This is a genomic window from Pseudescherichia sp. (assembly GCF_031987975.1).
Classification (GTDB): Bacteria; Pseudomonadota; Gammaproteobacteria; order Enterobacterales; family Enterobacteriaceae; genus Pseudescherichia.
In genome coordinates this window covers 201746-315348 of record NZ_DALZYX010000004.1, presented here as the reverse complement: position 1 = coordinate 315348, position 113603 = coordinate 201746, and the positions used below count along the sequence as shown (strand labels likewise).

The following is a 113603-nucleotide window of genomic DNA, read 5'->3' as shown; positions in this document are numbered from 1 at the left end:
AGGGTGAGCGGGTTCGCTACTGGATCGTCAGCAACGATGCGCGTTTTAGCCTGGGCGGCGCACCACCGGTGGGCGTGAGCTGGCCCTCGCTGAAAGAGGGCGTCAATCAGGTACCGGGAGCCACCGGAGACGCCTGCTCGCTGTTCGTGCTGGTGAAAACGATCCCCGCCAGAGGCGAGCGGCCCGATCTGCGCTATGTGGTGGCTATCGACTCGACCCCCTATATGGGCACGCTGGAGGCCTTCACCCGTACGCTGATTATTATCATCGTCCTGGGGGTACCGATCGTGGCGCTGCTGGGCTTCGCTGTGGCAAGGGTGGGGCTGCGTCCGGTGGGCGCGCTCAGCGATCAGGCTCAGCACCTGGCACCGGGCGATCACGGCCAGCGGCTGGATGCAGAGGCGCTGCCGGAGGAGCTACGGCAGCTGGCGTCATCCTTCAACGGCGTGCTGGAGCGCCAGGAAGTAGCCTGGCGGCAGCTTGAGAGCTTTAACGCCGACGTAGCCCATGAGCTGCGCACGCCGCTCACCAATCTGATCGGCCAGACCCAGTTGGGACTATCCCGCAGGCGTTCGCTGGAGGAGCTTGAAGAGCTGCTCGGCTCAAATCTGGAGGAGCTGGAGCGGATGACCTCCATCGTTAACGATATGCTGTTCCTTTCTCATGCCCATGCAGGCGAGCACGCCTCCCAGCTGACTCAGGTCTCCCTGCGTGAGGAGACGCTAAAAACGGCCGAGTACGTCGAACCCTCTTTCGCTGAAAAGCAGCTCTCACTGCAGGTTGAAGGCGATGTGGTTGCGCATATTGACCGGCGGCTGTTCCATCGTTCGCTGGCAAATCTTCTGGAGAACGGCGCAAGACACTCTCCGCCCCAGAGCACGGTGATCGTCAGGTTAAGCGAAAGAGAAAATCAGGCCTGCGTGGCGGTATCTAACCCTGGCGACCCTATTGCGCCGGAGCATTTAGAGCGTCTGTTCGAACGCTTCTACCGGGTGGACTCTTCCCGCGCCAAAAGCGATACCCACCACGGGCTGGGCCTGGCGATCGTCCGCGCGGTGGCCATCATGCACCGGGGAGAAGCTTTTGCGCGCAGTGAAGGGGGAGTTAACACCTTTGGACTGACGTTTGCAGTCGCTGCCGATGATCCTTATCAGGAAAAGGACCCGTCCACAGAGGCCACGCCGGAGAGAGCGATAGAGGCATTAACTGACAAGATTGTCAGGCGCTCGTCAGCCTGACGACATCGACCCTTTGCCAGAATCAGAGTGACTTTTAACCCAAAAGGATGCACTGCATGATGAAAAAATTCAGCTGTCTCGGACTGTTACTGCCTCTTATCGCCTTCTCGTCTGTTGCCCAGCAGCAGGACACTCTGGTTCATATCGCACCCGCTGGCAGCCAAAAAGCGGTTCCTGGCCCAGCGGAGAACTTCACCGGTCAGGTTCGCGTTGAACCGCTGTTTGCAGCGGATAAGGATATCGGCGTATCGGGGGCGTATGTCACCTTCGAACCTGGCGCCCGCTCAGCCTGGCATACCCATCCGGCGGGGCAGCGGCTGGTTGTCACTTCCGGTACGGGGCTGACGCAGCAGGAGGGGCAGCCGGTGCGGGTGATAAAAACCGGTGATGTCGTACTGTGTCCGCCGGGGATTAAACACTGGCACGGTGCTGCGCCGGATAGCGCTATGACGCATCTTGCGTTAACCGGGATGGTAGAGGGTAAAGCGGCTGACTGGATGGAGAAGGTGACGGATGAACAATACCACGCACGTTAAAACCCTAGCGGTAGCGGCCTTGCTGATGTTCAGCGCGAATCAGGCTTTGGCTGCCGCCCCCGTAACTTCAGGAGCATCAGAAATGCAGGAACAACACACTACCGCCGAAACGCTCACCGCACGCCAGCAGGCTATTCCGTTGATTGCGGCGTCTATGGCGGTCGGCAATATGGAGAAGCTCAACGCCGCCCTTAACCAGGGGCTGGATGCGGGCCTGACGGTAAACGAGACCAAAGAGATCCTCGTTCAGCTCTATGCCTACACCGGCTTTCCCCGCAGCCTCAATGCGCTGGGTGAGCTGATGAAGGTGGTCGAGGCACGTAAAGCGCGCGGCATCAACGACGCGCAGGGTAAAGAGCCTTCCGCTCCCGTTCCCGTTGGCGATGAGCTTCGGCGCGTAGGCACGGCCAACCAGACCACTATATCCGGCGCACCGGTGCAGGGACCGCTGTTTGATTTCGCTCCGGTCATCAACCAGTTCCTGCAAACCCACCTCTTCGGCGATATCTTTGCCCGCGACAACCTGGACTGGCAGAGCCGCGAGCTGGCTACCGTCGGCGCGTTAGCCGCGATGCCGGGCGTGGAGTCTCAGCTGCTGGCTCACGTCAAAGCCAGCCTGCGGGTGGGGCTGAGCGCCGGCCAGCTACGCCAGCTTGCCCTGGGGCTGCGTAGCAACGGCGATGCCGATGCCGCCAATAGGGCGGAAAAAGCGCTGGAGCAGGCACAGAATTAATGAGCTGAACTAATTAGCTCAAGCAGATCTCGACTCTAATTATCGAGAGATACTCTCTGTCAAATTGTCATAGTTAAATAAAGTTAAGTAAAGCCTCGCTATTCTGACAGGGATGTCAGATAACCGTCAGTTTTCCGACAGGCGCACCGCCTATATTCATACCTGAGGGCAGCATCTCATTATCGATGAACATTTATTTTTAACGAGGTTATCGCTATGAAAAAATTAATGCTCGCAGCATTGCTGATGGGGTTTGGTTCATATAACGCAGCTATTGCCGCTGAACCGGTTGTCGATTCAACGGGTAAAGAGAAAATAGGCGTCGTCTCCGCCAGCAACGCTTACTCTCTGGACGATCTGTCAGAGGCGTTATCTCACGAGGCCAGTGAGAAAGGCGCGACCTCCTATAAAATCATATCAACCTCCGGTGACAACCGGATGCATGGCGTTGCGGAAATATACCGCTAGACCATGTGCGCAATTAATACCCTTATCCGCTGGCAATTTAACCGGAGCGTTAATTTATGGTAAAAACAGAAAATATCATTGAGGATATTGCCAGCTGGATAGAGCATAACCTGCATAAGCCGTTGAGAATTGAAGAGGTCGCCGCCCGGGCGGGCTACTCCAAATGGCATCTTCAGCGGATTTTTTCCCAGGTAATGCATATTAGCCTGGCGCAATATATTCGCGAGAAAAAGCTCAGCCAGGCGGCAAAGGATTTAATCGAGACCGAAGAGAGCATCATTACCATCTCCTGCAAATACGGTTTTGACTCTCAGCAGTCGTTTACCCGGGTCTTTTCAAAGCGTTATCAAATCCCGCCGTCGCGCTACCGTAACGTAAGACGTGGCGAGTTGTGGCAGGCTATTCGCTAATCCAGGTTAGCAGCTATTTTTTAGCAGGGCGTTTCATCCAGGCTGCGCGCATGACGGGCATAAACGTCGGCGGGATGATACCCATTTTTGGTAACGGGATCGTGACCGTGACGCCGGATGATGAATGAAACCATACATCGTTAAAAGGCAGTTTTTGCAACCTGTTCAGGTCAAACTTAGTCGGAACGCCAAGCCCGGCCGTATCCAGTTGATCATCAATGACAAACTCACCATCATAAATTTTACCGATCTGAGACGTCCCATAGGTGATAAGCACCGCATGAAGGTCGGTAAACACGTTCAGAACAAGCCCAGGGCGTGGGTACGGCCCCGGATTGCCTAAGTCCTCATCATGCGGGAATTTACACCAGAGGATGTCGCCAGCTGCCGGTAGAGGATTAAAGTTATGAGCCATATGCTTCCTGCTTATTTAAATAATGGCGAATCCAGGTCTTCGTCTGTGATTTCCATACCAGACAGTCGGTTAATGGCGGCATGCTGTTTGTCAGTCAGCGGGCCGTTATCCAATTCATAAGCCGGTAAAACGTCGTGCGCCAGGTAGCGCAACGCCTTATGGACTAACTCAGTCTGGTTAAGCTCCAGCGCTTCCATAAGCCGAGTGAAGGTTTCTTCGCTTACGCCGTACTCATTGTCACGCGCGCGCAGCTGGAAAAGAAACTTCTTCGGCGCAGCGGGTGCGCGGGTTTCCGCTTTGCTTTTAACGTTACGTGAACGGCGTTTAGCGGTCGCAATGGCGTTAGTTGCAGAACCAGGAGCCATGATTTACCTCTCTCTCTTATGACTATATGGAAAGTATATAGCACTAGCGTGATATTTTCTATATAGGTTGAATATAGCTAAAAGGATGCCGTGGTTTCATCTATTAAGCCCCGCCGTCGCGCTACCGTAACGTGAGACGAAGTATGCTAATGTCATGACATAACAGGTGGCGGAAAGGAATTCTGATGTGAAGCGCACTATCGGCGGGGTACTGTTTCTTCTTTGCGTGCTGTGCCAGCAGGCTCAGGCGATCAATACCGAAGGGCTACAGGCCTTTTTGAAGCAGGAGGAGGCGCGCCTGCCGGGTAAAATTGGCATGTCCATCGTCAGCGCCGAGGGCCAGCCGATTTTTGGCTACCGTCAGAGTGAACGTTTCCCCTTAACCAGCACTTTTAAAGTCCTCGCCTGTGCCGCGCTGCTCGATCGTCTGCATAAGACCTCTGGCTCGCTGAATGAGACAGTCACTATTAAGTCTGACGAACTGCTGAGCTACTCTCCGATCGCCAAAAACTATGTTGCCCCGGCGACCATTACCCTGCAAACCCTGTGCGCGGCGGCGGTGAGCTATAGCGATAATACGGCAGGCAACAGCATTTTGACTTACCTCGGCGGTCCTGAAGCGGTGACGCGCTTTATGCGTGAGAGCGGCGATACCGTCACCCGGCTGGATCGCACCGAGCCGACGCTCAATGAGGCCACGCCAGGAGATGAGCGCGACACCTCAACGCCAGAACGTATGGCAGCAGGAGTGCATAAGCTGCTGGCAACGCCGCTGCTAACCCCCTCGCATCGAACGGTGCTGGAAGGTTGGATGCGGGAGGATAAGGTGGCCGACAACCTGCTGCGCGCCGCTCTGCCCAAAGGCTGGACCATCGTGGATAAGACTGGCGCAGGCGGCTACGGCTCAAGGGCTATTATTGCCGCTGTGTATCCCATGGGGGAATCGCCTGTTTATATGGCGATCTACATCACCCAGACGAATGCCGAGATGAATGTGAGCGATGGGGTGGTTCGGAAGATTGGGGAAAGGGTGTTTCGGTGATGGGAATTAACCGCTGTGCTTTCAATAGCACAGCGGCATAATATATTTTAAAGATTTGATTATCGTTTAAGGCTAACTTTTGGGTTCTTTTTCCCACTGAATCAACGCAGCGATATCCTTCTCACCTTCAGCTTCTTTTAAGCGCCGTTGTTGCTCGGCAAAGTGACTATATTCTGTCTGCGCTTTTTCATCGGCTATTCTCTTGCTGATTTTACCTGCGCCTTGTAAGACATCGCGGTCGTTAAATTGTAGGAACTGATTCAGTTTGTCTTGCCATTCATGAAGAAAGATCTGCTTACGGCGACGGGCCTGATCTTCGGCAAAATCCAACCACATGTTAACTACGCGATTAAGTTCGCTGACCTCATCCTGGTAAGATAGTTTTTGGCTACCGTTACATCGCATTTACGTACCTCGTCGCCTTTGCAATTGGTTAAGCCCATATGCGGTTTATTGGCGTCAGCACGTTTGTGGATAAGTTCTGTGGCAGTGTGGCCGGTGCAAGCGAAATGCAGCTTGTTCTGGATGGTTTGGAAAAACTGTGTGGTTTCTTTCAGGGACGGCTGATAGTCGGCGGCTAACGCAAAGATCTCTCGCACCCGCAGATAAACCCGCCGTTCGCTGGCGCGGATATCACGGATGCGTTCGAGCATCTCATCAAAGTAGTCAGGCACAACGGATGAGCCAACAGGCGGATTTTTCAACCGCTCGTCGTCCATAACGAACCCTTTAATCAAATATTCTTGCAGCGTTTGGGTTGCCCACTGGCGGAATTGGACGCCGCGAGGAGAGCGGACGCGGTAACCTACAGCAAGAATAAGTGATAGGTTAAAATATTGAACCTGATAGTTTTTTCCATCAGCAGCAGTTGTTCGGTAAAACCGAACAACTGAATTTCCATCAAGTTCACCATCTTCGAAGATGTTCTTTATGTGACCGCTTATGGTTGCCTTAGCTTTGCCATAAAGTTCGCAAATCATTGCCTGAGAGAGCCACAGCGTATCGCTTTCGAAACGACACTCGATGCGTACTTTGCCATCACCACTGGTAAACATCAAAAATTCGCCTGCTGGTGATTGCGTTAAGTTTTCACCCGCCATAGCCCCTCCACGTTAGCTTCTCTAAGCACGTATCAATCTGCGTAGTATGCCAGAGATTTAGGATGAACCCTGCTGCGTTAGCACTTATCGCTCATTGCATCAAATAACGTTTCGTTCCTGGCTATCAGTTCGGGAGTACGGCTAACCTAATCCGATAAGAAGATCGATTGTGGAGGAATATAATTGGTAGTAAGTGCAGATATTGCAGGAGATTTTATCTGGAAGAGTGTATTTCAAAAGAAGCAAACTGGCGGAAGATCACAGGAGTCGAACCTGCCCGGGGCCGCTGGCGGTCCCAACTGGATTTGAAGTCCAGCCGCCTCACCGGAGACGACGATCTTCCGCGCCTGCATTGCTACATGGAGGCGGGCGCATTATAGCTACTTTCCTGCCTTTACACACATCTATTAGCGCTTTTTTCACTATCCCGTTTCGTTGCCATCCGTCGTTTTGGTTAAAACCCTATAGTTTCCGTAAGTTACAATCCAGTCCGCCTTTTTAGCCTACCGCGATCACAGAAAACAAGAATCGTAATTTGATAACCAGAAAACGGAATACCCGCGCCAGGAGGGATGGTTTACAACGACTGCAACCGGTCTCAGAACGTTTCCTTACCTGAAGGATAAGAAAAATGAAGAGTCAGATTATTTCTGTAAAGGAGAAGATTGGCTACGGCATGGGCGATGCCGCCAGCCATATCATCTTCGATAACGTCATGTTGTACATGATGTTTTTCTACACCGACATCTTTGGTATCCCTGCTGGCTTTGTCGGCACTATGTTCTTGCTGGCGCGCGCGCTGGACGCCATCTCAGATCCCTGCATGGGCCTGATTGCCGACCGAACCCGCAGCCGCTGGGGCAAGTTCCGCCCGTGGATATTGTTCGGCGCAATTCCCTTCGGCATCGTCTGCGTGCTGGCCTACACCACGCCGGACCTCAGCCACAGCGGCAAGCTGGTCTACGCCGCCGTCACCTATACGCTGCTGACGCTCCTCTACACCGTGGTTAATATTCCCTACTGTGCGCTCGGCGGGGTGATCACTAACGACCCAACTCAGCGTATCTCGCTCCAGTCCTGGCGCTTTGTGCTGGCGACGGCGGGCGGCATGCTCTCCACGGTGCTGATGATGCCGCTGGTGCATCTGATCGGCGGCGAGAATAAGGCGCTGGGCTTTCAGGGCGGCATCGCGGTGCTCTCGGTAGTGGCGTTCCTGATGCTCGCCTTCTGCTTCTTTACTACCCGCGAGCGTATCCAGGTGCCGCCGAGCACCACGCCGATGCGGGAAGATCTGCGCGATATCTGGAACAACGACCAGTGGCGCATCGTTGGCTTCCTGACGCTGTTAAATATCCTCGCGGTCTGCGTGCGTGGCGGGGCGATGATGTACTACGTTACCTGGATCCTCGGCCAGCCGGAGGTGTTTGTTGCCTTCCTCACAACCTACTGCGTCGGCAACCTAATCGGCAGCGCGCTGGCGAAACCGCTCACCGACTGGAAGTGCAAGGTTAGCGTTTTTTGGTGGACCAACGCGGCGTTGGCGGTCCTGAGTGTGGCGATGTTCTTCGTGCCGATGAGCGCCAGCCTCACCATGTTTGGTTTTATCTTCGTGATTGGCGTCCTGCACCAGCTGGTGACGCCGATCCAGTGGGTCATGATGTCCGACACCGTCGATTATGGCGAGTGGTGCAACGGCAAGCGTCTGACCGGGATCAGCTTCGCCGGCACATTGTTTGTGCTGAAGCTGGGCCTCGCTCTCGGCGGGGCGGTGATCGGCTGGGCGCTGGCGGGCGGCGGTTATGATGCAGCAGCGAAAGCGCAGAACGGCACCACCATTACCATCATTATTGCCCTCTTTACCCTCGTCCCGGCGGTCTGCTACCTGCTGAGCGCCATCGTTGCCAAACGCTTCTACACCCTGAAAACCCCATTCCTGACCGCCATGATGCAGCAGCTCGCCGTGGGCGCACGCCGCAACCAGCAGGCGTTTGACCAGGAATCGATCGGCAAAGAATTAACGCATTAAAAGGAACAGAACATGAAAATCAGTGATGGAAACTGGCTTATTCAACCCGGCCTTAACGTGATCTCTCCGGTGCAGGTTTTTGACGTAGAGCAGCAAGGCAGCGAGCTGTTAATCCACGCCGCGCCGCGTGACGTGCGCGAGCGGACGTGGCAGCTGGATACCCCGCTTTTTACTCTGCGTCTCTTCTCGCCGCAGGAGGGCGTGATCGGCGTGCGGATGGAGCACTTCCAGGGCGCGCTGGATAATGGCCCACACTACCCGCTGAACGTGCAAAAAGACGTTGAGGTTGAAGTACAAAACGACGAGACGTTCGCATCCCTGACCTCCGGCAACCTCACCGCACGGGTGACTAAAGGCGAGACGTGGTCGCTGGATTTTCTGCGCAACGGCGTGAGGATCACCGGCAGCCAGCTGAAGAACAGCGGCTACGTGCAGGATGCGCATCATGGGAAAAACTACCTGTTCGAGCGGCTGGATTTGAGTGTCGGAGAGGCTGTTTATGGCCTGGGCGAGCGTTTTACCGCTCTGGTACGCAACGGCCAGACGGTGGAGACCTGGAACCGCGACGGTGGCACCAGCACCGAGCAGGCGTACAAAAATATCCCTTTCTACCTCACCAATCGCGGCTACGGTGTGCTGGTGAACCATCCCGAGTGCGTCTCCTTTGAGGTGGGATCGGAAAAGGTGTCGAAGGTGCAGTTCAGCGTTGAGGGCGAGCACCTTGAGTACTTCGTGATCGACGGCCCGACACCGAAGGATGTCCTGAACCGCTATACGCAGCTCACCGGCCGTCCGGCGCTGCCGCCCGCGTGGTCGTTTGGTCTCTGGCTCACCACCTCGTTTACTACTAACTACGACGAGGCCACGGTAAACAGCTTTATCGACGGCATGGCCGAGCGCAATCTGCCCCTGCACGTTTTCCACTTCGACTGCTTCTGGATGAAGGCCTTCCAGTGGTGCGATTTTGAGTGGGACCCGGTCACCTTCCCGGATCCAGAGGGCATGATCCGCCGCCTGAAGGCGAAGGGGTTGAAAATCTGCGTCTGGATCAACCCCTACATTGGGCAGAAGTCGCCGCGCTTTAAGGAGCTGAAGGAGAAAGGCTACCTGCTCAAGCGCCCGGACGGCTCGCTCTGGCAGTGGGACAAGTGGCAGCCGGGGCTGGCAATCTATGATTTTACCAACCCAGAGACCTGCCGCTGGTACGCCGACGAACTGAAGAAGCTGGTGGCGATCGGCGTCGACTGCTTTAAAACCGACTTTGGCGAGCGCATCCCTACCGACGTTCAATGGTTCGACGGCGCCGATCCGCAGAAGATGCACAACCACTATGCCTATATCTACAACGAGCTGGTGTGGAACGTGCTGAAAGAGACGGTGGGCGAGCGCGAGGCGGTGCTGTTTGCCCGCTCGGCCTCGGTAGGGGCGCAGCAGTTCCCGGTGCACTGGGGCGGCGACTGTTACGCCAACTATGAATCGATGGCGGAGAGCCTGCGCGGCGGGCTGTCGATTGGTCTCTCCGGGTTTGGTTTCTGGAGCCACGACATCGGCGGCTTTGAGAATACCGCTCCGGCGCATGTCTATAAACGCTGGTGCGCGTTCGGGCTGCTCTCCAGCCACAGCCGCCTGCACGGCAGCAAATCCTATCGCGTGCCCTGGGCCTATGACGAAGAGTCCTGCGACGTGGTGCGCCACTTTACCCAGCTTAAATGCCGCATGATGCCCTACCTCTACCGCCAGGCGGCGCTGGCTCGTGAGCAGGGTACGCCAATGCTGCGGGCGATGATGCTGGAGTTTCCGAACGATCCCGCCTGCGACTACCTCGACCGCCAGTATATGCTCGGCGACGCCGTGCTGGTTGCGCCGGTCTTCTCTGAGGCGGGTGACGTGCAGTTCTATCTGCCGGAGGGACGCTGGACGCATCTGTGGCGCAACGATGAGCTACAGGGCAGCCGCTGGCACAGACAGCAGCACGATTTTATGAGCCTGCCGGTCTATGTGCGCAACAACACGCTGCTGGCGCTGGGGAGCAACGACCAGCGGCCGGACTACGCGTGGCACGAGGGAACCGCCTTCCAGCTCTTTGCCCTTGAGGATGGTTACGAGGCTACCTGCGAGGTGCCCGGGGACGACGGCGCGGTGATGTTTACCCTGAAGGTTAAGCGTGAGGGTAATACGCTGCGCGTAGTGGGTTCCGGCGAGGCGCAGGGCTGGACGCTCTGCCTGCGCAACGTAACGCAGGTTGGCGGCGTGCAAGGCGGCACATCCGCTGGCAGCGAGTGGGGCGTGGTGGTGAGCGCTGAAAGTAATACGCTCACCATCGAGCTGTAGTTATTGCTTACTGCACGATTTCGCCGTTGCGCATCGTCTGGGTAAGCTGCTGCTTCATGACGTCGATCGCTTTCAGCTCGCCGTTTACCGTTGGCTTCAGCGGTGCCTCGGCGTTGACCCTGCCGGTGGCGGTGAGCTGGATATTGCCGCCACCGGAAAGCGGCAGGGCAGGCCAGCCCCACTGCTGCAAGATGCTGAGCGGAATGCCGCGCCCGTTGAGGTTAACGTTCACCTGCCGCTCCGGTCCCTGCGAAACGGTCGCGGTTCCCTCCAGCAGCCCCTGGCCGGTAAAGGCACTTAGCTCGCTGATGTTGACCGTGCTGCGGTCAGCAGCCAGCGCCAGCGAAGGTCGGCGGACATCAACGCGGTTAAAGGTTGCCGCAGCGGCGTTGAGCTTGGCGCTGCCGCCCCACACGCCCCACTGGCGATCCCTTGCCAGCTGTAAGTTTGCACCGTAACCATCCAGAGCGGTGATCTGCCACGGAAACGCAGGATCGATATCAATCACCAGGTTACGGCTGGCACTGAACCTTTTTAGCGTCACGCTGTTCAGCCAGCCGGGGAGCCGATCCATCCACAGCTGTTTCCAGTTAGCTGGCAGAGTATATTCCAGGCCGGCTATCGCCGCGTCGTCCAGCACCAGCGCTTTACCATCTCGCAGCCAGTTGCCTGAGGTACGCACCATGCCGCCTTCCCAGCGGGAGGTAAACTGGCGCAGCGCGATGCCCTGCGGCGAAAACTCGGCGTTAAAAATCGGATCGAAGAGGTGCAGCGAGCCAAAGATAAACTCGCTGGCGTTCATCGAGAGTCGGCCATCTTCACTCTGCCAGTCGCCCTTCGTCAGGGTCAGGCCACGGGCGCTGAGATCGAGATCGGTTACCGCCCAGTCCGGTCCCTGCAGGCGGGCATCGGTCACTTCAAGACGGCCAATCTGTAGCGAGGGCAGGGTGGTCAGCGGGGCAAAGAAATCGGTCAGGGATTTATCACTCTGTAGGCGGATGTCGTTCAGGCGCAGGCTATCGACAATCCAGCCTCCGTCGGCGGTGCGGCGAGCCGTGCCGGTGAGCGAACCGCGCGCCATATCCGCGCCAATCGTGCTCAGGGTTACGTCGCTGTTATCGATGCTGCCCTGAATCAGCACGTTGCTGACGGGAACGCCGTTTAGCGTCATCGAGCCGGCGCTGAACTGAATTTGTGCTTTACTGCCCATCACGTTGCCCGCCACCGGCTCCCAGGGCGTGATGCCGCCGGTTACCCGCTGGGCGCTGAGATCCCAGCCGGTGGCCGGGCTGTTAAAGGCCATATCGCTCAGCAACAGGCGGTCGGCCTTCAGCGGCAGCGGCGCGGTGGCAGGCGAGAGGTTGAGCGTTCCCTCCTGAAGCAAGATAGTGTCCGCGTGCAGGGGATCGGTGAGCTGGCGGCTGCTGAAGCCGATGTCCACGCTCTTTGCCTCCAGCGTCGCGGGCTGGCCTTTGCGGCCAAAGTTGACGTTTTTGAGCAGCAGATGGGAAGGTGAAGAGAAGCGGTGATCGGCGGCGTCAAAGGCGAGGTGATAGTCGGTATTGCTGCTGACCCACTTGCCGACCTGCGTTGCACCCCAGCGCGTCTGAACCAGAAAATAGCAGGCCAGGATCACCAGCAGCAGGGCGATCGCGATGTAGAGCAGCATTTTTCCAATCAGTTTCATGGTCTTCCTTCCCGGTGAGCATACAAGGAATTTATGCACGATTTATGCGCAATGCTCAAGGAGGGAATAGTGAGACAGTGTTACGGCGGCAGCGGATGAATACCGCTGCCGCGAGGGGGACTAGTTCTTCTCTGGCGGGAAGACGAGGTTCAGCACGATAGCGGTAATACCGCCCGCGGCGATGCCGGAGGAGAGCAGGTTTTTCAGCCAGTCCGGCGCAAACTGCAGGATCAGCGGCTGCTGGGAGACGCCGAGGCCGACGGCCAGCGAGAGGGCGATGATCATGATTGCGCGGCGGTTCAGCGGCTCGCGGGAGACGATACGCACCCCGGAGGCGGCGATGGTGCCGAACATGACCAAAGTCGCACCGCCGAGCACCGGCTCAGGAATGTGCTGGACGAAGCCGCTCACTGCCGGGAAGAGACCGAGCACGATCAGCATCAGCGCCACGATAAAGCCCACGTAGCGGCTGGCAACGCCGGTCAGCTGGATCACGCCATTGTTCTGGCCGAAGCAGGAGTTCGGGAAGGTATTGAACACCGCCGAAACAAAAGAGTTCAGGCCGTTAGCCAGCACGCCGCCCTTCAGACGCTTCATATAGAGCGGACCGGAGACCGGCTGCTCAGAGACGTCGGAGGTGGCGGTGATGTCACCGATGGTTTCAAGGGAGGTGATCATGAATACCAGCATCAGCGGCAGAAGCAGGCTCCAGTCGATGCCCAGGCCGTAGTAGAGCGGAGTCGGGATCATGATCAGGTCGCTGCTGGCCGGGGCGCTGTTCTGCGGCAGCATGCCCATCCACCAGGCCAGCAGGTAGCCTACCGCCATGGCGATCACCAGTGAAGCCACGCGCAGGTAAGGGTTACGCTGGCGGTTCAGCAGGATGATCACAGCCAGCACCACGCCCGCTAGCAGCAGGTTTTTCGGTGCGCCGAAGGTGTGATCCGCCATTGCGCCGTAGCCGCCGCCGATGGAGGTCAGGCCGACCTGAATCAGCGACAGGCCGATAATCATCACCACCACGCCGGAGACTAGCGGAGTGATCACCCGGCGGGCCAGGTGCAGTACGCGGGAGATGACCATCTCGGTGCAGCTCGCCAGCATCAGGGTGCCGAACAGCGCCGCCATCATCGTTGGGACGTCCGCACCGCCGGTTTTCAGCGCCGTGCCGCCCATGATCAGCGGGGCAACAAAGTTAAAGCTGGTGCCCTGAATCGACAGCAGGCCTGAACCCACCGGACCCCAGGCTTTAATCTGGATAATCGAGGCGACGCCGGAGGCGAACAGCGACATGCTGATAATGTGCTGCGTATCCTGCGCGGGCAGGCCCAGCGCCTGGCAGATCAGCAGTGCCGGAGTGATGACCGCAACAAACATCGCCAGCAGGTGCTGGCAGGCGGCAAAAAGGGTTTGCGCCAGCGGCGGACGGTCTTCCAGACGGTAGATCAGTTCGCTGTTGTGTGGCTGCGCAACCGGTTGCGCATTTTCTGACTCGACGGTGTTAACGGACATCTCAGGCAATTCCACGGTGGAAAAGCGGGCATTTTAGCTGAGCAACTCATAAAAGCAAACGATTGCATTTATAAATTTTACAAGGTGTTTCTGAGAGGTGTTATCAGGCGTTGGAATAACGTTCGGTTTCCGGCATCCAGCGCTCGATAAGCGCAGCGGCCTGCTCCGGGTAGCGTTCATGAATATGACGGGCGAGGCGCTGTACTTCAGGGATCATCGCCCGGTCGCGTAGCAGGTCGGCGACCTTAAACTCGGCGTTGCCGGTCTGGCGGGTACCCAGCAGCTCGCCGGGGCCGCGGATCTCCAGATCCTTTTGCGCAATTACAAAGCCGTCGTTGCTGTCGCGCAGCACCTGCAAACGCTTTTGCGCAGTTTTAGAGAGCGGGGATTTGTAGAGCAGCACGCAGTGAGAGGCAACCGCGCCCCGGCCAACGCGGCCTCGCAGCTGATGGAGTTGCGCAAGGCCAAGACGCTCCGGGTTCTCAATGATCATCAGGCTGGCGTTAGGGACGTCTACGCCTACTTCAATTACCGTGGTCGCCACCAGCAGATGCAGCTCGCCCTGCTTGAACGCCTGCATTACCGCCTGCTTCTCGGCGGGCTTCATACGGCCATGGACCAGGCCAACGTTCAGCTCCGGCAGGGCTAGCTTCAGCTCCTCCCACGTGGCTTCGGCGGCCTGGGCCTCCAGCAGGTCGGACTCTTCAATCAGGGTGCAGACCCAGTAGGCCTGACGGCCTTCGGTAGTGCAGGCATGACGCACGCGATCGATAATTTCGCTGCGGCGCGTATCGGCAATCGCCACGGTGGTGACCGGGGTACGTCCCGGCGGCAGCTCGTCGATCACCGAGGTGTCGAGATCGGCGTAGGCGGTCATCGCCAGGGTACGGGGAATAGGAGTGGCGGTCATGATCAGCTGATGCGGATGGAAACCCTGCTGCTGGCCCTTCTCCCGCAGTGCCAGCCGCTGGTGGACGCCAAAGCGGTGCTGCTCATCGATAATCACCAGCGCCAGGCCGTTAAACTGCACCTGCTCCTGGAATATAGCGTGCGTACCGACCACCATCTGCACCTGACCGCTGGCAATGGCTTCCTGTTGCGCAAGGCGGGCCTTACCCTTCTGCTTGCCCGCCAGCCAGCCCACTTCAATTCCCAGCGGTTCAAACCAGCTACGGAAGTTGTTGGCATGCTGCTCGGCCAGCAGCTCGGTGGGTGCCATCAGCCCCACCTGCTTACCGTTGGCGATAGCGCGCAGCGCGGCGAGAGCGGCCACCAACGTTTTACCCGAGCCAACGTCGCCCTGCACCAGGCGCATCATGGGGATATCCAGCGCCATATCGTGTTCGATCTCTGCCGTGACCCGCGCCTGAGCGGCGGTTGGCTTAAACGGCAGGGCCGCCAGCAGCTGGTTTTTTAACGTATCGTTGGCCTTCAGCGACTGGGCGTGAAAACGCTGCGCCCCGGCGCGTAATGCCAGCATACTGAGGTTGTGTGCCAGCAGCTCTTCCAGGATCAGGCGGCGCTGGGCGGGGTGCTGGCCATGCTCTAAATCGGTCAGCTGTAGCGTCGGCGGCGGGCGATGCAGCGTGCGTAGTGCTTCCGGCAGGCTCATCATCCCCTGTGCCAGCTCAGGCGGCAGCAGCTCTGAAATAGCGCAGGTGTCGAGCAGATCCAGCGCCTGATCGGTCAGCTTGCGCAGCGTTCCCTGCTTAATGCCTTCGGTAGTGGGATAGACCGGCGTCAGGGTCTCCTGCAGCTCCGGGGTGCTGAGATCGCCTTGAATCCGGTACTCGGGGTGGATCATCTCCGCGCCGTACTTGCCGCGTTTCGCTTCGCCGTAGGCCAGCACGCGGCGGCCTGGCGAGAGGCTATTTTTCATCGCCGCGTTAAAGTTGAAAAAGCGCATCGTCAGGATGCCGCTGCCGTCGCTGATCTGGCAGGTCATCATCCTGCGGCCACCGAAGGTGACATTGCTGTTCAGCACTTCGCCTTCAACCGTGGCATAGACGCCCGGCAGCAGATCGGCGATAGGGTAGAGATGGGTCCGGTCTTCGTAGCGCAGCGGCAGATGCAGGAGTAGATCCTGGACGTTAACCAGGCCGATTTTAGCCAGCTTGCTGCTTTGCGCCGCGCCAACGCCGGTTAAAGAACTGAGCGGGACAGCATCTAATAACCGACCTTGCATACGCTTACCTTGCTGCCTGCATGGTGGCCCACCACGCGGCGTCGGCTTCTATTTCGCCATGCGCGTTGAGGTCGGGATAGGGCAGCCCTTTCTGCTTCGCCACGCGGGCCAGCACCGGGTAACTGCCTTCAAACAGAAGTCGATGCTGGTCGTCATAATCTATGGTGCTCGTGTCGCGAGCGTACATTCCGGCGTTCTGCCGTTGACGCTGCGCCTCATAGAGGATCAGCGCAGAGGCGACCGAGACGTTAAGCGACTGCACCATGCCGATCATCGGAATAATAATGTCCTGGTCCGCCAGATCCAGCGCCTCCTGGGTGATACCGGTCTTCTCCTGGCCCATCAGAATGCAGGTCGGGCGGGTGTAGTCGATATCGCGGAAATCTACAGCTTTCTCAGAGAGATGGGTAGCCAGCACCTGCATCCCCTGGCCTTTCAGATGCCCGACGGCATCGGCAATGGTGCGGTGCGTTTTAACCTGTACCCAGCTGTTACTCCCTGCAGCAGAGGAGGCCATGATGCGCATCCGGTTTTCCGGCCAGACGGCGTGAACTTCATGCACGCCGACGGCATCGGCGGTGCGAATGATTGCCGAAACGTTATGCGGCTTGTGAACCTGCTCCATGCAGACGGTCAGATCAGGCTGCCGCCTGGCGAGCATCTCACGTATACGCGTATAACGTTTCAGAGTCATAAGGCTAGTTTCGGTTACGGGTGACCTTGATCACGTCCGGCAGTACGCGGATTTTGCGCATGATATTCGCCAGGTGCACGCGATCGCGGCAGGTCAGACGAATAAAGGCGCTATAGACGCGACCATCTTTCTCTTCCGTATTCAGGCTTTGAATATTGGAAGAGGCCGTGTTGATTGCCGCCGTCAGGTTCGCCAGCGCACCCTGGTGGTTGAACATATCAACCTTGATCTCGGTGATAAACTCCTGCGCCGTCTCTTTATCCCATTCCACCGCCATAAACTTCTCTGGCTCTTTCTGATAGCCACGGATGTTACGACAGGACTCATGGTGAATAACCAGCCCTTTGCCGGGGCTGACGTGCGCAATAATCGGGTCGCCGGGGATCGGACGGCAGCATTTTGCGAAAGTGATCAACACTCCGTCCGCGCCCTTAATCGGCAGGTGGCCGTGGCTAGGCGCGGTAGACACAGCGGAGGCTTCACCCTGCTGTAGGTTTTTCGCCACTACCACGCTCATGGCGTTGCCGAGACCGATCTCTGCAAGCAGATCGTCGAGGGAGACCAGCTTCATGCGTACCAGCTCGTGCTGGATATTCTCCGCCGGGATCTCTGCCAGCTTGCGGCTACCGCCGAGGGCGTGATTCAGCAGACGACGACCCAGGCTTACCGAGTCGTCGCGCTTGAGGTTTTTCAGCATCTGGCGGATTTTGGCGCGCGCTTTCGAGCTTACGACAAAGTTAAGCCAGGCGGCGTTCGGGCGTGCACCCGGCGCGGTAATAATCTCTACCGTCTGGCCGCTGGTCAGCGGCTGCGACAGCGGGTAAGGCTGTCGGTCAACGCGTGCGCCAACGCAGGCGTGGCCGATATCGGTATGCACCGCATAGGCGAAATCGACCGGCGTAGCACCGGCAGGCAGCTCAACGATGCGCCCTTCCGGTGTGAAAACGTAAATCTCATCCGGGAAGAGATCGGATTTAACGCTCTCGATAAATTCAAAGGAGCTGCCCGCACTCTGTTGGAGTTCAAGCAGGCTCTGCATCCAGCGCTGGGCGCGGATCTGTGCTGTAGTGCTGCTCTCACCGTGCTCTTTATAGGCCCAGTGCGCCGCAACCCCCATCTCCGCCATCTGATCCATATCTTCAGTACGGATCTGCACCTCAACCGGCACGCCGTGCGGGCCAATCATAGAGGTATGCAAAGATTGATAGCCGTTCGCTTTCGGAATAGCGATATAGTCCTTCATGCGTCCTGGACGCGGCTTATAGAGGCTGTGCATCTGACCCAGCACGCGGTAGCAGGTGTCGAGATCGTGGACAATCACCCGGAAGGCATAGATGTCCATGATCGAGTGAAAACGCTGCTCTTTCAGCACCATTTTGCAGTAGATGGAGTAGAGATGCTTCTCGCGACCGCTAACGCGGCAGGGGATACCCGCCTCCTGCAAACGCCCTTCGATCTCCGAGAGAATTTTTTGGATCATCTCTTTACGGTTGCCGCGTGCGGCCTTCACGACCTCTTTAATGACGCGGTAGCGGTTCGGGTGCAGCGCTTCAAAGCCCAGCTCTTCCAGCTCGGTTTTGATATGGTGGATACCTAAGCGGTGCGCCAGCGGACTGTAGATTTCGAGGGTTTCACGGGCGATGCGGCGACGTTTGTCCGGGCGTAGCGAGCCCAGCGTGCGCATGTTATGGGTGCGGTCAGCAAGTTTGATGAGAATGACGCGGATATCCTGCACCATCGCCATGATCATCTTGCGAAAGTTTTCGGCCTGCGCCTCTTTCTTATCGCGGAAATTCAGCTTATCAAGCTTTGAGACCCCTTCCACCAGTTCGGCCACGGTTTTGCCAAACAGCTGCTCCATGTCCTGGTAGGTGGCGGGGGTATCTTCAATTACGTCATGCAGCAGGGCGGCCATCAGCGTTTCGTGGTCGAGTTTCATCTCGGCCAGAATACAGGCCACCGCTACCGGGTGCGTAATGTAGGGTTCACCGCTTGAACGTGTCTGGCCCTCGTGAGCGTCACGTGCAACGAGATACGCCTGCTGGAGACGTTTGATCTGGTCTTCCGGCAGGTAGGTGCGAATCAGTTGATTCAGGCTTTCAAACAGATACAAGGGTGACCTGCAGCGTTATTAACGACGACCTTCAGCAATAGCGGTGACGGCCTGTAACTCAGCGGCTTCCTGCTCTTGCTGCTCCTGGCGCTCACGTACGTCGAGGATCTGGTTGTTGATCAGACCTTCTTCGATTTCGCGCAGCGCGATAACGGTAGTTTTATCGTTCTCTTCCGCTACCAGCGGATCTTTACCGCCAACCTGCATCTGACGAGCGCGACGCGCGGCCACCAGTACCAGGTCAAAACGGTTACCAATTTTCTCTACAGCGTCCTGAACAGTTACGCGTGCCATACTTAAAGTGCTCCACAGATGAAGAAATGACTGGGCATGATACTGAAACCCGGTTCAATCTGCCAATAGTTTGCTGATTAAAGCGTCATGTCGCTGCATTTGGCGGCCCATGCGCAGACGTTCAGCACGGATGATGGTCTTCATATCGCCGATCGCGGTATCAAAATCATCGTTCACAACCAGATAATCATATTCGGCGTAATGGCTCATTTCTGCAACTGCCTGGGCCATACGCCTGGCGATAACCTCTTCGCTATCCTGACCACGGCCGCGCAGGCGGCGATCCAGCTCCAGCTTCGACGGCGGCAATACAAAGATGCTGCGTGCCTGAGGCATTTTTGCGCGGATCTGCTGCGCGCCCTGCCAGTCGATATCGAGGAAGACGTCTACGCCCGTGGACAGCACCTGCTCGATGGCGGCCCGGGACGTACCGTAGTAGTTACCAAACACTTCTGCATGCTCAAGGAACGCATCGTTGCCAATCATGGTTTTAAACTCGTCATGATTCACAAAGAAGTAGTGTTCACCGTGCACTTCACCGGGACGCGGCGCGCGCGTGGTGTGTGAAACAGAAACCTGGGTATCGTACAACGGTTGGGTCTTTAACAAAGCCTGAATGAGGCTTGATTTACCCGCGCCACTGGGGGCGGAAACGATATAGAGCGTGCCTTGAGCCATGAGTATCTTTATATGTAATGAACGAACGGAAATGTCTACATACGTGCCTATTATACACGTCGGCACCCTTTAACGTAGTTTTTGTCACATTTTCGCACGAGATTATTGCATTTTGCGTACTCTCTTCCCGATCCAACTCTCGTTTGCAGCAACGCTTTAAAAAACGCTGAAGCCGCCTCGCAGCCTGCTGTTTTGCCAGTCGTCAGCCGGTTCGCCGTGCGGTATACCGTGCTGGTCGAGGCAAGGGAGGCAGAAAATGTGGAAGCGTAGAGGATTAGCGCTCGGCTTAACTATCTGGAGCTGTTACAGCACGGCGGCCTGTCCGTCCTGGTCACCCTTTCGGGCACAGCTGGAGATCGCCCGGCTCCAGCGGCAGGTCAGCCAGTGGAACGTGGCGTACTGGCGAGAGGGGAGCAGCGGAGTAAGCGATGCGGTGTACGATCGCCTCAGCGATCGGCTGGCGCAGTGGCAGCGTTGCTTTATATCCCAACCGCTGCCCGACGTCTCAGCGCCGCCCGTGAGCGGCACGGTGTCGCATCCGGTGATGCATACCGGGGTGCGCAAGCTGGCGGACAAGTATGCCCTTAAGCGCTGGATGAGCGGTCGCCACGATCTCTGGGTGCAGCCTAAGGTCGATGGGGTAGCGGTGACCCTGGTCTACCATAACGGGCAGCTAACGCAGGCAATCAGCCGTGGCGATGGCCGCAAGGGTGAGTCGTGGACGGAGAAGGTACGCCTTATTCCTTCCCTGCCTAAACGACTTGCCGGGCCGCTGGCAAACAGCGTGCTGCAGGGGGAGATCTATCTGGCGCGGGATGGGCATATCCAGCAGCGGATGGGCGGCACCAACGCCCGCGCAAAGGTAGCAGGCGCGCTGATGCAGCGGGAGAACTCCCCTCTGCTGAATGAGCTGGCGCTCTTTGTCTGGGCGTGGCCGGACGGACCTGCCGCCATGGCGCAGCGCCTGAAGCTGCTGAGCGAAGCCGGGTTTAGCACTAGCGCGCGTTTCAGCCTGCCGGTGAAAAATGCGGATGAGGTTGAGACGATCCGCACCCGCTGGTTCACCTCGCCGCTGCCCTTTGTCACTGACGGGGTGGCGATCCGTGGCGCGAAAGAGCCTGAGGGCAAGCGCTGGCGGCCCGGCGAGGGCGAATGGGTGGTGGCCTGGAAATATCCACCCGTTGAGCAGGTCGCCGAGGTGATGAACATCCGCTTTGCTACCGGGCGCAGCGGTAAAATCGCCGTGGTAGCGGAACTTGAGCCGGTGCAGCTGGATGACAAGACGGTGCGTCGGGTGAACCTTGGCTCCGTCCGCCGCTGGCATGAGCTGGATATTGCCCCGGGCGATCAGGTTCAGGTGAGCCTGGCGGGGCAGGGGATCCCGCGCATCGACCGGGTGATATGGCGCACTCTGGCGCGGGATAAGCCCGAGCCGCCGCCCGCACATTTTAATGCTCTGACCTGCTTTTATGCCTCGCCTGAATGCCTGCCGCAGTTTTTTGCCCGGCTGGTATGGCTCAGCTCGAAGCGGGTGCTGGATATTCCAGGGCTGGGCGACGCGGGCTGGCTGCTCCTGCATCAGACGCACCGCTTTGAGCACATATTCTCCTGGCTGGCCCTCACCCGACAGCAGCTAGAGAGCACGCCGGGGCTGAGCGCAGCCAGAGGGCGGCAGATCTGGCACCAGTTTAACCTGGCCCGCGAGCGGCCGTTTATCCGCTGGGTGATGGCGCTGGGCCTGCCGCTCACCCAGACCGCGCTGCGGCTCTCAAGCGACAGCAGCTGGTCAAAGTTTACCGAGCGCAATGAGCTTAGCTGGCAGCAGCTGCCGGGCGTGGGTGCAGAGAAGGCGCGGCAGCTGGTTGCCTTTGTGCACCATCCGCTTGTACACAGCCTCACCGCATGGCTGGCAGCGCAGGGGATAAAGGGGTTTTAAATTGGGAAGCTAGCCGATGCAGGTGATGACCGCGTCGTTGAGAAACGTATAGCTGCCGCTAAAGGCGGTGCCACATTTTAGCTCTGGAGTTAAGGTCTCGGTGAGCGTCAGGGTAAAGCGCTGCTCTGCTTCATCGATGTGGGTGACCTTTGCAGCCTGGAAATCAAAGTAGCGCCTCACTTCAGGCCACTGCGATTTGTACAGGCTCTCCTTAGCTGAAAAGAGCGTTAGCAGCGCCTGCGGGTAGGGCATGGCTAAAGCGGAGAGCAGCTGTTGCTCGTCGGGCGAGGCGAACATATCCGCCGTCTCCAGCATGATCTCGGGCTGCCACTGCTCAATATCAATACCGGGCATTAATCCCGCCGATTCAGGCGCAATCGCCACCAGCGCGTACCTGTCGCTGTGGGAGATACTGCCTCGCCAGCCAGCTGGCCACTGGGGAACGCGATCGTGAGTGCCAATCACCGTTGAGGCTGCCTGCGCCTGCTCAAGCAGTATCTGCCCGCAGTAGCGGCTGGCCAGATACTCGGCCCTGCGCTTCGCAACCGCATTAGCCAGCGCCGCCGGGAACGGCTGCGAGAAGGTCTGGAACAGTTGGTCGTTATAGTGTGCCCGGTCGTACTCAACGAGGCAGTAGGCCAGAGTAGGCAGGTGGCGGATGTAGCCGGACTCCGCACGCCGGATAAAGGGCAGGGCGTTGAAGGTGCGAGTGGGGCGGAGTAGGGTATTTGTCACTTCACTGTTTCACTATCGCAAATTCTCTGCTTCAGAACCACAATATCCCTCCGGTTTTTGAACGCATCTCCAGCATCAAATGTCATGTGTCGGGAGTGTTTTTTCATGGTTAATCAACCATGCCTTGCGTGCAACGCCGCCACCGTAACCTGTCATTGAACCATCCTTTCCGACAACCCGATGACAGGGAATGATAATAGCTACTCTATTCGCGCCACAGGCCGACGCTATCGCACGCGTGGCCATAGGGTTACCAATATCTACCGCAACCGCTCGGTAATTTGTTGTCTCGCCATAAGAAACACGCTGCAAACCTTGCCAGACAATACCTTGAAATTCACTGCCTGGCGTATCTAACGCCACGCTAAAATGCCGCCGCTGGCCCATGAAATATTCACCAATCTCTTTCTCTGCCTGGCGGGTATGACTGTTTTCTCCCGCTATGATACTTGCGTTTAAAAGACGTTGTAGATCGCTGAACTCGGTCTCTAACGCTCGTCGGTCAACAAATTCCAGCAAGCAGATGCCGCGATCGGTGGCGCATACAAACATAGGTCCCAGCGGAGTCGTAAACCGGTGGATTAAAATAACCTGACGCCGTGAACTTGGCGCGGATCCGGTCAATTTTTTACAGGTGTAGCCAAAGCCGCTCAGAGAATCATAGCCATTGTCGAATGCGACATCCGTTGCTGAGCGGCCTGCTTTAAGTTCCTGTAGCGCCACGTTAACGCGCTGCATACGTTGAAACGCCTGAAAGGTGATCCCATGGTTCTGCAGAAACCAGCGCCGTACTCGTTCCGGACTGATATTATGCTGGCGCAGTTTAGCATCGCTAACGCGCTCTTTTGGCGTGTCTCGAACCAGCTGTAACGCTTGTTCAATAAAATCGGGTGAAGTACAGGCATTTTCCATTGGGCGGCAAATTTTGCACGGGCGAAATCCGGCAGCGAGAACTGATTTAAGTTCTTTATAAAATTCGACATTTTCTCGCCTGGGTTTCCGTGCCCGGCATACTGAGATACAAAATACGCCTGTTGTTTTGACGCCGACGAAAAAGACCCCGGTAAACTCTGTAGAGCGTGCAAGCAATGCCTGATACCACACATCGCACTGTACATTGTCAGTTATTTTCATAGTTAAAAACGTCCGAAAAGGATTGGCTTGCCTGAATCTTACAGAGCGACTCTTTTAACCGGTCTTGCATTGCGGCATGGATAAAATTGCCCATAGAAATACGTCGAACACCCAGCGAAGCCAGCGTACCGAAATCTGGAAGCGTCGGCATACACATCACGTTTAAAGGCAGGGTAACGTGATGCGCCAGAGCAGCAATACTATCAGGTTGCGTCACGCCAGGAACAAATAATCCATTGGCACCATGGGCGGCGTATAGCTGCCCTCGAGACAGTGTCTCTTCCAGCGCATCCTCTATGTTAAGTAAAAACGTATCGGTACGAATATTAAGAAATATGCTGGGGCAGGCGGCGATGAGTTCCTGAAGTTTGCTGGCAAAGGTATGCGCATCATCGAGGCTGCGTACGCCATTCACAACGTGGCTATCTTCAATGTTTATGCCTACAACGCCAGCCCGAGCCAGAAGATGGATATTTTCAATGATGCGGCTTGTCATATCGCCGTAACCCGATTCCAGATCAACGCTTAAGGGGAGTGATGTGACTGCTTTAATGCGGGTAACAATAAATAGCAGCTCGTCAAAACTCATACCTTCGCCATCTTCATACCCTAGCATAGCGGCAATAGCGGCACTGGATGTACCCAGCGCATGATACCCAGCCTGCTGTGCAATCAAAGCGCTGCTGGCATCCCAGACGTTAGCGATGAGCAGGGGATGGTTTTGATGATGAAGCGCATTGAAATCCATGATTCTCTCCGGATGTGGTATTTCCATTGAGTGTGGCGTTTTGCACATCTCTCTCACAACCGAAAAGTGGACGACTATTTTTTAAGTAGGGTAGTAATGCGGTAAGCAATATCATAAAAAGAAAAAGGCCATTTTTTGCAATGGCCTTTTCATTTAGATAGCACAAGAAGAGATAGCTTTAAGCATCACTCAATATTCTGGATCTGCTCGCGCATCTGCTCGATCAGCACTTTAAGTTCAATGGCAGAGGTCGTGATATCCGCATTAATGGACTTAGACGCCAGGGTGTTCGACTCGCGGTTGAACTCCTGCATCATAAAGTCCAGGCGGCGGCCAACGGCCTCTTTCTTCTTCAGAATGTTGTAGGTCTCTTTAACGTGCGCGTCGAGGCGGTCCAGCTCTTCGGCCACGTCGATGCGCTGGGCCATCAGCACCAGCTCCTGCTCAAGGCGGTTGTTCTCCAGCTGCACCTGGGCATCTTCCAGCTTGGCTACCAGACGCTCGCGCTGCCACTTCAGCACTTCCGGCATCTGGGCGCGTACTTTCGTCACCTCTTCGCTAACGCCTTCCAGACGCTGCTCGATCAGGCTCTTCAACGCCTGGCCTTCGGTCTCACGGGCAACAATAAAGTCATCCAGCGCGCCGTCCAGCGCAGAGAGGATCTCAGCGGCAATCGCGTCCAGATCCTGTTCCTGGGCGGCCATCACGCCTGGCCAGCGCAGAATATCGACCGGGTTGATTTCACCCTCGTCACTCTGCATTTTGACCCAGTTGGCTGCTGTTACCAGCTGCTTAGCCAGTTTTTCGTTCAGGATCAGCTCGCTTTGCGCGCTGACGTCCGGCTCAAAACGCAGGTTACATTCGATTTTGCCGCGGGTCAGACGGGTGCGGATACGCTCACGTACCACCGGCTCAAGGCTGCGGAACTGCTCCGGCAGGCGGAACCAGGTCTCCAGATAGCGCTGGTTAACCGAGCGCAGTTCCCAGACTGCGCTGCCCCATTCACCCTTGATTTCACGCCGGGCGTAGGCTGTCATACTGCGGATCATAGACGTTCCTGTTTTTAAAGAGGAGATGGGGGGATTATAGCTTTCGGGGCCTTCTCAAGATAGGAATAAGCGTATTTAGTCCGTATAATGCGCAGCCACATTCGTAGAAGCCGGAGAAATCATCATGCGTCCAGCAGGCCGTAGCGCTAATCAGGTGCGTCCCGTCACCCTGACCCGAAACTATACAAAACACGCTGAAGGTGCCGTGCTGGTTGAATTCGGTGACACTAAAGTTCTGTGTACCGCCTCTATTGATGAAGGCGTACCGCGTTTTCTGAAAGGCCAGGGCCAGGGGTGGATTACCGCTGAGTATGGCATGCTGCCGCGCGCTACCCATACCCGTAACCCGCGTGAAGCCGCCAAAGGCAAGCAGGGTGGCCGCACGCTGGAGATCCAGCGCCTGATCGCCCGCTCTCTGCGCGCTGCCGTAGACTTAAAAGCGCTGGGTGAATTTACCATTACCCTCGACTGCGATGTGATCCAGGCCGATGGCGGTACACGTACCGCCTCCATTACCGGGGCGTGCGTGGCGCTGGCAGATGCGCTGAACAAGCTGGTCGCCGCAGGCAAGCTGAAGACCAACCCGATGAAAGGGATGGTGGCAGCGGTCTCCGTGGGCATCGTCAATGGCGAAGCGGTGTGCGATCTGGAGTACGTTGAAGATTCCGCCGCCGAAACCGATATGAACGTGGTGATGACCGAAGATGGTCGGATGATCGAGGTGCAGGGCACCGCCGAGGGCGAGCCGTTCACCCACGAGGAATTGCTCTCCTTACTGGCGCTGGCCAGAGAGGGGATTGAATCCATCGTAGCGACGCAAAAAGCGGCGTTAGAGAATTGATTTAAGGGCGACAATGTCGCCCTTCTTTTTGTCTGTAATAAAGTGAAATGAGGAGCCAATCCATGAAACCGTATCAGCGCCAGTTTATTGAGTTTGCGCTTAACAAGCAGGTACTTAAGTTCGGCGAGTTTACGCTGAAATCCGGGCGTAAAAGCCCCTATTTCTTCAACGCCGGGCTGTTTAATACCGGGCGCGATCTGGCACTGTTAGGCCGTTTCTATGCCGAAGCGCTGGTAGATTCCGGTATCGATTTCGATCTGCTGTTTGGCCCTGCCTATAAAGGCATTCCTATCGCCACCACCACGGCGGTTGCGCTGGCGGAACATCACGAGCGCGACGTGCCCTACTGCTTCAACCGCAAAGAAGCTAAAGACCACGGTGAGGGCGGCAATCTGGTCGGCAGCGCGCTGCAGGGCCGCGTGATGCTGGTAGATGATGTGATCACCGCCGGAACGGCGATCCGCGAATCGATGGAGATTATCCAGGCCAATGGCGCGACGCTGGCCGGGGTGCTGATCTCCCTTGACCGCCAGGAGCGCGGGCGCAGCGATATCTCGGCGATTCAGGAGGTCGAGCGTGACTACGGCTGCCAGGTAATTTCTATCATCACGCTGAAGGATCTCATTGCCTATCTGGAAGAGCGTCCGGAGATGGCCAACCATCTGGCGTCGGTGCAGGCGTATCGGGAAGAGTTTGGCGTGTAAATGTTAAACTGCCCGGTGGCGCAAGCGCTGACCGGGCAGATCGATCGTCAATGTAGTTGGGCCACCATCAGCGGCCAGCGGACGTCAAAATCATCCGTAGGCCGGTATTTGAACTCGCTGCGTACAAAACGCGACAGCATTCCTTCACACTGGGCCAGCAGCTGACTCGCCAGCAGCGTCTCATCCACGGTAAAACCCTCGCCCTCACGCATTTTACGCTCGCGCAGAACCTGTCGCAGCTGCGATTCAATCCGTTCAAACAGCTGGTTAATACGGCCCTGAAGGCGATCCTGCTCAAACATCAGCGCATGACCGGTGAGGATCCGCGTCAGCCCTGGGTTACGTTCACCGAAGCCTAAAATAAGCTGAATGATAAGACGCAGGCGTGCCAGCGTATCTTTCTCATCTTTTAGGATTAAGTTGATACGCGTCGTCAGGCTATCTTCGATAAACTCGATCAAGCTGTCAAACATGCGCGTTTTGCTTGGAAAATGCCGATAAAGGGCCGCTTCGGAGACACCAACCGATGCAGCCAGCTTTGCCGTGGTAATGCGTTGGCTGCCATCGCTGGATTCAAGCATTAGCGCCAGAGACTGAAGTATTTCTTCGCGACGATTCCTTTTCGCGGTTTGTTTTTCTGCCATGTTTTAGACGCATCCTGGATGATATAAGGATGAGGCGACTTACTGACGCCCGGAATGGCCGAAGCCGCCTTCACCACGTTCAGAGCTGTCAAACTCCTCTACCAGGTTGAACTCTGCCTGCACCACCGGCACAAATACCATCTGTGCAATACGTTCGCCCGGCTCAATAGTGAAGCTCTCCTTGCCACGGTTCCAGACGGAGACCATTAGCTGCCCCTGGTAATCCGAATCAATCAGGCCAACCAGGTTGCCCAGCACCACGCCATGCTTATGACCGAGGCCCGAGCGCGGTAAAATCACTGCGGCCAGCGATGGATCGGCGATGTGAATAGCCAGTCCGGTCGGCAGCAGCGTCGTTGCGCCCGGCGCCAGCTCTACGGCGTCATCAAGACAGGCTCGCAGGTCAAGTCCGGCAGAGCCGGAGGTGGCGTAGGTTGGCAGCGGAAACGCTTTACCAACGCGCGGGTCCATAATTTTAACGTCGATTTTTTTCATCATAACGGGTAACGATCTCGTCCAGTAGTAGTTGTCCCAGAAGTGCTTTGCGCTCAAGCGGCAAGACTTTGTCGCCGTCTTGCCAGAAAAGGTGTAATGCGTTGCTGTCGCTGTTAAACCCTTGATTTTCAACAGATACGTCGTTGGCGCAGATCAGATCAAGGTTTTTGCGGATACGTTTTTGCCGGGCGTATTCTTCCACATTATTTGTTTCGGCGGCAAACCCTACCACATAAGGGCGGTTGGTACTCAGCGCGGCGACACCGGCAACGATATCCGGGTTTTTAACCATTTTTATTGTAATTTCATCGCCTTGCTTTTTGATCTTCTCATCGGCAACGGCGGCGGCGCGGTAGTCAGCGACGGCAGCACAGCCGATAAAAATCTGCTGCGACTGAACCTGAGCCTGTACGGCGGCTTCCATCTCCAGCGCGGTCACGACATCGACGCGCTTCACCCCTGTCGGCGTCGGCAGCGAAACCGGGCCGCTCACCAGCGTCACGTTCGCGCCAAGGCGGGCAGCGGCGGCGGCAATGGCGAAGCCCATCTTGCCGGAGCTTTTGTTGGTGATGTAGCGCACCGGATCCAGCAGCTCCTGCGTCGGGCCAGCGGTAATCATGATATTCAGATGTTGCAGCGTTTTGACAGGCGAAAAATGCGCAGCGGCCAGATCGACGATAGCGAGCGGGTCGAGCATTCGGCCTGGTCCAACGTCACCGCAGGCCTGGCTACCGCTGTCCGGCCCCCACTGCAGCAGGCCATGGGCGGCCAACACGCTAAGGTTATGCTGCGTCGCGGCGTTGCGGTACATCTGCTGGTTCATCGCCGGTACGACCGCGACGGGGGATGGCGTGGCCAGGCAAATCGTGGTGACCAGGTCGTTAGCCATACCGGCGGCCACGCGGGCAATCAGGTCGGCAGTCGCCGGGGCGAGGATCACCAGGTCAGCCCACTTGCCCAGCTCGATATGTCCCATTGCCGCTTCGGCAGCCGGATCCAGCAGGCTATCGGAAACCGGATAGCCTGATACCGCTTGCAGGCTCAGGGGAGTGATAAAGGCTTTGGCACCCTCTGTCATTGCCACGCGCACCTCTGCGCCGCGATCGCGCAGACGACGTACCAGTTCCGGCGTTTTGTAGGCAGCAATGCCGCCGCTCACGCCAAGAACGATTTTTTTACCGGCCAGGCTCATCATGATTCATTCCTGTTGGGTTTCACCAGAAGGTGGGCATTTTATCACACTCTGTAAAGTGAGGTGCTTTTGCGCATCACGCCCTTTACGAGCCGCCACGCAAAAGCGAAAACCGCAGGTCGAACCACCGATCGCGCGGTGATAAAATTGGGTTTTCACAGGGAGGAGCGCTATGGAAACGGCGAGAACGCTGATGTCATATAAGAACGTGCCGCGTGAAAAGATGCCCCGCGAGAAGATGCTGCGCCTGGGAATTGCATCCCTCACCGATATCGAACTGCTGGCGCTATTTCTGCGTACCGGTACGCCGGAACGCAGTGTGCTGGCGTTTGCCGAATATCTGGTCGCGCATTTCGGTTCGCTTTACGATCTGCTCTCTGCGGATGCGCAACAGTTTGCCGAGGTGTCGGGTATCGGCGTGGCCAAGTTTGCCCAGCTCAAAGGCATTGCCGAGCTGGCGCGCCGCTATCATGCCTCCAGCCTCCAGGAGGCGCTGACCCTGGACAGCCCGCAAGCCACCAGAGCGTTTTTGCAAAGCCAGCTTGCCGACGAACCGCGCGAGATCTTTCTGGTTATCTATCTCAATAATCAGAACCGGGTGCTCAGGCATAGCCGCCTCTTTTCCGGTACCTTAAGCCACGTTGAGGTCCACCCGCGGGAAATTGTTCGTGAAGCCATCGCGATCAACGCCGCTGCCGTGATCCTTGCCCATAATCATCCTTCAGGTTATGCAGAACCCAGTTTTGCTGATAAACAAATCACTGAACGTGTGGTAAAATGTTGTGAATTCATGGATATCCGTGTATTAGACCACCTCGTTGTAGGCCGGGGAGAGTGGGTTTCATTTGCTGAACGTGGTTGGATTTAAACCACCCCGCGCGATCCAGCGGGATCTTTGTCTGTTCGGGACTTGAGCACACAGCCGACACAGCGTATACTACGCCACCTTTGAGAATCTCGGGTTTGGCATTTGGGCCTGGCAATCGCGAGTTCACACTGAACCGCCGTGACCGGGCCTTACAGCCTGACGAGGCGTCAAAACCCTATACGAAGCTCGAGCTAATTTGATTTTTGGAGAATAGACATGTCCCGAGTCTGCCAAGTTACTGGCAAGCGTCCGGTGACCGGTAATAACCGTTCCCACGCACTGAACGCGACTAAACGCCGTTTCCTGCCGAACCTGCACTCTCACCGTTTCTGGGTTGAGAGCGAGAAGCGTTTTGTCACCCTGCGCGTATCTGCTAAAGGTATGCGTGTAATTGATAAGAAAGGCATCGATACAGTTCTGTCCGAACTGCGTGCCCGTGGCGAAAAGTACTAAGTACTTAAAGAGGAAATAAATCATGGCTAAAGGTATTCGTGAGAAAATCAAGCTGGTTTCTTCTGCTGGTACTGGTCACTTCTATACCACTACGAAGAACAAACGTACTAAGCCGGAAAAACTGGAACTGAAAAAGTTCGATCCAGTTGTCCGTCAGCACGTTCTCTACAAAGAAGCTAAAATTAAATAAATTTTAGTTTTCTTGTACAGAAACCCGGCTCCGGCCGGGTTTTTTGCATTCTGTGTATCTTAACGGAGGAAGCATGCCTGAATTACCTGAGGTAGAAACCAGCCGCCGCGGTATAGAGCCGCATCTGGTGGGTCAAACTATCCTGCACGCGGTGGTGCGTAATGGCCGTCTGCGCTGGCCTGTTTCCGACGAGATCCACCGCCTGAGTGATAAACCGGTGTTGAGCGTGCAGCGGCGGGCAAAATACCTGCTGCTGGAGCTGCCCGACGGCTGGATCATTATCCACCTCGGCATGTCCGGCAGCCTGCGCATCCTTCCCCACGATCTTCCTGCCGAGAAGCACGATCATGTCGATCTGGTGATGAGCAACGGCAAAGTGCTGCGCTATACCGATCCGCGTCGCTTTGGTGCCTGGCTGTGGGCCAAAGAGCTGGAGGGGCACAACGTGCTGGCACACCTGGGGCCGGAGCCGCTGAGCGATGCGTTCAATGCAGAGTATCTACAGCAAAAGTGCGCCAAAAAGAAAACCGCCATTAAACCCTGGCTGATGGATAACAAGCTGGTGGTGGGCGTGGGCAATATCTACGCCAGCGAATCGCTGTTCGCCGCGGGGATCCATCCTGACCGGCTCGCCTCGTCGCTCTCATCGGAAGAGTATGCCCTGCTGGTGCAGGTCATCAAGGCGGTGCTGCTGCGCTCGATAGAGCAGGGCGGGACAACGTTAAAAGACTTCCTGCAAAGCGATGGGAAGCCGGGCTATTTTGCTCAGCAGCTGCAGGTTTACGGGCGCAAGGGCGAACCCTGCCGCGTCTGCGCGACGCCAATTGTCGCAACCAAGCACGCCCAGCGCGCTACTTTCTACTGCCGTAACTGCCAGAAGTAACAGGCCCAAGCCCAGCCCCGGCAAACGCAGCGCCGCCGGGTAAAGCGTTATTTAAGCTTCTGCAAAAGCGCCTGGTGCACGTTTGCTGGCAGGAAGTCCGTAACGTCACCCTGATGACGCGCCACCTCTTTGACCAGCGATGACGAGATAAACGACCACTCTTTGGCGGGCATCAGAAAGACGCTCTCCAGCTCTGGCATCAGGTGACGGTTCATATGCGCCAGCTGGGTCTCATACTCGAAATCGGCCACGGCGCGTAGACCACGGATCAGGATCGTGGCCTGCTGGTCGCGGGCAAAGCTCGCCATCAGATCGCTAAAGCCGATGACCTCAACGTTTTCAAGATGGGCGGTGGCTTCCTGCGCCAGAGCAACGCGCTCGTCCAGGGAGAAGAGCGGCTTTTTGCTCGGGCTGGCGGCAATCGCCATGATAACCCGATCGAACATGCCAGCGGCCCGGGTGATGATGTTGATATGACCGTTGGTGACTGGATCGAAGGTGCCAGGGTAAATCGCACGCTTTTGCATATAAAAACCTTAATGGGCTTTTGGTGGCAGATAGGGTTCCAGCAATTGTAACAGACGCTGCAGCGCGCCCTGGTTTTGATAAAGCACCTCTACTGCATGACGGCCATAAAAGTTACGGTAGTCCTCATCGGTCAACAGGGAGGCGACCTCTTTGCTTAGCGAGGCGACGTCCGCAACGGTGATCAAACCGTCGGCCTGAGTCAGACGGGCGCAGATATCTTTAAAGTTAAAGGTGTGCGGTCCCATTAGCACCGGAATCGCGTGCGCGGCGGCCTCCAGCGGGTTGTGACCGCCGCGCTCTACCAGCGAACCGCCAACGAAGGCGAGGTCGGCAATGCCGTAGAGCAGCATCAGCTCGCCCATGGTATCGCCCACCACCACCTGAGTGCTGCTGGAGGGGACTTCCCCTGACGAGCGGGTGATGTAGCTCAGGCCAGCCTGCCGCACCAGGTTGATGGCGTCCGGGAAGCGTTCCGGATGGCGCGGGACCAGAATCAGCAGCAGGTTAGGAAACTCTCTCAATAACGTCCGGTGCGCCTCGATAACCGCACTCTCTTCGCCCTCATGGGTGCTGGTGGCGATCCAGACCGGACGATGCGGAGCCCACTGGCGACGCAGGGTGACGGCCCGGGAGGCGAGCTGTGGCGTCACTGAGATATCGAATTTCAGGCTGCCGGTGACGGTGAGCTGGTTACGCTTTGCGCCAAGGGCAATAAAGCGCTCGCCATCCTCTTCGTTCTGAGCGGCGATCAGCGTGATACGGCGCAGCAGGGTGCGAATAAAGTCGCCCAGCCTGGCATAGCCTTTAGCGGAGCGCGCGGAGAGACGGGCGTTAGCGATCACCAGCGGGATCTGGCGTTTGTGCAGGGCGGCGATCAGGTTCGGCCATAGTTCGGTCTCCATCACCAGCACCAGCTTCGGATCGACAGCGTTTAAAAAACGATTGAGTGCGTCCGGCAGATCGTAGGGCAGATAGACGTGCTGAACGTCGTTGCCAAAAGCGGAGAGCACGCGCTCCGAACCGGTCGGGGTCATGGTGGTGACGGTAATCGGCAGGTCGGGATAGCGATGGCGCAGGGCGCGAACCAGCGGAATTGCCGCCAGGGTTTCGCCCACGGAAACGGAGTGCATCAGAATGCCGCCAGGCTTAAGCGGTTGCTTATAGTAGCCGTAACGCTCGCCCCAACGTTTGCGGTAGGCCGGTGCTTTGCGACCACGCACCCAGAGACGCAGCCAGATAAGCGGCTGAATCAGGTAGAAAAGAGTGGTGTAAAGCAATTGAAGCATAGTACGCAACTGGCTGATGGATGTGCTGGGAATTTTATGTATTTAGCTGCATCAATGCTATTACTTTTGCCGAAATTGCCGTAAATCCCCTCTCCCGCAGGCGATGAATCCTAAAACGCATGCTTTTTTGTAGTAATTTTATAAAGTTAGTTGAAATCAGCAAGTTGCTGAAAAAACATTCGTGTCGGCTTAGACAGCAAAAAATGCTACACTAGCGCGCAAAAATGGGCGCGTTACGGTGCTCAGGCAGCGGTTAAGCCTGGGCGGTAGCGTGCTTATTGTTGTCTATACTGGTCATCATCAACGGATAAGAGCCGCTTGTGGAAAAGCCATTTCAAAGAGTTCTGCTGATAAAAATGCGGTTTCATGGGGATATGCTGCTCACGACGCCTGTCGTAAGCACCCTGAAGCGCCGCTACCCTGATGCGAAAATCGACGTGCTGCTCTATCAGGACACGATCCCCATCCTGTCAGAAAACGCAGAGATTAACGCGCTCTACGGCCTTAAAAATAAAAAAGCCAAAGCCGGGGAGAAAATCGCTAACTTCGTGGATGTGCTCAAGCAGCTACGCGCTAACCGTTACGATCTTATCGTCAATCTGACCGACCAGTGGATGGTTGCCGCGCTGGTGCGCTGCCTGCCTGCCCGGGTCAAGATTTCGCAGGACTTTCCCCATCGTCAGGCAGCCTTCTGGCGCAAAAGCTTTACTCATCATGCCCCCGTCGTTGGCGATCATATTGTTGAGCGCAACCTGTCGGCGCTGCGTCCGCTGGGTATAACCGAGGATTGCCGCGAGCTGACCATGAGCTATACCGGGCAAAACTGGCAGGCGATGCGCGAGCAGCTGACTGCGGCCGGAGTAGGGGAGCACTATGTGGTGATCCAGCCCACGGCACGTCAGGCCTTTAAGTGCTGGGATAACAGTAAATTCTCCCAGGTCATTGATGCCCTGCATCATCAGGGTTATGAGGTGGTGCTCACCTCCGGACCAGGCGCGGACGATCTGAGCTGTGTGGAAGAGATAGCCAGCGCCTGCGCAGCGCGACCGGTCACCGCGCTGGCGGGAAAAACGCGCTTTCCCGAGCTGGCCGCGCTTATCGATCATGCTGCGCTGTTTATCGGCGTCGATTCTGCGCCGATGCATATTGCCGCGGCGGTAAAAACCAAAATTATTGCCCTCTTTGGCGCAACCGATCATATTGCCTGGCGTCCGTGGTCAGATGATGCCGTTGTGCTCTGGGCCGGGAGCTACCAGCCGATGCCGACGCGTGACCAGCTCGATCGCAACCGGCGCTATCTCTCTGTGATCCCAGCGGAGGAGGTTATTGCGGCCGCTCGGACGCTGCTTCCACCGCTTAACGCTGCCGTGCAGGCGGGTGGGCTATGATTGTTGCCTTTTGCCTCTATAAGTACTTTCCGTTTGGCGGGCTACAGCGCGATTTCATGCGTATTGCCCGGACGGTAGCCGGACGCGGACACCAGGTACGCGTCTACACTCAATCCTGGCAGGGCGAGTGTCCTGAAGAGTTTGAGCTGATTGTCGTTCCGGTCAGGAAACGCACCAATCACGGGCGCAACGCTGAGTACTATGAGTGGGTAAAAGCACATCTTGCTCAGCATCCGGTGGCGCGAGTCGTGGGCTTCAACAAGATGCCGGGTCTCGATATCTACTACGCAGCAGACGTCTGCTATGCCGAGAAGGTCGCGCAGGAGAAGGGCTTTCTCTATCGCCTGACTTCACGCTATCGCCACTATGCGGCCTTTGAGCGCGCAACCTTTGAGCAGGGTAAGAAGACGCAGCTGCTGATGCTGACGGATAAGCAGATTGCCGATTTCCAACGTCACTACCAGACCGAGCCTGAACGCTTTCATATTCTGCCACCGGGGATCTACCCCGATCGTAAATACAGCCAGCAGATCCCCGACGGCCGTCGCATCTACCGAGAAAAAAACCGCATCGGTGAGGATCAGAACTTTGTTCTGCAAGTGGGGTCAGATTTTAGCCGTAAGGGTGTGGCGCGGACTATCGAGGCCATCGCCGCGCTGCCTGATGCCCTACGGCAAAATACGCTGCTGTTTGTTGTCGGGCAGGATAAACCTGGACCGTTCGCGGCGCTTGCTGCAAAGCTGGGCATAAAAGAGAATGTACACTTCTTTGCCGGACGCAGCGACGTGGCCGAACTGATGGCCGCAGCGGATCTGCTGATGCATCCTGCGAAACAGGAGGCGGCAGGCATCGTGCTGCTGGAGGCGGTGGCGGCAGGACTGCCGGCGATCGTAACCGGGGTCTGTGGCTACGCGCCCTATATAGCGGATGCCCGCTGTGGCATGGTGATTAACGAGCCGTTTTCGCAGGCTGCGCTGAACAAGGCGCTGGCCGATGCGCTGGGTACGCCGTCGCGCCTGGGCGAGTGGTCGGCCAACGCCCGTCACTATGCGGATACGCAGGATCTCTACAGCCTGCCGGAAAAGGTGGCTGATATGATAACGGGTAAAGTGAATGGTTGAACTGAAAGAGCCGCTGGCCACCTTATGGCGCGGTAAAGATGCCTTTGCCGAAGTGAAAAAACTGCAGGGCGACGTATTTCGCGAGCTTGAAACGCGCAGAACGATCCGTTTTGAGCTGGCGGGTAAAAGCTACTTTCTGAAGTGGCATCAGGGCACCTCGGTCAAGGAGGTGGTTAAAAACCTGCTCTCCCTGCGTCTGCCGGTGCTGGGGGCTGACCGGGAGTGGAACGCAATCCATCGTCTGCACGAGTGCGGTGTTGATACCATGCACGGCGTTGGCTTTGGGGAAAGAGGGACTAATCCGCTGACGAAAACCTCGTTTATTATTACTGAGGATCTGACGCCAACCATTAGCCTTGAAGACTATTGTGCCGACTGGAGCGTGAATCCGCCCGATCTGCACGTTAAGCGCATGCTTATTCGCCGCGTGGCCACAATGGTGCGCAAGATGCATCAGGCTGGCGTCAACCACCGTGATTGCTACCTGTGTCACTTCCTGCTGCACCTGCCCTTTTCCGGGGAGGAGCGCGATTTAAAGCTGTCGATAATCGATCTGCACCGGGCGCAGATTCGCCGTCGTGTGCCACAGCGCTGGCGTGATAAAGACCTTATTGGTCTCTATTTTTCCTCAATCAATATTGGTCTGACGCAGCGGGACATTTTACGTTTTATGAAGATCTATTTCGCCAAGGATCTGAAGGCGATATTTAAGAACGAAGGGCAGTTACTATCGTCATATGAGCGCAAGACTCACAGGATCGTAACGCATTCGCAGCGCAATAACTTGTAGCGCTTTTTTACAGCTGATTGTCAGTTTTATGATAGGTTTTAATATGATAGCCGTTCAGTCTTTAGCGAATCTTTCCGCTAAAAAAGTGACCACTTCGCTTCTGCTTTTCTGTTTCTGCATTCTGTGTTTTGTCTGGCCGATTGAAAACTCAAACTTGCCTACCAACCGCAATCTTTTTATCTATGTTGGCCTGGCGATGACCCTGTATCTCTACTTTAAAAAGCAGGGTATGCCGCTGGAGCATAATCTTAAATCGCGTATTCCAGTTTATCTTCTTGCTGGCCTGTTGGTATTCACCTTGTTGAACGGCCTGCTGGTTGCCCCGGATCTTAAGCAGATGTTTCGCAGCTGGCAGGGACAGTACCTGCGCGCTGGGTTACTCTTTTTCATTGGTCTGCTCATCTACTCCTTTAGTGCCAGCTGCTTCCGTGGCTTAAGTAAAACCCGCTTTCTCTCTCTGGTGGTGCTTTGCTCGTTGGGCGTGATATTTATTCACATTATCCAGACCGGCTTTATGTACCTGCGTAACGGCTATATTGACTGGGGCATTACCTGGATTGTGCGCACGCGCACCGAGATGAGCTTTCAGATCAACTTCATCTGCGGCATTCTCTTCGCCGAGCTGCTTTCCCGTCTGTTTCTGCACCGCAAGTTTTTGATCTTTAAAACCAGCCTGCTGCTCTTTTTCATTGCCGTCTGCTTTGTCGCCACCGCATTGGTGAATACCCGTTGGGGTACGATCGGTTTGATTGGCAGCACCATTTCTATCTGCGCTTTTATTGCCGCCAGGATGCTTAACCGGGACAACCGCAAGAAGATGGTGTTGACCGGCGCAGCGGTAGCGCTGATGGTTGCTGCCGTCGGCTATACTTCCTGGACTCAGGATCCACGCTGGCAGAGCCTGAGCCAGGACGCCGTATCCGGGTGGAATCTCTCGGTGGATAATCGCTGCTACGATGGTTTTACAGGACCGACCCTGCAGGATAGCACCGGTCGGGTGTTAGATGAGTCAAACGCCTGCCGCTCAACCTTTTTCCATCAGGGTTGGAAGCTGGTGTTTGAAAATCCTTTTGGTACCGGGCCGCGTAAAGACGCATTTTTGGTGCTGCTACAGAAGGCTTATCATGATCCTTCTATTAAGCAGGATAATAGCCACTACGGCGTAATCGATTTTGCGCTACAAAACGGCTTTCTTGGTCTGGCGGGCTGGTTATGCTTCGTGATCTCGTTAATTGTGGTGGGCTGGGATGCCTTCTCGAAAAAGCTGGTCATGCCGGGTCTCTTTTTGTCGTTGATGGCGGTAAGTTTCCTCTTCCGCTCCAGCGTCGATAATATGCTGCGGGATCACTTTTTAGAGCAGTTTATGGCCTTTACCGGCCTGATGATCGGTCTAATCGTGACCAAAGATAAAAATAGCGTGCCAGGGAGTGCGTCATGAAGGTTTTGATTATTCGTCGCGACAATATTGGCGACCTGATTCTGACCACGCCGCTGATTGCAACTATTGCCCATGAAACGGGAAGCAAGGTCGATCTGCTGGTCAATACCTACAACAAACCGGTGCTGGATAATAACCCGCACGTAGGCAAGGTGTTTCTCTACAGCAAGCTGCACCACCGCAGCAAAGGAACGTCGGCGTTAAGCGTCCTGTGGCAGCGGCTCAAAACCATTATCGATCTTCGTCGTGCGCGCTACGACGTGGCGATTGTTGCTAAAGAGCGTTGGGATAAGCGTCCTTTGCAGTGGGCAAAGCTGGCGGGGGCAAAAAAAATCATTGCTATCGGTAACGACTGTCCGCCTGACGTGACCGATGCGCTGCCGGAATCAACGCAGAAAGAGCACCTGGTGAAGCTGCTGGCGCGCTTAGCCGAACCGCTGGGCATCACCGCCGAGCCTGGCCCGCTGGAGCTGTACGTGCGGCCTGAAGAGACAGCGGCCATTAAGCAGAAGATCAATCTCCCCGATGACGGCCTGCCGGTATACGGATTACAGATCAGCTCCCGTCGGCCCGAGCAGCGTTGGCCGGTAGAAAACTTTGTCGCCCTGGCGCAGCGGCTTGCCGCCGAGCAGCCGTGTCATATCCTGCTCTTCTGGTCTCCGGGCAGCGCAGATAACAAACTGCATCCGGGCGATGATGAGAAGGCGCACTACATTATTGATCACTGTCAGGGCGTATCGCTGCTTCCGGTCGTCACGCAAAACATCCGCGAGCTGATGGCGGGCATGTCGCTATGCGATCGGATAGTTACCAGCGACGGCGGCGCGCTGCATATTGCCGCTGGCGTTCATAAACCTATCGTTGCTCTGTTTGGCAACAAAGCGGCCTGGCTCTGGACGCCGTGGGCCGTACCGCATGAACTGCTACAGGGTGAGGGCTATGATGTCCGCAACATCCCGGTCGATGAGGTGTATAATGCCTTCATTCGTCTGCAGGAACAGCGTTAATAAGACAGGTTTCATTGAATGATTCGAGCACTGAGAAAAAAGATACAGCTGGTTGTGGTTAACCTGTTTTTGCGGCTGTATACGGGTAAGAACGGCCTGGCTTCTACCCAGGCGGAGTTTGCCCAGGAAGATAAGCGCAATATTAAAAATATTGTTATCTACTCCTCGACGGCGCTGGGTGATTTCATGATGAACTCCCCGGCGATTCACGCTATTCGTCAGGAGTATCCAGAGGCGCATATTACTCTTATCTGCCATAAAAAAATGGTGCAGTTTCTCTCGGCGGGTAAAGACTGGGATAGCCTGATCGCCTGGGATAACAAGCTGACCACGGTCTCGGCGCTGGTAAAAAATATTAAGCAGCATGGCCGCCCGGATGCGGCAATTATTCTGCACTCCCACACGCCCTATGACTTTCTCAGCGCCATCCGCGCCGGGGCAAAATATGTCTTTATCGATAACGATAAGCAGAATATCGCCCTGGTCAGCAAGTGGGCAACCAGCCGCCTGAAGAATTTCGTAGGTCACACTATTCAACGTAAGCTGGAGCTGATCGGCCCATTTCTTAGCAGCGAACCTTCCCGGGCGATGCGTCTGCCCGCGAACGTCGAGGTGGATGAAGCGACCCGCGATCCGGCGGTGAAGTATATTGGCTTCCAGATGGGGGCTTCGAGCCTGCGCAAATGCTGGTCGACAGAGAATTTTGCCCGCCTCGCCACCCAGCTGATTAACGACTACGAGGCGGTAAAAATCGTGCTGATTGGCGCACCGAACGAAGTCGCGCTGCAGACTACGTTCCTGCAGCAGCTCGACGCTCGCTATCACGATCGCGTTCTGCCGATGATTGGTAAAACCACGATCCCTGGCCTGCTGCAGGAGATCAAGAAGATGAGCCTGCTGGTGACGTCGGATACCGGTCCCCTGCACCTTGCTGTCGCTATGCAGATCCCAACCGTCAGCATGTTCGTCGTGACCTCGCCTATGCTCTATGGTCCTTACCAGGATCCGGAGCTACACTCGGTTATCTATAAAGCCTTTACCACATTTGATGAACATCATTACGCCTCAGCATTAGATAAAATCAGCTGTAGCGAAGTGTATGCACGGGTGAAAACGTTTCTCTAGCTTTTGCCCGCAGGTATAAGGAAAACAATAATGAGCGTGGCGTTTAGCCGTAAACAGGGTTTTGAGATCTATCAGCGCGTTAACGATGATGATTTCACCACCCTGCTGACGCAGTATAAAAATAACCAAATCCCGGTGCGCAAGCTGGCCAGCGGCAACGCTGACAGGTCGGTAGCGATCATCGCCTCTGAAAAGCGTAAATACATTCTGAAAGAGGATCGCGAGCGGGAAAAACGGCTCGAGAAGAAAATTGCCAACTTTATATTTGGCCCGTTCCAGTCACGTTTGATCAGGCTGATGGACCGCGCCGTCAATGAGGGCTGCCACGTTTTTCAGGAGCTGTACTTCGTTGCCGAAAAGAACCGTTTTCGCACGACCCAGGATGTCTATGCCCTCTATGAGTATATAGAAGGGACGCCGCTCACCGAGGTGAATAACCCTGAGCAATATATTCCACAAATCGTCGAGTGCGTGTTGGCCCTGCATCGCCACGGCCTGGCCTCAAACGATATTCACTATGGCAATTTTATTCTGACGCCCGCCGGTGATATTCGTATTATCGATATCTCCTGCAAGGCGAGCGTGAAGGTATGCCAGGCAAACGATCTGCTGGCGCTGCGCCGGAAATTTGGCGTGAAGGTGAAGAGCGGCAGTCGGGTATATAAAATTATCCGCGCCAAAGAGGCGCTGCGGCGGAAAATACGCGCCCTTAAGCATAAAAAATAACGCCCTGTCAGGGCGTTATTGTTTCGAACACCGTCTCTGCGGTCAGCTGCTGCAAATCGCCATTCGGTGAGCGCACCGCCAGCTGATTCTTACCGTAGCCGCCAATTAGCCCCGGATCGGTCGGGCCGTAGAGCGTAAAGTTGGGCCGATCGAGAGCGGCGGCCATATGGCTTAGCCCGGTATCAACCGACACGACCAGCTTCGCCCCTGCCAACTCGCGAGCAACCTTCTCCAGGCTCAGGCGCGGCAGCACCTCCACGTAATCAAACCCCTCTGCCAGCCGTCTGGCGCGCGCTTCCTCATGAGGTGCACCCCAGGGGAGCTTAATTCTTAACCCTGAGGTTGCCATCAGCCCCAGCAGATCCCGCCAGCGCGCTTCCGGCCAGTGCTTATCATCCCGCGTGGTGGCATGCAGAAATACGGCGTAAGGCTCGCCTGCGGCGCTCTCCTCAACAAAATGCTGTGCAATGGCGTAGTCGCCCTGGGTCTGTGGTTTGCTGTAGCCCAGGCTTTTCGCAAACAGCTCCCGGGTGCGCTCCACGGCGTGCTGCTGCTTTGCAATGTGGTGACGGCGGCTATAGAACAGGTTGGCCAGCGGCTCGCGAGCGCTTTGCCAGTCCATACCGTGCTTCAGGCCGTGCGCCAGCCGGGTAACCAGCGCCGCGCTTTTCACCAGCCCCTGGGCGTCGATAACCGCATCATAGTGCACCGCCCGCAAGGTTTCACGAAACGCCCGGCGTTCGGCTTTCACCGGATCGGAGAACCAGGCTTTACGCCAGCGGCGCAAGGCAACCGGAATAACGCGATCCACCGCGTCGTGCCAGGCAGGGATCTGAGCGAAACCCTCCTCCACGACCCAGTCAAAGCGGATGCCGGCAATTGCCAGCATGGCATCCGTCAGGGCGGGCAGGGTATGCAGTACGTCACCCATCGACGATGTTTTTACAATCAGCACCCGCATCCGTTAGCCTTCTTCATCCAGCAATAGACCGTTCAGCGTCTCCAGCACCTGCTCGGGCTGGATATCGATCAGGCTCTGGTGGTAGCCCTCTGCGGCATCGCCTTTGCGCACTTTGTGATAGCCAGTGATAAGGCGGATGACGCGGGCCTTATGCGACAGCGGTGGGGTAAAGTCCGGGCTGCTGGGACCGTACAGCGCCACCAGCGGCCGGTTAAGCGCGGCGGCAACGTGCATCAGGCCGGAATCGTTAGTAACCACCGCCCGGCAGGCCGCCAGTAAAATGACCGCCTGCTCAAGCTGGGTTTCACCGGCCAGGTTACGGCACCACGCCTGCTGCTCAAGGCTGAGCATAGCCAGAATTTCATTCCCTGCTCCGTGATCTTTCGCGGAGCCAAACAGCACCACCTGGTAACCCTCGTCGATCAGCTGCTTCGCCAGCTCGGCATAGTGGTAGTGCGGCCAGCGCTTCGCCGGGCCAAACTCCGCGCCGGGGCAGAAGCCAATAACAGGGCGATCGGTCAGGATGCCGAAGGTGTGACAGGTGCGGCGCTGCTCGCTCTCTTCTACGTGCAGCTGGGGCCAGAGCAGCGGCTGGGGTAGGTCTTTTGCCGAGTCCATCACGCCTTTATCGTAGGCCAACGCCACGTAGCGTTCGACCATCAGCGGCCAGGCCTGCTTATCGAGCACGCGCGCGTCGTTAAGCACGCCGTAGCGCATCTCGCCGCGCCAGCCGGTGCGCACGGGGATATTGGCAAAGAAGGGCACTAAGGCAGATTTATAGGAGTTAGGCAGCACGTAAGCGCGATCGTAGCGGCGCTCGCGGAGGCTCACGCCAAGACGGCGACGCGCACCAAGCTCCAGCGCCCCATGCCCAAGGGGCATAGGGATCGCTTCATTCACTTCCGGCATCCGCGACAGCAGCGGACGACACCATGCGGGTGCCATCACGTCGATTGTCGCCTGGGGATAGCGCGCCTTGAGCGTGCGATAGAGACTTTGCGACATCATCATGTCGCCCACCCATGACGGGCCGATCACCAGTATTTTCATGCAGGTTCTTACGCGTCGCGGTTCAGCCAGGCCATATACTCCGCTACGCCTTCGGCAACGGTTTTAAACGGCTTGTCGTAGCCTGCCGCACGCAGATTGGTCAGATCCGCCTGGGTGAACGCCTGGTAGCGGCCTTTCAGCTTCTCGGGGAACGGGATGTACTCGATCTCGCCCTTCTTGTGGAATGCCAGCGCGGCATCGGCCACGGCCTGGAAGGACTCTGCGCGGCCGGTACCCAGGTTGTAGATACCGGAGACGCGGTTTTCCCAGAACCAGAGGTTCACTGCCGCCACGTCGCCCACGTAGACGAAGTCGCGCTTGAAGCCGTCGCTGCCTTCAAACAGCTTCGGCGTTTCGCCGTTGTTCAGCTGGGTGTTAAGGTGGAAAGCAACGCTGGCCATGCTGCCTTTATGGCCTTCACGCGGACCGTAGACGTTGAAGTAGCGGAAGCCGACGATCGGCGAGTTTGCTTCCGGCAGGATCTGGCGCACGTACTCATCGAACAGGAACTTGGAGTAGCCGTAGACGTTCAGTGGCTGCTCATACTCGCGGGACTCGATAAAGTTGCTGGTGCGTCCGCCATAGGTGGCAGCAGAGGAGGCGTACAGGAACGGAATATCGCGCTCCAGGCAGTAGTGCAGCAGCTCTTTAGAGTACTGATAGTTGTTGTCCATCATGTACTTGCCGTCCCACTCGGTGGTGGAGGAGCATGCGCCTTCGTGGAAGATGGCTTCGATGTCGCCGAACTCTTCACCCGCCATAACCTGGATGAGGAAATCTTCTTTATCCATGTAGTCGGCGATATTCAGGTCGGCCAGGTTGACGAACTTGGTGCCATCTTTCAGGTTATCGACCACCAGAATGTCGGTGATGCCTTTGTCATTGAGCGCTTTGACAATGTTGCTGCCGATAAAGCCTGCGCCGCCGGTAACGATAATCATAACTGTAACCTTTAAATGTGGATGCACTGAGACAATCTCAGGCATGAATACCTTTATCATACCATCACATTGCCGACCCTTCAGCCCTTCGCCGCGATCCCGGCGGGCCGTACGTGATTTGTGCTGCAAAAACGATAACCGGTGCGGCATCATCTCGTATCGGCGTAATGCTTTCGGTAAGATGTGCTGAAATTTGCCCAGTCTGGAGAATTGCAATGCGTGGGGATTTTTACCAACGGTTGAACAGCGACCTTGAAACCGCCCGGGCGGAAGGGTTGTTTAAAGAAGAACGGATTATCACCTCAGCCCAGCAGGCTGATATCACCGTTGCCGACGGCAGCCAGGTGATCAACTTCTGCGCCAACAACTATCTCGGTCTGGCGAACCATCCGGAGCTTATCCGCGCGGCGAAGGCCGGGATGGACAGCCACGGCTTTGGCATGGCCTCGGTACGTTTTATCTGCGGCACGCAGGATACCCACAAAGCCCTGGAGACGAAGCTGGCCGGGTTCCTCGGCATGGAAGACGCCATTCTCTACTCCTCCTGCTTCGATGCCAACGGCGGCCTGTTCGAGACGCTGCTGGGGGCGGAAGACGCGATTATCTCCGATGCCCTGAACCACGCCTCCATCATCGACGGAGTCCGCCTCTGCAAAGCCAAACGCTACCGCTACGCCAATAACGATATGCAGGAGCTGGAGGCGCGTCTGCAGGAGGCGCGCGATGCAGGCGCACGTCAGGTGCTGATCGCCACCGACGGCGTCTTCTCTATGGACGGCGTGATTGCCAACCTGAAGGGCGTCTGCGATCTGGCGGATAAGTATGAAGCGCTGGTGATGGTCGATGATTCCCACGCGGTGGGCTTTGTTGGCGCGAACGGGCGCGGCACCCACGAGTACTGTGAGGTGATGGGCCGGGTAGATATTATCACCGGCACGCTGGGCAAGGCGCTCGGCGGCGCATCCGGCGGCTACACGGCGGCGCGTAAAGAGGTGGTAGAGTGGCTGCGCCAGCGCTCGCGCCCCTATCTCTTCTCCAACTCGCTGGCTCCGGCGATCGTCAGCGCCTCCATCAAGGTGCTTGAGATGCTGGAATCCGGCGCGGAGCTACGGGAAAAGCTGTGGGCTAACGCCAGCCTGTTCCGTGAAAAAATGAGCGCGGCGGGCTTTACCCTCGCCGGAGCCGATCACGCCATCATCCCGGTCATGCTGGGCGATGCGGTAGTAGCGCAGAACTTTGCCCGTGAGCTGCAAAAAGAGGGCATTTACGTCACCGGCTTCTTCTTCCCGGTCGTGCCGAAAGGCCAGGCGCGTATTCGCACCCAGATGTCGGCGGCTCACTCCCCTGAACAGATTGAACGTGCGGTGGAGGCCTTCACCCGCATTGGTAAACAACTTGGCGTGATTGCCTGAGGACGAAAGATGAAAGCGTTATCCAAGCTGAAACCACAGGAAGGGATCTGGATGACCGACGTGCCAGAGCCAGAGGTGGGCCATAACGATCTGCTGATCAAGATCCGTAAAAGCGCGATCTGCGGCACGGACGTGCATATCTATAACTGGGACGAGTGGTCACAAAAAACCATTCCGGTACCGATGGTGGTCGGTCACGAGTACGTTGGGGAAGTGGTCGGGATTGGCCAGGAGGTTAAAGGCTTTAAGATCGGCGACCGCGTCTCCGGCGAAGGCCACATCACCTGCGGCCACTGCCGTAACTGCCGCGGTGGCCGGACACACCTCTGCCGTAACACCGTCGGCGTCGGCGTTAACCGCCCAGGCTCTTTTGCCGAGTATCTGGTCATCCCGGCCTTTAACGCCTTTAAAATTCCGGACAACATCCCTGACGAGCTGGCGGCAATTTTCGATCCGTTCGGCAACGCCGTGCACACCGCGCTCTCCTTCGATCTGGTAGGTGAAGACGTGCTGGTCTCCGGTGCGGGTCCTATCGGCATCATGGCGGCAGCGGTGGCGAAGCACGTTGGTGCCCGTCACGTAGTGATCACCGACGTCAACGAGTACCGGCTGGAGCTGGCGCGTAAGATGGGCGTCACCCGGGCGGTTAACGTTGCTACCGAAAGCCTGGATGAGGTGATGGCCGAGCTGGGCATGACCGAAGGGTTTGACGTGGGTCTTGAGATGTCCGGCGCGCCACCGGCGTTCCGTACCATGCTTGATACCATGAACCACGGCGGCCGCATTGCGCTGCTGGGTATTCCGCCGTCGGAGATGTCTATCGACTGGAACAAGGTTATCTTTAAGGGCTTGTTTATCAAGGGCATCTATGGCCGCGAGATGTTTGAGACCTGGTATAAGATGGCGGCGCTGATCCAGTCCGGACTGGACCTGTCGCCGATCATCACCCACCGTTTCAGCATTGATGAGTTCCAGCAGGGCTTTGACGCCATGCGCTCTGGCCAGTCCGGGAAAGTGATCCTCAGCTGGAACTGATCCTCCCCAGCATTAATTAAGACCAGGCCTAAAAAGCCTGGTCTTTTCTTATTTGTACAGCTTTTAACCTAATCTTAATATTCAGCTGGTAGAAAGGCAGGGATATTCTAAGAGACGGAACGGTTATCTCATGATAAGCCCTACAAAAAAGCTGAGCGTCATCATCCCGCTGTACAACACCGGGAACGATTTTAAAGCATGCATGGAGTCGCTGATCGCCCAGACATGGACCGATCTGGAGATCATCATTGTTAATGATGGCTCGACGGATAACTCCGTGGAGATCGCAAAATTTTACGCTGAAGCGTACCCCCACATTCGCCTGCTGCATCAGGCAAATTCCGGTGTCTCCGTTGCCCGCAACCGGGCGCTGGATGTCGCAACCGGAGACTATATCGCTTTTGTCGATGCCGACGATGAAGTCTATCCTACCATGTACGAAAAACTGATGGCGATGGCGCTGCAGGACGATCTCGATGTCGCCCAGTGCAACGCCGACTGGAGTTCGCGCGCCACGGGTAAGGTATGGCAGTCCATTCCCACCAGCCGCCTGCGCTCGACGGGCGTACTTACCGGGCCGGACTGGCTGCGGATGGGGCTAAAATCACGCCGTTGGACGCACGTGCTGTGGATGGGGGTCTATCGTCACGACCTGATCAAACAGCACCGGATCCGCTTCGTGCCAGGGTTGCATCATCAGGACATTATCTGGAGCACCGAGTTTATGTTCAATACCCGGCGCGTCAGGTACACGGAAGAGTCGCTGTATAAGTACTATCAGCATGAAAATTCCGTCAGCCATATGAAGCGGCAGGGAGAGAAGAATCTTGCCTACCAACGGCACTACATCAAGATCACTCGCCTGCTGGAGAAGCTGAACAGTGACTATGCGGATCGTATCCCTATCTATCCGGAGTTCCACCAGCAGATTACCTACGAGGCGCTGCGCGTGTTCCATGCCCTGCGTAAAGAGCCGGACACGCTGACCCAGCAGCGTATGATTGCCGAGGTGTTTACTTCGGGGATGTACCGGCGGATGCTCACCAACGTGCGCAGCGTCAAGATGGCCTACCAGGCACTGCTCTGGTCGCTGCGTCTCTATAAGTGGCGCGACAAAACGCTGTCGCACCACCGTATTGCTCGTAGAGCATTAAACCTCGGTTAGTGTTGGCCCCAGCCCTGCCACTGCTGCTGGAACCAGGCCGTGACCGAGCTTTGACTGATGCTTTCGCTCAGCACGGTAAAGAAGCGGCTGGCGTAGACCGGCTGCAAGGGCTGCTTCGGTTTACACAGCTTCACGCCGTGGAACGGATTGCGCGGCGCAGCGGGTTGTTGCCCATTGCCGGCAGGCGGCGTCAGGTTCGGCCTTGAGGTATCGATCTGCGGTTCGTTAAGCAGGCTGCTCGGGCGCACCAGAGTGATATCCCCCGGCAGGCTGTAGATCATCTGCTGCAATACGCGCACGGTGGTGGGGTGCGGGTGGCCAATGGCAATCGCTGAGCCGTTGCGACGGGCCAGATCCACCGCCCGGTTAAACTGGCGGCGGATATCCCCTTCATTCTGCGTATCGTCGAGAAATACCCGGCGTTTAATCACCTTCACGCCCGTTCCGGCGGCGGCGCGCATCGCCTGACTATTGCCGATGGTCATACTGTCGAGGAAGTAGAGGTTATAGCGCTCCAGGGCCTGCATCACCTTTTGCATGCCAAACAGGCTGGAGGTCATGGCGCTGCCCATGTGGTTATTCAGGCCGACGGCATAGGGTACTTTGCCATAGGCGTCACGGATGATGCGCTCGATCTCGTCGCTGCTCATCTCCGGGCGCAGGGTATCTTTTTCCAGCGGCTGCTTGCTCAGGGGGGCCATCGGCAGGTGGATCAGCACCTCATGGCCGCCATTGTGGGCTTTGGTCGCCATCTCATGGGCGTGGGGTGCGTTAGGCAGCACGGCAACGGAAACAGCAGCGGGCATCGCCAGCACCTGGTTTTCTGTTTGCGGGCGATAGCCGAAATCATCAATAACAATGGAGAGCTTGCCGGCGTACGCCGGAATAATAAACGGCAGAAGCGTCATAATCGCGTAAAACAGACGACGAAACTGAAGCAAAACTTATCTTCCCAACCACGGTTGTGGATTAACCGCCTGACCCTGACGACGAATTTCAAAGTAGAGTGACGGACGGCCCTGACCGCCACTGCTGCCCACAAGGGCAATCGGCTGACCGGCGCGAACCTGGGTTCCGACGCTGACCAGTGCGCTCTGATTATAGCCGTAAAGGCTCATATCGCCTTTCCCGTGCTCAACCACTACGACCAGGCCGTAGCCCTGCAGCCAGTCGGCGAGGATCACCCGCCCGTCAGCAATCGCTTTTACTTCGCTACCTTCGGACGCGCCAATCACAATCCCTTTCCACCGTAGCTCACCCTGCAGCTGTTCGCCATAGCGATGCAGCAGAGAGCCGCGAACCGGCCAGTAGGCCTGCCCACGCGGTGAGCCTAAGCCTCCGGTGCGTGACATCAGCGAGCGCTCGCTCTCGGTGGGTTTGTAGGTCGTGCCTTTACGGGAGGCCTCCTGCTGGCGATCGCGTACCGCATCGGCCTCGCGCGCCTCGCGCTCTGCCCGCGCTTTCGCGGCGGCTTCCGCCCGGGCAAGGCTATTACGCAGCCGGGATTCGTTAGCACGCATCTCGCTCAGCTGCTGCTGGCCCGCCTGAATAGAGCTTTCCAGGCTGGTGAGGGTCTTTTTACGCTCGTTGCGTGCCTGCTCCAGCTTCGCCTGCTGGGCCTGCTGTTCATAGAGCAGCGTCTGCTGCTGGCTCTGCTTCTCTTCCAGCTCGGCCCGCTGGGCAGCGACCTCTTCACGGGTCTGCTTTAGCTGGGCGATGGTCTCCTGACGCGCCTGGTTCAGGTAGCCGTAATAGGCCTGCATGCGCTCGCCGCGGGCGGTCTCTTCACTGTTAAAAATATACTGGACGCCGGAGTGCTCGCCCTGGCGAAATGCGGCGTCGAGCTGGGCAGCCAGATTGCGCTCCTGGCTGGCTTTCTGCTGTTCAAGCCTGGCAATCGACGCGTTCATGGCGTCAATCTGCTTGTTAAGTTCGTTGAGGGTGCTTTGGGTTTCACGCAGCTTGCGGGCGGCGGCAGAGATCGCCTCCTCCTGCTCTTTAAGCTGTGCCAGAAGCGTAGCGCGCTGCTGCTGCTGCTGGCGTACCGCTCGCTCTTTGCTGGCGATATCGGCCTGAATCGATTTTAGCTGGTCGCGATCGTCCGCGTGGGCAGGAAAAGCGCACAGCAAAACGCCAGCGCTGAGCGCGCTGGCACAGAACAATGGCCGGACAGTGCTGGCCCATGTAATTGAAAAAATCGCCTTTCCCCTCATGGGGAGCGATTATTCCACGATGAACAGCGGCTTGCCAGTCATCTCTTGCGGGATTTCCATGCCCATCAGGCTCAGCATGGTCGGCGCGATGTCCGAAAGTTTACCGCCGCTGACTGCTTTAACCGATTTACCACCGACGTAGATCAGCGGAACCGGCAGGTTAGTATGGGCGGTATGGGCCTGACCGGTGGCCGGGTCGCGCATCTGCTCGGCATTGCCGTGATCCGCAGTAATCAACAGCTGGCCGCCTGTGGACTCTACCGCCTCGGCTACCTGGGCGATGCATTTGTCCAGCGTTTCGACGGCGGCAACGGCAGCCTCAAACACGCCGGTATGGCCGACCATGTCACCGTTCGGATAGTTGCAGATGATGGTGTCGTACTTGCCGCCCTTGATGGCGGCGACCAATTTTTCAGTTAATTCTGCAGAGCTCATCTCCGGCTGCAGGTCGTAGGTCGCCACTTTTGGGGAGTTGATCAGAATGCGATCTTCGCCGCTGAACGGCTCTTCGACGCCGCCGTTGAAGAAGAAGGTGACGTGCGCATACTTCTCTGTTTCGGAGATACGCAGCTGGGTTTTGTCGTTCTTCGCCATCCACTCGCCGAAGGTGTTGGCCAGCGAGGCGGGCGGGTAGGCGCAGGAGGCGGTGATGTCAGCAGCGTATTGAGTGAGCATCACGAACTCGCCCAGCTTGACCGCTTTTTTACGGGCAAAGCCGTCAAAGTCGGTGTTGACGAAGGCGCGGGTGATCTCACGGGCGCGGTCGGCGCGGAAGTTCATGAAAATCAGCGCGTCGCCATCCTGCATGGCGGAATCGTCTTGACCTGCGGCGCGGATCACCGTCGCCTTCACAAATTCGTCATTCTCGTCGCGGGCGTAGGCGGCCTGTAAACCCGCCACGGCGGTGTCGGCCTGATATTCACCCTTCGCCTGGGTCATCAGGTCATAGGCCTGCTCGACGCGATCCCAGCGGTTATCGCGATCCATGGCGTAGTAGCGGCCAATAATCGTGGCGACGCGGCCTTTGCCCAGCTCGGCAAACTTCTCCTCAAAGCGTTTCAGGGAGGACTCTGCGCTGCGCGGCGGCGTGTCACGGCCGTCGAGAAACGCGTGCAGGTAGATCTTCTCTGCGCCGCGTGCCGCAGCCAGCTCCACCATCGCCAAAATATGATCTTCATGGCTGTGCACGCCGCCTGCTGAGAGCAGGCCCATGATGTGCACGGCCTTGTTCTGCGCGACGGCGTTGTCCACCGCGCCTGCCAGCGCCGGGTTGCTAAAGAAGGTGCGCTCTTTAATCTCAACGTCCAGGCGAGTGAGATCCTGATAAACAATGCGGCCCGCGCCCAGGTTGACGTGGCCCACTTCAGAGTTACCCATCTGACGGTCCGGCAGGCCGACTTCAAGGCCGGATGCGTCAACCAGCGTGTGCGGGCGTTTCGCCCACAGGGCGTCCATTACTGGCGTTTTGGCATTAAGAATAGCGTTATCCTGCTGATCTTCGCGGTAGCCGTAGCCATCCAGAATCACCAGTACCATAGGTTTTTTAGTAACCGACATTGCGACAACCCTCAAGCTCATAAGACAAAAAATTTGCCTGATTTTACTACGACTGAATCGATTAAATAGCCGCAGAAGATCAAAGAAAAGGGCCGGGAAGGCGCTGATTCGGGCCGCTTTTAGCGCTTTTTTCCGTGACGGTGCGCAGAAAATGCATTCCTTGTTGCTCGCTGGCTGTATTTGCCACACTGCACAGGTATACTCCCTTCCTGGTTTTTTTATTCACTGAGTCGGGAGCTGTTACCCCCCATGCAAGAAATTATGCAATTTGTTAGCCGTCACCCCATCCTCTGTATCGCGTGGGTTGTGTTACTGGGGGCGGTGCTGTTCACCACCTTCAAAGGCCTTACATCAAAAGTGAAAGTGATCACCCGTGGTGAAGCGACGCGTCTGATTAACAAAGAAGAGGCTGTGGTTGTCGATCTGCGTCAGCGTGATGATTTCCGCAAAGGGCATATCGCCGGCGCGGTGAATTTGCTGCCAGCCGAAATTAAAGCCAATAATGTAGGTGAGCTTGATAAACATAAAAGCAAACCCATTATTGTTGTAGATGGTTCTGGCATGCAGGCGCAGGAGCCTGCCAGCGCGCTGGTCAACGCGGGCTTCACACAGGTCTATGTGCTGAAGGACGGCGTTGCAGGCTGGAGCGGCGAAAACCTACCGCTGGTTCGCGGTAAATAATCTGGAGAAGCGTTATGGCCAACATTGAAATCTATACCAAAGCAACCTGCCCGTTCTGCCACCGTGCAAAGGGGTTGCTGGACAGCAAAGGCGTGACCTACGCGGAGCTGCCGATTGACGGCGATGCCGTGAAGCGTGAAGAGATGATTCAACGTAGTGGCCGTACGACCGTGCCGCAGATTTTTATTGATGCACAGCACATTGGCGGCTGTGACGACTTGTATGCGCTGGATGCGCGTGGTGGACTCGATCCCCTGTTGCGCTAAGGCGTTTGAGTATATTACTAAGGGCTTTTCTCATGTCAGAACAAAATAACACCGAAATGACTTTCCAGATCCAGCGTATCTACACCAAGGATGTCTCTTTTGAAGCGCCGAATGCGCCTCATGTATTCCAGAAAGACTGGCAGCCAGAGGTAAAACTGGATCTGGATACCGCGTCCAGCCAGCTGGCTGATGACGTATACGAAGTGGTCTTGCGCGTGACCGTGACCGCAAGCCTGGGCGAAGAGACCGCGTTCCTGTGCGAAGTGCAGCAGGCCGGTATCTTCTCCGTTGGTGGTATCGAAGGCAACCAGATGGCGCACTGCCTGGGCGCGTACTGCCCGAATATTCTGTTCCCGTACGCCCGTGAATGCATCACCAGTCTGGTTTCTCGCGGTACCTTCCCGCAGCTGAACCTTGCGCCGGTCAACTTTGATGCGCTGTTCATGAACTATTTGCAGCAGCAGGCTGGTGAAGGTACTGAAGAACATCAGGATGCCTGATGAGTACACCTAATGCTCATATGACTGTGATCGGTGCCGGCTCCTACGGCACCGCTCTTGCCATCACTCTGGCAAGAAATGGCCACCAGGTTATTCTCTGGGGGCACGATCCAAAACATATCGCGACCCTGCAGCACGATCGCTGTAATGCCGCGTTCCTTCCCGATGTGCCTTTCCCCGACACGCTGCACCTTGAAAGTGACTTAGCGACCGCATTACAGGCCAGCCGCAATATTCTGGTGGTGGTGCCAAGCCACGTCTTTGGCGATATGCTGCGCCAGATCAAGCCGCTGATGCGCGACGACGCACGTATCGTCTGGGCCACCAAGGGCCTGGAAGCAGAGACGGGCCGCCTGCTGCAGGACGTGGCGCGAGAGGCGCTGGGCGATACCATTCCGCTGGCGGTGATCTCCGGGCCAACCTTCGCGAAAGAGCTGGCGGCGGGCCTGCCGACGGCCATCGCTCTGGCCTCGACGGACAGCGGCTTTGCTGAAGATCTCCAGCAGCTGCTGCACTGCGGTAAAAGCTTCCGCGTCTACAGCAACCCGGACTTTATCGGCGTGCAGCTCGGCGGCGCGGTGAAAAACGTTATCGCCATTGGTGCAGGCATGTCGGACGGCATCGGCTTTGGTGCCAACGCCCGTACCGCGCTCATTACCCGCGGGCTGGCGGAGATGTCACGCCTCGGCGCTGCGCTGGGTGCGGCACCTGAAACCTTTATGGGGATGGCAGGGTTAGGCGATCTGGTACTGACCTGTACCGATAACCAATCCCGCAACCGCCGCTTTGGCATGATGCTCGGCCAGGGTATGGACGTGCAGCAGGCTCAGACGCAGATCGGCCAGGTGGTGGAAGGCTACCGCAATACAAAAGAGGTCCGCGAGTTGGCACACCGCTTTGGTGTCGAAATGCCAATTACCGAGGAGATATTTCAAGTATTGTATTGCGGTAAAAACGCGCGCGAGGCAGCATTGACCCTGTTAGGGCGCACGCGCAAGGACGAGCGTAGCAGTCAGTAATTTTAAATCCTCTAAATGGACACGGCCAACGTAGATTGGCCGGTCTCTTTTATTACGTCTGGAGTATGCAATGCCGTGTGAAGAGCTGGATCTGGTCTGGAATAATATTAAAGCCGAAGCCCGGGCGCTGGCGGACTGTGAGCCGATGCTGGCCAGTTTCTATCACGCGACGTTACTCAAGCATGAAAATCTTGGCAGCGCCCTGAGCTATATGCTGGCGAATAAGCTGGCGTCGCCCATCATGCCCGCCATCGCTATTCGGGAAGTAGTCGAGGAGGCCTACGCCGCCGATCCAGAGATGATCGCTTCCGCCGCCTGTGATATTCAGGCGGTGCGCACCCGTGACCCGGCGGTGGACAAATACTCCACCCCGCTGCTCTACCTGAAAGGTTTCCATGCCCTGCAGGCCTACCGCATCGGGCACTGGCTATGGGCAGAGGGTCGCCGCGCGCTGGCTATCTTCCTGCAAAACCAAGTCTCAGTCTCTTTCCAGGTGGATATTCACCCGGCGGCGCGGATTGGCCGCGGCATTATGCTCGACCACGCCACCGGCATCGTCGTCGGTGAGACGGCAGTGATTGAAAACGACGTCTCGATTCTGCAATCCGTCACCCTCGGCGGGACCGGCAAAACCAGCGGCGATCGCCACCCGAAAATTCGTGAAGGGGTGATGATTGGCGCAGGCGCCAAAATCCTTGGCAATATCGAAGTCGGGCGCGGGGCGAAGATTGGCGCGGGTTCGGTGGTATTGCAGCCTGTTCCGCCCCATACCACTGCCGCAGGCGTCCCGGCGCGGATTGTCGGTAAGCCAGAGACGGATAAACCCTCTATGGATATGGACCAGCACTTTGCTGCCCACCACGGGTTCGAGTACGGCGACGGAATTTAACAGAACGCCCGGTGGCGCTGCGCTTGCCGGGCCTACACAACTATCTTAACTGCGTAATACCGCGCCCGAATATCCTAACTGACGCCAGGCCTCATACACTACCACCGATACCGCGTTAGACAGGTTCATGCTGCGGCTGTCCGGCATCATTGGGATGCGGATCTTCTGCTCAGGCGGTAGCGCATCGAGGATCGTTGCCGGCAGGCCGCGCGTCTCGGGACCAAACATCAGGTAGTCACCGTCCTGATAGCTCACCGCGCTGTGCGCAGGCTTACCCTTGGTGGTGAGCGCAAACAGACGCTGCGGGTTCTCCGCCGCCAGAAACGCTGCGTAATCAGCGTGACGCTGCACGGCGGTGAACTCATGGTAATCCAGCCCCGCCCGGCGCAGGCGCTTATCGTCCCAGGTGAAGCCCATCGGTTCGATAATATGCAGGCGGAAGCCAGTATTGGCGCAAAGACGAATGATATTCCCGGTGTTCGGCGGGATTTCCGGTTCAAATAAGACGATGTTCAGCATGGTGCCCCCTCAATAACGCGGGGCAGCATAGCAGAATTACGCCTAAATTACGCCGCGTCGCCGGTCTTCACCGGTTCGAATACCGACTCGTGCTCGACGTTCTGCACCAGCAGGTCGCGGGTGATCTCCTTAATCGATTTCGCCCCGGTCAGGGTCATCGCCACGCGCATCTCTTTCTCGATCAGGTTCAGCAGGTTCGCTACCCCTGCCTGGCCGTGGGTTGCCAGCGCGTAGAGATAGGCCCGGCCCAGCAGCACGCTGTCCGCCCCGAGGGCAATCATCCGCACTACGTCGAGTCCGTTACGGATCCCGCTGTCGGCCAGAATCGTAATGTCGCCCTTCACCGCATCGGCAATCGCCGGCAGCGCCCGGGCGGAGGAGAGTACCCCATCCAGCTGGCGGCCGCCGTGGTTCGACACCACAATGCCGTCCGCACCAAAGCGCACCGCGTCGCGGGCATCTTCGGCATCAAGGATCCCTTTGATCACCATCGGGCCGTCCCAGAACTCGCGGATCCACTCCAGGTCCTTCCATGAGATAGAGGGATCGAAGTTGTTTGCCAGCCAGCCAATGTAATCCTCAAGCCCGGTTGGCTTACCGAGATAGGTAGAGATATTGCCCAGATCGTGTGGACGACCATGCAGGCCCACGTCCCAGGCCCAGCGAGGGTGGGTCACCGACTGCCAGTAGCGGCGCATGGCGGCGTTGGCACCGCTCATGCCGGAGTGCGCATCCCGATAGCGCGCCCCGGGCGTCGGCATATCCACGGTAAAGACCAGCGTCGAACAACCTGCCGCTTTCGCCCGCTCCAGCGCGTTGCGCATAAAGCCGCGATCGCGCAGAACGTAGAGCTGGAACCACATCGGGCGCTTCAGGGTGGGGGCCACCTCTTCAATCGGGCAGACTGAGACGGTGGAGAGGGTAAACGGAATACCCTTCGCATCAGCAGCGGCGGCGGCCTGCACCTCGCCCCGGCGGGCATACATGCCGCACAGTCCTACCGGCGCAAGAGCCACCGGCATGGAGAGCTTTTCGTTAAACAGCGTGGTCTCCAGGCTCAGATCGGCCATGTTCTTCAGCACGCGCTGGCGCAGGGCCACCTGGGCGAGATCCTCTACGTTGCGGCGCAGGGTATATTCCGCGTACGCGCCGCCGTCGATGTAGTGGAACAGGAAAGGGGGCAGGATGCGCTGAGCCGCTGCGCGGTAATCACTGGCTGCAGAAATAATCATGCGGTGTTCTCCCTGGTAGGATCGGGATCGCCGGGCAGACGGGTAATGCGCGCCTGACGGGCCTGATCTTCATCGAATTGTTTAATGGTGGTGTGGACAAAACCCAGATGCGCCATCATCGCCTTACGCGCGGCGTCGGCGTCGCCGGCCAGGATGGCGTCGAGCACGGCCTGATGCTGCTCGGTGAGCTGGGCGAATACCGGCGGAACCTGATACATGCGCTGGCGACTCTGCTTAACCGACGACTGCAGCAGATCGAAGAAACCGCGCATGGTCTGCAGCAGCACCACGTTGTGTGACGCTTCGGCGATGGCCAGATGAAAGCGTACGTCCGCCTGCGAGGCGATGTCCGGATCCTTGCTCTGGGTGGCCTCGTAGCAAACACGAAGCTTCTCTTTATCGGCCTCGGTGGCGCGCATCGCTGCGTGCCAGGCGGTGCTGGCCTCGATGGCGTGGCGGGCTTCGAGAATATCAAAGCTGTAGTCAGGGTCGTGCTCCAGCAAGGTTTTCAGCGGCTGGACAATATTTTGCTCAGACCATTCGTCGTGCTGCCAGCGTACAAAGGTGCCGCCGCCGCGACGGCTCAGCAGCACCCCTTCGTTGACCAGCGTAGCCAGCGCTTCACGCAGCGAGTTGCGCGACACACCAAGCTGCGCTGCCAGCTGGCGCTCGGCGGGCAACTTCATGCCCGCCTCCAGCTGCTGGTCTTTTATCAGCCCCCGTACGCGAGAGGCTATCTCATCGGAGAGGCGTTTGGGCATGACAATCACGGGATCATCCAGGTTAAGACATAGGCCTGAAGGGTGGTAATAACCCCCACCATGCAGGTGAAAATCAGGCTGTGCTTCACGGTGAAGCGGAACAGATCCGACTCTTTACCTACCAGCCCCACCGCTGCGCAGGCAATGGCGATAGACTGCGGGGAGATCATTTTTCCGGTCACGCCGCCGGTGGTGTTGGCCGCAACCAGCAGCACATCCGAAACGCCAATCTGCTGCGCCGCTGTCGCCTGCAGGGCGGCGAACAGGGCGTTCGATGAGGTATCGGAGCCGGTAAGGAATACCCCCAGCCAGCCGAGGAACGGCGAGAAGAAGGTAAAGGCGTTACCGGTATGGGCCAGCGCCAGGGCCAGGGTTGAGGAGAGACCGGAGTAGTTCGAGATAAAGGCGAACGCCAGCACCATGCCGATGGAGTAGATGGGCAGGGCCAGCTCTTTCAGCGTGCTGGCGAAGGTCTGCACTGCCGCCGCGGGCTTCATACGCAGCCAGACGATGGAGAGCAGAGCAGCAAACAGGATCGCCGTCCCGGTAGCCGAGAACCAGTCAAATTTATAGACCGCCGCATAGGGCGTTGCCGCGTTGACCACCGGCGGCATACGGGCCACCAGCTTGTCCAGATACGGGACCGAAACGTTGATCACCATGTCGTACAGCGCTCCGCCGGGTGCAAACAGCGCCTTAAACGGCGGGATGCTCCACAGCGTCACCGTGGCGGTGAGGAACAGGAACGGCGACCACGCTTTGATAATCTGGCCCGCGCTGTAACGGGTGCGCGTCAGGGTCTCATCGACCTGTGCGGCACCCATATCGCCGAAGCGGAAGATGCGCACCGGCTGCCAGCGTTTCAGGAACAGCGTCAGGCAGACCAACGACACCAGCGAGGAGATGATGTCCGGCAGCTCGGGGCCAATAAAGTTAGAGCTAAGGTACTGGGCGATGGCAAAGGAGCCGCCCGCTACCATTACCGCTGGCCAGGTCTCTTTAATGCCGCGCCAGCCGTCCATAATCGCCATGATCCAGAACAGCACGATAATGGTTAAAAACGGCAGCTGACGGCCCACCATCTGGCCGATTTCGAAGCTATCCAGGCCTGTTACCTGCCCGGCCACCAGAATCGGGATCCCCATCGCCCCGAAGGCGACCGGGGCGGTATTGACGATCAGGCACAGCCCGGCGGCATAGAGCGGATTAAAGCCCAGCCCGACCAGCAGCGCAGCGGTGATCGCCACCGGTGCGCCAAAGCCCGCCGCCCCTTCAAGGAATGCCCCGAATGAGAAGCCGACGATCAGCATTTGCAGGCGCTGGTCCGGCGTAATAGAGAGGATGGACGAGCGGATGATGTCGAACTGCCCGGTCTTGACCGAGATTTTGTAGACAAACACCGCAGCGATAATGATCCACGCAATCGGCCACAGGCCGTAGAAGAAGCCATACACCACCGACGCCATGGCGCGATCGACGGGCATTTTGTAGAAAAAGAGCGCCACCAGCAGGGCGATGGCGACGGTGTATGTCGCGGCAAGGTAGCCCTTCAGCTTGAGCTTAATCAGCGCGAAGAAGAAGAACAGGATCGGCAGGGATGCGATCAGGCTCGACAGCCAGATGTTACCGGCCGGATCGTAGTTTTGTTGCCACAGGCTCATTGCGTCTCTCCTGGGACCCTTCTGGCCGATCGGCGGTGAGTCTGCGCTCATCTCTGCGTCACAGCTAGTGTAAAAGTGGTCCAGCCAATTGGGTTGTGTAGGGTTTATGACAACAAATGGTTAATCAGATGTTATGTTTCAGCAATGGGTTTGTAGGTGGAAATCGTGGAAGTGTGAAGCGCAGGGCGGTTGGTTCAGGAATTGGTAGGGCCAATTAGAGGGTATTGCCGGGCAAGCGTAACGCCGCCCGGCAGAACATCAGAACTCAGTCTTGGCGAAGCCGGTCATCTCTTTCAGGCCCATCTCACGGCCCAGGGCGGTCATCGGGTGCACCACCACCAGTCCACGGGTGCTCTTCTTCAGCTTGCCCATGTCGGCCTGCTCTTTTTTGGTAATCGCCCGGCGGAAAGGCAGATCCATCAGCTTCTGCGCCTCTTTGCTCAGCTTCTGGCCGTGCACTTCGCGCAGGCGAGTAATCTCCGCTTCCAGCGTCTCTTTCTCTTTTTCCAGCTCGGCGTACTTTTCAGCAGACTCAACCAGCGACAGCGCAGCCTGCTGGTGGCGGATGGCATCAAGGCGATCGCTCAGGCGTTTAATTTCGTTCTTTTCAATTTCTTTCATAACGGATGACTCTAAAAACAGGGGAATTACTGCAAAGGATACACTAATGTGCGCAACGTTACTTCTGAAAGGCTTTTTTCAGGCTGATGCGAGAGATCAGCCCGGTCAGGGAGAGAACCATCGTGGAGCGCACCACCTGCTGGTAGCGCTGCTTCTGCATGGCGTAGAGATCGGCGTCGCTGGTATCAAACTGGGGCAGAGGAGGCAGGGCAGAGACGCAGTGCAGCTCGCCAAAGGGACCGAGGATCTCGTCATCGGTAAAGCCATACTCGTTGCCGTCGTGATTCAGCTCTTCACGCAGAGCCATCAGCAGCTCCGCATCCTCATACTCATGACGACTAATTACGCCGAGGCCGTAGATCAGCTTTAAGCGCACGGAGAGATCGCCCAGCGGGCCATCGCCCTCCAGCAGCGGCTCCACGGCGTATTTCACCGCATAGTCGTCTTTGCGGAACACCTGAAGTACCAGAATATTCACCGCCTCGGTGAGTAGCTCCACGGCGGCGATAAGGAAACTTCGGACGGTTTTGCCAGCATTCAGACGCTCAAGCACACGGTTTTCAAAGGCCTGGGTTTCTTCCATTATTGCCTGCATATCCGACAATCTTATATTCGGGCGCGGAGTGTCGCTCCGCGCCGGGTGGGGCATCATGCCTGAGCGTTATAAACGTTGACCGCTTCGGCGACAACGTCGCTTGTGCTCTCCAGACCGGAGATCTGCGCCAGCGCAGCCTGCGGGCCTTTTTCATCAATCAGCGCGGCCAGCTCAAGCGCCTGTGGATCCTGCTCGCTGCGGTAGTGCATGGCAGCGGCGATCCCTGTTACCAGGTTCTCGTGCGGCAGGCGATACTCCAGGGTGCCCAGCAGCGGCTTGATCAGACGGTCACCGCTGCTCAGCTTACGCAGCGGCTGACGGCCTACGCGCTCAACGTCATCCTTCAGGTACGGGTTCTCAAAGCGACCAAGGATCTTCTCGATATAGGCAGCATGCTTCGCTTCATCAAACTGGTAACGCTTGATCAGCACCGCGCCGCTCTCCTCCATGGCCCCTTTCACCACCGCGCGGATCTTCTCATCAAGAATGGCGTCGCGAATGGTCTGGTGGCCCGCCTGGCGGCCAAGGTACGCGGTTATAGCATGGCCGGTGTTCAGGGTGAAGAGCTTACGCTCCACAAAGGCCATTAAATTATCTGTAGGTTCCATACCTGGAATGTTCGGCAGCGCGCCCTTGAACTGGGTCTTATCGACAATCCACTCGCTGAAGGTCTCAACGGTGACTTCCAGCGGATCGTTGGTGGCAGAGGCCGACGGCGGAACAATGCGGTCTACGGCTGAGTCTACGAAGCCGACGTGATCTTCAACCCAGGCTTTGTCCTCATCTGCCAGCGCATTCAGAACGTGGCCTTTCAGCTGGGTTGTACCGCGCACCATGTTTTCACAGGCGATGATATTCAGCGGCGTCTCAACGCCCTGAGCTTTACGCTTTGTCAGGCCTTTGGCAATGGCGGGTGCGATGCGCTCCAGCACAACCGGGCCGACCGCCGTGGTCACGAGAGCGACTTCAGCAATCAGATCGACTACCTCATCACCAATGCTGCTCACCGCACTGACGCCGGAGACGGTATCCACCTGCTCGTTTTCACCCACCACATGAACCTGGTAGCTATGACGGGCATTCAGGGCGTTGAGCACCGTCTGATTCACATCGGCGAACGTCAGCGTAATTCCAGCGTCAGCCAGCAGTTTGCCGATGAAGCCACGTCCGATATTACCTGCGCCAAAATGTAATGCTTTCATAGTATTAACCTTCATTAATGTTTTTACCCGAGAGGGCTGGGGTGAGGCTCTGACCTCACCCAAACCCTCTCCGCAAAGGGAGAGGGAGGAGGGCTTACTTGTTCAGCAGCGCCAGCACTTCTTCAACGCTATCGGTATGCGCCAGGCGCTCGATAACGGACTCGTCGTCCAGGGCGTTGGTCAGGCTGGTAATCACCTGAATGTGCTCATTATTACGTGCGGCGATACCGATGACCAGACGGGCAATGTCATCTTCCTCTTCGCCGAAGCGCACGCCCTGCGGATACTGGCAGAACACGACGCCGGTTTTCAGCACGCGGTCTTTCGCTTCAACCGTACCGTGCGGAACCGCGATGGACTCACCCAGATAGGTCGGGGTCAGTTTTTCACGCTCCAGCATGGCGTCGATATACTCCGGCTGCACGTAGCCGCCTTTCACCAGCTGCTCACCAGCAAAGCGAATCGCCTCTTCTTTGTTGCTCGCGGTGCGGCCCAGGAAGATGTTTTCCGCGCCCAGCTTGAACAGATGGCTGTTGCTCTCGTCAATGCTGTCCTGCAGGCTGGTGCGCACTTTCGCTTCGTTATCCGTATGACGCTGGGCCGCAACCAGACGCTCGGTCAGGTTGGTATAGAGTCCGCTGTCGAGGAAGTTAGTCAGCGAAATGTGCTGCGCCTGAGGTACCTGGCGCATCGCACGCTCGGTCAGGTCGCGGTGGGTAATGACCACATCCACGTCTGCCGGCAGGTTGTTGATTGCGCTGTTGGTGACGGAGATGTTGGTCAGGCCAGCATCCTGCACTTTCTTACGCAGCACGCCTGCACCCATGGCGCTTGAACCCATCCCGGCGTCGCAGGCTACGATAATTTTACGCACGTGGCTCAGGTCGTTAGAGACCGCGCCCGCTGCCAGCGGCGTTCCCGCAGCGGCAGTGGTTGCGCCTTTGGATTCGGCTTTCATGTCCTGCATACGGCGGGTTGCCGCTTCGATATCGTCCTCTTCTTTCACCTTGCTGGTTTTCAGCAGGATAGCGGAGATCACGAAAGAGACAGCCATCGCGGCGACGATAGCGGCGATGTTAGCGAAGTAGGCACCTTTCGGCGTCATCGCCAGCACGGCCAGGATAGAGCCAGGGGAAGCCGGGGAGACCAGGCCACCGTTCAGCACGCTCAGGGTGAACACGCCGGTCATACCGCCGAGGATAACGGCGATCAGCAGACGCGGGTTCATCAGCACGTACGGGAAGTAGATTTCGTGGATACCGCCCAGGAAGTGGATGATAGCCGCGCCGCCCGCAGACTGTTTTGCACTGCCGCGACCAAAGAACATGTACGCCAGCAGAACGCCCATACCCGGACCCGGGTTGGCTTCAATCAGGAAGAAGATAGACTTGCCGATATCATGGGACTGCTGGATACCCAGCGGCGAGAAGATACCGTGGTTAATGGCGTTGTTGAGGAACAGGATTTTCGCCGGTTCAACAAAGATAGAGGCCAGCGGCAGCATGTCATGGACAACCATGAAGTTAACGCCAGCAGCCAGGGCTTTAGAGAGCACCTCTACCGCCGGGCCAATGCCGAGGAACGCCAGAATCGCGAGGATCATACCGATGATGCCCGCGGAGAAGTTGTTCACCAGCATTTCGAAGCCGGATTTGATCTTGCCATCAACCCAGACGTCAAAGCGTTTGATCGCCCAGCCGCCCAGCGGACCGGCAATCATTGCGCCAAGGAACATTGGCATATCCGCACCGACGATCACGCCCATGGTGGTGATGGCACCGACCACGCCGCCGCGATCGCCGCCTACCAGGCGACCACCGGTATAACCGATCAGCAGCGGCAGCAAATAGGTAATCATTGGGCCGACAAGTTTTGCCAGCGTTTCGTTAGGCAACCACCCTGTTGGAATAAACAACGCGGTGATAATACCCCAGGCGATAAATGCGCCGATGTTAGGCATTACCATGTTGCTGAGAAAACGACCAAAGCTTTGCACTCTGATCTTGATATCGGATGACATAAAACACCCCTTCTTATGTTTGCTACGCGCAGGGCGGAAGCCCAACTTTTTTTGTTAACGAGGCGGCAGAGGTAGCCGAACCCATGTTCTGTGTGGCGAATCTGGCACTGAATCGGGGAACTGTCCAGACGGCACGATTTAGTGTGATTTAGATCACGGTAATATAGGGATTCCTCCCTATTTAGGTGTGATGACGATCACAAATCATAGGTGTAAAAAAAGAACAATGGATAAAAAAAAGACGCAATACTGCTGTTAATGTGATGTTAATCACATTTTCCTATCGTTACTTTGTTATTGATTTGTGACTTACATCACAAGAAATTTCTACCAGGACTTTTCTTAACGTGAGCGACAGCAACATCTTATTGCGCTTTTGAGCAATACTGTAAGTCAGCAACATCTCTGGTAAATGCAATCATGCTTTAGTGATATGGCCCTACGGTCAATAGCCAGATATGTTCGAAAAAAATAACCGCTACTGTCAGGCTGTCGGAGCGGATCTTAATGATGAAAGCAGAAATTCGAGGTTCACACTATGTTCCTGAATTACTTTGCGCTCGGCATTTTGATTTTCGTCTTCCTGGTGCTCTTCTACGGCATCATCATTATTCACGATATTCCCTACCGTATTGCCAAAGCCCGTAATCATCCCCATGCCGATGCGATTCATATTGCAGGCTGGGTGAGCCTCTTTACCCTGCACGTACTGTGGCCGTTTCTCTGGATCTGGGCCACCCTCTACCGCCCCGAACGCGGGTGGGGGATGCAGTCCCACCTTAACGGCGGCAGCGAGCTACAGCTACAGCAGCGTGTCGAGGCGCTTGAGAGAGAGCTGAAGAGAATGCAATCGCGAGCGGGAGAATAGCGTATGGATCTGCTGATCGTCTTAACCTATGTCGCTCTGGCCTGGGCTATCTTTAAAATATTCCGCATTCCAGTTAACCAGTGGACGCTCTCCACGGCGGCGCTGGGGGGCATATTTCTCGTCAGTGCCCTGATTTTGCTCATGAATTACAACCACCCCTATACCTTTACCGCACAGAAGGCGGTGATCTCAATTCCCATCACGCCGCAGGTTACTGGCGTCGTCAGCGAGGTGACGGACAAATCAAATCAGCTGATTAGAAAGGGCGACGTGCTCTTTAAACTCGATCCGGTAAGGTATCAGGCGCGAGTGGACAGGCTGAGCGCCGACCTGGTCACAGCGACGCACAATATTCACGTTCTCAAAGCACAGCTGGCGGGTGCCCAGGCTAATACCGTACGCGTCTCGGCCGAGCGCGATCGCCTCTATAAAGATTATCAACGCTACCTGCGCGGCAGCCGGGCGCGGGTGAACCCATTCTCTGAAAGCGATATCGACAACGCGCGGCAGAACTACCTGGCCCAGGATGCAATGGTAAAAACCTCTGTGGCCGACCAGGTGCAGATCCAGAGCCAACTGGACAGCATGGTCAACGGCGAGCAGTCGCAGATCGTTAGCCTGCGGGCGCAGCTGACGGAGGCGAAATACAACCTTGAGCAGACGGTGATCCGCGCTCCCAGCGATGGTTACGTTACCCAGGTGCTGATCCGCCCAGGGACTTACGCCGCCGCGCTGCCCCTACGTCCGGTGATGGTCTTTATTCCCCAGCAGAAGCGGCAGATTGTGGCGCAGTTCCGCCAGAACTCCCTGCTGCGCCTTGAGCCTGGCGATGAAGCGGAGGTGGTTTTCAACGCCCTGCCTGGGCAGGTGTTTAAGGGCAAGCTGACCACTATCCTGCCCGTCGTACCGGGCGGCTCCTATCAGGCACAGGGCGCCTTACAGTCGCTGACGGTAGTGCCCGGCACCGATGGCGTGCTGGGTACGATTGAGTTGGAGCCGAACGCCGAGGTGGATGCTCTGCCAGACGGCATCTATGCCCAGGTCGCGGTCTACTCCGATCACTTTCACCACGTCTCGGTAATGCGCAAAGTGCTGCTGCGGATGACCAGCTGGATGCACTACCTCTATCTTGACCATTAATCCCAAAAGGCAGGAATGCGCCACGCATCACCTGCCTTTTTTTCATCGCTGATCCATAATTACTTTTTCTGGGCAGACAGGATCATGCAATGAAACTTATCGGCAGCTATACCAGCCCCTACGTACGCAAAATCTCCGTTATCCTGCTGGAGAAGGGGATTACCTTTGAATTTGTAAATGAGTTCCCCTACAACGGCGAAAACGGCGTTGCGCACTACAACCCGCTGGGAAAAGTGCCGGCGCTGGTCACCGACGAGGGTGAGGTCTGGTACGACTCGCCAATTATCGCTGCTTATCTGGAGCTGCTGGACGTTGCGCCCGCTATGCTGCCGCAGGAGCCAAAGGCGGCCCTGAAGCTGCGCCAGATAGAGGCTCTGGCCGATGGGGTAATGGACGCCGCGCTGGTTTCCGTGCGCGAGCAGGCCCGTCCTGCTGCCCAGCAGTCGGAGACCGAGCTGCTTCGCCAGCGGGAGAAAATCAGCCGGGCGCTGGATAGGCTGGAAAAGCACGTCAGCGAGGGCGATATTCAGCCGGATGCCCTCAACGTTGCCACCATCGCTGTAGCCTGCGCTATCGGCTATATCAACTTCCGCCGCGTCTCGCCCGGCTGGTGCGTGGACAGGCCGCAGCTGGTGAAGCTGGTAGAGACCCTGTTCCAGCGAGAAAGCTTTGCCCGCACCGAACCGCCAAAGTCATAGCCCATCATACTGACAGCCTGCGCCGGTACGCTGTACAATCCCCCTTCACGTCGAATCCTCTCCGGCGGGAGGGGTAATCTACTGCAGGCTTTGTCATGACCCTTGAACAACGTTCACTTTTCAGCCAGATCCCGGCAACCGATCGTCTGTTGCACGCCGACGCCTTCGTTGTCTTAGTCGATACCTTTGGTCACCGCCGCGTCGTAGATACCCTGCGCCAGCTTCAGGATGAGGCGCGTCTCGCGGTGCGTGAAACTCAGGCTTTGCCGGAGTGGAGCGCGGACTGGGCGGCGGCAACGCAGAGTCGTCTGACGCAGCATGAAACTCGCGCTTTGCGGCCAGTGTTCAACCTGACCGGCACGGTGCTACATACCAACCTTGGACGCGCCCTCCAGGCAGAAACCGCTATCGACGCGGTCGCCGAGGCGATGCGTACCCCGGTGACGCTGGAGTATGCCCTCGACGAGGCCGGGCGCGGCCATCGCGATCGCGGCGTGGCGGATCTGCTCTGCCGCCTGACCGGTGCGGAGGATGCCTGCATCGTTAATAACAACGCGGCGGCGGTGCTGCTGATGCTGGCCGCGCTGGCGAACGGCAAAGAGGTGGTGGTATCGCGTGGCGAGCTGGTGGAAATTGGCGGCGCGTTCCGTATTCCGGACGTGATGCGCCAGGCGGGCTGCATTCTGCACGAGGTAGGCACCACCAACCGCACCCATGCCAAAGATTACCGCGACGCAATAGGCGAAAATACGGCGCTGCTGATGAAGGTGCATACCAGCAACTATGCCGTCACCGGCTTTACCAAAGCGGTGGAGGAGGCGGAGCTGGTGCAGATCGGCCTGCCGCTGGACGTACCGGTGGTGGCCGATCTGGGTAGCGGCTCGCTGATCGATCTCAGCCAGTACGGGCTGCCGAAAGAGCCAATGCCGCAGGAGATGATTGCCGCAGGCGTCAGCCTGGTGAGCTTCTCCGGAGATAAGCTGCCCGGTGGCCCGCAGGCGGGGATAATCATCGGCAAGCGCGAGCTGATTGCGAAGCTCCAGCAGCACCCGCTTAAGCGCGCTCTGCGGGTGGATAAGATGACCCTCGCCGCGCTGGAGGCGACGCTCAGGCTCTATCTGCACCCAGAGAAGCTGGCCGAACGGCTGCCGACCCTGCGCCTGCTGACCCGCAGCGCGGACGATATCCGCCAGCAGGCCGAGCGGCTTCAGCCCGCTCTGGAGAGCCGCTATACAGAATTTTTAATTCAGGTTGAAGCCTGCCAGTCACAAATCGGCAGCGGCTCGCTACCGGTCGACAGGCTACCCAGCGCGGCGCTGACCTTTACCCCGCGCGACGGACGCGGCAGTCGTCTTGAGGCGTTGGCAGCCCAGTGGCGCGCTCTGCCGCAGCCGGTCATTGGCCGCATCTCTGAGGGTCGTCTGTGGCTGGATCTGCGCTGCCTTGACGATGAGTCCCGCTTTTTGAACAGGTTATTGAAATGATTATTGCAACCGCCGGGCACGTTGACCACGGCAAAACCACGCTGCTGGAGGCCCTCACCGGCATCAATGCCGATCGGCTGCCGGAAGAGAAGAAGCGTGGCATGACCATTGACCTCGGCTACGCCTACTGGCCGCAGCCAAACGGACGCGTGCCGGGGTTTATCGACGTGCCGGGCCATGAGAAGTTTCTCGCCAATATGCTGGCGGGCGTCGGCGGCATCGACGGTGCGCTGCTGGTGGTCGCCTGCGATGACGGCGTAATGGCCCAGACCCGTGAACATCTGGCGATTTTACAGCTCACCGGTAACCCGGCGCTGACCGTGGCGCTGACCAAAGCCGATCGCGTGGACGAGGCGCGGATAGCTGAGGTGGAGGGCGAGGTACGCAGCGAGCTGGCAGAGTATGGCTACCCGCAGGCGACACTGTTTACTACCGCCGCGACGCAGGGAGTGGGCATTGAAGCATTGCGCGAGCACCTGCTGGCATTGCCCGAGCGCGAGCAGACGGCTGAGCACCGTTTCCGCCTCGCTATCGATCGCGCATTTAGCGTCAAGGGCGCAGGGCTGGTGGTGACCGGCACGGCGCTCTCCGGCAACGTCAAGGTAGGCGATACCCTGTGGCTCACCGGGGTAAACAGGCCAATGCGCGTGCGCGGTCTTCATGCGCAAAACCAACCGGTAGAGCAGGCTCATGCCGGGCAGCGCATCGCCCTGAATATTGCGGGCGACGCGGAAAAAGAGGCTATTAGCCGCGGCGACTGGCTGCTGTCCGATGCCCCACCCGAACCTGTTACGCGGCTGATCGTAGCGCTGCATACCCATGCGCCGTTGACCCAGTGGCAGCCGCTGCACGTTCACCATGCCGCCAGCCACGTCACGGGCCGCGTCTCGCTGCTGGAGAATAATCTTGCCGAGCTGGTGCTGGATACGCCGCTGTGGCTGGCAGATAACGATCGGCTGGTGCTGCGCGATATCTCTGCCCGCGCCACGCTGGCCGGAGCGCGCGTGGTTACGCTCAATCCACCGCGTCGGGGCAAACGTAAGGCAGAATATCTGGCATGGCTTGCCGCGCTGGCGGACACCCATGACGATGCTGGAGCGTTGGCGGTGCACCTGACGCGCGGAGCGGTAGATCTGCCGTCGTTTGCATGGGCAAGGCAGCTTAACGCCCAGGGGATGACGGCACTGACCGAGAGCCCGCAGCTGATCCAGGCCGGAGATAGCCTGATCAGCGCAGAAGTGGCCGCCCGCTGGCAGCGCAAGATCCTCGATACGCTGACGACCTACCATGCGCAGCACCGCGACGAGCCAGGGCCAGGGCGCGAACGTCTGCGGCGTATGGCTCTGCCGATGGAGAGCGAGGCGCTGGTGTTGACGCTGATCGAGCGGATGCGGGAGAGAGGCGATATCCATAGCCATCACGGCTGGCTGCACCTGCCGGATCATAAAGCGGGCTTTACCTCTGAGCAGGAGGCGATCTGGCAGCAAGCCGCCACGCTGTTTGGCGACGAGCCGTGGTGGGTGCGCGATCTGGCGCGCGAAGTGGGGGCAGATGAGCAGGTCATGCGCAGCGTTCTGCACCAGGCGGCTCAGCAAGGACTGATCACGGCGATCGTAAAGGATCGCTACTACCGCAACGATCGTATCGTGGCCTTTGCGAATCTGATCCGTGAGCTGGACGGCGAGCGCGGATCGACCTGTGCCGCCGATTTCCGCGATCGGCTCAATGTCGGACGCAAGCTGGCAATCCAGATCCTCGAATATTTTGACCGCATCGGCTTTACCCGCCGACGCGGCAACGATCACCTGCTGCGCGACGCCCTGCTGTTCCCGGCCGAACCGCAGGCTTAACCCTGTCGCGCCCTATTCATCGGGCGCGATTTTCTGCTTCGCCAGCCATACTGCCCCTAATCTGCCTGCCTGGTTACCCAGCTTGCAGGGGTGGATCGGCACGCGCAGCGCCTCCCACATCTCAAAGGTCTCCAGGTGGCGATCGAGCAGCTGGTAAACTTTCTCCTGCTCGCTTATCCCGCCGCCAATCAGCACCGCCTCGGGGTCGAACATGGAGATGACGCTATAGACGCCGCGCGCCAGGAACAGCGCCCACTCGTTAATGGCCTCGCGCAGATGGACGTCGCTGTCCATCCGCTCGAATAGCTCTTTACCGTGCGGCATCTCGTCGGCGGAGACCGCCAGCGCCTGGCGACAGGCCTTCATCAGACCGCTGCCGGAGGCGACCTCGTGCATACATTCGCCTTTATTGCCGACCGGGATCACGCCAAACTCACCGGCGTGGAAGTGTACGCCGCGGAACAGCTCGCCGTTTACAATAATCCCACCACCAATGCCGGTGCCCACGGTGATGCAGACAAAGTTCTCAAACTCCTGTCCGGCACCGCGCCAGCGCTCACCCAGCGCCGCGCAGTTGGCATCGTTTTCCACGACTACCGGCAGATGCGTGAGGGTGGTGAAGAGATCGTGCAGATTTGTGCCGTCCATAAAGTCCAGCGCGCCCGCTTTCTTCGCTTTGCCGGTATGCACATTGATATGGCCGGGAAAACTGACGCCGATACCGGCAATCTCGTGATCCTTCTGATAGGTTTCGACTACCTCTTTCCACGCTTTTTTAAACGACTCTTCGTCCTCGGGCGTGTCAAACTCCTCCGAAGAGTGCTCTTCACCATGCTCGTCGATTAGGCCATGCTTAATGTGGGTTCCCCCAACATCAAAACCAATAAAGTAGTGCATAGGTATTTCCCTTTTCCGGTTCCTTACGCTTAATTATGGCTCAGGCCTGGCGGGAGAATGTAAAGTAAGGTAATACGTGAACAGCGTCGAAAAGCGGCGATCTTCCCGCTGCTTTTTTAACCGCCGCGTCTACCCTTGAAGGACACCCCTGCAAGGAGACGGCCATGACACATAATCCCCCCGGCAACCGCATCCAGCCTGGCGAATACGGTTATCCTCTTACCTTAAAAGCGCGTTATGAAAACTTTATCGGCGGCGACTGGGTTCCACCCGCCGACGGCGAGTATTACCAGAACCTGACCCCGGTTACCGGCCAGCCGCTGTGCGAAATTGCCAGTTCCAGCAAGCGTGATATCGATTTAGCGCTGGACGCTGCCCATAAGGCGAAAGATAAGTGGGCGCATACCTCCGTGCAGGACCGGGCGGCCATATTGCTGAAGATAGCCGATCGCATGGAGCAGAACCTGGAGCTGCTGGCGACCGCCGAGACCTGGGATAACGGCAAGCCGATCCGCGAAACCAGCGGAGCCGACGTGCCGCTGGCGATTGACCATTTCCGCTATTTTGCCTCCTGTATTCGCGCCCAGGAGGGCGGCATCAGCGAGGTAGACAGCGAGACGGTGGCCTACCACTTCCGCGAGCCTCTGGGCGTGGTTGGGCAGATTATTCCGTGGAACTTCCCGCTGCTGATGGCGAGCTGGAAAATGGCCCCTGCGCTTGCAGCCGGGAACTGCATTGTCTTAAAACCCGCGCGCCTGACGCCGCTCTCCGTGCTGCTGCTGATGGAGATTGTGGGCGATCTGCTGCCGCCGGGGGTAGTGAACGTCGTTAACGGCGCGGGAGGCGAGATTGGTGAGTATCTTGCCACTTCAAAGCGCATCGCCAAGGTGGCCTTTACCGGCTCCACCGAAGTGGGTCAGCAGATTATGCAGTACGCGACCCAGAACATTATTCCGGTCACCCTCGAGCTGGGCGGCAAATCGCCGAACATCTTCTTCGCCGACGTGATGGATGAAGAGGATGCCTTCTTTGATAAGGCGCTGGAGGGCTTTGCCCTGTTTGCCTTTAACCAGGGCGAGGTCTGTACCTGTCCGAGCCGGGCGCTGGTGCAGGAGTCAATCTATGAGCGCTTTATGGAGCGTGCCATCCGTCGGGTAGAGAGCATTCGCAGCGGCAACCCGCTGGATACCGTTACCCAGATGGGAGCGCAGGTCTCCCAGGGGCAGCTGGAGACCATCCTCAACTATATCGACATCGGTAAAAACGAGGGGGCGGACGTGCTCACCGGCGGGCGGCGCAAGCAGCTTGAGGGGGAGCTGAAAGAGGGCTATTACCTTGAGCCTACCATTCTTTTCGGGCAGAACAATATGCGCGTCTTCCAGGAGGAGATCTTTGGCCCGGTGCTTGCCGTAACCACCTTTAAAACGGTGGAAGAGGCGCTGGAGCTGGCTAACGATACCCAGTACGGGCTGGGGGCGGGCGTCTGGAGCCGTAACGGCAGCCTGGCCTATAAGATGGGGCGCGGTATCCAGGCGGGACGCGTGTGGACCAACTGCTACCACGCCTATCCTGCTCACGCGGCGTTCGGCGGCTATAAGCAGTCCGGCATCGGGCGCGAAACCCATAAGATGATGCTGGATCACTACCAGCAGACCAAGTGCCTGCTGGTGAGCTACTCGAATAAACCGCTCGGGCTGTTCTGAGGCCTTACCTATAGCCGGGCGGCGCAAGCTTGCCCGGCCTACTTCTCTTTGCCAGACCGCACGCAATTAAATGCCATGCATTACTCTTTGCATCGTTTCTTTTCGTACTGCTTTCCAACCTGAAAATCCTCTGACAGCTTCCATTTCTGTCATGCGTTATTGTGATCCTGTAGCCATTAACCGTGTGTATGATGTGTATAATCCAGTGAAGGATAGGGATGTGAAGAGCCAGGATGTCATGACAATTTTGAAAAGACATGGCTGGATGTTGGTCAGAGTCAGAGGGAGCCATCATCAGTTTTGTCATCCAACGCGTACCGGAATTGTGACGGTTCCGCATCCGCGAAAAGACATAAAAACGGGTACGCTGGCGCAGATTTGGCGTCAGGCTGGTTTAAAGCTTTAATACGAAGGAGTCTCTATGTTTTATCCGGCTTATATTCATGCCGATCCTGACGGCAGCGCCAGTGGTTTCTTTCCGGATGTGCCGGGCTGCTTCTTTGCTGGCGATACGTTAGATGATGCCTTTCGGGATGCGAAAGAGGCCTTAACGGCACACTTTGAATTACTTTGTGAAACTCAGGAAACGCTCCCTGGCCCGGGATCGATAGAAGCGCATCTGGAAAGTAATCCTGCTGATTTTATAGGCGGGCAATGGTTACTGGTTGATATAAACATCAACCAGTTTGATGGCCGTGCAGAACGAATCAATATCACGTTACCAAAGCGTTTATTAACAAAAATCGACCACTTTGTTCGTGAGCACCCTGACTACAGTAACCGAAGCGCCTTTCTGGCAGAGGCTGCAAGACGTGTGCTGCCAGGTCGCTGAATCTTATACTTTGCCGGGTGGCGCTGCGCTTACCCGGCATTACCATGGCTGAACATTACCCCTCGTTCACCCAAACGCGCATTTCCCCCTCGCCGCGATTGGCCCAGCTAAACCACGGAATAAAGGTCAGGGTTTGCGGCTCCCGGCTGCTGGGTGCATCATCGAAGTGCCACAGCGGCTGCTGCTCTGCCTGGGCGGCAACCTGCTTCGCACCTTCGGCCTGAATAAGCATCTTATGGGCAAATATCCCTTTCCCTTCAACAAGTTTGAATTGGCTCTCTTTAGGTAGCCAGACATTATGCAGCGCCTCGCCGTTGTCCGCCTCTTCAAGGCAGTAGACCAGCGGGCCGCGTTGGATCGCCACCTTGCCAGCGACGCTGCGCACCAGCGGGTTGCCATACACACGACGGACCGGCATGGGCAGCGTTAGCGATAGCGTGTCGCCTTCATGCCAGAGCCGACTGAGATGCATATAGCCTTTGCGCACCTCACCCCGTACCGCTTCGCCGTTGAGCAAAACTTGCGGATCGCTGCACCACTCCGGCAGGCGTAGAGCCAGCGTATGCTGCACCGGGTGGGAGGAGTCGATACGCACCTCAACGTTCTCCTGCCACGGGTAGTTGCCACTGATACTCACCCGCAGCGCCGTATCCCCCACGGGGATCTCTACGCGATTGCCTATATAGAGATTGATAAACAGGGCATCGGGGCGCGGGGTATAGATGTAATGGCCGATGGAGGTCAGCAGGCGGGCAATATTCGGTGGACAGCAGGCGCAGCCGAACCAACGCTGGCGAACCGGCTGGATATGGTCGTAAATATGATTAAACTTCAGCGATTTTGGGGCGATCTCTAGCGGATTGACATAGAAGAAATGTTTACCGTCGAGCGCCATGCCGCCCAGCACGGTGTTATAGAGCGCACGCTCCATCACGTCGGCATACTGACCGTCACCCTCCAGCTCCAGCATCCGGCGGGCAAACATCATCAGCCCGATCGAGGCGCAGCTCTCGGCGTAGACGGTATCGTTCGGCAGGTCGTAATCGCTGCTGAACGCCTCTCCCCGGCTTTGTGAGCCGATGCCGCCGGTGATATAGAGCTGGCGCTGGGCCATGTTTTGCCACAGCCGCAGGCAGTCCTGACGCAAGCGCTCATTGCCGGAGAGCCGCGCCAGGTGGGCGACGCCTGTCATCAGATAGACAAAGCGCACCGCATGGCCAATAGCGCTCTGCTGCTCGGCAAGCGGCAGGTGCGCCTGACTATAGGCCTTATCGTTCACCATCCATGCCGTACCATGGTTGGGCCAGAACCAGGTGCCACCGCGCTGCGCAAACTCTCTATCGTAAAAGTGTGGCTGCGTGCCGCGCTGCTCAACGAAGAAGTTCACCAGATCGCGATAGCGGGTCTGCTGGGTCACCTCAAACAGGCGCATCAGGGCCAGCTCAATTTCCGGGTGGCCGTCGTAACCCTGAAGCTGGTTAACGCCAGGACCAAACACGCTGTCGATATGGTTCGCCAGGCGGCAGGCTACCTCCAGCAGGCTGCGCTTGCCGGTGGCCTGAAAATACGCCACTGCCGCCTCGATCATATGTCCGGCGCTGTACAGCTCATGGCATTCGGCAAGGTTGGTCCAGCGCTCGGCAGGGGCTTTTACCGTGAAGTACGTGTTCAGGTAGCCATCCTCACGCTGCGCTGCCGCCACGAGCGCAATCACCTCATCGGCCGTTTTCTCAAGCTCAGCATCGGGTTTCTGGCACAGTGACCAGGCCACGGCTTCCAGCCACTTTGCGACGTCGCTGTCCTGGAAAACCATGCCGTAGAACTCGCCCTCAGAGAGACCCGCAGCAATGCGGAAGTTTTCAATGGCATGGCTGGGATCGGCTTCCGGAATGCGGTCATTCAGCGCATCCCACTGATAGGGGATCACCACGTCGCGCACCAGTCGCTGGTACTGGCCTAAAAACGGATCGGTGACGTTAAGCTTATGCAGGTCGGTTTCCATGATAGTCATCATCTTCTCCTCAGGACTGGACATGACGCTGGCGCAGGTCAGTGGAAATACGCGCCATCATTGGGTTATTGAGCTTGCAGACGCGAACCGCCAGCGCCAGCAGCAGGTGGAACAGGGCAGGCAGCAGGGTTTCCATGGTGGTGATCCCCTGCAGCGAGGCGGTGGTCTGATTGCCTGTGCCGGGCTGGTAGGCCACGGCAATAAACACCAGGCTGATAATTCCCGCGCTTGAGGCCCAGGCGAGCTTGATAAAGAACAGGTTGAACGCGAAGTTCATGCCCGACGAGCGCACGCCGGTTTTCCACTCGCCGTAGTCATCGGAGAAAGCCATCAGGGAGAAGTGCAGCGGCAGGGTAAAGCCAAGGATAATGCCGTTACCCAGGATGACCGCCAGCCATAGCGTTTGATACTGCGGGCCGCCCGGCAAAAACCACATACCGACGGCCAGCGCGGCCAGCACCAGGTTGGTGTAGTAGTAGAGCTTAACGGCATCGATACGGCGAGTGAGCGGGTTGACGATAACGGAGCCGAGGATCGAGGCGAAGGTCACCATCGTAAAAAACAGCGAGGTGTAGGCCGTACTGCCCTCCAGCACGTAGGTGATGAAGTACATGTAACCCCCGCCGCGAATGTTGAAGACGTTAATCAGCAGGAAGGACATCACCAGCATTAACAGCAGCTGATCGTTTTTAAGCAGCCCGGCCAGGTGCTCACGCAGGGTAAATTTGCCCATCAGCGCCAGCGGCACCCGCTCACGCACCCAGAAGAAACAGCACAGGAACATCACAACGGCAATTGCACACAGCACGCCGACGCCCAGCTGGTAACCTCGGGCTGCACTGCCCTGGCCGAAGAGATCGACCATCCACGGCAGGCCGACCGAGACCAGGAAACCCGCGACGCCGCACAGCACAAAGCGCCAGGACTGACAGGAGATCACCTCGCTATGGCGCGTGGTCATGGTATTAATCAGCGCGCAGTAGGGGACGTTAATTGCGGTGTAGCCGACGGAGAGCAGCAGATAGGTACCAAACGCCCAGGCGATTTTTACCCCCATGCTGGCGTCCGGCACGGTAAAGGTCAGAACGCCAATGATGCCGATAGGGATCGCCACCCACAGCTGCCAGGGACGGAAGCGTCCCCAGCGGCTTTGCGTGCGGTCGGCGATGATGCCCATAATCGGATCGGAAACGGCGTCAAAAACGCGCAGGGCGATAAACAGCGTGCCCACCAGCGCCGGGGTCAGACCGAAAACGTCGGTATAGAAAAAGGTGAGAAAATTCATGATCAGGCAGGTGATGACCGTGCCGCCTGCGTCGCCCAGGCCGTAGCCTACTTTTTCGCGAATCGACAGTTTATCGTCAACCGCTCCCTGAGCAATATCTGTCTGGGTAATCGGTGTAGAGGTCATAGATAACTCCTCGTAGGGTGGAGATCTCTTTTGTAGCTATCCGCCCGTAAGGGCAGCGCTGTTATTGGAAATGACCTGTCTAATTCTGCCCTTAAAGCCGCGAGCAACAAGGCAACAAAGAAGTATAAAAAGATGACGATTCCGACCTCGTTACGAAAACGTGAAGCCGATCGGGCAAAGGCGCATTAATTTATTAATAATCAAATACAAAAATGTTGATTAGCGGTTTGAAAAGCGAGAATTGACATATCTATGCTCGAATTATCCATAGCGCTTCCGGTCAAGGTACAAAATGGCGGACTGTTTATCTCTCGGGGTATTGGCAGGCACCCTTCACGCAGGCTTACTTCGTGGGAGGTTATTTTTGTTGAAAAGGGAACGCTGGCGATCCGTGAAGAGGAGAGGCTATTTCAGGTTAATGCCGGAGAGAGCCTGCTGCTCTGGCCGCAGCGCAGGCATGTCGGCGTCGATGATTTCCCGGCGGATCTAAAATTTTACTGGCTGCATTTTGAGGTAAATGCAGAGGCTAACAGTTCATCGTGGATAAGTACGCTATCAATTCCACAGCATATACGGATCCGCGATCCGCAGTACATGATCGCTCTGTTTCGGCAGTTTTTAAGCGAGCAGGAGAAGCTGGAGCGAACGGCAGCGCTTGAGTTTATCCTGCTGATGATTTTGCAGCAGATGACCCCAGGCGAGCAGATCAGGGATGAGCGCAACGACAGCGGCGTCGCCCTTGCCTGGAAAGCACAGCAGCTTATTCGCACTCGCTTTCACCTCCCGCTCTCCACCAGCTCTCTCGCCAGAGAGCTTCACTGCAACGCAGATTACCTGGGACGGGTCTATCGCCGCGTTTTTCACCTGACGCTCACCGAAGCCATTCATCGCCAGCGCGTGCGGGCAGCTGAGAAGCTCCTGATTAGCGATGCCCGCTCCCTTAAAGAGGTTGCTGGCCTGTGCGGTTTTAGCGACGTAGGCTATTTCCGGCAAATCTTCCGCAAGCATACCGGCCTGACGCCCGCTATCTGGAAGCGGCGATACTGTAAGGAGCATATTAACTCCTGAGCATTCAGACATAGCGCCAGAATCTTTCGGGCAGATGACAAATCCGTTCGCTTTCCCCGGTGGGATCAAAGCACGCAGCTGGCATTCTCTGGCACGCTGGGTTTTTAGCGCTATGCGGAGCGGGGAATGAACCACTTTATCATTGCTGATTCAGCGAAATGCATCGGCTGTCGCACCTGCGAGGTGGCCTGCGTGGTGTCGCATCAGGCGAATCAGGACTGCGCGGCCGTCTCGCCCGTTGCGTTTACGTCTCGTATTAAGGTCGTAAAAACAGGCTCGTTCACCACGGCCATTACCTGCCAACACTGCGAGGACGCACCGTGCGCAAATGCTTGCCCAGTTCAGGCAATCTATCGCGAAAGCGGGGCGATTGTCGTCGAACAGGCGCGCTGTATTGGCTGCAAAAGCTGCATGATTGCCTGTCCCTTCGGCGCAATGCAGGTCACCTTCATTTACGAAACGGCGCAGGCGCTGAAGTGCGATCTCTGCCGCCACGCGGCAAGCGGACCAGCCTGCGTGCAGGCCTGTCCGACTCAGGCGCTAAGCTGCATCGATCCGGCCAGCCGCGCACGCGCCGCGAGGGTTTCCGCCGCTGGCCGGTTGTAGCGCGTCTCCAGCTGCGTTAACAGGTGCGCTCCTGCCAGGCCAGCTCAACCTCTTCAGCGAGGATTTTCACCCCGGCTTCGATCTTATCCGGGTCCGGCACGTAGTTCATGCGCATGCACTGGTGGGTATGCGGCCAGGGCTTGTCGAGGCCCGGGAAGAAAAAGTCGCCGGGCACCATCAGCACGCCGCGCTTTTTCAGCCGCTGGTAGAGCAGCTCGGTGGTGATCGGCAGGTCTTTAAACCATAGCCAGAGGAAGATGGCTCCCTCGGGTTTGTGGATGAGACAGCGCTCCTCCGGCAGGTAGCGGCGCAGCGTGGCCATCGTCTCCTGTACACGCTGGTAGTAGAACGGCTTGATTACCGTCTCCGACAGGCGCAGCAGGTCGTTACGCTTGATCATCTCGCACATCATTGCCGGGCCGATGCCGCCGGGGGCAAGGCTGATGATGCCATTCATGTTGCGGATCGCCGAGATGGTCTGCTCATTGGCGATGATAATGCCGCAGCGGCTGCCCGGCAGGCCTAGCTTGGAGAGGCTCATGCAGAGAATAGTGTTCGGGTTCCACAGCGGACGCGCCTCGCTGAAGATAATGCCCGGGAAGGGCACGCCATAGGCATTATCGATCACCAGCGGGATTCCGTGCTGGTTGGCGAGGGCGTCCAGCTTGATCAGCTCCTCGTCGGTAATGACGTTGCCGGTAGGGTTAGTTGGCCGGGAGACGCAGATCATGCCGGTCTCTTCGCCAATATGCAGATGTTCAAAGTCAACGTGATACTTAAACTGGCCGCCCGGCAGCAGTTCGATATTGGGACGGGCAGAGACAAAGAGATCCTCTTCCAGCCCGGAATCCGCATAGCCGATGTACTCCGGCGCCAGCGGGAAGAGCACCTTCCTGGTGGTTCCATCGGCACGGCGACCAGCAAACAGATTGAACAAGTAGAAAAACGCGCTTTGGCTGCCGTTAGTCAGTGCAATATTCTGTGGCTCAATATCCCAACCCAGCGTGGTGCGCAGCATATCGGCGAGGGCAGTCAGCAGCTCGGTTTTACCCTGCGGGCCGTCATAATTGCACAGCGCATCAGTCGCTTTGCCGGAGGCGAGCATATCTGCCAGCAGTTTCTGGAAGTAGTCGGTCATCTCCGGGATCTGCGCCGGGTTGCCGCCGCCTAACATAATAGCGCCGGGGGTGCGCAGACCGTCGTTAAGATCCTCCATCAGGCGCGTGATGCCTGAATGGCGGGTAAATTTGTCGCCGAAAAGTGAGAATGTCATAGCAGGTGTTCTGTCGGTCTGATTTTAAAATTGGCACACCTTAACGCTAGCGCAGGCGCGGTGCAAATCTGTCGCCTGCTCGCGGTTTGAATTTTTATGCCAAAGACAGATTATAAGAGAGAATTTAATTCTCCTTTCCTGCCCACACCACCATGATTTTATCTGTGCCGCTTTCACGCATAAATCCGCTACCCTGGATTAGCTCCAGCGGCGACTGTTTACCTGCTCCTACGGCAGGGTGACGGGCGCGGAACTGCCCGAGCTTCTGCCAGTGCGCAACGGTGGCCGCCGATTGACCGCTGACGTCCTGCCAGTTCATATCGGATCGGGTGCCCTGCAGCGGGTCAGAGCCGGTAGGGCCAAAGGGGCGTGCCGACTCATCACCATAGAATATTTGTACCGCACCGGGAGCCAGGAGCAAAAGCTCAGCGGCTCGCTGGCCACCCTCACGGAACAGGCGCGTATCGTGTGAGGAGAGATAGCTCAGGACGTTAAAATCCTGCAATTTATCCGCCATCTGCTGCCAGATCGGTACCATATTTGCCAGGCACTCTGTGGCCTTTGCCGCCTGCTCCTGATAATCAAAGTTGATCATCGCATCAAAGCCATGGCGATAGTATTCGCTCTGCATCACGCCATGGCCCCAGGCCTCGCCGGTCATCCAGAACGTCGCATCGTCACGCTTTTTCTCCGGATTAGCCTGCTTCCACTCGGCCAGGGCCGTCGTCGCCTGAGTCTTTAGCTGCTGCCACGCGGCCATCTCAACATGCTTGGCGGTATCGACCCGGAAACCGTCGATGCCGTACTCGCCTACCCACTGGCTCAGCCAGTGGGTCAGGTAGTCGCGCGGCGTATAGCCATCGATCTCTTTAGCCCGTGTGTCGGGCTTATGCTGATAGAAGACCGGCAGTCCCGAAGGAGTGGTAGATTCGGTCTTGATATCCGGCAGGAAGGCGAGGGACATCGTGAGATCGTCAAAGCCGGGGCTGTCGTAGTCGCCGATGTCGGTGCGGATCCAGTTTTTGCCCCACCACGTCTCCCACGCGGCGGCATCGCTAAAGTTGATGTAGTCATTGAAGCTGTGCCAGTTTTGTCCGGCGGTGGGCCGCCAGTCCGTCCATGTATCGCCAAGGATCTTCTCCCGCTCCTCGCCCTGTAAGTAGAGCGCGCCAAACTGGTAAGTCTGCATATCCGCCAGGGTGGCGTAGCCGGTGTGGTTCATCACCACATCGAGCAGCACGCGGATGCCGCGCTGGTGCGCGCCGTCCACCAGCGCATGCAGATCCGCTTCGCTGCCCATGTTGGCATCCAGTTTCGTCCAGTCGAGGGTGTAGTAACCGTGATAGGCGTAGTGCGGGAAGTCGCCTTTGGTACCGCCGCCCACCCAGCCGTGGATCTGCTCAAAGGGTGCGCTGACCCACAGCGCGTTAACACCCAGCCCGGCGAGGTAGTCCAGCTTGCTGGTCAGCCCCTTCAAATCGCCGCCGTGAAAGGTGGCGATCTCCTGCATGCCATCTTTATGGCGGCCGTAGCTGCCGTCATTGGCCGGGTCGCCGTTGACGAAGCGGTCGGTAAGAACAAAGTAGACGGTGGCGTTTTGCCAGCTAAAGGGGGCATCCGCAGGGGCATCGGCCTGTTCAAGCAGCAGCAGGCCGCCACTTTTGGCATCAGGCTGAAGCGTAACGTTTCCCCCTTCCACCGTGGCAACCTGCTGGCTATAGAAGTCACGCACCTGACTGCCCTCGGCAAAGGTTTTACTCACGTCAATCGTCAGCGGTTTGCCGTCCCATGCCGGACACTGGCGCAGGGCGGTGCTGCTGGCCTCCGCTTCCGGCGGGGCGGCAACCGTCAGCATCAGCGTCGGCGTGCCCGAGCGGGTATCTATCTGTAGCGCGTAGTCGCCGTCGCGAAAAATTCGCCACTGCGGCGCGTCACCGGCGCAGGGCTGAAGCGACAGAATCTGATTGAGCTTAGGTGCGCTGGCGGGCTGCCAGCACTGATTATCACTTTTTAAGGTGAGAGGAGTGGTACCCTTTTTGAACGTAGCCTCGCTGTGATAGACCCCGCTGCCGGTGGCGCTGAATGCAGGAAAGCCGGGCGCGGTCCATTCAGACCAGGCAGTAATGGGGAGCAATAAAAGCGCAAGGGCACAGCGTTGCATGGTGGCGTCCTCTCCAGGTTTTTCATCAGTGTGCCACCCGTTGTGCAAGGCAAACTCATCCCTGCGGGGCGAGTACCGGGGAGGAGGTCAAAGGCTGAGCGATCTGCTTCACATTTAAGCGGAAATTTGCGAGAGGCCACACACTTTATGACTATTTTTGCCTCTATAGACCCGTTTGGCTGATGACACCAATTAGGAAATGGACTATTTCTTAGGGTGCTCCCGAGGGGTATTTTTGATACAATTTGAGATTCCGCTCTCAAAATCTTGTAAAAATAAGGTGTTGGAATGCATCAATCCGACCAGGAGACCTAATGATATCGACTCCCATTCGACGATATGGGGCTGCGATACTCATGTTACTCACCGCGGCATTTTCAGGTGAGGTGATTGCGAAAACGCACGCACAGACAACGAGTTACAAAGCCCACACAAGCAGCCATAAGCACAGTAAAACGTTAAGCAGTACTAAAAAGGTTAGCAGTAAAACGATTAGCAGTAAAAAGGTTAGCAGTAAAAAAGTTAGTAGTAAGCTGGCAAGCAGTAAACAAGAGTATTCTCGCAATAGTGCAAAGAGCAGTTCACTTCCTGATTTGCGAAAATACCCTTCCGGAACACCAAGGAAAAAGGCGTTTCTCCGGACGGTTATGCCCTACATCACTAGCCAAAATGCTGCGATTACTGCCGAGCGCAACTGGCTGGTTTCTAAACAGTACGACAATCGCTGGTCGCCGACCGAGCGTGCGCGTCTGAAAGACATTGCCAAGCGTTACAAGGTGAGCTGGTCGGGTAATACCCGCCGTATCCCGTGGAATACGCTGCTGGATCGCGTCGACATTATCCCTGACAGCATGGTTGCCACCATGGCGGCGGCCGAGAGCGGCTGGGGAACCTCGAAGCTGGCCCGCAACAACAACAACCTGTTCGGTATGAAGTGTGCGAAAGGCCGCTGTAACAACGGCCCGGGCAAGGTGAAAGGCTACTCTCAGTTTGACTCGGTCAAAGAGTCAGTGGGCGCCTACGCGGCTAACCTCAACACCAACCCGGCGTATGCCTCGTTCCGTAAATCCCGTGCGCAGCTGCGCAAAGAGGATCAGGAAGTGACTGCCAGCACCATGATCCACAAGCTCAGCGGCTATTCGACGCAGGGTAAGCGCTATAACAACTACCTGTTTGCCATGTATCAGGACAACCAGCGGTTAATTGCAGCGCATATGTAATGATTGTGTCGGGTGGCGCTACGCTTACCCGACCTACATCACTATCTCGCTATAACGATCCCGATAATCCTTCGGCGTGCTGCCGTACTCTTTTTTAAACACCGAATAGAAGTATTGCAGCGACGGGTAGCCGCACATCTGTGAAATCTCGTTAATCGACAGCGAGGTCGAGATCAGCAGGCTGCGCGCTTTCTCCAGCTTCTCGGCGTGGATCATCGCGTGAATGGTTTCGCCCACTTCCTCTTTAAAACGCTTCTCCAGGTTCGATCGCGAGATCCCTACCGCGTCCAGCACCTGATCCACCTTAATCCCTTTGCAGGCGTGATTGCGAATGTAGTGCATGGCCTGGATCACCGCCGGGTCGTTGAGCGACCGGTAATCCGTCGAGCGCCGGGCCACCACCCGCACCGGCGGCACCAGCAGCCGCTGAAGAGGCATTGCCTCGTTATCCAGCAGGCGGTGCAGCAGCTTCGCCGCCTGGTAGCCCATCTGCCGCGTACCCTGCGCCACCGATGAGAGCGCTACGCGTGACAGGTAGCGCGTCAGCTCCTCGTTATCGATACCAATCACGCACAGCTTCTCCGGGACCGGGATATGCAGATGCTCGCACACCTGCAACACGTGGCGGGCGCGGGCGTCGGTCACGGCGATGATGCCGGTCTGCGGCGGCAGGGTTTGTAGCCAGTCGGCGAGGCGGTTCTGGGCGTGCTGCCAGTTTTCAGGAGCGGTCTGTAGCCCCTGGTAGACCACGCCGCGATACTTCTCCTGCGCGACCAGCTGGCGAAAGGCGTGCTCCCGCTCCGCCGCCCAGCCTTTACCGCTGGCAGCGGGCAGGCCATAGAAGGCGAAGCGGTGCACCCCTTTCTCTTTCAGATGCAGAAAGGCGCTCTCTACCAGGGCGTAGTTATCGGTGGCGATGTAGTGCACCGCCGGGTAATCCTCTGGTCGATGGTAAGAGCCGCCTACCCCGACGACTGGCACGCCAACGTCGGCCAGCACGCGTTCGATCTCGTCATCGTCGAAGTCGGCGATGACGCCGTCCCCCAGCCACTCTTTGATATTGTCGAGGCGGGTACGGAAATCTTCCTCAATAAAGATGTCCCACTCTGACTGGGAAGCCTGAAGATATTCACCAACGCCCTCAACGACCTGGCGATCGTAGGCTTTGTTGGCGTTAAACAGCAGCGTGATCCGGTGGCGCTTGGCAAACATGTTGATCTCTTCCTGATAAATCCTCGTTTCTGATTACCATAATCAGCACAAAGCCGGAGAGATATTCCCCGGCAGTGTGATCATCCCTGTAATTTGTTCGTTATGTGCGGCGTTTTGTGGCAGAGTCCATCCAGACCGCCAGCAGCAGGATCGCCCCCTTGACGATGTACTGCCAGAAGGTCGGGACGTCCATCATGCTCATGCCGTTGTCCAGCGAGGCCATAATAAAGGCCCCCATCACCGCGCCCGCCACGCTGCCGATCCCGCCCGCGAGGCTGGTGCCGCCGATGACGCAGGCGGCGATGGCGTCCAGCTCGGCGATGTTCCCCGCCGACGGCGAGCCAGCGCCGAGGCGCGAGCTGAGGATCAGCCCGGCGATAGCTACCATCAGGCCGTTGATGGCGAATACCGCCAGCTTGGTGCGCTCGACGTTAATGCCCGACAGGCGCGCCGCCTCAATGTTGCCGCCGATGGCATAGATCCGCCGCCCAAAAGCGGTGCGCGTTGCCATAAACATCCCCGCCAGCAGCAGGAAAACCAGCAGCAGCACCGGCGTCGGCACCCCACGGTAGTCGTTGAGCAGCCAGATCGCGCCCAGCACAACCACCGCTATCAGCGCCTGCCTGCCGACCACCATGGTGGAGGCCGACGTTGCCAGCCCCAGCGACTGACGACGCAGCCGTCCACGCCACTGCCAGAGCACAAACAGCACCAGCCCCAGCGCACCGACGCCAAAGCCAAACCCGTCCGGCAGGTAGCTCTGGCCAATCTGCGACATCGCTGCGCTGGTGGGCGAGACGGTGGTGCCGTTGGTGATGCCAATCAGCACGCCGCGAAACGCCAGCATCCCCGCGAGGGTGACGATAAATGACGGCACCTTGCGGTACGCCACCCACCAGCCGTTCCAGGTGCCCAGCAGCAGCCCGAGCACCAGCGTCACCGCCACGGTAAGCGGCAGCGGCCAGCCCAGCCAGACGTCAAAGATCGCCGCCGCGCCGCCCAGCAGGCCCATCATGGAACCCACGGAGAGGTCGATCTCGGCGGAGATGATGACAAACACCATCCCCACCGCCAGGATGCCGGTGATGGCGGTCTGGCGCAGCAGGTTAGAGATGTTGCGCGCGCTCAGGTACGAGCCGTCGGTCATCCAGGTAAAGAAGAGCATAATTGCCACGATGGCGGCAATCATGACAAAGACCTGGAGGTTGAGAGATTTCAGCCCGCTAAACGCCCCGGGAGCCGGGGAGGCGAGCTTCAGTTCAGACGGATTGCTTTTCGACATGATGTTCGCTCCTCAGCGCCGCTTCCATAACCTGTTCCTGGGTCAGATGGTGATTGATGAGATTGGCCTTGAGCCGGCCTTCATGCATCACCAGCACCCGATCGCTCAGCCCCAGCACCTCCGGCAGCTCGGATGAGATCACGATGACGGCAATGCCCTGCTGTACCAGCTGGTTAATTAGCTTGTAAATTTCATACTTCGCGCCGATATCGATCCCGCGTGTGGGTTCGTCGAGGATCAGAATGCGCGGATTGAGCAGCAGGCAGCGGGCCAGGATCGCCTTCTGCTGGTTGCCGCCGCTGAGACGGCCAATCGCCAGCTCCGGCGAAGAGGTTTTGACCTTCAACCGCTGGAGCGATTGCAAAATACACTGCTGCTCGGCGGCATCGTCAAGTGTGCTTAGCGTGCCGGAAAAATCATCCAGCGCCGCCAGGGTAATGTTCTTGCCGACCGCCATCACCGGCACGATGCCATCTTTTTTCCGGTCCTCGGGCACCATGGCGATCCCGTGGGCGATGGCCTGCTGACAGTTGCTTATCTTCACCGGCTGGCCGTCGATAAAGACGCTGCCTTCATGGCGGCCAGGCCAGACGCCAAACAGGCACTGCACGGCCTCGGTGCGCCCGGCACCGACTAGCCCGGCGATGCCTAAGATCTCTCCGCGCCGCAGGGAGAAGGAGACGTCGTTTACCCGCTTGATGTGTCGATTAACAGGATGCCAGGCGGTGAGATGCTCGACGCGCAGGATCTCATCACCCGCCGTATGCGGCTCGCTCGGGTAGAGCGCGGTCAGCTCCCGGCCCACCATCATGGTGATGATGGCGTCCTCGCTCATGCCCGCCGCGTCGCGCATCCCCACCGGCTTGCCGTCGCGGATCACGCAGATAACGTCGGCAATGGCCTTAACCTCGTTCAGCTTGTGCGAAATGTAGATGCAGGCAATATCGTGGTTTTGCAGGTCGCGAATGATATCCAGCAGCACCGCCGTCTCCTGCTCGGTGAGAGAGGCGGTAGGCTCGTCGAGGATCAGCAGCCGCACCTGCTTGTTGAGCGCCTTGGCAATCTCTACCAGCTGCTGCTGGCCTAAGCCCAGATCGCCCACCCGGGTATCCGGCGAGATGGCGAGGCTAACCTGCTTGAGCAGCTTGTCGCAGCGCAGCGTCATGGCGTCGTAATCCATCACCCCGTGATGGGTCAGCTCCGCGCCCAGGAAGATATTCTCCAGCACCGTGAGGTGCTTAACCAGCGCCAGCTCCTGGTGAATGATGGCAATACCCCGGCGTTCGGTATCGCGGATATGGCTGGCGATGAGCGGCTCACCGGCAAAGAGGATCTCGCCATCGTAGCTGCCGTGCGGGTAGATGCCGCACAGCACCTTCATTAAGGTGGATTTGCCCGAGCCGTTTTCACCGCACAGGGCCAGCACCTCGCCGGCGTTCAGCGCCAGGCTCACGTTATCGACGGCTTTAACCGCGCCGAACGCTTTGGTGATGTTTTTCATTTCCAGTAAATAAGGCATACCTGCTCCGCGTGGATCGTTGGAATAACAGTGCCTGAGGCGCTCCCCCGTTGTGCCGGGGGAGGGTGTGATGCTTACAGCTCGCTTTTCTTATGGAAGCCGTCTTTCACTACGGTGGCGTCGATATTCTCTTTATTCACTTCGATAGGGGTTAGCAGGCGGGCAGGAACATCCTTCAGGCCATTATTTAGCGAGGTATCGGCTTTCGGCTGCTGGCCATTTCCCAGCTCGACGGCAATTTCAGCGGCGGTATTTGCCAGCTCGGTAATGGGCTTATAGACGGTCATGGTCTGGCTGCCGTTCATAATACGTTTGATCCCGGCAAGGTCAGCATCCTGACCGGAGATGGCGACTTTACCTGCCAGCCCCTGAGCGCTGAGGGCCTGGATTGCGCCGCCTGCGGTGGCGTCGTTCGAGGCGACAACAGCATCGATTTTGTTATTGTTGGCGGTCAGGGCGTTTTCCATGATTTTCAGCGCGTTTTCCGGCAGCCAGCCGTCGGCCCACTGGTCGCCAACCACTTTAATTTTGCCGCTGTCGATATAGGGTTTTAATACTTTCATCTGACCCGCACGGAACAGCTTGGCGTTATTATCCACCGGTGAGCCGCCCATCAGGAAATAATTGCCTTCGGGTACTTTGGTGACCAGGCTCTGCGCCTGCATTTCTCCTACTTTTTCATTATCAAAAGAGATATAGAAATCGATGTCGGCATTATTAATCATACGGTCGTAGGCTAATACTTTAATTCCCTCCTGCTTCGCCTCTTTTATCACATTGCTCAATACCTGGCCGTTGTAGGGAATAATCACCAGCACGTCAACGCCCCGGTTGATCATATTTTCAATCTGTGACATCTGGGTCTCTTCGTTACCGTTCGCCGACTGGACGAAGACTTCTGCTCCTAGCGATTCGGCTTTTTTAACAAAGATATCGCGATCTTTTTGCCAGCGTTCGAGGCGCAGATCGTCAATGGCCATCCCAATCTTGACCTCTTTAGCATGGCTCGCGGCGCTGGCAAGCAGCAGCGAGGCGCAAAGCGTAAGGCAAAGGTTCTTTATCTTCATAATATTAATACCTTTTGTAGGGTTATCGGGCTTGAGATAAAAGAAACATGCACAGCGACAGACGTAGCAAATTTTTAACATCTTATTGCGGGCTGGCAATTACTGATTTTTATCTTCTGATTACGTTTTTTGGTTTATTTTCTAATTTATGACCGCGATCTTATTTTAAGCCGCTAAAGGGATATTTGAGAGCCAGCGCACGTTTGTGCATTCTCTCAATAGCAGTGTGAAATAACGTAATTGAGCAACGCCCGGCGAATATCCACTATTAATGCCACTGATATCCCCTGCCGCAGACATTGATTATGGAGCTGAATATGCAAGCCTATTTCGACCAACTTGACCGCGTTCGCTATGAAGGCCCGAAAACCGCCAACCCGTTAGCCTTTCGCCACTACAACCCGGATGAACTGGTGCTGGGCAAGCGGATGGAAGATCACCTGCGCTTTGCCGCCTGCTACTGGCACACCTTCTGCTGGACCGGCGCGGATATGTTTGGCGTCGGCGCGTTCGAGCGCCCGTGGCAGCAGGCTGGCGATGCGCTGGCGCTGGCAAAACGCAAAGCCGACGTGGCCTTTGAGTTTTTCCACAAGCTCAACGTTCCCTACTACTGCTTCCACGATGTGGATGTCTCCCCGGAAGGGGCGTCGCTGAAGGAGTATCTCAATAACTTTGCCACTATGACCGACATCCTGGCCGAGAAGCAGCAGCAGAGCGGCGTGAAGCTGCTGTGGGGCACGGCAAACTGCTTCACTCACCCACGCTACGGCGCGGGCGCAGCGACGAATCCGGATCCGGAAGTCTTTAGCTGGGCGGCAACCCAGGTAGTAACCGCCATGAACGCCACCCATAAGCTGGGCGGTGAAAACTACGTGCTGTGGGGCGGCCGGGAAGGGTATGAAACGCTGCTCAATACCGATCTTCGCCAGGAGCGGGAGCAGATCGGCCGCTTTATGCAGATGGTGGTCGAGCACAAGCATAAAATCGGCTTCCAGGGCACGCTGCTTATTGAGCCGAAGCCGCAGGAGCCAACCAAGCATCAGTATGACTACGACGTGGCCACGGTCTATGGCTTCCTCAAACAGTTTGGCCTTGAGAAAGAGATCAAGGTCAATATCGAGGCCAACCACGCCACGCTGGCCGGGCACTCCTTCCACCATGAGATCGCCTCCGCCATTGCGCTGGGTATTTTCGGCTCCGTTGATGCCAACCGCGGCGACATGCAGCTGGGCTGGGATACGGACCAGTTCCCGAACAGCGTCGAAGAGAACGCGCTGGTAATGTATGAGATCGTGAAGGCGGGGGGCTTTATCACCGGCGGCCTGAACTTTGATGCCAAAGTGCGTCGCCAGAGCACCGACAAATACGATCTGTTCTATGGTCATATTGGCGCGATGGACACCATGGCGCTGGCGCTGAAGGTGGCGGCCCGCATGATCGAAGATGGCGAGCTGGATAAGCGCGTGGCGAAACGCTACGCGGGCTGGAATGGTGAGCTGGGCCAGCAGATCCTGAAAGGTCAGCTTACGCTGACCGAGCTGGCGAAGTACGCTGAACAGCAAAATCTGGCCCCGCAGCACCAGAGCGGTCATCAGGAGCTGCTGGAGAACCTGGTTAACCACTATATTTTTGATAAATAAATGCCCGTAGGCCCGGTAAGCATAGCGCCACCGGGCGTTTTCATTAAGGAATCCCGCTATGTATATCGGCATCGATCTGGGCACGTCGGGTGTAAAAGCTATTCTGCTGAACGAGCAGGGCGAGATGCTGGCTTCGCACACCGAGAAGCTCTCCGTCTCACGTCCGCATCCGCTCTGGTCAGAACAGGATCCCAACCAGTGGTGGCAGGCGACAAACAGTGCGTTGAAGGCGCTGGGTCAGCAGCAGGCGCTGGCCGGGGTGAAGGCCATCGGCATTGCCGGGCAGATGCACGGTGCAACGCTGTTGGACAGCGATAATTGCGTTCTACGTCCGGCTATTCTGTGGAACGACGGTCGCTGTGCAGAGGAGTGCGCCCTGCTGGAGGCGGCGGTGCCAGGCTCGCGCCAGATCACCGGCAACCTGATGATGCCCGGCTTTACCGCCCCCAAGCTGCTGTGGGTAAAACGCCACGAGCCTGACGTATTTGCCCAGGTAGCGAAGGTGCTGCTGCCGAAAGATTACCTGCGTCTGCGCATGACCGGCGAGTACGCCAGCGATATGTCCGACGCGGCGGGAACCATGTGGCTGGACGTGGCTAAACGCGACTGGAGCGATGAGATGCTCGTCGCTTGCGGACTCTCTCGCGAGAACATGCCCAACCTGTTTGAAGGGAGTGAGATTGCCGGCACGCTGCTGCCGGAGGTGGCGGCCGCATGGGGCATGTCTGCCGTACCGGTCGTGGCCGGGGGCGGGGATAACGCTGCGGGCGCGGTGGGCGTCGGCATGGCGGATGCCGGGCAGGCGATGCTCTCTCTGGGCACCTCGGGGGTCTACTTCGCGGTCAGCAACGGTTTCCTTAGCAAGCCAGAGAGCGCCGTGCACAGTTTCTGTCATGCGCTGCCCGATCGCTGGCATCTGATGTCGGTGATGCTCAGCGCAGCCTCCTGCCTCGACTGGGCGGCGGCGCTCACCGGGCTGGATTCGGTCGCTGAGCTGATTGCCGCGGCGGAGCAGGCTGACGATAGCGCGGGCGATCTCTGGTTTTTACCCTATCTCTCCGGAGAGCGTACTCCGCACAACAATCCGCAGGCGAAGGGCGTTTTCTTTGGCCTGACGCATCAGCATGGACAGCGCGAGCTGGCCCGAGCGGTGCTGGAGGGCGTTGGCTATGCGCTGGCGGACGGAATGGATGCGGTGCACGCCTGCGGCGTGACGCCGAAAAGCATCACCCTGATCGGCGGCGGAGCGCGCAGCGCCTACTGGCGGCAGATGCTGGCGGATATCAGCGGTCAGCAGCTCGACTACCGCACCGGGGGTGACGTTGGCCCAGCGCTGGGCGCGGCGCGGCTGGCGCAAATTGCAGCTAATCCACAGACGCCGCTGGCGGAGCTCCTCCCGCAGCTACCGCTGGAGCAGGCCCATCGTCCGGACGCGGAACGCCATCGGACGTATGCGCCACGGCGGGAGACCTTCCGTAAGATCTATCAGCAATTATTACCGTTGATGTCGTGATCCCCAGGCCCGGCAAGCGTTAGCGCCGCCGGGCATCTCTTTAACTTACAAACCTGCGCTTATCTATTCGCTGTAACAACATCGACAGCAGCAGGCTAATCACAATCGTCACGCTGAAAATCCACACGATATCCGGCACCGGCCAGGGCAGCTCGACGCCGCGGGTGCGCAGGGCGTGGATCACCAGCGCATGGAAGCCGTAGATCCCCAGCGAGTGGCGGGAAATTAATCCCAGCCCCGGCAGCGGGCGCGTGTTGAGCCTGTTTTTCACCAGCGTCAGCAGCGAGACCGCGCAGATAAAGACCATCGGGCCACAGTAGACATACCAGGTATCGGCGAAGTCACCGCGCCACTGTAGTTCATACAGCGTCCCGCGCGAGATAATCACCACCGCGACGACAAACAGCGCCCCGCAGATCCAGTTAAGGTATTTTTTATCGGTATCCATCGTGCCGATAGCGCGACCGAGCAGGCCGTAGAGCACGTAGTAGAAGGTGTCTCCGGCGATATAGAGATTGACCGGCAGCCACTCCACGCCGCCCGCCTTTAGCGGCACGGTATTGGGGTTCGCCAAAATGCCCAGCACCACCATCAACGCCAGCAGCATCTTACCGCTGACATTTTTTACCTGAATCAGCGGCGAGACCAGATAGATCACCACAATCGCGAAGAAAAACCACAGATGGTAGAAGACCGGCTTTTGCAGCAGGTTGCGCAGGCTCAGTTCGCTGTTCATTGAGGTAAAGAAAGTGATGTAGAGCAGAGCGACGGTGCTGTAGAAGAGCAGGCAGAGTGCAATGCGCAGAAAATTGCGCGGCTGGGCGCTGCGCTCGCCAAAGAAGAGGTAGCCGGAGATCATAAAGAACAGGGGGACGCTGACCCGCGAGGCCGAGTTAAGGACGTTGGCGATATCCCAGTTGAGCAGGCTGATGCTCTGCGCATCCGTAATGTATCCGCTGGTGGTGTGGATCATCACCACCATTAAGCAGGCGATCCCGCGTAGGTTATCAATCCAGCTGATTTTTGACGCCATCCGACCCTCTTTCTCCCGCTAACAATGACAGAGCGATAACCATGTGTTATCTAATAGATAACATAACAGCCAGCTCATCCTGCGGGGATTAAAATGATGACAAAGTGTTGCATAACGGCGCTGATTTTTCTGCTTGTCGGCTGTGGATCGACGCAGCAGGCCGCCGTGCAACCTGCTCATAAGCCTAAGGTAAGCCCGGCGACGACGCTGAGCATGGAGCAGCTCTGCCGCGAAACGGCGGCGCAGCGCTACAATACCCGGGAACAGAACATTGCGGTCACCGGGATGGTGCAGTTTCAAGCCAGCTACGAGATGCGCGGCCTGACGCCGCGGGAAGAGCGTTTCGTCTGCGCCTTCGATCCTGATGGACAATTTTTACACCTTTCCATGCGTTAGCAGGCCAATTTTCTAAACAACCCCCGTTTCGTACTGTATATCTTGCGGTCAATGGGTATACTGGCTGCTTCCTTTAAATCCACACGTATCCAGCACGAAATAATATGCAAAAGTTTGATACCCGGACCTTCCAGGGCCTGATCCTGACCTTACAGGATTACTGGGCTCGCCAGGGCTGCACCATTGTCCAACCTTTGGACATGGAAGTTGGCGCAGGCACCTCCCATCCTATGACCTGCCTGCGTGCGCTCGGCCCGGAGCCGATGGCCGCTGCCTACGTGCAGCCGTCACGCCGCCCGACCGATGGCCGCTATGGTGAAAACCCGAACCGCTTACAGCACTACTATCAGTTCCAGGTTGTCATCAAGCCGTCGCCGGACAATATTCAGGAGCTGTACCTCGGATCGCTGAAAGAGCTGGGTATGGATCCGACCATTCACGATATTCGCTTCGTTGAAGATAACTGGGAAAACCCGACCCTGGGTGCCTGGGGTCTCGGCTGGGAAGTGTGGCTGAACGGCATGGAAGTGACGCAGTTTACCTACTTCCAGCAGGTCGGCGGCCTCGAGTGTAAGCCGGTGACCGGTGAGATCACCTACGGCCTCGAGCGCCTGGCGATGTATATCCAGGGCGTGGACAGCGTCTACGACCTGGTGTGGAGCGACGGCCCGCTGGGGAAAACCACCTACGGCGACGTGTTCCACCAGAACGAAGTGGAGCAGTCCACCTATAACTTCGAGCATGCCGACGTTGACTTCCTCTTCACCTGCTTCGAGCAGTATGAGAAAGAGGCACAGCAGCTGCTGGCGCTGGAGAACCCGCTGCCACTGCCTGCCTACGAACGTATTCTGAAGGCCGCCCACAGCTTTAACCTGCTGGACGCGCGTAAGGCCATCTCCGTGACGGAGCGTCAGCGCTACATTCTGCGCATCCGCACGCTGACCAAGGCCGTTGCCGAGGCTTACTATGCGTCCCGTGAAGCCCTTGGCTTCCCGATGTGCAACCGAAACAAATAAGAGGCGGCCATGTCTGAGAAAACTTTTCTGGTGGAGATTGGCACTGAAGAGCTGCCACCAAAAGCCCTGCGCAGCCTGGCAGAGTCCTTTGCTGCGAACGTCACCGCCGAGCTGGATGCAGCCGGCCTCGCCCACGGCAGCGTAGAGTGGTTTGCTGCGCCGCGTCGTCTGGCGCTGAAGGTGGCTAACCTTGCGGCCTCTCAGCCGGATCGCGAAGTTGAAAAACGCGGCCCGGCGATCTCCCAGGCGTTTGACGCCGAAGGTAAACCAAGCAAAGCGGCAGAGGGCTGGGCGCGCGGCTGCGGTATCACCGTAGACCAGGCCGAGCGTCTGACCACCGATAAAGGCGAGTGGCTGCTCTATCGCGCCCATGTGAAAGGCGAAAGCGCGCAGGCGCTGCTGCCCAACATGATCGCCACCGCGCTGACTAAGCTGCCGATCCCGAAACTGATGCGCTGGGGCGCAAGCGACGTACAGTTCGTGCGTCCGGTGCACACCGTGACCCTGCTGCTGGGCAGCGACGTCATTCCGGCGACCATTCTCGGCATCGCCTCCGATCGCGTGATCCGCGGTCATCGCTTTATGGGCGAGCCGGAGTTCACCATCGACAGTGCCGACCAGTATCCGCAGATCCTGCTGGAGCGCGGCAAGGTGATGGCAGACTACGAGCAGCGTAAAGCGAAAATTAAAGCGGACGCCGAAGCGGCGGCACGCCAGATTGGTGGCAATGCCGATCTGAGCGAAAGCCTGCTGGAAGAGGTCGCCTCGCTGGTGGAGTGGCCGGTAGTGCTTACCGCCACCTTCGAAGAGAAGTTCCTCGCCGTGCCGGCTGAGGCGCTGGTCTACACCATGAAGGGCGACCAGAAATACTTCCCGGTCTACGCCAACGACGGCAAGCTGCTGCCGAACTTTATCTTCGTCTCCAACATTGAGTCGAAGGATCCGCAGCAGATCGTTTCCGGTAACGAGAAGGTGGTGCGCCCGCGTCTGGCAGACGCCGAGTTCTTCTTCAATACCGACCGCAAGAAGCGTCTGGAAGACAACCTCCCGCGCCTGCAGACCGTGCTGTTCCAGCAGCAGCTGGGCACCCTGCGCGACAAAACCGACCGCATCATGGCGCTCTCCGGCTGGATTGCCGCTCAGATTGGTGCCGACGTAGCAAACGCCGAGCGTGCAGGCCTGCTCTCCAAGTGCGACCTGATGACCAACATGGTGTTTGAGTTTACCGACACCCAGGGCGTGATGGGGATGCACTATGCCCGTCACGACGGCGAAGCCGAAGAGGTGGCCGTTGCCCTGAACGAGCAGTACCAGCCGCGCTTTGCCGGCGACGACCTGCCGTCTAACCTGGTGGCCTGCGCGGTAGCGATTGCCGATAAGATGGATACCCTGGCGGGCATCTTTGGTATCGGCCAGCATCCGAAAGGCGACAAAGATCCGTTTGCGCTGCGTCGTGCCGCGCTGGGCGTGCTGCGTATCATCGTTGAGAAGAACCTCAATCTGGATCTGCAAACCCTCACCGAGGAAGCGGTACGCCTGTACGGCGACAAGCTGACCAACGCGAAGGTGGTAGATGACGTCATCGACTTTATGCTGGGCCGCTTCCGCGCCTGGTATCAGGATGAAGGCTATACCGTTGACACCATTCAGGCGGTACTGGCGCGTCGTCCGACCCGTCCGGCAGACTTTGATGCCCGCATGAAGGCGGTTTCGCACTTCCGCTCTCTGCCAGAAGCTGCGGCGCTGGCGGCGGCGAACAAGCGCGTCTCCAATATTCTGGCGAAGTCAGACGAAACGCTGACTGAACGCGTCAACGCTGCCACGCTGAAAGAGGCAGAAGAGATCGCCCTGGCGATGCAGGTCGTTGTTCTGCGCGACAAGCTGGAGCCGTACTTTGCAGAAGGCCGCTATCAAGAAGCGCTGGTCGAGCTGGCGGAGCTACGTGAGCCGGTAGATGCCTTCTTCGAGAAGGTGATGGTGAACGTTGAGGATAAAGACCTGCGTATTAACCGTCTCTCCATGCTCGAAAAACTGCGTGAGCTATTCCTGCGCGTGGCGGATATTTCGCTGCTGCAGTAATCATCACTGGTCTGCAAAAACCAAAAACCCGCCTCTGGCGGGTTTATTTTTTTATCAAAACAGGTAGAACTGGCAAAAAATCACTCCATCAGCTGACGGCTGAGACGTGGGTTTGCCTGAATCAAGCGCATCAGTTTTAGCTCGGTAGAGGAAGGTTTTACTCGTTTAGATTCCCACTCGTGCACCATCGCTACGCTAACGCCCATCACACGTGCAAAATCATCTGTTTTCAGACCGGTGCCCTTTCGCAGCTGTTCAAACTCGCTAAAAGGGTTCGGCTTTTGGATCTGACTCACTTTCCGGGATTCATCTTTAAAAACAATTTGTTCCAGACTGCTAAGCAGCTCAATCATTGGATCTTTGTATTCCATCGAATACTCCTCATAAAACACACCGCGAGGCCGTGAACAGCACAGAGAAATTTAAGAATAGTCGCTAAAAATTAACCTGGTATGTGGACTACATGATTATTTGTCGCACAAATTGATTTCAGACAATAAAAGAGCCTATAAAAGCAGCGGCTCCCCGTCTAATCGATTGATTTATCGGCCTCTCGCAACGGTAGTAAAAATTCGTCAATCGTTGGCAAAAAAATCGCTAATCGCCTTACGGCACAATTTTCCTGAGCGTTGATTTTCCGCGCAAGAATGCAACGAAAGGGGTATCTTGCGCGGCCCACCTGGACTATCCTTGTCAGCGTCAGGCACACGTGTGCCGGTGTGCGCTTTTTTTGGGTGAAAGGAGTATTAAAATGGCGACAGGAAAGTCCTGCTCTCGCTGGTTCGCGCCTCTTGCGGCGTTATTAATGGTAGTTAGCCTGAGTGGGTGTTTTGATAAAGAGGGCGATCAGCGCAAGGCGTTTATCGATTTTCTGCAAAATACAGCGATGCGTAGCGGTGAGCGACTGCCGACACTGACTGCCGATCAGAAAAAACAGTTTGGCCCGTTCGTGTCGGACTACGCCATTCTGTATGGTTACTCCCAGCAGGTGAACCAGGCGATGGACTCTGGTCTGCGCCCGGTAGTGGACAGCGTGAATGCCATCCGCGTCCCACAGGACTATATGACCCAGCGCGAGCCGCTGCGTCAGGCTAACGGCTCCTTAGGCGTGCTGAGCCAGCAGTTGCAGAATGCTAAAGTGCAGGCGGATGCCTCTCGCTCCGCGCTGAAACAGAACGATGACCTGAAGCCGGTTTATGACCAGGTCTATGAGAAAGTGGTGACCCAGCCGTCTAACGCGCTGCAACCGCTGATCCCGGCGGCGCAGATCTTTACCCAGCAGCTGGTACAGGTAGGTGACTTTATCGCCCAGCAGGAGGCGCAGGTGAGCTTTGTTGCTAACGGCATTCAGTTCCCGACCTCTCAGCAGGCGAGCCAGTATAACTCGCTGATTGGGCCGCTGGCCTCGCAGCATCAGGCGTTTACGCAGGCCTGGAGCACGGCGGTGAACGCTACGCAGTAAGCTGCACGCGTTCCGATGTCCCCGTCTGACGGCGGGGATAATGTAATGAAAGGTAAGCATGGCAAATAGTCCTTGCTATGCTGCCCAGATAATGCGTTAATGCGTCATCGGTTTGATATACAGACCTTAAAGCAGTTTAGTAAAGCAGTCCCCTTCAAGAGTTATCCATAGATACTCCTCGTAGTGAGCTCTCCTTTATCGCTTAAAAAATCTGTAAAGCACGCCATAGCGCCGGAAGGCAAACTTAATTAAAAAGGTAATATCTATGTCTAACAAAATGACTGGTTTAGTAAAATGGTTTAACGCTGACAAAGGTTTCGGCTTCATCACTCCTGACGATGGCTCTAAAGACGTGTTCGTACACTTCTCTGCTATCCAGAACGATGGCTACAAATCTCTTGATGAAGGCCAGAAAGTATCCTTCACCATCGAAAGCGGCGCTAAAGGCCCGTCTGCTGGTAACGTTGTAAGCCTGTAAGCTTAACGTTTAAAGCACGATGTTAAAAAAACCCGCCTCGGCGGGTTTTTTGTTTTCTGCGATTTACTCTTCACAGGCTGGCGTACTCTAAAATTTCCTCTCCCATCAGGGTGCAATCAAAGGAGTAGATCAGCCGCATCCTGTACCTGCCCTTATAGATGTATCCCCACGTTTCCAGCACATCAAGAAGCTGCTTTTCGTTAGCAGGATTTGTTATCTTCGCTAGCGGCGTGACCTTGTCATCAATGACTATACGATCGTCATTGTCGCGATAGAAAGCGAGAAGTTTGTGAGCCTCCTTTACTGCCTCGGTTTTGCAGATCAGCGATGAGCTTTCCATGGCGGCGTAGGTACTGCTTGTGGCTAAAAGGGAGATAAGTGATAAGAGTTGTATGTAGCGCATTTAGCGCACCCCTAAAGCCAGCTTTGCTCTGTGAAGCGCTGTTTTTCTATCTTCGAGACCATTATATCCACCGTTAACGAGAAGAGTGACTTTTTTTATATCATCTTTGTCAGCAGCAACGTTTACATTTCTTAAATTCCAGTAATAGCAAGCTGACTTTACGGCTACGTAAGGGTTTCCCGCTACGCTTTCAGGATGGCTAACATAATCTTTTTTGAAGGCTTTTCCGAAGTTATCATAGTTAGTCCGGCCGGTAAGATCTAATAATCCACGGCCGATAAACCTTGGGCCATCTCCCGGTTGTGTGTTACCTAAACTATTACCAACGCGTGTGCCTGAGTCATATTCTCTACCGCCATGCTTAGGGACTTCTGTCATTGTAGAAAAGTTTGCGGTTTCAATACAAGCTTGTGCGAGAAAATGGGCGATGCGTAATTTAGTATTTATCTCATAAACAGTAAACCAATGATTGAAATGGGGAGCAATTGCGTGCATATTTCTTTTTTGAGAATTTAACAGACTTTCTTTATGTATATAATGTCTTGCTACATCCCATAAAATATCAGCTGTCACATCTGTCATGACGCAGTCCCTCTTTCGTTCCATGCATCGGTAAACTGCACATTGCCATCACAGTATTTCCATGTGATTCTTTCATAACGAAGGGAAACATATTCGATATGATTGATTTTCTCTTGGTTAATCATACATGGCGATATGGATACAACTCTTACGCCTTCAAGTAACATATTGAAGTATTGCTGCTCTTGTCCGGCATCATTTATGTTGTACCAGCGTACCTCCGCTGATTGCAAGCGTTGCCCGGTAGCTACAGCTTTGTAAAGATATGGGCTGGATGAGTCAAAGATTTTTTCAAAGTTCATCGTCCCATGGATACGGGTTCCTTTTAATTTCCCTGTATTATCATCTGTTGGAATGCGAAGCGAATGACCAAAACCTACAACCTCAATACTTCCTTCTCTGCCTCTAACATCAACAGAACCTTTAATATCTGCACCACCATCATCTTTAAGCCATAGATAAGCTGGGATCGCCATTTAGAGCTGTCCTTTCGTTAGGGAGTTAAAAGGACAGTACATCTAATCCATTAGATATAATGTAATAAAGTATGCTTATTTATTAATCAGCATTTAATGCATAAATAATTAAATGGTAATTATTCTTCCAGTAAATTTTATTATAATAAAAAGTTGCTGTATAAAATGCATAAAAAAGCCCCATCAATAATATTGATGAGGCTTATAATTGTAAGCCGATCCTTTTACTTCGCTATCTGCGGATTCACGCAGTTCTTCTCTACCTTGCCGTTCAGGGCGTCGATCAGGTTATCGACGGCGCAGGCGGCCATGTTGTAGCGCGTCTCGTGCGTTGCCGAGCCGATATGGGGCAGGGCGACGACGTTCGGCAGGCTCAGCAGCGGCGAATCCACCGGCAGCGGCTCCTGCTCGAAAACGTCCAGCCCGGCGGCGTGGATCTCACCGCTTTTCAGCGCCTCAATCAGCGCCTGCTCATCTACCACCGGGCCACGGCCGGCGTTGATAAAGATGGCTGACGACTTCATTTTCTTAAACTGTTCCGCGCCAATCATATGATGCGTCTCGTCGGTCAGCGGCAGCACCACGCAAACGTAGTCTGACTCCTGCAGCAGGGTGTCGATATCGCAGTAGCGGGCCTGGAAACGCTCTTCCGCTTCGCTGTGGTGACGACGGGCGTTATAGAGGATCGGCATGCCGAAACCAAAGTGCGCCCGCTGTGCCAGCGCCAGCCCGATGCGGCCCATGCCGATGATGCCCAGCGTTTTGTGATGCACATCGATGCCGAACCAGTCCGGGCCAATTCCCTGTTTCCATTCGCCCGCCTTCACCCGCTCCGCCACTTCCACCACGCGGCGGGCGGTGCTGAGGACCAGCGCCATCATGGTATCGGCAACGGTCTCCGTTAGTACGGTAGGGGTGTGCATCAGGAAGATGCCCCGAGCGTTCAGCGCATCGACGTCAAACTGATCGTAGCCAACCGACACGGTGGAGGTGGCACGCAGTTTCGGCATCTTTTCCAACAGCGCCGCGTCCACTTTCTCACTCGAACCCAGCAAGCCCTCTGCATTTGCAAACGCCTCCGCGTTTTTTTGCACCGTCTCAGGGTCAAGGTTATCGACTTGGGTGACGGTAAAGTGGTCTTCCAGACGCTGGTGCAGATCGTCAGGCAGTGCTTTGTACAGGATGATGGACGGCTTCATGCGTATCTCCGTAATCAATGGGTTGAGGGGCGTCCGGCGCGCATCATGCGGGCAGGAGCCTGTTGATTATTCGCAGGCTTAACAATCAAAGTAAGCCATACCGAAACAAAAAGCGCTACCCCCATAAAAATGTACGAAGCGGACGGGCTGCCGGTCGATCCGTTGAGATAACCCACAAACCACGAGCCAAAGAAGGAGCCGAGCGCGCCCATGCTATTGATCAACGCCATTGCGCCGCCCGCCACGTTACGCGGCAGCATCTCCGGAATGATGGCGAAGAACGGGCCGTACGGGGCATACATCGCTGCACCGGCAATCACCAGCAGGGTATAGGAGACCCAGAAGTGATCCGCGCCTACTGCCCAGGAGCCGATGAAGGCGAAGGCAGCGATCAGCAGCAGCGGCCAGACGAACAGCTTGCGGTTTTGCAGCTTGTCGGAGGCCCAGGAGGCGAGGATCATTGCAATGGTAGCGGCCAGGTAGGGAACGGACGAGAGCCAGCCCACCTCTACCATGCCTAAGTTTGCGCCGCCGCTGCGGATAATCGACGGCAGCCACAGCACGAAACCGTACACGCCGATGCTCCAGGCAAAATACTGCATGCAGAGCAGGATAACGTTGCGCGAGCGGAAAGCTTCGCCATAGTTACGTACCGCCTTAATGCCTTCCTGCTCTTTCTCCAGCTGCACTTTTAACGCAGTTTTTTCATCTTCCGCCAGCCACTTAACCTGCTCCGGCTTATCTTTGACCAGCACCCACCAGCAGAAGGCCCAGATGATGGCCGGAACGCCCTCGATAATGAACATTTCACGCCAGCCAAAGGCCTGGATCAGATAGCCAGAGACCACCGACATCCACAGCACCGTGACCGGGTTGCCGAGGATCAGGAAGGTATTGGCTCGTGAGCGTTCAGATTTGGTAAACCAGTTGCTGATGTAGATCAGCATCGCTGGCATCACCGCCGCTTCTACCACGCCCAGAATAAAGCGAATAGCGGCGAGCATCGGGATATTGTTAACCACGCCAGTCAGAGAGGCACACGCCCCCCACAGGATGAGACAGATAAAGATCAGCTTGCGGACGCTGCGGCGTTCGGCATACAGCGCGCCGGGGATCTGGAAAAAGAAGTAGCCGAGGAAGAAGAGCGCGCCCAGCAGCGATGAGATGCCTTTGGTGATGCCTAAATCCTCGTTAATACCCGCAGCGGACGCAAAGCTGAAGTTGGCCCGGTCAAGGTATGCCAGACTGTAGGTGATAAACACAATCGGCATAATGTACAGCCAGCGTTTAGCTGCATTGGTAGAACTTTTCATAGGCTTGCCTCGAAGGTTGAGGTTTATGCTGCCTCTGTTGTGTAGGGTACAGAGGATCTGTAATTAGAAAGTTTCTGCGAGCTGCGCGCGCGTCGGTAAGCCTTCGCTATCGCCGGGAACCTGGATCGCTAGCGAGCCGATCTTATTTCCGCGTGCGACCGCCTGCGGGAAGGTTTTTCCCTCCAGCAGGGCGCTGATCACCCCAACGGCGAAGCCATCCCCTGCGCCGACGGTATCGACAACGTTATCGACCCTGACGGCGGCAACCGCTCCCTGCTCACCGGCGGCGGTTTTAAACCATGCGCCGTCGGCTCCGGTTTTAATCACCACCGCTTTGACGCCCCGATCCAGATAAAAGTCCGCCATACCTTCCGGCGTGCTTTGACCCGTCAGGATAGCCGCCTCTTTAAGGCCAGGTAATACCCAGTCGGCCTGGAAGGCGAGACGGTTCAGCTTTTCAACCATCACCGCTTCGCTTTTCCACAGCACCGGACGCAGGTTGGGATCGAAAGAGATCGTTTTTCCCTGCGCCTTCATGGTGTTTGCCGCATGATCCAGAAGATCGTAAGCGGTAGGTGACAGCGCCGCCGCCACACCGCTCAGATGCAGATGGCGGGCGCGAGTAAATATTGTGCTATCAAAGTCATCCCGGGAGAGGTGGCTGGCAGCAGACCCTTTGCGAAAATACTCCACAATGGGATCGGTTCCATTTTCCGCCCGCGATTTCAGCTGAAAACCAGTGGCATAGCGATCGTCAACGGTGACGCTCTCGCTATTGATATTCTCTTTTTTCAGCGAGCTAAGCACGAAGCGGCCAAAGCTGTCGGATCCGACGCGGCTGACCCAGCTGACGTTGAGTCCCAGACGGGCGAGGCCGGTAGCAACGTTAAGCTCTGCACCTGCGACGCGTTTGATAAAGGTATCGGCCTCGGCCAGTTCGCCCGGCTCGGTAGCGACAAACATCGCCATTGCTTCGCCAATGGTGATGACATCCAGGGCGTTATGCATGATGAAACTCCTCGCGTAACCAGTTAACGTAGCGGCGCGTAACGGCGGTGAGATCGCGCCCTTCAAGGGGAAATTCGATGCCACGCGGCGCATCGGCGGGCAGCACGTCAAGCAGGGCCTGCCAGCGCGGATCGTCATGTCCCGGCGGCACGGCACGCCAGTGGAAATGGTGGGCCTGGGCGGCCTTGACGTGGATATAGCTTACGGCAGGGGCCAGCAGGCGTGCGGCCTCTTCCGGGGATTCGTCTACCCATAGCCAGTTACCCATATCAAAGGTCAGCGTCACGGGGAGATTCAGTACCCGGCAGGCGGCGCTGAAGCGCTGCATCGGGGCAAGCTTGCCGCACTCGGTCTGGTCATTCTCTACCACTAACGCCATGCCGCTCCCCGCCAGCATGGCGCGCAGCGGTTCAAGGGCCGATTTATGCTGGAAGTGACCGAGGGAGACCTTCAGCCACAGGGCGTTAAGAGCGTGGGCTTCCTGCAACAGCGACGGCAGCAGCGGGTTCAGTGTGCCGTCGGGCAGGCAGAGCGGCTCCGGGGCCGAGTAGCAGGCCAGCAGATTGTGTTCAGCAATGGCGGCGGCCAGCGTGGGCAGGCTATTTAGCTCTTGCGGACTAAACAGCTCCCGGCGGATCTCGACCCCGTCCGCACCGCCGTTAGCGATAAAGGGGAGCACTGCCGCCTGCCCGCCCAACTGGTTCAGGCGGTCGTGGCCATAGGCGGCGGTGACAACGATAATTTTTCTTTCCATCTGGCAGCTCCAGCGTTAACTCTTGCCTTAACGCTAGATGGAACCGGTTCCAAAGAAAAGTGCACCATCTCTAAAGCATGATCGTCGTCACGAAGGTTATCAAAGAGACGTTGAGCCGCGCACAATCAGCTCGCCGGAGAAGAGCTGCTCGCGGACGGTGTCGTCAGTGCCGTCGATACGGCGCACGACCTGCTCGACGGCGGCGTAGCCAATCTGCCAGGTGGGCTGCTTGAGGGTAGTAATGCCAACGCCAGCGAGTTCGGCCCACTCCAGTTCGTCAAAGCCGAGCAGGCCGATATCGCTGCCCCAGTGCAGGCCAATGCGTTTAAGCGAGCGGGCCACCTGAAGGGTTAACGCGCCGTTGGCGGAGATCACCGCTTTACGCATTCCGCGGTGGCGAGCGTGAAATTGTCGCAGGGCGTTATCGATCTGCGCCGCCTCGTGCAGCACCGTCTCGGCGTTCTCGGCCACCACGCCGGGGTAGCGGGCAAGGGTGGCGCGAAAAGCATTCAGGCGTTCGCGGCGGGTATTGACCGTGCCGAGCGGTTCGCTGAGAAACAGCAGCGCCTCAAAGCCCTGCTGGATCAGATGCTCGGTGGCGGTGGTCGCGGCCTGGGTGTTATCCAGCCCCACCACATCGCAGGCGAAATCAGGGATCTTGCGATCGATAAGCACCATCGGCAGCGCCGACTGTTGCAGGCGGTTCAGCGCCTCCTCCCGCATCCCGACGGCGTTGACCACGATCCCCTCCACCTGATAGCTGCGGAGCAGATCCAGGTAGTGCTGCTCCCGGTCCAGCTCGTTGTTGGTATTACAGACCAGCGGGGTAAAGCCCTTCTCCCGGCAGGCGGCCTCAATGCCGCTAAGCACGTTGACGGAGTAGGGGTTGGTAATGTCAGCGATGATCAGGCCAATCAGGCGGGTACGGCCACGCTTGAGACCCTGCGCCATCACGCTGGGGCGGTAGTCGAGGGCGGCAATGGCATGCTCTATGCGCAGGCGCAGATCTTCCGAGAGCAAGTTTTGCTCGCCGTTCAGATAGCGCGACACGCTGGTTTTACCGGTTTTCGCCGCTTTTGCGACATCGCTGATGGTGGGGCGTGGTGATTTGCTCATCGCTGATTTCCATGGCTTTAGTGAGAACACCTTAGCGAGAAAATCGGCCTAAGCAAGTTATTTGCCCGGTAGCGCTTGCGCTTACCGGGCATGGAAGAGAAATCTAAACGTTATGCCGTTGGGCTAAGCGTAATCTCGACGCGGCGGTTCTGCGCCTTGCCCTCTTCGGTGCTGTTGCTGGCGATCGGGTTCGCCGGACCCATGCCGCTGGTGCGCATGCGGCCAGCATCCACGCCCTGGGTAATCAGCGAGCTGGCAACCGAGTCGGCGCGCTGCTGTGACAGGCGCATGTTGAGATCCTGGCCGCCGGTGCTGTCGGTGTAGCCCACCACGTTCACCGCCGTTTTCGGATACTCTTTCAGGACCATCGCCACGCCGGTCAGGGTGTTGGCACCCGCCGGTTTCAGGGTGGCGCTGCTGCTGTCAAAGGTAACGTTGTTCGGCATGTTAAGCACAATATTGTCGCCGTTTCGCGTCACGCTGACGCCGGTTCCCTGCATTTTCTCGCGCAGTTTGGCTTCCTGCACGTCCATGTAGTAACCCGCCCCGCCGCCGAGCGCCGCACCTGCCGCTGCGCCAATCAGCGCACCTTTGCCGCGATCTTTCTTCGAGGAGGAGAGGACGCCTACGCCTGCGCCGACCAGCGAGCCAATGCCCGCGCCGATGCCAGATTTTCCTGCTTCACGTTCGCCGGTGTAGGGGTTAGTCGTACAGCCAGAAATTGCCAGCGCACCGCATACCGCGGCGGCAATCATAATGACGCGTTTTTTCATCGTTTATCCTTAAATGCGTTTTCGTTCTAAGCCACTGCAAGGTGGTGGTTGATTATGACGCCTGAATAGGGTGAAAATTTCCGGAAAGAATCCGAATTTTGTAAATAACATTGAATGGCCTGTATAAAGGACCATCACACCTGCATCTACGACCGGAGAGCACGCGCTTTGGCAAACACATCGATTAAAACGGTTCTGACCGCAGCCCACTGGGGGCCCATGCTGGTTGAAACCGATGGCGTACAGGTTCTGAACTCACGCGGCGCGCTGCCGACCTCCCACCCGAACTCGCTCCAGACGGCGGTGCGCGACCAGGTTCACAGCAAGACCCGGGTGCGTTTTCCCATGGTACGCAAAGGCTTTCTCGCCTCGCCGGATAGCCCGCAGGGCGTTCGCGGCCAGGATGAGTTTGTCCGCGTTAGCTGGGACGAGGCATTGGATCTGATCCACGCCCAGCATAAGCGCATTCGCGACAGCTACGGTCCATCATCTATCTTTGCCGGCTCCTACGGCTGGCGATCCAACGGCGTACTGCACAAGGCGGCGACGCTGCTCCAGCGTTATATGAGCATTGCAGGCGGCTATACCGGTCATCTGGGGGATTACTCCACCGGCGCGGCCCAGGCGATCATGCCCTACGTAGTGGGCGGCAACGAGGTCTATCAACAGCAGACCAGCTGGCCGCTGGTGCTGGAGCACAGCGAAGTGGTGGTGCTGTGGAGCGCCAACCCGCTCAACACCCTGAAAATTGCCTGGAACGCGTCGGATGAGCAGGGCATCGCCTTTTTTGATCGGCTGCGCCGCAGCGGCAAGCGGCTGATCTGCATCGATCCTATGCGATCGGAGACGGTCGATTTCTTCGGTGACAGCATGGAGTGGATCGCCCCGCATATGGGCACCGACGTGGCGCTGATGCTCGGCATTGCCCATACCCTGTTGGAGAACGGCTGGCAGGACAGCGATTTCCTGGCGCGCTGCACCGAGGGCTATGAAATATTTGCTGCCTACCTGAGCGGCCAGAGCGACGGCGTAGCGAAAACCGCCGAGTGGGCGGCAGCCATCTGCGGCATCGAGGCGGAGAAAATTCGTGAGCTGGCCCAGCTGTTCCATGAAAACACCACCATGCTGATGTCCGGCTGGGGAATGCAGCGCCAGCAGTATGGCGAGCAGAAGCACTGGATGCTGGTAACCCTGGCGGCAATGCTGGGGCAGATCGGCACCCCAGGCGGCGGCTTTGGTCTCTCCTACCACTTTGCTAACGGCGGCAACCCGACGCGGCGGGCGGCGGTGCTAGCCTCAATGCAGGGTGGCGTGCAGGGCGGCGTCGATGCGGTCGATAAGATCCCGGTGGCGCGTATCGTCGAGGCGCTGGAAAACCCCGGCGGTGCGTATCAGCACAACGGTATGGACAGGCACTTCCCAGACATTCGCTTTATCTGGTGGGCGGGCGGCGCGAACTTTACCCATCACCAGGATACCAATCGACTGATCCGCGCCTGGCAGAAGCCGGAGCTGGTGGTGATCTCCGAGTGCTACTGGACCGCAGCGGCGAAGCACGCGGATATCGTCCTGCCTGCCACCACCTCCTTTGAGCGTAACGATCTCACCATGACCGGCGACTACAGTAACCAGCATCTGGTGCCGATGAAGCAGGTGGTTGCTCCGCAGGGCGAAGCCCGGGACGATCTTGAGATCTTCGCCGACCTGAGCGAACGCTGGGAGGAGGGGGGCCGGGAGCGCTTTACCGAGGGCAAAACCGATCTGCAGTGGCTGCAAACCTTCTACGAGATTGCGGGCCAGCGTGGAGCCAGCCAGGGCGTGACCCTGCCGCCATTTGCTGAGTTCTGGGAAGCGAACCAGCTGATTGAGATGCCGGAGAGCGAGCAGAACGCGCGCTTCGTCCGTTTTGCCGACTTCCGTCGCGATCCGCAGGCCAATCCGCTGAAAACCGACAGCGGAAAAATCGAGATCTATTCAAAACGTATTGCCGGGTACGGCTACGCCGACTGCCCGCCGCACCCGATGTGGCTTGCGCCGGTGGAGTGGCACGGCAACGCGGAGTCTGGACAATTGCAGGTGCTCTCCGCGCATCCGGCGCACCGTCTGCACAGCCAGCTAAGCTACAGCGATCTGCGCGAGCGATACGCGGTTGCCGGGCGTGAGCCTATCACCCTGCATCCACAGGATGCGCAGGCGCGCGGGATTGTTGCAGGCGATGTGGTGCGCGTCTGGAACGGGCGTGGGCAGGTGCTGGCAGGTGCGGTAGTGACCGAGGGCATCCGTCCTGGGGTGATCTGTATTCACGAAGGCGGCTGGCCGGATCTCGACCCGGCGGCGGGGGGCATCTGTAAAAACGGCGCGGTCAACGTGCTGACAAAAGATCTCCCTACCTCGCGCCTGGGTAACGGCTGCGCAGGCAATACCGCCCTGGCATGGGTAGAGAAGTACACCGGTCCTGCGTTAACGCTTACGGCGTTTGATCCGCCTGCCAGCTCATAATCCACGTCGGGTGATGCGTTTCATCCTGCCAGGCGCTGTCCTCAATGCGGAACCCGCAGGCATGGTAGAAGTGCACCGCCCGGGTGTTTTTCTGGTACACCTCCAGGCTGAGCTGGGGGTGGAGCTGCATAACGTGCTCCAGCAGCGCCCGACCAATCCCTCTGCCGATGGCGGCAGGGCGTACAAAGAGCGCGCCGACAAAGCGCGCATCCATCACGCTGACAAACCCCTGTAGCGCCTCTTTATCCTCCCACACCCAGGTAGTAGCGTTGGCGAGGTAGACATCCCGCACCATGGCGATACTCTCCTGCCAGTAGCTCTCCTGGATAAAGGGGTGGGCAAAGGTGGTGCTCTCCAGCCACAGCCGCAGCAGCGGGGCGCTATCTTTACGATGCCATTCGTGGATCATCCTCGCCTCCTGGATGGCAGAAACAGCCGGTAATATGATCGTTGACCAGCCCGCAGGCCTGCATAAACGAGTAGCAGATAGTGGTGCCGACAAACTTAAAGCCGCGCTTCTTCAGCGCCTTCGACAAGGCATCTGACTCAAGGGTTGAGGTGGGGATCTCGCTCAGGGTGGCCGCCTGGGTGACCCGCGGCGGGCTATCGGCAAAGGACCAGACAAACTTGCTAAAGGACTCGCCGTTCTCCGCCATCGCCAGGTAAGCGCGGGCGTTGCCGATAATGGCCTGGATCTTTCCCCGGTGGCGGATGATGCCTGCGTCCAGCATCAGACGCTCTACGTCCTCCTCCTGCATTGCGGCCACGCGCTGCGGATCGAAATGGTGGAAGCAGCGGCGGTAATTTTCCCGTTTTTTCAGCACCGTGATCCATGACAGTCCGGCCTGCTGGCCTTCGAGGCAGATCATCTCAAACAGCTTCTGGCCGTCGGTCTGCGCAACGCCCCACTCCCTGTCGTGATAGTCAATATACAACGGGTCCTGACTGACCCAGCCACAACGTTGCATTTTCATCTCCCTTTGTTGCTATGAATCACAAAAGAAATCACTGCCGCTGGCTTGACGTGCCTGGTAAAGAGACAATATTTAATACAGGGTTTTAAGCCCATCAAGAACGATAACAATAATGCCGAATTCGGCTCTCTCCTGGAGTCGCATTGATGAACAATAAAAAATTCAGTGGCCGCCGCCTGGCGTTAGCGTCTGTTTGCGTGTTTTTTTGTCACACGGCGCAGGCCTGGCAGCAGGAATATATCGTGACCGACCCGCAAAGTAATACGACCGATCGCTATACATGGGATAGCGATCACCAACCGCGCTATGACGATATTCTGGAGGAGCGCATCCGGTCGGGGCAAAACTTGCCTGGCGCAACCTTTAACCTGCCCGATGATAACCCACTCGACGCGACAAGTACGATGAGCATGGGGTGGAATTTTCCACTGGCCCACAGTATGACCACCGGGCCGGTGGCCATCTGGCATTACGACAGCTCCGCCTCGACCATGTTTAACGAATTTGGTGACGGTCCAGCCAATTTGCAGTTCAGCGATCCGCTATGGCATGCCAGCGTTAGCTCCGTAGGCTGGCGGGTAGACAGCCGCTTTGGCGACCTCCGCTCATGGGCGCAGATTAGCTATAACCAGCAGTTTGGCGAGAACCTGTGGAAGAGCCAGTCGGGCCTCAATCGCCTCTCTGCCTCCAGCCAGTATGGCAACTGGATGGACGTCACCTTTGGCGCGGATATGCTGCTCAATCCGCACCTTGCGGCCTACGCTTCTATGTCTCAGTCGGAGAACGACGTGACCGGGCAAAACTATCTTTACAGCATGGGCGTGAGCGCGCGATTCTAACGCCTGTTTTAAACAACTGAGTAACATTTAGACTACATAGCTGGCGCGCCTGGCGTTGATAGTACGCACTAACTTACCCTGTAAAAAAACGCAGCGACAAAAAAAGCGCTGCTATTCATTCCTTCTACAAGGCATTTCATTCCCTCCTCGCTGCATTTCATGCCTTTTTTCACCCGGCATGAAATGCGCTTCGCTATCGTTGACGGCAGAGAATTTCTTAATTTCCTTATGCAGGAACACTGCCATGAACACATCAACCGCAAATCGCACCCGCTGGCTAACCCTGGTCGGCACCATCATCACTCAGTTTGCTTTAGGATCGGTTTACACATGGAGCCTGTTCAACAGCGCGCTGGCAGAAAAGCTCAATGAGCCGGTAAGCCAGGTCGCCTTCTCCTTTGGTCTGCTCAGCCTGGGCCTGGCGATCTCCTCGTCGGTCGCCGGGAAACTGCAAGAGCGTTTTGGCGTTAAACGCGTCACGATGGCGTCCGGCATCCTGCTTGGCGTCGGCTTAATGCTCACCGCGCATGCAAACAACCTGATGATGCTCTGGTTGAGCGCAGGTGTGCTGGTCGGCCTGGCTGACGGTGCGGGCTACCTGCTAACCCTCTCCAACTGCGTTAAATACTTCCCGGAGCGTAAGGGTCTCATCTCGGCGTTCGCCATTGGCTCTTACGGCCTTGGCAGCCTCGGCTTTAAGTTTATCGACAGCCATCTGCTGGCGACCGTGGGTCTGGAGAGCACCTTTATGATCTGGGGCGCGATTGTGATGGGGATGATCCTGTTCGGCGCGACGCTGATGAAAGATGCCCCGCAGCAGAAAGTGACGATGACCAACGGCGTAGTCGAAAACGACTTCACCCTGGCCCAGTCGATGCGCAAACCGCAGTACTGGATGCTGGCGACCATGTTCCTGACCGCCTGCATGAGCGGTCTGTACGTCATTGGCGTGGCAAAAGATATCGCCCAGGGCATGGTGCATCTGGATATGGCTACCGCAGCCAACGCGGTAACGGTGATTGCTATCGCTAACCTAACGGGTCGTCTGGTGCTGGGCATCCTCTCTGACAAGATCGCCCGTATCCGGGTGATTACTCTCGGCCAGGTGGTTTCGCTGGTGGGGATGGCCGCGCTGCTCTTTGCTCCGCTTAACGCGGTGACCTTCTTCGCGGCGATTGCCTGCGTCGCCTTTAACTTCGGCGGCACAATCACCGTGTTCCCGTCGCTGGTGAGCGAGTTCTTCGGTCTGAACAACCTGGCGAAAAACTACGGTGTAATCTACCTGGGCTTTGGTATCGGCAGCATCTGCGGCTCGATTATCGCCTCGCTGTTCGGCGGCTTCTACGTCACCTTCTGCGTGATTTTTGCCCTGCTGGTTCTCTCCCTGGCGCTCTCCACCACCATCCGCCAGCCGCAGAGCAAGGTGTACAAACAGGCGCATGCCTGACGGCTTTTCGTGCGGTAAACCTGCCAGGACGGGTGACAGCGACTATCTTTAGTGATTAGCGCTTCCAACAAAAAGGAGTCACCCTATGTCTTTAGAAAAAGTGGTTTACCGCGCGAAAGCAAAAGCAACCGGCGGCCGTGATGGCCGCGCTGTCTCTTCTGATGGCGTGCTGGATATCAAACTCGGCGTTCCCAAAGAGATGGGTGGGGCAGGCGGTGAAGCAACCAACCCGGAGCAACTGTTTGCCGCAGGCTACTCGGCCTGCTTCCTGGGCGCGTTGAAACACGTCGCCTCGCAAGAGCAAAAGAAAATCCCTCAGGACGCTTATATTGAAGGGCAGGTAGGTATCGGTCCGATCCCGACCGGCTTTGGTATCGAAGCCCAACTGGATATTCACCTGCCGGGGATGGATCGCCAGGAAGCGGAAGAGCTGGTGCAAAAAGCGCACGTTGTCTGCCCTTACTCTAACGCTACCCGCGACAATATTGACGTTACCCTGAACGTTATCACCTCTTAATCTCTTTTCTGCCTGACCCGATCCGGTCATATTTTTGTAAATATCCGACCGGATCACACTCCCCCATGACACTTTTTTGAAGCCTTGTGGTCTACTATGCCGCGCTTTAAGAAGTTACCTGGTTTGACTTCCAACGCACTCTATTAACCTGCCTGCTGGTGAAAGACACAGTAGCCAGGTGCTTTTATTGATTCCCTTTTTACAGGGCAGCTTGCATGAGATATATCAAAGTCATGACGCAGCAGAGGCTTAGCTTCCTGCTGGCGTTATACATCGGCCTGTTTATGAACTGCGCCGTCTTTTTTCGCCGTTTTGACAGCTATGCACAAGATTTCACTTTTTCAAAAGCCTGCGCCGTGGCCATTGAGCTATTTGGCACGGTACTGATCACCTTCTTTTTACTGCGGGTGCTTTCTCTCTTTGGTCGCCGCGTCTGGCGCGTGTTAGCCACCCTGCTGGTGCTCTTTTCCGCCGGAGCCAGCTACTACATGACCTTTCTGAACGTGGTGATTGGCTACGGCATTGTTGCCTCAGTGATGACCACGGATATCGATCTCTCGAAAGAGGTGGTGGGCCTGCACTTTGTGATCTGGCTGGTGGCCGTCAGCGCGCTGCCGCTGCTCTTCATCTGGAGCAACCGCTGCCGCTACACCCTGCTGCGCCAGCTACGCACGCCGGGACAGCGCCTGCGCAGCGTGACGCTGGTGGTGTTGGCCGGGCTGATGGTGTGGGGTCCGATTCGCCTGATGGACATTCAGCAGAAGAAGGTCGAGCGCAGCACCGGGGTCGATATGCCGAGCTACGGTGGCGTGGTGGCGAACTCCTATCTGCCCTCCAACTGGCTTTCGGCGCTGGGGCTTTACGCCTGGGCGCAGGTGGATGAGTCTTCCGACAATAAGTCGCTGATGAACCCGGCAACGAAGTTCACCTACGTGCCACCTAAAGATCTGGATGATACCACCGTGATCTTTATCATCGGTGAGACCACCCGCTGGGATCATATGGGCATTTTTGGCTATGAGCGTAACACCACGCCTAAGCTTGCCCAGGAGAAGAACCTGGCGGCGTTCCGCGGCTACTCCTGCGATACGGCGACCAAGCTCTCGCTGCGCTGTATGTTTGTCCGGCAGGGCGGGGCGGATGAGAATCCGCAGCGCACCCTGAAGGAGCAAAACATCTTTGCGGTGCTCAAGCAGCTCGGTTTCGCCTCGGATCTCTATGCGATGCAGAGCGAGATGTGGTTCTACAGCAACACTATGGCGGACAACATCAGCTACCGCGAGCAGATTGGCGCTGAACCGCGCAACCGGGGCAAGCACGTTGACGATATGCTGCTGCTGGATGAGACCCGCATCGCTCTGGATAACACGCCCAGCGGTAAGCACCTGATTGTGCTGCATACCAAGGGGTCGCACTACAACTATGTGCAGCGCTATCCGCGCAGCTATGCGCAGTGGACGCCGGAGTGTGTAGGTATTGATAAAGAGTGCAGCAAGCAGGAGCTGATCAACGCCTATGACAACTCCGTGACCTACGTCGATAGCTTTATTAGTAAAGTTATCGATCAGGTGCGGGATAAGAAGGCGATAGTCTTCTACGCGGCCGACCACGGTGAGTCGATCAACGAGCGTGAGCACCTGCACGGTACGCCGCGCAACATGGCGCCGCCGGAGCAGTTCCGCGTGCCGATGATGGTGTGGATGTCTGACAAATATCTGGAGAACCCGGAGAAAGCGAAGATGTTTGCTCAGCTCAAGAAGCAGGCGGAGATGAAGGTACCGCGCCGCCACGTTGAGCTGTATGACACCATCATGGGCTGTCTGGGCTACACCTCGCCGAACGGTGGGATCAACCAGAACAACAACTGGTGCCGTCTGCCGGACAAGGTCGCGAAAGCCAACTAGATTACATGGTGAGTTTCTCACCGATCGAATGGCTTTTTTACAATAAGGGATTGACGGTCGGGGTTGTCAGCAGTAAGATGCGCCCCGCATTCGGTGATTGGCGCAGCCTGGTAGCGCACTTCGTTCGGGACGAAGGGGTCGGAGGTTCGAATCCTCTATCACCGACCAAATTTGAAAAGCCTGCTCTAAGAGCAGGCTTTTTGCTTTCTGCAGCCAATGAGGATGAGAACCTCCGGGGGCAGGAGGTTCGACTCGAGCGCAGCGAGAGAGCGTTGCTTTAGCAACGACCCGCAGGGCGAGTCACGGAGTGGCGAGTAATCCTCTATCACCGACCAAATTTAAAAGCCTGCTCTTAGAGCAGGCTTTTTGCTTTCTGCAGCCAATGAGGATGAGAACCTCCGGAGGCAGGAGGTTCGGCTCGAGCGCAGCGAGAGAGCGTTGCTTTAGCAACGACCCGCAGGGCGAGTCACGG

At 57.2% G+C, this 113603-nt stretch carries 107 protein-coding genes, 2 tRNA genes, 2 other RNA genes and 1 pseudogene (1 of these 112 cut by a window edge); 56 read left to right on the top strand and 56 right to left on the bottom strand.

The annotated features are described in order from the left end of the window. From RTN40_RS09235 to RTN40_RS09215, 5 genes are all read left to right on the top strand, one after another. Positions 1 to 1238, top strand: partial view of a heavy metal sensor histidine kinase gene (locus RTN40_RS09235; protein WP_312228198.1) — the 3' portion only. The gene continues 235 nt to the left of window position 1, outside the view; only the last 1238 of its 1473 coding nucleotides appear in the window; its start codon lies off the left edge, out of view; its stop codon occupies positions 1236 to 1238. Between the two features lie 56 nt (positions 1239 to 1294). Next, the gene (locus RTN40_RS09230) at positions 1295 to 1774 is read left to right on the top strand and encodes a cupin domain-containing protein (RefSeq protein ID WP_312228197.1); all 480 of its coding nucleotides are present in this window, start codon (positions 1295 to 1297) and stop codon (positions 1772 to 1774) included. Further along, complete coding sequence (locus RTN40_RS09225; protein ID WP_312228196.1) at positions 1752 to 2507, top strand: carboxymuconolactone decarboxylase family protein; 756 nt, start codon at positions 1752 to 1754, stop codon at positions 2505 to 2507. Before RTN40_RS09230 ends, RTN40_RS09225 begins: the two co-directional genes overlap by 23 nt. Before the next feature lie 216 nt (positions 2508 to 2723). Then, the gene (locus RTN40_RS09220; RefSeq protein WP_312211689.1) at positions 2724 to 2975 is read left to right on the top strand and encodes a DUF1471 domain-containing protein; all 252 of its coding nucleotides are present in this window, start codon (positions 2724 to 2726) and stop codon (positions 2973 to 2975) included. A gap of 56 nt (positions 2976 to 3031) precedes the next feature. Next, a complete protein-coding gene (locus tag RTN40_RS09215) occupies positions 3032 to 3385 on the top strand; it encodes a helix-turn-helix domain-containing protein (protein ID WP_312228195.1) in 354 nt (117 codons plus the stop codon). Positions 3386 to 3398: 13 nt separating this feature from the next. On the opposite strand, the gene RTN40_RS09210 is transcribed toward RTN40_RS09215, so the two are convergent. Together RTN40_RS09210 and RTN40_RS09205 are read right to left on the bottom strand one after the other, a co-directional pair. Continuing rightward, positions 3399 to 3800, bottom strand: coding sequence for a hypothetical protein (locus RTN40_RS09210; RefSeq protein WP_312228194.1), 402 nt, complete (start codon positions 3798 to 3800; stop codon positions 3399 to 3401). Between the two features lie 11 nt (positions 3801 to 3811). Then, a complete protein-coding gene (locus RTN40_RS09205) occupies positions 3812 to 4165 on the bottom strand; it encodes a hypothetical protein (RefSeq protein ID WP_312228193.1) in 354 nt (117 codons plus the stop codon). A 187-nt stretch (positions 4166 to 4352) separates the two neighbouring features. On the opposite strand from RTN40_RS09205, the gene bla reads away from it, so the two are divergent. After that, on the top strand, positions 4353 to 5207 hold the full coding sequence (bla, locus tag RTN40_RS09200; RefSeq protein ID WP_409418520.1) for a class A beta-lactamase: 855 nt from the start codon (positions 4353 to 4355) through the stop codon (positions 5205 to 5207). 72 nt (positions 5208 to 5279) lie between these two features. On the opposite strand, the pseudogene RTN40_RS09195 reads toward bla, so the two are convergent. Next, positions 5280 to 6307 (bottom strand): annotated as a pseudogene (locus RTN40_RS09195) (virulence RhuM family protein). Between the two features lie 248 nt (positions 6308 to 6555). Continuing rightward, a tRNA-Sec gene (locus RTN40_RS09190) sits at positions 6556 to 6650 on the bottom strand. A 288-nt stretch (positions 6651 to 6938) separates the two neighbouring features. On the opposite strand from RTN40_RS09190, the gene RTN40_RS09185 reads away from it, so the two are divergent. Further along, a complete protein-coding gene (locus RTN40_RS09185) occupies positions 6939 to 8333 on the top strand; it encodes a glycoside-pentoside-hexuronide family transporter (protein WP_312228192.1) in 1395 nt (464 codons plus the stop codon). 12 nt (positions 8334 to 8345) lie between these two features. Further along, entirely contained in the window at positions 8346 to 10664 is a 2319-nt protein-coding gene (gene yicI / locus RTN40_RS09180; protein WP_312228191.1) for an alpha-xylosidase, read from the top strand. 7 nt (positions 10665 to 10671) lie between these two features. On the opposite strand, the gene RTN40_RS09175 is transcribed toward yicI, so the two are convergent. The 7 genes from RTN40_RS09175 to gmk all read right to left on the bottom strand — a co-directional run bounded on the left by RTN40_RS09175 (position 10672) and on the right by gmk (position 19827). Continuing rightward, positions 10672 to 12351 carry an AsmA family protein gene (locus tag RTN40_RS09175; RefSeq protein WP_312228190.1) on the bottom strand — a complete coding sequence of 560 codons (1680 nt, stop codon included), beginning with the start codon at positions 12349 to 12351 and terminating at the stop codon, positions 10672 to 10674. Positions 12352 to 12471: 120 nt separating this feature from the next. Next, on the bottom strand, positions 12472 to 13863 hold the full coding sequence (gene xanP, locus RTN40_RS09170) for a xanthine/proton symporter XanP (protein WP_312228189.1): 1392 nt from the start codon (positions 13861 to 13863) through the stop codon (positions 12472 to 12474). Between the two features lie 103 nt (positions 13864 to 13966). Then, positions 13967 to 16048: an ATP-dependent DNA helicase RecG gene (gene recG, locus RTN40_RS09165; RefSeq protein ID WP_312228188.1), complete on the bottom strand. Its 2082-nt coding sequence runs from the start codon at positions 16046 to 16048 to the stop codon at positions 13967 to 13969. Positions 16049 to 16052: 4 nt separating this feature from the next. Then, positions 16053 to 16742 (bottom strand): tRNA (guanosine(18)-2'-O)-methyltransferase TrmH, encoded by a 690-nt coding sequence (gene trmH / locus RTN40_RS09160; protein WP_312228187.1) that lies wholly within the window; start codon positions 16740 to 16742, stop codon positions 16053 to 16055. 4 nt (positions 16743 to 16746) lie between these two features. Beyond that, positions 16747 to 18855 carry a bifunctional GTP diphosphokinase/guanosine-3',5'-bis pyrophosphate 3'-pyrophosphohydrolase gene (spoT, locus tag RTN40_RS09155; protein ID WP_312228186.1) on the bottom strand — a complete coding sequence of 703 codons (2109 nt, stop codon included), beginning with the start codon at positions 18853 to 18855 and terminating at the stop codon, positions 16747 to 16749. An 18-nt stretch (positions 18856 to 18873) separates the two neighbouring features. Further along, positions 18874 to 19149 carry a DNA-directed RNA polymerase subunit omega gene (gene rpoZ / locus RTN40_RS09150; RefSeq protein WP_031523238.1) on the bottom strand — a complete coding sequence of 92 codons (276 nt, stop codon included), beginning with the start codon at positions 19147 to 19149 and terminating at the stop codon, positions 18874 to 18876. A gap of 54 nt (positions 19150 to 19203) precedes the next feature. After that, a complete protein-coding gene (gmk, locus tag RTN40_RS09145) occupies positions 19204 to 19827 on the bottom strand; it encodes a guanylate kinase (protein WP_312228185.1) in 624 nt (207 codons plus the stop codon). A gap of 256 nt (positions 19828 to 20083) precedes the next feature. Here gmk and ligB point away from each other — a divergent pair, with 256 nt between their 5' ends. Next, positions 20084 to 21763, top strand: a complete 1680-nt coding sequence (ligB, locus tag RTN40_RS09140) for an NAD-dependent DNA ligase LigB (RefSeq protein WP_312228184.1) — start codon at positions 20084 to 20086, stop codon at positions 21761 to 21763. A gap of 9 nt (positions 21764 to 21772) precedes the next feature. Here ligB and RTN40_RS09135 read toward each other — a convergent pair whose 3' ends face one another. From RTN40_RS09135 to RTN40_RS09120, 4 genes are all read right to left on the bottom strand, one after another. Continuing rightward, the gene (locus RTN40_RS09135) at positions 21773 to 22498 is read right to left on the bottom strand and encodes a 4'-phosphopantetheinyl transferase superfamily protein (RefSeq protein ID WP_312228183.1); all 726 of its coding nucleotides are present in this window, start codon (positions 22496 to 22498) and stop codon (positions 21773 to 21775) included. Positions 22499 to 22573: 75 nt separating this feature from the next. After that, positions 22574 to 23632, bottom strand: coding sequence for a methylated-DNA--[protein]-cysteine S-methyltransferase (locus tag RTN40_RS09130; protein WP_312228182.1), 1059 nt, complete (start codon positions 23630 to 23632; stop codon positions 22574 to 22576). Further along, positions 23619 to 24380, bottom strand: a complete 762-nt coding sequence (locus tag RTN40_RS09125) for an isocitrate lyase/phosphoenolpyruvate mutase family protein (protein ID WP_312228181.1) — start codon at positions 24378 to 24380, stop codon at positions 23619 to 23621. Before RTN40_RS09125 ends, RTN40_RS09130 begins: the two co-directional genes overlap by 14 nt. Before the next feature lie 185 nt (positions 24381 to 24565). Beyond that, on the bottom strand, positions 24566 to 25429 hold the full coding sequence (locus tag RTN40_RS09120; RefSeq protein WP_312228180.1) for a YicC/YloC family endoribonuclease: 864 nt from the start codon (positions 25427 to 25429) through the stop codon (positions 24566 to 24568). A gap of 124 nt (positions 25430 to 25553) precedes the next feature. On the opposite strand from RTN40_RS09120, the gene rph reads away from it, so the two are divergent. Together rph and pyrE are read left to right on the top strand one after the other, a co-directional pair. Next, positions 25554 to 26270, top strand: coding sequence for a ribonuclease PH (gene rph / locus RTN40_RS09115; RefSeq protein ID WP_312211706.1), 717 nt, complete (start codon positions 25554 to 25556; stop codon positions 26268 to 26270). A 62-nt stretch (positions 26271 to 26332) separates the two neighbouring features. Beyond that, positions 26333 to 26974, top strand: coding sequence for an orotate phosphoribosyltransferase (gene pyrE, locus RTN40_RS09110; protein WP_312228179.1), 642 nt, complete (start codon positions 26333 to 26335; stop codon positions 26972 to 26974). Between the two features lie 47 nt (positions 26975 to 27021). Here the strand turns inward: pyrE and slmA are convergent, their stop codons facing one another. From slmA to coaBC, 3 genes are read right to left on the bottom strand one after another with little or no spacing between them, the layout of a single operon-like run. Then, positions 27022 to 27618: a nucleoid occlusion factor SlmA gene (gene slmA, locus RTN40_RS09105; protein ID WP_312228178.1), complete on the bottom strand. Its 597-nt coding sequence runs from the start codon at positions 27616 to 27618 to the stop codon at positions 27022 to 27024. A gap of 39 nt (positions 27619 to 27657) precedes the next feature. Then, complete coding sequence (dut, locus tag RTN40_RS09100; protein WP_042393343.1) at positions 27658 to 28116, bottom strand: dUTP diphosphatase; 459 nt, start codon at positions 28114 to 28116, stop codon at positions 27658 to 27660. Continuing rightward, positions 28094 to 29305 (bottom strand): bifunctional phosphopantothenoylcysteine decarboxylase/phosphopantothenate--cysteine ligase CoaBC, encoded by a 1212-nt coding sequence (gene coaBC, locus RTN40_RS09095; protein WP_312228270.1) that lies wholly within the window; start codon positions 29303 to 29305, stop codon positions 28094 to 28096. The genes dut and coaBC overlap by 23 nt, the downstream gene beginning before the upstream one ends. Before the next feature lie 193 nt (positions 29306 to 29498). On the opposite strand from coaBC, the gene radC reads away from it, so the two are divergent. From radC to mutM, 4 genes are all read left to right on the top strand, one after another. Further along, on the top strand, positions 29499 to 30173 hold the full coding sequence (radC, locus tag RTN40_RS09090) for a RadC family protein (protein WP_312228269.1): 675 nt from the start codon (positions 29499 to 29501) through the stop codon (positions 30171 to 30173). Between the two features lie 216 nt (positions 30174 to 30389). Next, entirely contained in the window at positions 30390 to 30626 is a 237-nt protein-coding gene (rpmB, locus tag RTN40_RS09085) for a 50S ribosomal protein L28 (protein ID WP_002436699.1), read from the top strand. Positions 30627 to 30648: 22 nt separating this feature from the next. Then, positions 30649 to 30816: a 50S ribosomal protein L33 gene (gene rpmG / locus RTN40_RS09080; RefSeq protein WP_003024094.1), complete on the top strand. Its 168-nt coding sequence runs from the start codon at positions 30649 to 30651 to the stop codon at positions 30814 to 30816. 73 nt (positions 30817 to 30889) lie between these two features. Continuing rightward, the gene (gene mutM, locus RTN40_RS09075) at positions 30890 to 31699 is read left to right on the top strand and encodes a bifunctional DNA-formamidopyrimidine glycosylase/DNA-(apurinic or apyrimidinic site) lyase (protein ID WP_312228177.1); all 810 of its coding nucleotides are present in this window, start codon (positions 30890 to 30892) and stop codon (positions 31697 to 31699) included. A gap of 47 nt (positions 31700 to 31746) precedes the next feature. On the opposite strand, the gene coaD is transcribed toward mutM, so the two are convergent. Continuing rightward, positions 31747 to 32226, bottom strand: a complete 480-nt coding sequence (coaD, locus tag RTN40_RS09070) for a pantetheine-phosphate adenylyltransferase (RefSeq protein ID WP_312228176.1) — start codon at positions 32224 to 32226, stop codon at positions 31747 to 31749. 9 nt (positions 32227 to 32235) lie between these two features. Continuing rightward, complete coding sequence (waaA, locus tag RTN40_RS09065) at positions 32236 to 33513, bottom strand: lipid IV(A) 3-deoxy-D-manno-octulosonic acid transferase (RefSeq protein ID WP_312228175.1); 1278 nt, start codon at positions 33511 to 33513, stop codon at positions 32236 to 32238. A gap of 320 nt (positions 33514 to 33833) precedes the next feature. Here waaA and rfaQ point away from each other — a divergent pair, with 320 nt between their 5' ends. The 7 genes from rfaQ to RTN40_RS09030 all read left to right on the top strand — a co-directional run bounded on the left by rfaQ (position 33834) and on the right by RTN40_RS09030 (position 41108). Beyond that, on the top strand, positions 33834 to 34901 hold the full coding sequence (rfaQ, locus tag RTN40_RS09060) for a lipopolysaccharide core heptosyltransferase RfaQ (protein ID WP_312228174.1): 1068 nt from the start codon (positions 33834 to 33836) through the stop codon (positions 34899 to 34901). Then, on the top strand, positions 34898 to 36022 hold the full coding sequence (locus tag RTN40_RS09055; RefSeq protein ID WP_312228173.1) for a glycosyltransferase family 4 protein: 1125 nt from the start codon (positions 34898 to 34900) through the stop codon (positions 36020 to 36022). The genes rfaQ and RTN40_RS09055 overlap by 4 nt, the downstream gene beginning before the upstream one ends. After that, positions 36015 to 36812 carry a lipopolysaccharide core heptose(I) kinase RfaP gene (rfaP, locus tag RTN40_RS09050; RefSeq protein WP_312228172.1) on the top strand — a complete coding sequence of 266 codons (798 nt, stop codon included), beginning with the start codon at positions 36015 to 36017 and terminating at the stop codon, positions 36810 to 36812. The genes RTN40_RS09055 and rfaP overlap by 8 nt, the downstream gene beginning before the upstream one ends. Positions 36813 to 36966: 154 nt before the next feature. Further along, entirely contained in the window at positions 36967 to 38250 is a 1284-nt protein-coding gene (locus tag RTN40_RS09045; protein ID WP_312228171.1) for an O-antigen ligase family protein, read from the top strand. Beyond that, a complete protein-coding gene (locus RTN40_RS09040; protein WP_312228170.1) occupies positions 38247 to 39257 on the top strand; it encodes a glycosyltransferase family 9 protein in 1011 nt (336 codons plus the stop codon). The genes RTN40_RS09045 and RTN40_RS09040 overlap by 4 nt, the downstream gene beginning before the upstream one ends. An 18-nt stretch (positions 39258 to 39275) precedes the next feature. Continuing rightward, positions 39276 to 40382, top strand: coding sequence for a glycosyltransferase family 9 protein (locus RTN40_RS09035; protein ID WP_312228169.1), 1107 nt, complete (start codon positions 39276 to 39278; stop codon positions 40380 to 40382). 30 nt (positions 40383 to 40412) lie between these two features. Beyond that, positions 40413 to 41108: a lipopolysaccharide core heptose(II) kinase RfaY gene (locus RTN40_RS09030; RefSeq protein ID WP_312228168.1), complete on the top strand. Its 696-nt coding sequence runs from the start codon at positions 40413 to 40415 to the stop codon at positions 41106 to 41108. 7 nt (positions 41109 to 41115) lie between these two features. On the opposite strand, the gene rfaC is transcribed toward RTN40_RS09030, so the two are convergent. The 3 genes from rfaC to rfaD are packed head-to-tail and all read right to left on the bottom strand — an operon-like array spanning position 41116 to position 44060. Beyond that, positions 41116 to 42069 (bottom strand): lipopolysaccharide heptosyltransferase RfaC, encoded by a 954-nt coding sequence (rfaC, locus tag RTN40_RS09025; protein ID WP_312228167.1) that lies wholly within the window; start codon positions 42067 to 42069, stop codon positions 41116 to 41118. A gap of 3 nt (positions 42070 to 42072) precedes the next feature. After that, positions 42073 to 43119 (bottom strand): ADP-heptose--LPS heptosyltransferase RfaF, encoded by a 1047-nt coding sequence (gene rfaF / locus RTN40_RS09020; RefSeq protein ID WP_312228166.1) that lies wholly within the window; start codon positions 43117 to 43119, stop codon positions 42073 to 42075. An 8-nt stretch (positions 43120 to 43127) separates the two neighbouring features. Beyond that, positions 43128 to 44060, bottom strand: coding sequence for an ADP-glyceromanno-heptose 6-epimerase (gene rfaD, locus RTN40_RS09015; RefSeq protein ID WP_312228165.1), 933 nt, complete (start codon positions 44058 to 44060; stop codon positions 43128 to 43130). A gap of 215 nt (positions 44061 to 44275) precedes the next feature. Here rfaD and kbl point away from each other — a divergent pair, with 215 nt between their 5' ends. From kbl to RTN40_RS09000, 3 genes are all read left to right on the top strand, one after another. Then, positions 44276 to 45472: a glycine C-acetyltransferase gene (kbl, locus tag RTN40_RS09010; protein ID WP_312228164.1), complete on the top strand. Its 1197-nt coding sequence runs from the start codon at positions 44276 to 44278 to the stop codon at positions 45470 to 45472. Between the two features lie 9 nt (positions 45473 to 45481). Beyond that, complete coding sequence (tdh, locus tag RTN40_RS09005; RefSeq protein WP_312228163.1) at positions 45482 to 46507, top strand: L-threonine 3-dehydrogenase; 1026 nt, start codon at positions 45482 to 45484, stop codon at positions 46505 to 46507. Between the two features lie 130 nt (positions 46508 to 46637). Further along, entirely contained in the window at positions 46638 to 47672 is a 1035-nt protein-coding gene (locus tag RTN40_RS09000) for a glycosyltransferase (protein WP_312228162.1), read from the top strand. Here RTN40_RS09000 and RTN40_RS08995 read toward each other — a convergent pair. From RTN40_RS08995 to gpmM, 3 genes are read right to left on the bottom strand one after another with little or no spacing between them, the layout of a single operon-like run. Next, positions 47669 to 48613, bottom strand: a complete 945-nt coding sequence (locus tag RTN40_RS08995; protein WP_312228161.1) for a divergent polysaccharide deacetylase family protein — start codon at positions 48611 to 48613, stop codon at positions 47669 to 47671. The two genes, RTN40_RS09000 and RTN40_RS08995, sit on opposite strands and share 4 nt — an antisense overlap. A 3-nt stretch (positions 48614 to 48616) precedes the next feature. Beyond that, positions 48617 to 49885 carry a murein hydrolase activator EnvC gene (gene envC, locus RTN40_RS08990; RefSeq protein ID WP_312228160.1) on the bottom strand — a complete coding sequence of 423 codons (1269 nt, stop codon included), beginning with the start codon at positions 49883 to 49885 and terminating at the stop codon, positions 48617 to 48619. Between the two features lie 9 nt (positions 49886 to 49894). After that, a complete protein-coding gene (gene gpmM, locus RTN40_RS08985; protein ID WP_312228159.1) occupies positions 49895 to 51442 on the bottom strand; it encodes a 2,3-bisphosphoglycerate-independent phosphoglycerate mutase in 1548 nt (515 codons plus the stop codon). A gap of 249 nt (positions 51443 to 51691) precedes the next feature. On the opposite strand from gpmM, the gene RTN40_RS08980 reads away from it, so the two are divergent. The 5 genes from RTN40_RS08980 (at position 51692) to cysE (ending at position 54797) form a co-directional block, all read left to right on the top strand. Beyond that, positions 51692 to 52123: a rhodanese-like domain-containing protein gene (locus tag RTN40_RS08980; RefSeq protein WP_042393305.1), complete on the top strand. Its 432-nt coding sequence runs from the start codon at positions 51692 to 51694 to the stop codon at positions 52121 to 52123. 14 nt (positions 52124 to 52137) lie between these two features. Then, a complete protein-coding gene (grxC, locus tag RTN40_RS08975; RefSeq protein WP_312211729.1) occupies positions 52138 to 52389 on the top strand; it encodes a glutaredoxin 3 in 252 nt (83 codons plus the stop codon). 32 nt (positions 52390 to 52421) lie between these two features. Beyond that, positions 52422 to 52889: a protein-export chaperone SecB gene (secB, locus tag RTN40_RS08970; protein WP_103820487.1), complete on the top strand. Its 468-nt coding sequence runs from the start codon at positions 52422 to 52424 to the stop codon at positions 52887 to 52889. Beyond that, a complete protein-coding gene (gpsA, locus tag RTN40_RS08965) occupies positions 52889 to 53908 on the top strand; it encodes an NAD(P)H-dependent glycerol-3-phosphate dehydrogenase (protein WP_312228158.1) in 1020 nt (339 codons plus the stop codon). The genes secB and gpsA overlap by 1 nt, the downstream gene beginning before the upstream one ends. Before the next feature lie 70 nt (positions 53909 to 53978). Further along, positions 53979 to 54797 (top strand): serine O-acetyltransferase, encoded by an 819-nt coding sequence (cysE, locus tag RTN40_RS08960; RefSeq protein WP_312211731.1) that lies wholly within the window; start codon positions 53979 to 53981, stop codon positions 54795 to 54797. Between the two features lie 45 nt (positions 54798 to 54842). Here cysE and trmL read toward each other — a convergent pair whose 3' ends face one another. The 8 genes from trmL to RTN40_RS08920 all read right to left on the bottom strand — a co-directional run bounded on the left by trmL (position 54843) and on the right by RTN40_RS08920 (position 63408). Beyond that, positions 54843 to 55316 (bottom strand): tRNA (uridine(34)/cytosine(34)/5-carboxymethylaminomethyluridine(34)-2'-O)-methyltransferase TrmL, encoded by a 474-nt coding sequence (gene trmL, locus RTN40_RS08955; protein WP_312228157.1) that lies wholly within the window; start codon positions 55314 to 55316, stop codon positions 54843 to 54845. Positions 55317 to 55363: 47 nt separating this feature from the next. Next, on the bottom strand, positions 55364 to 56548 hold the full coding sequence (gene lldD, locus RTN40_RS08950; RefSeq protein WP_103820484.1) for an FMN-dependent L-lactate dehydrogenase LldD: 1185 nt from the start codon (positions 56546 to 56548) through the stop codon (positions 55364 to 55366). Further along, complete coding sequence (gene lldR / locus RTN40_RS08945) at positions 56545 to 57318, bottom strand: transcriptional regulator LldR (protein ID WP_312228156.1); 774 nt, start codon at positions 57316 to 57318, stop codon at positions 56545 to 56547. The genes lldD and lldR overlap by 4 nt, the downstream gene beginning before the upstream one ends. After that, on the bottom strand, positions 57315 to 58970 hold the full coding sequence (lldP, locus tag RTN40_RS08940; protein WP_312228155.1) for an L-lactate permease: 1656 nt from the start codon (positions 58968 to 58970) through the stop codon (positions 57315 to 57317). The genes lldR and lldP overlap by 4 nt, the downstream gene beginning before the upstream one ends. A 258-nt stretch (positions 58971 to 59228) precedes the next feature. Continuing rightward, complete coding sequence (locus RTN40_RS08935) at positions 59229 to 59591, bottom strand: YibL family ribosome-associated protein (RefSeq protein WP_312228154.1); 363 nt, start codon at positions 59589 to 59591, stop codon at positions 59229 to 59231. A gap of 58 nt (positions 59592 to 59649) precedes the next feature. Further along, complete coding sequence (gene mtlR / locus RTN40_RS08930; RefSeq protein WP_312228268.1) at positions 59650 to 60240, bottom strand: mannitol operon repressor MtlR; 591 nt, start codon at positions 60238 to 60240, stop codon at positions 59650 to 59652. Then, the gene (gene mtlD, locus RTN40_RS08925) at positions 60240 to 61388 is read right to left on the bottom strand and encodes a mannitol-1-phosphate 5-dehydrogenase (RefSeq protein WP_312228153.1); all 1149 of its coding nucleotides are present in this window, start codon (positions 61386 to 61388) and stop codon (positions 60240 to 60242) included. The genes mtlR and mtlD overlap by 1 nt, the downstream gene beginning before the upstream one ends. A 94-nt stretch (positions 61389 to 61482) precedes the next feature. Next, entirely contained in the window at positions 61483 to 63408 is a 1926-nt protein-coding gene (locus RTN40_RS08920) for a PTS mannitol transporter subunit IICBA (protein WP_312228152.1), read from the bottom strand. A gap of 538 nt (positions 63409 to 63946) precedes the next feature. On the opposite strand from RTN40_RS08920, the gene RTN40_RS08915 reads away from it, so the two are divergent. The 5 genes from RTN40_RS08915 to selB all read left to right on the top strand — a co-directional run bounded on the left by RTN40_RS08915 (position 63947) and on the right by selB (position 69448). Then, positions 63947 to 64276, top strand: a complete 330-nt coding sequence (locus tag RTN40_RS08915) for a DUF3302 domain-containing protein (protein ID WP_312228151.1) — start codon at positions 63947 to 63949, stop codon at positions 64274 to 64276. A gap of 3 nt (positions 64277 to 64279) precedes the next feature. Continuing rightward, positions 64280 to 65416 (top strand): HlyD family secretion protein, encoded by a 1137-nt coding sequence (locus tag RTN40_RS08910; protein WP_312228150.1) that lies wholly within the window; start codon positions 64280 to 64282, stop codon positions 65414 to 65416. 89 nt (positions 65417 to 65505) lie between these two features. Further along, a complete protein-coding gene (locus RTN40_RS08905; RefSeq protein WP_312211741.1) occupies positions 65506 to 66114 on the top strand; it encodes a glutathione S-transferase in 609 nt (202 codons plus the stop codon). Positions 66115 to 66209: 95 nt separating this feature from the next. Further along, positions 66210 to 67598, top strand: a complete 1389-nt coding sequence (gene selA, locus RTN40_RS08900; protein WP_312228149.1) for an L-seryl-tRNA(Sec) selenium transferase — start codon at positions 66210 to 66212, stop codon at positions 67596 to 67598. Continuing rightward, entirely contained in the window at positions 67595 to 69448 is a 1854-nt protein-coding gene (gene selB / locus RTN40_RS08895) for a selenocysteine-specific translation elongation factor (protein ID WP_312228148.1), read from the top strand. The genes selA and selB overlap by 4 nt, the downstream gene beginning before the upstream one ends. A 12-nt stretch (positions 69449 to 69460) precedes the next feature. On the opposite strand, the gene RTN40_RS08890 is transcribed toward selB, so the two are convergent. Continuing rightward, positions 69461 to 70345 carry an ROK family protein gene (locus RTN40_RS08890; protein ID WP_312228147.1) on the bottom strand — a complete coding sequence of 295 codons (885 nt, stop codon included), beginning with the start codon at positions 70343 to 70345 and terminating at the stop codon, positions 69461 to 69463. Positions 70346 to 70509: 164 nt separating this feature from the next. Here RTN40_RS08890 and aldB point away from each other — a divergent pair, with 164 nt between their 5' ends. The 3 genes from aldB (at position 70510) to RTN40_RS08875 (ending at position 72880) form a co-directional block, all read left to right on the top strand. Then, positions 70510 to 72048 carry an aldehyde dehydrogenase AldB gene (aldB, locus tag RTN40_RS08885; protein WP_312228146.1) on the top strand — a complete coding sequence of 513 codons (1539 nt, stop codon included), beginning with the start codon at positions 70510 to 70512 and terminating at the stop codon, positions 72046 to 72048. 220 nt (positions 72049 to 72268) lie between these two features. Next, complete coding sequence (locus RTN40_RS08880) at positions 72269 to 72454, top strand: type II toxin-antitoxin system HicA family toxin (protein WP_312228145.1); 186 nt, start codon at positions 72269 to 72271, stop codon at positions 72452 to 72454. A 15-nt stretch (positions 72455 to 72469) separates the two neighbouring features. Beyond that, positions 72470 to 72880, top strand: coding sequence for a type II toxin-antitoxin system HicB family antitoxin (locus RTN40_RS08875; RefSeq protein ID WP_312228144.1), 411 nt, complete (start codon positions 72470 to 72472; stop codon positions 72878 to 72880). 55 nt (positions 72881 to 72935) lie between these two features. On the opposite strand, the gene RTN40_RS08870 is transcribed toward RTN40_RS08875, so the two are convergent. Together RTN40_RS08870 and RTN40_RS08865 are read right to left on the bottom strand one after the other, a co-directional pair. Next, positions 72936 to 74891: a glycoside hydrolase family 127 protein gene (locus RTN40_RS08870; protein WP_312228143.1), complete on the bottom strand. Its 1956-nt coding sequence runs from the start codon at positions 74889 to 74891 to the stop codon at positions 72936 to 72938. 10 nt (positions 74892 to 74901) lie between these two features. Further along, positions 74902 to 76302: an MFS transporter gene (locus tag RTN40_RS08865; protein ID WP_312228142.1), complete on the bottom strand. Its 1401-nt coding sequence runs from the start codon at positions 76300 to 76302 to the stop codon at positions 74902 to 74904. Between the two features lie 252 nt (positions 76303 to 76554). On the opposite strand from RTN40_RS08865, the gene RTN40_RS08860 reads away from it, so the two are divergent. Together RTN40_RS08860 and RTN40_RS08855 are read left to right on the top strand one after the other, a co-directional pair. Then, positions 76555 to 77370: a helix-turn-helix domain-containing protein gene (locus RTN40_RS08860; RefSeq protein ID WP_312228141.1), complete on the top strand. Its 816-nt coding sequence runs from the start codon at positions 76555 to 76557 to the stop codon at positions 77368 to 77370. A 126-nt stretch (positions 77371 to 77496) separates the two neighbouring features. Beyond that, complete coding sequence (locus tag RTN40_RS08855; RefSeq protein WP_312228140.1) at positions 77497 to 77976, top strand: 4Fe-4S dicluster domain-containing protein; 480 nt, start codon at positions 77497 to 77499, stop codon at positions 77974 to 77976. A gap of 16 nt (positions 77977 to 77992) precedes the next feature. Here the strand turns inward: RTN40_RS08855 and avtA are convergent, their stop codons facing one another. Both avtA and RTN40_RS08845 read right to left on the bottom strand, forming a co-directional pair. Continuing rightward, positions 77993 to 79249, bottom strand: coding sequence for a valine--pyruvate transaminase (gene avtA, locus RTN40_RS08850; RefSeq protein WP_312228139.1), 1257 nt, complete (start codon positions 79247 to 79249; stop codon positions 77993 to 77995). A gap of 124 nt (positions 79250 to 79373) precedes the next feature. Further along, positions 79374 to 81410: an alpha-amylase gene (locus tag RTN40_RS08845; protein WP_312228138.1), complete on the bottom strand. Its 2037-nt coding sequence runs from the start codon at positions 81408 to 81410 to the stop codon at positions 79374 to 79376. Between the two features lie 314 nt (positions 81411 to 81724). Between RTN40_RS08845 and RTN40_RS08840 the strand changes: the two genes are divergently transcribed. Then, a complete protein-coding gene (locus tag RTN40_RS08840) occupies positions 81725 to 82630 on the top strand; it encodes a protein bax (protein WP_312228137.1) in 906 nt (301 codons plus the stop codon). A 33-nt stretch (positions 82631 to 82663) separates the two neighbouring features. Here RTN40_RS08840 and xylR read toward each other — a convergent pair whose 3' ends face one another. The 4 genes from xylR to xylF form a co-directional block, all read right to left on the bottom strand. Continuing rightward, positions 82664 to 83842, bottom strand: coding sequence for a D-xylose utilization transcriptional activator XylR (xylR, locus tag RTN40_RS08835; RefSeq protein WP_312228136.1), 1179 nt, complete (start codon positions 83840 to 83842; stop codon positions 82664 to 82666). 100 nt (positions 83843 to 83942) lie between these two features. Next, positions 83943 to 85124 (bottom strand): xylose ABC transporter permease XylH, encoded by a 1182-nt coding sequence (gene xylH, locus RTN40_RS08830; protein WP_312211752.1) that lies wholly within the window; start codon positions 85122 to 85124, stop codon positions 83943 to 83945. After that, a complete protein-coding gene (locus RTN40_RS08825; protein ID WP_312211753.1) occupies positions 85102 to 86643 on the bottom strand; it encodes a xylose ABC transporter ATP-binding protein in 1542 nt (513 codons plus the stop codon). Before RTN40_RS08825 ends, xylH begins: the two co-directional genes overlap by 23 nt. 74 nt (positions 86644 to 86717) lie before the next feature. After that, on the bottom strand, positions 86718 to 87710 hold the full coding sequence (gene xylF, locus RTN40_RS08820) for a D-xylose ABC transporter substrate-binding protein (protein ID WP_312211754.1): 993 nt from the start codon (positions 87708 to 87710) through the stop codon (positions 86718 to 86720). A 317-nt stretch (positions 87711 to 88027) separates the two neighbouring features. Between xylF and xylA the strand changes: the two genes are divergently transcribed. Together xylA and xylB are read left to right on the top strand one after the other, a co-directional pair. Continuing rightward, positions 88028 to 89350 carry a xylose isomerase gene (gene xylA / locus RTN40_RS08815; RefSeq protein WP_042394153.1) on the top strand — a complete coding sequence of 441 codons (1323 nt, stop codon included), beginning with the start codon at positions 88028 to 88030 and terminating at the stop codon, positions 89348 to 89350. A 58-nt stretch (positions 89351 to 89408) separates the two neighbouring features. Then, positions 89409 to 90863 carry a xylulokinase gene (gene xylB, locus RTN40_RS08810; protein ID WP_312228135.1) on the top strand — a complete coding sequence of 485 codons (1455 nt, stop codon included), beginning with the start codon at positions 89409 to 89411 and terminating at the stop codon, positions 90861 to 90863. Positions 90864 to 90903: 40 nt separating this feature from the next. On the opposite strand, the gene RTN40_RS08805 is transcribed toward xylB, so the two are convergent. Next, a complete protein-coding gene (locus RTN40_RS08805; protein ID WP_312228134.1) occupies positions 90904 to 91896 on the bottom strand; it encodes an acyltransferase in 993 nt (330 codons plus the stop codon). A gap of 93 nt (positions 91897 to 91989) precedes the next feature. Between RTN40_RS08805 and RTN40_RS08800 the strand changes: the two genes are divergently transcribed. From RTN40_RS08800 to glyS, 3 genes are all read left to right on the top strand, one after another. Continuing rightward, the gene (locus RTN40_RS08800; protein WP_312228133.1) at positions 91990 to 92292 is read left to right on the top strand and encodes a YsaB family lipoprotein; all 303 of its coding nucleotides are present in this window, start codon (positions 91990 to 91992) and stop codon (positions 92290 to 92292) included. Between the two features lie 104 nt (positions 92293 to 92396). Then, positions 92397 to 93308 (top strand): glycine--tRNA ligase subunit alpha, encoded by a 912-nt coding sequence (gene glyQ / locus RTN40_RS08795; protein ID WP_042393986.1) that lies wholly within the window; start codon positions 92397 to 92399, stop codon positions 93306 to 93308. 9 nt (positions 93309 to 93317) lie between these two features. Continuing rightward, positions 93318 to 95387: a glycine--tRNA ligase subunit beta gene (gene glyS / locus RTN40_RS08790; protein WP_312228132.1), complete on the top strand. Its 2070-nt coding sequence runs from the start codon at positions 93318 to 93320 to the stop codon at positions 95385 to 95387. Positions 95388 to 95467: 80 nt separating this feature from the next. Here the strand turns inward: glyS and RTN40_RS08785 are convergent, their stop codons facing one another. After that, positions 95468 to 95758, bottom strand: coding sequence for an HTH-type transcriptional regulator (locus RTN40_RS08785; protein ID WP_312228131.1), 291 nt, complete (start codon positions 95756 to 95758; stop codon positions 95468 to 95470). Positions 95759 to 96138: 380 nt separating this feature from the next. Between RTN40_RS08785 and RTN40_RS08780 the strand changes: the two genes are divergently transcribed. Together RTN40_RS08780 and cspA are read left to right on the top strand one after the other, a co-directional pair. After that, complete coding sequence (locus tag RTN40_RS08780; protein WP_312228130.1) at positions 96139 to 96849, top strand: DUF3053 domain-containing protein; 711 nt, start codon at positions 96139 to 96141, stop codon at positions 96847 to 96849. A 265-nt stretch (positions 96850 to 97114) separates the two neighbouring features. Beyond that, positions 97115 to 97327 carry an RNA chaperone/antiterminator CspA gene (gene cspA / locus RTN40_RS08775; protein WP_042393997.1) on the top strand — a complete coding sequence of 71 codons (213 nt, stop codon included), beginning with the start codon at positions 97115 to 97117 and terminating at the stop codon, positions 97325 to 97327. 70 nt (positions 97328 to 97397) lie between these two features. On the opposite strand, the gene RTN40_RS08770 is transcribed toward cspA, so the two are convergent. The 9 genes from RTN40_RS08770 to RTN40_RS08730 form a co-directional block, all read right to left on the bottom strand. Then, the gene (locus tag RTN40_RS08770; RefSeq protein ID WP_312228129.1) at positions 97398 to 97730 is read right to left on the bottom strand and encodes a hypothetical protein; all 333 of its coding nucleotides are present in this window, start codon (positions 97728 to 97730) and stop codon (positions 97398 to 97400) included. After that, a complete protein-coding gene (locus RTN40_RS08765) occupies positions 97731 to 98312 on the bottom strand; it encodes a glycoside hydrolase family 19 protein (protein ID WP_312228128.1) in 582 nt (193 codons plus the stop codon). Continuing rightward, entirely contained in the window at positions 98309 to 98788 is a 480-nt protein-coding gene (tssD, locus tag RTN40_RS08760; protein WP_312228127.1) for a type VI secretion system tube protein TssD, read from the bottom strand. Before tssD ends, RTN40_RS08765 begins: the two co-directional genes overlap by 4 nt. Before the next feature lie 224 nt (positions 98789 to 99012). Then, complete coding sequence (ghrB, locus tag RTN40_RS08755; protein WP_312211761.1) at positions 99013 to 99987, bottom strand: glyoxylate/hydroxypyruvate reductase GhrB; 975 nt, start codon at positions 99985 to 99987, stop codon at positions 99013 to 99015. A gap of 14 nt (positions 99988 to 100001) precedes the next feature. Further along, positions 100002 to 101300, bottom strand: a complete 1299-nt coding sequence (locus tag RTN40_RS08750; protein WP_312228126.1) for an MFS transporter — start codon at positions 101298 to 101300, stop codon at positions 100002 to 100004. A 63-nt stretch (positions 101301 to 101363) separates the two neighbouring features. Further along, a complete protein-coding gene (locus tag RTN40_RS08745; protein ID WP_312228125.1) occupies positions 101364 to 102308 on the bottom strand; it encodes a sugar kinase in 945 nt (314 codons plus the stop codon). After that, positions 102301 to 103062: a sugar phosphate isomerase/epimerase gene (locus RTN40_RS08740; protein WP_312228124.1), complete on the bottom strand. Its 762-nt coding sequence runs from the start codon at positions 103060 to 103062 to the stop codon at positions 102301 to 102303. Before RTN40_RS08740 ends, RTN40_RS08745 begins: the two co-directional genes overlap by 8 nt. A gap of 99 nt (positions 103063 to 103161) precedes the next feature. Then, complete coding sequence (locus RTN40_RS08735; protein WP_312228123.1) at positions 103162 to 104178, bottom strand: LacI family DNA-binding transcriptional regulator; 1017 nt, start codon at positions 104176 to 104178, stop codon at positions 103162 to 103164. A 110-nt stretch (positions 104179 to 104288) separates the two neighbouring features. Next, on the bottom strand, positions 104289 to 104951 hold the full coding sequence (locus RTN40_RS08730; protein WP_312228122.1) for an OmpA family lipoprotein: 663 nt from the start codon (positions 104949 to 104951) through the stop codon (positions 104289 to 104291). A gap of 114 nt (positions 104952 to 105065) precedes the next feature. On the opposite strand from RTN40_RS08730, the gene RTN40_RS08725 reads away from it, so the two are divergent. Then, positions 105066 to 107450, top strand: a complete 2385-nt coding sequence (locus RTN40_RS08725; RefSeq protein WP_312228121.1) for a molybdopterin guanine dinucleotide-containing S/N-oxide reductase — start codon at positions 105066 to 105068, stop codon at positions 107448 to 107450. Here the strand turns inward: RTN40_RS08725 and RTN40_RS08720 are convergent. Together RTN40_RS08720 and tag are read right to left on the bottom strand one after the other, a co-directional pair. Beyond that, positions 107419 to 107859, bottom strand: coding sequence for an N-acetyltransferase (locus tag RTN40_RS08720; protein ID WP_312228120.1), 441 nt, complete (start codon positions 107857 to 107859; stop codon positions 107419 to 107421). The two genes, RTN40_RS08725 and RTN40_RS08720, sit on opposite strands and share 32 nt — an antisense overlap. After that, positions 107837 to 108418, bottom strand: coding sequence for a DNA-3-methyladenine glycosylase I (gene tag, locus RTN40_RS08715; RefSeq protein WP_312211932.1), 582 nt, complete (start codon positions 108416 to 108418; stop codon positions 107837 to 107839). The genes RTN40_RS08720 and tag overlap by 23 nt, the downstream gene beginning before the upstream one ends. Before the next feature lie 152 nt (positions 108419 to 108570). Between tag and RTN40_RS08710 the strand changes: the two genes are divergently transcribed. From RTN40_RS08710 to RTN40_RS08680, 7 genes are all read left to right on the top strand, one after another. Next, positions 108571 to 109263: an autotransporter outer membrane beta-barrel domain-containing protein gene (locus tag RTN40_RS08710; protein WP_312228119.1), complete on the top strand. Its 693-nt coding sequence runs from the start codon at positions 108571 to 108573 to the stop codon at positions 109261 to 109263. 244 nt (positions 109264 to 109507) lie between these two features. Further along, entirely contained in the window at positions 109508 to 110710 is a 1203-nt protein-coding gene (locus RTN40_RS08705) for an MFS transporter (protein WP_312228118.1), read from the top strand. A gap of 85 nt (positions 110711 to 110795) precedes the next feature. Further along, positions 110796 to 111227 carry an organic hydroperoxide resistance protein gene (locus tag RTN40_RS08700; RefSeq protein ID WP_042394035.1) on the top strand — a complete coding sequence of 144 codons (432 nt, stop codon included), beginning with the start codon at positions 110796 to 110798 and terminating at the stop codon, positions 111225 to 111227. Positions 111228 to 111442: 215 nt separating this feature from the next. Continuing rightward, positions 111443 to 113131 (top strand): kdo(2)-lipid A phosphoethanolamine 7''-transferase, encoded by a 1689-nt coding sequence (gene eptB, locus RTN40_RS08695; RefSeq protein ID WP_312228117.1) that lies wholly within the window; start codon positions 111443 to 111445, stop codon positions 113129 to 113131. A 91-nt stretch (positions 113132 to 113222) separates the two neighbouring features. Further along, positions 113223 to 113299: transfer RNA gene (locus RTN40_RS08690), tRNA-Pro, on the top strand. Between the two features lie 34 nt (positions 113300 to 113333). Beyond that, positions 113334 to 113466: non-coding RNA, RtT sRNA (locus tag RTN40_RS08685), on the top strand. Positions 113467 to 113521: 55 nt separating this feature from the next. Then, positions 113522 to 113603: non-coding RNA, RtT sRNA (locus RTN40_RS08680), on the top strand.

Excerpts from the sequence above, each read along its gene's own strand:
- gpsA (WP_312228158.1), top strand. The coding sequence starts at position 52,889 with ATGAGTACACCTAATGCTCATATGACTGTGATCGGTGCCGGCTCCTAC.
- xylH (WP_312211752.1), bottom strand. The coding sequence starts at position 85,124 with ATGTCGAAAAGCAATCCGTCTGAACTGAAGCTCGCCTCCCCGGCTCCC.
- xylA (WP_042394153.1), top strand. The coding sequence starts at position 88,028 with ATGCAAGCCTATTTCGACCAACTTGACCGCGTTCGCTATGAAGGCCCG.
- yicI (WP_312228191.1), top strand. The coding sequence starts at position 8,346 with ATGAAAATCAGTGATGGAAACTGGCTTATTCAACCCGGCCTTAACGTG.
- RTN40_RS08720 (WP_312228120.1), bottom strand. The coding sequence starts at position 107,859 with ATGATCCACGAATGGCATCGTAAAGATAGCGCCCCGCTGCTGCGGCTG.
- ghrB (WP_312211761.1), bottom strand. The coding sequence starts at position 99,987 with ATGAAGCCGTCCATCATCCTGTACAAAGCACTGCCTGACGATCTGCAC.
- RTN40_RS08935 (WP_312228154.1), bottom strand. The coding sequence starts at position 59,591 with ATGAAAGAAATTGAAAAGAACGAAATTAAACGCCTGAGCGATCGCCTT.
- tssD (WP_312228127.1), bottom strand. The coding sequence starts at position 98,788 with ATGGCGATCCCAGCTTATCTATGGCTTAAAGATGATGGTGGTGCAGAT.
- RTN40_RS09040 (WP_312228170.1), top strand. The coding sequence starts at position 38,247 with ATGAAGGTTTTGATTATTCGTCGCGACAATATTGGCGACCTGATTCTG.
- kbl (WP_312228164.1), top strand. The coding sequence starts at position 44,276 with ATGCGTGGGGATTTTTACCAACGGTTGAACAGCGACCTTGAAACCGCC.
- trmL (WP_312228157.1), bottom strand. The coding sequence starts at position 55,316 with ATGCTGAACATCGTCTTATTTGAACCGGAAATCCCGCCGAACACCGGG.
- RTN40_RS08920 (WP_312228152.1), bottom strand. The coding sequence starts at position 63,408 with ATGTCATCCGATATCAAGATCAGAGTGCAAAGCTTTGGTCGTTTTCTC.
- xylF (WP_312211754.1), bottom strand. The coding sequence starts at position 87,710 with ATGAAGATAAAGAACCTTTGCCTTACGCTTTGCGCCTCGCTGCTGCTT.
- RTN40_RS09055 (WP_312228173.1), top strand. The coding sequence starts at position 34,898 with ATGATTGTTGCCTTTTGCCTCTATAAGTACTTTCCGTTTGGCGGGCTA.
- RTN40_RS08865 (WP_312228142.1), bottom strand. The coding sequence starts at position 76,302 with ATGACCTCTACACCGATTACCCAGACAGATATTGCTCAGGGAGCGGTT.
- RTN40_RS08735 (WP_312228123.1), bottom strand. The coding sequence starts at position 104,178 with ATGAGCAAATCACCACGCCCCACCATCAGCGATGTCGCAAAAGCGGCG.
- RTN40_RS08825 (WP_312211753.1), bottom strand. The coding sequence starts at position 86,643 with ATGCCTTATTTACTGGAAATGAAAAACATCACCAAAGCGTTCGGCGCG.
- RTN40_RS08890 (WP_312228147.1), bottom strand. The coding sequence starts at position 70,345 with ATGCACTACTTTATTGGTTTTGATGTTGGGGGAACCCACATTAAGCAT.
- RTN40_RS09225 (WP_312228196.1), top strand. The coding sequence starts at position 1,752 with ATGAACAATACCACGCACGTTAAAACCCTAGCGGTAGCGGCCTTGCTG.
- RTN40_RS08840 (WP_312228137.1), top strand. The coding sequence starts at position 81,725 with ATGATATCGACTCCCATTCGACGATATGGGGCTGCGATACTCATGTTA.
- cspA (WP_042393997.1), top strand. The coding sequence starts at position 97,115 with ATGTCTAACAAAATGACTGGTTTAGTAAAATGGTTTAACGCTGACAAA.
- slmA (WP_312228178.1), bottom strand. The coding sequence starts at position 27,618 with ATGGCAGAAAAACAAACCGCGAAAAGGAATCGTCGCGAAGAAATACTT.
- RTN40_RS09175 (WP_312228190.1), bottom strand. The coding sequence starts at position 12,351 with ATGAAACTGATTGGAAAAATGCTGCTCTACATCGCGATCGCCCTGCTG.
- recG (WP_312228188.1), bottom strand. The coding sequence starts at position 16,048 with ATGCAAGGTCGGTTATTAGATGCTGTCCCGCTCAGTTCTTTAACCGGC.
- selB (WP_312228148.1), top strand. The coding sequence starts at position 67,595 with ATGATTATTGCAACCGCCGGGCACGTTGACCACGGCAAAACCACGCTG.
- RTN40_RS08875 (WP_312228144.1), top strand. The coding sequence starts at position 72,470 with ATGTTTTATCCGGCTTATATTCATGCCGATCCTGACGGCAGCGCCAGT.
- RTN40_RS08905 (WP_312211741.1), top strand. The coding sequence starts at position 65,506 with ATGAAACTTATCGGCAGCTATACCAGCCCCTACGTACGCAAAATCTCC.
- ligB (WP_312228184.1), top strand. The coding sequence starts at position 20,084 with ATGTGGAAGCGTAGAGGATTAGCGCTCGGCTTAACTATCTGGAGCTGT.
- RTN40_RS09125 (WP_312228181.1), bottom strand. The coding sequence starts at position 24,380 with ATGGATTTCAATGCGCTTCATCATCAAAACCATCCCCTGCTCATCGCT.
- RTN40_RS09130 (WP_312228182.1), bottom strand. The coding sequence starts at position 23,632 with ATGAAAATAACTGACAATGTACAGTGCGATGTGTGGTATCAGGCATTG.
- glyQ (WP_042393986.1), top strand. The coding sequence starts at position 92,397 with ATGCAAAAGTTTGATACCCGGACCTTCCAGGGCCTGATCCTGACCTTA.
- rfaC (WP_312228167.1), bottom strand. The coding sequence starts at position 42,069 with ATGCGGGTGCTGATTGTAAAAACATCGTCGATGGGTGACGTACTGCAT.
- xylB (WP_312228135.1), top strand. The coding sequence starts at position 89,409 with ATGTATATCGGCATCGATCTGGGCACGTCGGGTGTAAAAGCTATTCTG.
- RTN40_RS08910 (WP_312228150.1), top strand. The coding sequence starts at position 64,280 with ATGGATCTGCTGATCGTCTTAACCTATGTCGCTCTGGCCTGGGCTATC.
- xanP (WP_312228189.1), bottom strand. The coding sequence starts at position 13,863 with ATGTCCGTTAACACCGTCGAGTCAGAAAATGCGCAACCGGTTGCGCAG.
- RTN40_RS08705 (WP_312228118.1), top strand. The coding sequence starts at position 109,508 with ATGAACACATCAACCGCAAATCGCACCCGCTGGCTAACCCTGGTCGGC.
- RTN40_RS09035 (WP_312228169.1), top strand. The coding sequence starts at position 39,276 with ATGATTCGAGCACTGAGAAAAAAGATACAGCTGGTTGTGGTTAACCTG.
- selA (WP_312228149.1), top strand. The coding sequence starts at position 66,210 with ATGACCCTTGAACAACGTTCACTTTTCAGCCAGATCCCGGCAACCGAT.
- avtA (WP_312228139.1), bottom strand. The coding sequence starts at position 79,249 with ATGACATTCTCACTTTTCGGCGACAAATTTACCCGCCATTCAGGCATC.
- RTN40_RS08805 (WP_312228134.1), bottom strand. The coding sequence starts at position 91,896 with ATGGCGTCAAAAATCAGCTGGATTGATAACCTACGCGGGATCGCCTGC.
- mutM (WP_312228177.1), top strand. The coding sequence starts at position 30,890 with ATGCCTGAATTACCTGAGGTAGAAACCAGCCGCCGCGGTATAGAGCCG.
- rfaF (WP_312228166.1), bottom strand. The coding sequence starts at position 43,119 with ATGAAAATACTGGTGATCGGCCCGTCATGGGTGGGCGACATGATGATG.
- RTN40_RS09215 (WP_312228195.1), top strand. The coding sequence starts at position 3,032 with ATGGTAAAAACAGAAAATATCATTGAGGATATTGCCAGCTGGATAGAG.
- rpmB (WP_002436699.1), top strand. The coding sequence starts at position 30,390 with ATGTCCCGAGTCTGCCAAGTTACTGGCAAGCGTCCGGTGACCGGTAAT.
- RTN40_RS08845 (WP_312228138.1), bottom strand. The coding sequence starts at position 81,410 with ATGCAACGCTGTGCCCTTGCGCTTTTATTGCTCCCCATTACTGCCTGG.
- tdh (WP_312228163.1), top strand. The coding sequence starts at position 45,482 with ATGAAAGCGTTATCCAAGCTGAAACCACAGGAAGGGATCTGGATGACC.
- glyS (WP_312228132.1), top strand. The coding sequence starts at position 93,318 with ATGTCTGAGAAAACTTTTCTGGTGGAGATTGGCACTGAAGAGCTGCCA.
- RTN40_RS08800 (WP_312228133.1), top strand. The coding sequence starts at position 91,990 with ATGATGACAAAGTGTTGCATAACGGCGCTGATTTTTCTGCTTGTCGGC.
- RTN40_RS09120 (WP_312228180.1), bottom strand. The coding sequence starts at position 25,429 with ATGATCCGCAGTATGACAGCCTACGCCCGGCGTGAAATCAAGGGTGAA.
- RTN40_RS09220 (WP_312211689.1), top strand. The coding sequence starts at position 2,724 with ATGAAAAAATTAATGCTCGCAGCATTGCTGATGGGGTTTGGTTCATAT.
- RTN40_RS08730 (WP_312228122.1), bottom strand. The coding sequence starts at position 104,951 with ATGAAAAAACGCGTCATTATGATTGCCGCCGCGGTATGCGGTGCGCTG.
- lldP (WP_312228155.1), bottom strand. The coding sequence starts at position 58,970 with ATGAGCCTGTGGCAACAAAACTACGATCCGGCCGGTAACATCTGGCTG.
- xylR (WP_312228136.1), bottom strand. The coding sequence starts at position 83,842 with ATGTTTGCCAAGCGCCACCGGATCACGCTGCTGTTTAACGCCAACAAA.
- RTN40_RS08855 (WP_312228140.1), top strand. The coding sequence starts at position 77,497 with ATGAACCACTTTATCATTGCTGATTCAGCGAAATGCATCGGCTGTCGC.
- RTN40_RS08915 (WP_312228151.1), top strand. The coding sequence starts at position 63,947 with ATGTTCCTGAATTACTTTGCGCTCGGCATTTTGATTTTCGTCTTCCTG.
- RTN40_RS09030 (WP_312228168.1), top strand. The coding sequence starts at position 40,413 with ATGAGCGTGGCGTTTAGCCGTAAACAGGGTTTTGAGATCTATCAGCGC.
- RTN40_RS08725 (WP_312228121.1), top strand. The coding sequence starts at position 105,066 with ATGGCCTGTATAAAGGACCATCACACCTGCATCTACGACCGGAGAGCA.
- cysE (WP_312211731.1), top strand. The coding sequence starts at position 53,979 with ATGCCGTGTGAAGAGCTGGATCTGGTCTGGAATAATATTAAAGCCGAA.
- coaBC (WP_312228270.1), bottom strand. The coding sequence starts at position 29,305 with ATGAGCCTGGCCGGTAAAAAAATCGTTCTTGGCGTGAGCGGCGGCATT.
- RTN40_RS08980 (WP_042393305.1), top strand. The coding sequence starts at position 51,692 with ATGCAAGAAATTATGCAATTTGTTAGCCGTCACCCCATCCTCTGTATC.
- RTN40_RS09230 (WP_312228197.1), top strand. The coding sequence starts at position 1,295 with ATGATGAAAAAATTCAGCTGTCTCGGACTGTTACTGCCTCTTATCGCC.
- grxC (WP_312211729.1), top strand. The coding sequence starts at position 52,138 with ATGGCCAACATTGAAATCTATACCAAAGCAACCTGCCCGTTCTGCCAC.
- RTN40_RS08740 (WP_312228124.1), bottom strand. The coding sequence starts at position 103,062 with ATGGAAAGAAAAATTATCGTTGTCACCGCCGCCTATGGCCACGACCGC.
- RTN40_RS08710 (WP_312228119.1), top strand. The coding sequence starts at position 108,571 with ATGAACAATAAAAAATTCAGTGGCCGCCGCCTGGCGTTAGCGTCTGTT.
- mtlR (WP_312228268.1), bottom strand. The coding sequence starts at position 60,240 with ATGCCCCACCCGGCGCGGAGCGACACTCCGCGCCCGAATATAAGATTG.
- RTN40_RS09000 (WP_312228162.1), top strand. The coding sequence starts at position 46,638 with ATGATAAGCCCTACAAAAAAGCTGAGCGTCATCATCCCGCTGTACAAC.
- RTN40_RS08870 (WP_312228143.1), bottom strand. The coding sequence starts at position 74,891 with ATGACTATCATGGAAACCGACCTGCATAAGCTTAACGTCACCGATCCG.
- gpmM (WP_312228159.1), bottom strand. The coding sequence starts at position 51,442 with ATGTCGGTTACTAAAAAACCTATGGTACTGGTGATTCTGGATGGCTAC.
- RTN40_RS09210 (WP_312228194.1), bottom strand. The coding sequence starts at position 3,800 with ATGGCTCATAACTTTAATCCTCTACCGGCAGCTGGCGACATCCTCTGG.
- secB (WP_103820487.1), top strand. The coding sequence starts at position 52,422 with ATGTCAGAACAAAATAACACCGAAATGACTTTCCAGATCCAGCGTATC.
- RTN40_RS08780 (WP_312228130.1), top strand. The coding sequence starts at position 96,139 with ATGGCGACAGGAAAGTCCTGCTCTCGCTGGTTCGCGCCTCTTGCGGCG.
- RTN40_RS08750 (WP_312228126.1), bottom strand. The coding sequence starts at position 101,300 with ATGAAAAGTTCTACCAATGCAGCTAAACGCTGGCTGTACATTATGCCG.
- rfaD (WP_312228165.1), bottom strand. The coding sequence starts at position 44,060 with ATGATTATCGTTACCGGCGGCGCAGGCTTTATCGGCAGCAACATTGTC.
- RTN40_RS09205 (WP_312228193.1), bottom strand. The coding sequence starts at position 4,165 with ATGGCTCCTGGTTCTGCAACTAACGCCATTGCGACCGCTAAACGCCGT.
- rph (WP_312211706.1), top strand. The coding sequence starts at position 25,554 with ATGCGTCCAGCAGGCCGTAGCGCTAATCAGGTGCGTCCCGTCACCCTG.
- tag (WP_312211932.1), bottom strand. The coding sequence starts at position 108,418 with ATGCAACGTTGTGGCTGGGTCAGTCAGGACCCGTTGTATATTGACTAT.
- lldD (WP_103820484.1), bottom strand. The coding sequence starts at position 56,548 with ATGATTATTTCTGCAGCCAGTGATTACCGCGCAGCGGCTCAGCGCATC.
- envC (WP_312228160.1), bottom strand. The coding sequence starts at position 49,885 with ATGAGGGGAAAGGCGATTTTTTCAATTACATGGGCCAGCACTGTCCGG.
- RTN40_RS09185 (WP_312228192.1), top strand. The coding sequence starts at position 6,939 with ATGAAGAGTCAGATTATTTCTGTAAAGGAGAAGATTGGCTACGGCATG.
- RTN40_RS08860 (WP_312228141.1), top strand. The coding sequence starts at position 76,555 with ATGCTCGAATTATCCATAGCGCTTCCGGTCAAGGTACAAAATGGCGGA.
- dut (WP_042393343.1), bottom strand. The coding sequence starts at position 28,116 with ATGATGAAAAAAATCGACGTTAAAATTATGGACCCGCGCGTTGGTAAA.
- gmk (WP_312228185.1), bottom strand. The coding sequence starts at position 19,827 with ATGGCTCAAGGCACGCTCTATATCGTTTCCGCCCCCAGTGGCGCGGGT.
- coaD (WP_312228176.1), bottom strand. The coding sequence starts at position 32,226 with ATGCAAAAGCGTGCGATTTACCCTGGCACCTTCGATCCAGTCACCAAC.
- rpmG (WP_003024094.1), top strand. The coding sequence starts at position 30,649 with ATGGCTAAAGGTATTCGTGAGAAAATCAAGCTGGTTTCTTCTGCTGGT.
- waaA (WP_312228175.1), bottom strand. The coding sequence starts at position 33,513 with ATGCTTCAATTGCTTTACACCACTCTTTTCTACCTGATTCAGCCGCTT.
- eptB (WP_312228117.1), top strand. The coding sequence starts at position 111,443 with ATGAGATATATCAAAGTCATGACGCAGCAGAGGCTTAGCTTCCTGCTG.
- pyrE (WP_312228179.1), top strand. The coding sequence starts at position 26,333 with ATGAAACCGTATCAGCGCCAGTTTATTGAGTTTGCGCTTAACAAGCAG.
- rpoZ (WP_031523238.1), bottom strand. The coding sequence starts at position 19,149 with ATGGCACGCGTAACTGTTCAGGACGCTGTAGAGAAAATTGGTAACCGT.
- radC (WP_312228269.1), top strand. The coding sequence starts at position 29,499 with ATGTCATATAAGAACGTGCCGCGTGAAAAGATGCCCCGCGAGAAGATG.
- RTN40_RS08765 (WP_312228128.1), bottom strand. The coding sequence starts at position 98,312 with ATGACAGATGTGACAGCTGATATTTTATGGGATGTAGCAAGACATTAT.
- RTN40_RS08700 (WP_042394035.1), top strand. The coding sequence starts at position 110,796 with ATGTCTTTAGAAAAAGTGGTTTACCGCGCGAAAGCAAAAGCAACCGGC.
- RTN40_RS08770 (WP_312228129.1), bottom strand. The coding sequence starts at position 97,730 with ATGCGCTACATACAACTCTTATCACTTATCTCCCTTTTAGCCACAAGC.
- RTN40_RS08745 (WP_312228125.1), bottom strand. The coding sequence starts at position 102,308 with ATGCATAACGCCCTGGATGTCATCACCATTGGCGAAGCAATGGCGATG.
- rfaP (WP_312228172.1), top strand. The coding sequence starts at position 36,015 with ATGGTTGAACTGAAAGAGCCGCTGGCCACCTTATGGCGCGGTAAAGAT.
- aldB (WP_312228146.1), top strand. The coding sequence starts at position 70,510 with ATGACACATAATCCCCCCGGCAACCGCATCCAGCCTGGCGAATACGGT.
- trmH (WP_312228187.1), bottom strand. The coding sequence starts at position 16,742 with ATGACTCTGAAACGTTATACGCGTATACGTGAGATGCTCGCCAGGCGG.
- RTN40_RS08785 (WP_312228131.1), bottom strand. The coding sequence starts at position 95,758 with ATGGAATACAAAGATCCAATGATTGAGCTGCTTAGCAGTCTGGAACAA.
- mtlD (WP_312228153.1), bottom strand. The coding sequence starts at position 61,388 with ATGAAAGCATTACATTTTGGCGCAGGTAATATCGGACGTGGCTTCATC.